General features: G+C 73.4%; 84 protein-coding genes. 34 read left to right on the top strand and 50 right to left on the bottom strand.

Translation table 11 applies throughout. The features are described 5' to 3' along the window. Positions 1-357 precede the first annotated feature (357 nt). From Q8W71_RS20990 to Q8W71_RS20965, 6 genes are all read right to left on the bottom strand, one after another. The gene (locus Q8W71_RS20990) at positions 358-3,942 is read right to left on the bottom strand and encodes a tubulin-like doman-containing protein (RefSeq protein ID WP_305527349.1); all 3,585 of its coding nucleotides are present in this window, start codon (positions 3,940-3,942) and stop codon (positions 358-360) included. Between the two features lie 5 nt (positions 3,943-3,947). After that, positions 3,948-4,451, bottom strand: a complete 504-nt coding sequence (locus Q8W71_RS20985; protein WP_305527348.1) for a hypothetical protein — start codon at positions 4,449-4,451, stop codon at positions 3,948-3,950. After that, complete coding sequence (locus Q8W71_RS20980) at positions 4,448-6,076, bottom strand: hypothetical protein (RefSeq protein WP_305527347.1); 1,629 nt, start codon at positions 6,074-6,076, stop codon at positions 4,448-4,450. Before Q8W71_RS20980 ends, Q8W71_RS20985 begins: the two co-directional genes overlap by 4 nt. Further along, complete coding sequence (locus tag Q8W71_RS20975) at positions 6,073-7,479, bottom strand: hypothetical protein (RefSeq protein ID WP_305527346.1); 1,407 nt, start codon at positions 7,477-7,479, stop codon at positions 6,073-6,075. The genes Q8W71_RS20980 and Q8W71_RS20975 overlap by 4 nt, the downstream gene beginning before the upstream one ends. 112 nt (positions 7,480-7,591) lie before the next feature. Further along, a complete protein-coding gene (gene queE / locus Q8W71_RS20970; protein ID WP_305527345.1) occupies positions 7,592-8,224 on the bottom strand; it encodes a 7-carboxy-7-deazaguanine synthase in 633 nt (210 codons plus the stop codon). A gap of 84 nt (positions 8,225-8,308) precedes the next feature. Beyond that, positions 8,309-8,974, bottom strand: coding sequence for a class I SAM-dependent methyltransferase (locus Q8W71_RS20965; protein WP_305527344.1), 666 nt, complete (start codon positions 8,972-8,974; stop codon positions 8,309-8,311). Between the two features lie 249 nt (positions 8,975-9,223). Here Q8W71_RS20965 and Q8W71_RS20960 point away from each other — a divergent pair, with 249 nt between their 5' ends. The 4 genes from Q8W71_RS20960 (at position 9,224) to Q8W71_RS20945 (ending at position 13,700) form a co-directional block, all read left to right on the top strand. Then, a complete protein-coding gene (locus tag Q8W71_RS20960) occupies positions 9,224-10,780 on the top strand; it encodes a D-alanyl-D-alanine carboxypeptidase family protein (RefSeq protein ID WP_305527343.1) in 1,557 nt (518 codons plus the stop codon). 61 nt (positions 10,781-10,841) lie between these two features. Further along, entirely contained in the window at positions 10,842-11,957 is a 1,116-nt protein-coding gene (locus Q8W71_RS20955) for a CobW family GTP-binding protein (RefSeq protein ID WP_305527342.1), read from the top strand. 104 nt (positions 11,958-12,061) lie between these two features. Next, complete coding sequence (locus tag Q8W71_RS20950; protein ID WP_305527341.1) at positions 12,062-12,886, top strand: hypothetical protein; 825 nt, start codon at positions 12,062-12,064, stop codon at positions 12,884-12,886. Positions 12,887-12,971: 85 nt separating this feature from the next. Next, entirely contained in the window at positions 12,972-13,700 is a 729-nt protein-coding gene (locus Q8W71_RS20945) for an endonuclease III domain-containing protein (RefSeq protein WP_305527340.1), read from the top strand. 256 nt (positions 13,701-13,956) lie between these two features. On the opposite strand, the gene Q8W71_RS20940 is transcribed toward Q8W71_RS20945, so the two are convergent. The 3 genes from Q8W71_RS20940 to Q8W71_RS20930 all read right to left on the bottom strand — a co-directional run bounded on the left by Q8W71_RS20940 (position 13,957) and on the right by Q8W71_RS20930 (position 18,425). Beyond that, positions 13,957-14,775 carry an outer membrane protein gene (locus tag Q8W71_RS20940; protein WP_305527339.1) on the bottom strand — a complete coding sequence of 273 codons (819 nt, stop codon included), beginning with the start codon at positions 14,773-14,775 and terminating at the stop codon, positions 13,957-13,959. A 349-nt stretch (positions 14,776-15,124) separates the two neighbouring features. Beyond that, positions 15,125-17,836: a DNA gyrase subunit A gene (gene gyrA / locus Q8W71_RS20935; RefSeq protein WP_305527338.1), complete on the bottom strand. Its 2,712-nt coding sequence runs from the start codon at positions 17,834-17,836 to the stop codon at positions 15,125-15,127. Between the two features lie 235 nt (positions 17,837-18,071). Further along, positions 18,072-18,425, bottom strand: coding sequence for a hypothetical protein (locus Q8W71_RS20930; protein ID WP_305527337.1), 354 nt, complete (start codon positions 18,423-18,425; stop codon positions 18,072-18,074). A 204-nt stretch (positions 18,426-18,629) separates the two neighbouring features. Here Q8W71_RS20930 and Q8W71_RS20925 point away from each other — a divergent pair, with 204 nt between their 5' ends. Continuing rightward, positions 18,630-19,484, top strand: a complete 855-nt coding sequence (locus Q8W71_RS20925; protein ID WP_305527336.1) for a S49 family peptidase — start codon at positions 18,630-18,632, stop codon at positions 19,482-19,484. Between the two features lie 18 nt (positions 19,485-19,502). On the opposite strand, the gene Q8W71_RS20920 is transcribed toward Q8W71_RS20925, so the two are convergent. Continuing rightward, entirely contained in the window at positions 19,503-20,372 is an 870-nt protein-coding gene (locus tag Q8W71_RS20920; protein ID WP_305527335.1) for an NAD(P)-dependent oxidoreductase, read from the bottom strand. A gap of 121 nt (positions 20,373-20,493) precedes the next feature. Here Q8W71_RS20920 and Q8W71_RS20915 point away from each other — a divergent pair, with 121 nt between their 5' ends. After that, complete coding sequence (locus Q8W71_RS20915) at positions 20,494-21,528, top strand: P1 family peptidase (RefSeq protein WP_305527334.1); 1,035 nt, start codon at positions 20,494-20,496, stop codon at positions 21,526-21,528. A gap of 120 nt (positions 21,529-21,648) precedes the next feature. Then, positions 21,649-21,918, top strand: a complete 270-nt coding sequence (locus Q8W71_RS20910) for a GCG_CRPN prefix-to-repeats domain-containing protein (protein WP_305527333.1) — start codon at positions 21,649-21,651, stop codon at positions 21,916-21,918. Positions 21,919-22,050: 132 nt separating this feature from the next. On the opposite strand, the gene Q8W71_RS20905 is transcribed toward Q8W71_RS20910, so the two are convergent. The 10 genes from Q8W71_RS20905 to metC all read right to left on the bottom strand — a co-directional run bounded on the left by Q8W71_RS20905 (position 22,051) and on the right by metC (position 31,772). Continuing rightward, the gene (locus Q8W71_RS20905; protein ID WP_305527332.1) at positions 22,051-22,344 is read right to left on the bottom strand and encodes a hypothetical protein; all 294 of its coding nucleotides are present in this window, start codon (positions 22,342-22,344) and stop codon (positions 22,051-22,053) included. Then, positions 22,341-24,686: a response regulator gene (locus tag Q8W71_RS20900; RefSeq protein ID WP_305527331.1), complete on the bottom strand. Its 2,346-nt coding sequence runs from the start codon at positions 24,684-24,686 to the stop codon at positions 22,341-22,343. The genes Q8W71_RS20905 and Q8W71_RS20900 overlap by 4 nt, the downstream gene beginning before the upstream one ends. A gap of 48 nt (positions 24,687-24,734) precedes the next feature. Then, the gene (gene rarD / locus Q8W71_RS20895; RefSeq protein WP_305527330.1) at positions 24,735-25,619 is read right to left on the bottom strand and encodes an EamA family transporter RarD; all 885 of its coding nucleotides are present in this window, start codon (positions 25,617-25,619) and stop codon (positions 24,735-24,737) included. 107 nt (positions 25,620-25,726) lie between these two features. After that, the gene (locus Q8W71_RS20890; protein ID WP_305527329.1) at positions 25,727-26,407 is read right to left on the bottom strand and encodes a hypothetical protein; all 681 of its coding nucleotides are present in this window, start codon (positions 26,405-26,407) and stop codon (positions 25,727-25,729) included. A 235-nt stretch (positions 26,408-26,642) separates the two neighbouring features. Then, positions 26,643-26,990 (bottom strand): hypothetical protein, encoded by a 348-nt coding sequence (locus Q8W71_RS20885; protein WP_305527328.1) that lies wholly within the window; start codon positions 26,988-26,990, stop codon positions 26,643-26,645. Positions 26,991-27,070: 80 nt separating this feature from the next. Continuing rightward, positions 27,071-27,664: a pyridoxamine 5'-phosphate oxidase family protein gene (locus Q8W71_RS20880; protein WP_305527353.1), complete on the bottom strand. Its 594-nt coding sequence runs from the start codon at positions 27,662-27,664 to the stop codon at positions 27,071-27,073. 18 nt (positions 27,665-27,682) lie between these two features. Beyond that, positions 27,683-28,018: a lipid-A-disaccharide synthase N-terminal domain-containing protein gene (locus Q8W71_RS20875; RefSeq protein ID WP_305527327.1), complete on the bottom strand. Its 336-nt coding sequence runs from the start codon at positions 28,016-28,018 to the stop codon at positions 27,683-27,685. After that, positions 28,012-28,779, bottom strand: a complete 768-nt coding sequence (locus Q8W71_RS20870) for a glycosyltransferase (protein WP_305527326.1) — start codon at positions 28,777-28,779, stop codon at positions 28,012-28,014. Before Q8W71_RS20870 ends, Q8W71_RS20875 begins: the two co-directional genes overlap by 7 nt. After that, positions 28,776-30,503, bottom strand: coding sequence for an ArnT family glycosyltransferase (locus tag Q8W71_RS20865; RefSeq protein WP_305527325.1), 1,728 nt, complete (start codon positions 30,501-30,503; stop codon positions 28,776-28,778). The genes Q8W71_RS20870 and Q8W71_RS20865 overlap by 4 nt, the downstream gene beginning before the upstream one ends. 78 nt (positions 30,504-30,581) lie before the next feature. Next, positions 30,582-31,772, bottom strand: coding sequence for a cystathionine beta-lyase (gene metC, locus Q8W71_RS20860; RefSeq protein WP_305527324.1), 1,191 nt, complete (start codon positions 31,770-31,772; stop codon positions 30,582-30,584). A gap of 125 nt (positions 31,773-31,897) precedes the next feature. Between metC and Q8W71_RS20855 the strand changes: the two genes are divergently transcribed. Next, positions 31,898-32,233 (top strand): hypothetical protein, encoded by a 336-nt coding sequence (locus Q8W71_RS20855; RefSeq protein WP_305527323.1) that lies wholly within the window; start codon positions 31,898-31,900, stop codon positions 32,231-32,233. After that, complete coding sequence (locus tag Q8W71_RS20850; RefSeq protein WP_305527322.1) at positions 32,208-32,849, top strand: nucleotidyl transferase AbiEii/AbiGii toxin family protein; 642 nt, start codon at positions 32,208-32,210, stop codon at positions 32,847-32,849. The genes Q8W71_RS20855 and Q8W71_RS20850 overlap by 26 nt, the downstream gene beginning before the upstream one ends. A 27-nt stretch (positions 32,850-32,876) precedes the next feature. On the opposite strand, the gene Q8W71_RS20845 is transcribed toward Q8W71_RS20850, so the two are convergent. Further along, positions 32,877-33,053 carry a ribosome modulation factor gene (locus Q8W71_RS20845; RefSeq protein ID WP_305527321.1) on the bottom strand — a complete coding sequence of 59 codons (177 nt, stop codon included), beginning with the start codon at positions 33,051-33,053 and terminating at the stop codon, positions 32,877-32,879. Between the two features lie 99 nt (positions 33,054-33,152). On the opposite strand from Q8W71_RS20845, the gene Q8W71_RS20840 reads away from it, so the two are divergent. Then, on the top strand, positions 33,153-33,425 hold the full coding sequence (locus Q8W71_RS20840) for a hypothetical protein (RefSeq protein WP_305527320.1): 273 nt from the start codon (positions 33,153-33,155) through the stop codon (positions 33,423-33,425). Between the two features lie 58 nt (positions 33,426-33,483). Here Q8W71_RS20840 and ntrC read toward each other — a convergent pair whose 3' ends face one another. From ntrC to dusB, 3 genes are read right to left on the bottom strand one after another with little or no spacing between them, the layout of a single operon-like run. Further along, on the bottom strand, positions 33,484-34,953 hold the full coding sequence (gene ntrC, locus Q8W71_RS20835) for a nitrogen regulation protein NR(I) (RefSeq protein ID WP_305527319.1): 1,470 nt from the start codon (positions 34,951-34,953) through the stop codon (positions 33,484-33,486). Between the two features lie 32 nt (positions 34,954-34,985). Next, complete coding sequence (locus Q8W71_RS20830; protein ID WP_305527318.1) at positions 34,986-36,113, bottom strand: two-component system sensor histidine kinase NtrB; 1,128 nt, start codon at positions 36,111-36,113, stop codon at positions 34,986-34,988. Continuing rightward, the gene (dusB, locus tag Q8W71_RS20825; RefSeq protein WP_305527317.1) at positions 36,110-37,120 is read right to left on the bottom strand and encodes a tRNA dihydrouridine synthase DusB; all 1,011 of its coding nucleotides are present in this window, start codon (positions 37,118-37,120) and stop codon (positions 36,110-36,112) included. Before dusB ends, Q8W71_RS20830 begins: the two co-directional genes overlap by 4 nt. 163 nt (positions 37,121-37,283) lie before the next feature. On the opposite strand from dusB, the gene Q8W71_RS20820 reads away from it, so the two are divergent. Beyond that, entirely contained in the window at positions 37,284-38,588 is a 1,305-nt protein-coding gene (locus Q8W71_RS20820) for a bifunctional 2-C-methyl-D-erythritol 4-phosphate cytidylyltransferase/2-C-methyl-D-erythritol 2,4-cyclodiphosphate synthase (RefSeq protein ID WP_305527316.1), read from the top strand. Positions 38,589-38,679: 91 nt separating this feature from the next. Here the strand turns inward: Q8W71_RS20820 and Q8W71_RS20815 are convergent, their stop codons facing one another. After that, a complete protein-coding gene (locus tag Q8W71_RS20815; RefSeq protein ID WP_305527315.1) occupies positions 38,680-39,078 on the bottom strand; it encodes an MAPEG family protein in 399 nt (132 codons plus the stop codon). Positions 39,079-39,188: 110 nt separating this feature from the next. Here Q8W71_RS20815 and Q8W71_RS20810 point away from each other — a divergent pair, with 110 nt between their 5' ends. The 3 genes from Q8W71_RS20810 (at position 39,189) to Q8W71_RS20800 (ending at position 43,037) form a co-directional block, all read left to right on the top strand. After that, positions 39,189-39,698, top strand: a complete 510-nt coding sequence (locus Q8W71_RS20810; protein WP_305527314.1) for a CinA family protein — start codon at positions 39,189-39,191, stop codon at positions 39,696-39,698. A 48-nt stretch (positions 39,699-39,746) separates the two neighbouring features. Then, positions 39,747-40,958, top strand: a complete 1,212-nt coding sequence (locus Q8W71_RS20805; RefSeq protein ID WP_305527313.1) for an FAD-dependent oxidoreductase — start codon at positions 39,747-39,749, stop codon at positions 40,956-40,958. Positions 40,959-41,249: 291 nt separating this feature from the next. Continuing rightward, the gene (locus tag Q8W71_RS20800; RefSeq protein WP_305527312.1) at positions 41,250-43,037 is read left to right on the top strand and encodes an ABC transporter ATP-binding protein; all 1,788 of its coding nucleotides are present in this window, start codon (positions 41,250-41,252) and stop codon (positions 43,035-43,037) included. 240 nt (positions 43,038-43,277) lie between these two features. Here the strand turns inward: Q8W71_RS20800 and Q8W71_RS20795 are convergent, their stop codons facing one another. From Q8W71_RS20795 to Q8W71_RS20775, 5 genes are all read right to left on the bottom strand, one after another. Next, on the bottom strand, positions 43,278-43,733 hold the full coding sequence (locus tag Q8W71_RS20795) for a type II toxin-antitoxin system RatA family toxin (protein ID WP_305527311.1): 456 nt from the start codon (positions 43,731-43,733) through the stop codon (positions 43,278-43,280). Between the two features lie 15 nt (positions 43,734-43,748). Beyond that, positions 43,749-44,726 (bottom strand): lipoyl synthase, encoded by a 978-nt coding sequence (gene lipA, locus Q8W71_RS20790; RefSeq protein ID WP_305527310.1) that lies wholly within the window; start codon positions 44,724-44,726, stop codon positions 43,749-43,751. A gap of 172 nt (positions 44,727-44,898) precedes the next feature. Continuing rightward, on the bottom strand, positions 44,899-45,630 hold the full coding sequence (locus Q8W71_RS20785; protein WP_305527309.1) for an MIP/aquaporin family protein: 732 nt from the start codon (positions 45,628-45,630) through the stop codon (positions 44,899-44,901). Between the two features lie 113 nt (positions 45,631-45,743). Then, on the bottom strand, positions 45,744-47,249 hold the full coding sequence (gene glpK / locus Q8W71_RS20780) for a glycerol kinase GlpK (RefSeq protein ID WP_305527308.1): 1,506 nt from the start codon (positions 47,247-47,249) through the stop codon (positions 45,744-45,746). Between the two features lie 284 nt (positions 47,250-47,533). After that, a complete protein-coding gene (locus Q8W71_RS20775; RefSeq protein ID WP_305527307.1) occupies positions 47,534-48,355 on the bottom strand; it encodes a DeoR/GlpR family DNA-binding transcription regulator in 822 nt (273 codons plus the stop codon). 214 nt (positions 48,356-48,569) lie between these two features. On the opposite strand from Q8W71_RS20775, the gene Q8W71_RS20770 reads away from it, so the two are divergent. The 4 genes from Q8W71_RS20770 (at position 48,570) to Q8W71_RS20755 (ending at position 51,296) form a co-directional block, all read left to right on the top strand. Beyond that, positions 48,570-48,953: a YciI family protein gene (locus tag Q8W71_RS20770; RefSeq protein WP_305527306.1), complete on the top strand. Its 384-nt coding sequence runs from the start codon at positions 48,570-48,572 to the stop codon at positions 48,951-48,953. Positions 48,954-48,963: 10 nt separating this feature from the next. Continuing rightward, positions 48,964-50,247 carry an RNA polymerase sigma factor gene (locus Q8W71_RS20765; RefSeq protein WP_305527305.1) on the top strand — a complete coding sequence of 428 codons (1,284 nt, stop codon included), beginning with the start codon at positions 48,964-48,966 and terminating at the stop codon, positions 50,245-50,247. 108 nt (positions 50,248-50,355) lie between these two features. Continuing rightward, complete coding sequence (locus Q8W71_RS20760) at positions 50,356-50,799, top strand: VOC family protein (protein WP_305527304.1); 444 nt, start codon at positions 50,356-50,358, stop codon at positions 50,797-50,799. Positions 50,800-50,828: 29 nt separating this feature from the next. Then, complete coding sequence (locus tag Q8W71_RS20755; protein ID WP_305527303.1) at positions 50,829-51,296, top strand: SRPBCC family protein; 468 nt, start codon at positions 50,829-50,831, stop codon at positions 51,294-51,296. Positions 51,297-51,385: 89 nt separating this feature from the next. On the opposite strand, the gene Q8W71_RS20750 is transcribed toward Q8W71_RS20755, so the two are convergent. Further along, on the bottom strand, positions 51,386-51,628 hold the full coding sequence (locus tag Q8W71_RS20750; RefSeq protein ID WP_305527302.1) for a hypothetical protein: 243 nt from the start codon (positions 51,626-51,628) through the stop codon (positions 51,386-51,388). A 194-nt stretch (positions 51,629-51,822) separates the two neighbouring features. On the opposite strand from Q8W71_RS20750, the gene Q8W71_RS20745 reads away from it, so the two are divergent. Genes Q8W71_RS20745 through Q8W71_RS20700 form a run of 10 tightly spaced genes read left to right on the top strand, consistent with a single transcriptional unit; the run spans position 51,823 to position 64,109 of the window. Further along, positions 51,823-52,341, top strand: a complete 519-nt coding sequence (locus tag Q8W71_RS20745) for a chemotaxis protein CheW (protein ID WP_305527301.1) — start codon at positions 51,823-51,825, stop codon at positions 52,339-52,341. 7 nt (positions 52,342-52,348) lie between these two features. Further along, positions 52,349-54,031 carry a CheR family methyltransferase gene (locus Q8W71_RS20740; protein WP_305527300.1) on the top strand — a complete coding sequence of 561 codons (1,683 nt, stop codon included), beginning with the start codon at positions 52,349-52,351 and terminating at the stop codon, positions 54,029-54,031. Positions 54,032-54,086: 55 nt separating this feature from the next. After that, positions 54,087-54,620, top strand: coding sequence for a chemotaxis protein CheW (locus Q8W71_RS20735; RefSeq protein WP_305527299.1), 534 nt, complete (start codon positions 54,087-54,089; stop codon positions 54,618-54,620). A gap of 36 nt (positions 54,621-54,656) precedes the next feature. After that, positions 54,657-56,330, top strand: a complete 1,674-nt coding sequence (locus tag Q8W71_RS20730) for a methyl-accepting chemotaxis protein (protein WP_305527352.1) — start codon at positions 54,657-54,659, stop codon at positions 56,328-56,330. A gap of 1 nt (position 56,331) precedes the next feature. After that, the gene (locus tag Q8W71_RS20725; RefSeq protein WP_305527298.1) at positions 56,332-58,623 is read left to right on the top strand and encodes a hybrid sensor histidine kinase/response regulator; all 2,292 of its coding nucleotides are present in this window, start codon (positions 56,332-56,334) and stop codon (positions 58,621-58,623) included. Positions 58,624-58,637: 14 nt separating this feature from the next. Beyond that, positions 58,638-59,771 carry a chemotaxis-specific protein-glutamate methyltransferase CheB gene (gene cheB / locus Q8W71_RS20720; protein WP_305527351.1) on the top strand — a complete coding sequence of 378 codons (1,134 nt, stop codon included), beginning with the start codon at positions 58,638-58,640 and terminating at the stop codon, positions 59,769-59,771. Next, positions 59,768-61,471: a response regulator gene (locus Q8W71_RS20715; RefSeq protein ID WP_305527297.1), complete on the top strand. Its 1,704-nt coding sequence runs from the start codon at positions 59,768-59,770 to the stop codon at positions 61,469-61,471. The genes cheB and Q8W71_RS20715 overlap by 4 nt, the downstream gene beginning before the upstream one ends. A 26-nt stretch (positions 61,472-61,497) precedes the next feature. After that, positions 61,498-63,369: a response regulator gene (locus Q8W71_RS20710; protein ID WP_305527296.1), complete on the top strand. Its 1,872-nt coding sequence runs from the start codon at positions 61,498-61,500 to the stop codon at positions 63,367-63,369. A 60-nt stretch (positions 63,370-63,429) separates the two neighbouring features. Next, a complete protein-coding gene (locus Q8W71_RS20705) occupies positions 63,430-63,813 on the top strand; it encodes a type II toxin-antitoxin system RelE/ParE family toxin (protein WP_305527295.1) in 384 nt (127 codons plus the stop codon). Continuing rightward, complete coding sequence (locus Q8W71_RS20700) at positions 63,810-64,109, top strand: helix-turn-helix domain-containing protein (RefSeq protein ID WP_305527294.1); 300 nt, start codon at positions 63,810-63,812, stop codon at positions 64,107-64,109. The genes Q8W71_RS20705 and Q8W71_RS20700 overlap by 4 nt, the downstream gene beginning before the upstream one ends. A 386-nt stretch (positions 64,110-64,495) precedes the next feature. On the opposite strand, the gene rplQ is transcribed toward Q8W71_RS20700, so the two are convergent. From rplQ to rpsM, 5 genes are all read right to left on the bottom strand, one after another. Further along, a complete protein-coding gene (gene rplQ, locus Q8W71_RS20695; RefSeq protein ID WP_305527293.1) occupies positions 64,496-64,906 on the bottom strand; it encodes a 50S ribosomal protein L17 in 411 nt (136 codons plus the stop codon). A gap of 164 nt (positions 64,907-65,070) precedes the next feature. Then, positions 65,071-66,105, bottom strand: coding sequence for a DNA-directed RNA polymerase subunit alpha (locus Q8W71_RS20690; protein ID WP_305527350.1), 1,035 nt, complete (start codon positions 66,103-66,105; stop codon positions 65,071-65,073). 86 nt (positions 66,106-66,191) lie between these two features. Next, entirely contained in the window at positions 66,192-67,064 is an 873-nt protein-coding gene (locus tag Q8W71_RS20685) for an MBL fold metallo-hydrolase (RefSeq protein WP_305527292.1), read from the bottom strand. Between the two features lie 31 nt (positions 67,065-67,095). Further along, positions 67,096-67,485: a 30S ribosomal protein S11 gene (gene rpsK, locus Q8W71_RS20680; protein ID WP_010686167.1), complete on the bottom strand. Its 390-nt coding sequence runs from the start codon at positions 67,483-67,485 to the stop codon at positions 67,096-67,098. Positions 67,486-67,658: 173 nt separating this feature from the next. Beyond that, a complete protein-coding gene (rpsM, locus tag Q8W71_RS20675; protein WP_305527291.1) occupies positions 67,659-68,027 on the bottom strand; it encodes a 30S ribosomal protein S13 in 369 nt (122 codons plus the stop codon). A 239-nt stretch (positions 68,028-68,266) separates the two neighbouring features. Between rpsM and Q8W71_RS20670 the strand changes: the two genes are divergently transcribed. Further along, positions 68,267-68,650 carry a hypothetical protein gene (locus Q8W71_RS20670; RefSeq protein ID WP_305527290.1) on the top strand — a complete coding sequence of 128 codons (384 nt, stop codon included), beginning with the start codon at positions 68,267-68,269 and terminating at the stop codon, positions 68,648-68,650. Between the two features lie 14 nt (positions 68,651-68,664). Here Q8W71_RS20670 and Q8W71_RS20665 read toward each other — a convergent pair whose 3' ends face one another. The 13 genes from Q8W71_RS20665 to rplN all read right to left on the bottom strand — a co-directional run bounded on the left by Q8W71_RS20665 (position 68,665) and on the right by rplN (position 75,640). Next, positions 68,665-68,892 carry a hypothetical protein gene (locus tag Q8W71_RS20665; RefSeq protein ID WP_305527289.1) on the bottom strand — a complete coding sequence of 76 codons (228 nt, stop codon included), beginning with the start codon at positions 68,890-68,892 and terminating at the stop codon, positions 68,665-68,667. Between the two features lie 69 nt (positions 68,893-68,961). Then, on the bottom strand, positions 68,962-69,564 hold the full coding sequence (locus Q8W71_RS20660) for an adenylate kinase (RefSeq protein ID WP_305527288.1): 603 nt from the start codon (positions 69,562-69,564) through the stop codon (positions 68,962-68,964). A gap of 194 nt (positions 69,565-69,758) precedes the next feature. Further along, positions 69,759-71,105 carry a preprotein translocase subunit SecY gene (gene secY / locus Q8W71_RS20655; protein WP_305527287.1) on the bottom strand — a complete coding sequence of 449 codons (1,347 nt, stop codon included), beginning with the start codon at positions 71,103-71,105 and terminating at the stop codon, positions 69,759-69,761. Between the two features lie 154 nt (positions 71,106-71,259). After that, positions 71,260-71,766 carry a 50S ribosomal protein L15 gene (rplO, locus tag Q8W71_RS20650; protein WP_305527286.1) on the bottom strand — a complete coding sequence of 169 codons (507 nt, stop codon included), beginning with the start codon at positions 71,764-71,766 and terminating at the stop codon, positions 71,260-71,262. Between the two features lie 10 nt (positions 71,767-71,776). Then, positions 71,777-71,962 (bottom strand): 50S ribosomal protein L30, encoded by a 186-nt coding sequence (rpmD, locus tag Q8W71_RS20645; protein ID WP_305527285.1) that lies wholly within the window; start codon positions 71,960-71,962, stop codon positions 71,777-71,779. A gap of 11 nt (positions 71,963-71,973) precedes the next feature. Continuing rightward, positions 71,974-72,561, bottom strand: a complete 588-nt coding sequence (gene rpsE / locus Q8W71_RS20640) for a 30S ribosomal protein S5 (RefSeq protein ID WP_092039094.1) — start codon at positions 72,559-72,561, stop codon at positions 71,974-71,976. 157 nt (positions 72,562-72,718) lie between these two features. After that, positions 72,719-73,081 (bottom strand): 50S ribosomal protein L18, encoded by a 363-nt coding sequence (rplR, locus tag Q8W71_RS20635; protein WP_305527284.1) that lies wholly within the window; start codon positions 73,079-73,081, stop codon positions 72,719-72,721. Positions 73,082-73,092: 11 nt separating this feature from the next. Next, the gene (gene rplF, locus Q8W71_RS20630; RefSeq protein ID WP_305527283.1) at positions 73,093-73,626 is read right to left on the bottom strand and encodes a 50S ribosomal protein L6; all 534 of its coding nucleotides are present in this window, start codon (positions 73,624-73,626) and stop codon (positions 73,093-73,095) included. 19 nt (positions 73,627-73,645) lie between these two features. Continuing rightward, the gene (gene rpsH, locus Q8W71_RS20625) at positions 73,646-74,041 is read right to left on the bottom strand and encodes a 30S ribosomal protein S8 (RefSeq protein ID WP_305527282.1); all 396 of its coding nucleotides are present in this window, start codon (positions 74,039-74,041) and stop codon (positions 73,646-73,648) included. Positions 74,042-74,051: 10 nt separating this feature from the next. After that, the gene (gene rpsN, locus Q8W71_RS20620) at positions 74,052-74,357 is read right to left on the bottom strand and encodes a 30S ribosomal protein S14 (protein ID WP_305527281.1); all 306 of its coding nucleotides are present in this window, start codon (positions 74,355-74,357) and stop codon (positions 74,052-74,054) included. 41 nt (positions 74,358-74,398) lie between these two features. Further along, positions 74,399-74,965 (bottom strand): 50S ribosomal protein L5, encoded by a 567-nt coding sequence (rplE, locus tag Q8W71_RS20615; RefSeq protein ID WP_305527280.1) that lies wholly within the window; start codon positions 74,963-74,965, stop codon positions 74,399-74,401. After that, positions 74,958-75,272, bottom strand: coding sequence for a 50S ribosomal protein L24 (rplX, locus tag Q8W71_RS20610; RefSeq protein ID WP_305527279.1), 315 nt, complete (start codon positions 75,270-75,272; stop codon positions 74,958-74,960). The genes rplE and rplX overlap by 8 nt, the downstream gene beginning before the upstream one ends. After that, entirely contained in the window at positions 75,272-75,640 is a 369-nt protein-coding gene (gene rplN, locus Q8W71_RS20605) for a 50S ribosomal protein L14 (protein ID WP_305527278.1), read from the bottom strand. Before rplN ends, rplX begins: the two co-directional genes overlap by 1 nt. Before the next feature lie 427 nt (positions 75,641-76,067). On the opposite strand from rplN, the gene Q8W71_RS20600 reads away from it, so the two are divergent. Next, positions 76,068-76,646 carry a cysteine hydrolase family protein gene (locus Q8W71_RS20600; protein ID WP_305527277.1) on the top strand — a complete coding sequence of 193 codons (579 nt, stop codon included), beginning with the start codon at positions 76,068-76,070 and terminating at the stop codon, positions 76,644-76,646. Positions 76,647-76,846: 200 nt separating this feature from the next. On the opposite strand, the gene Q8W71_RS20595 is transcribed toward Q8W71_RS20600, so the two are convergent. Beyond that, entirely contained in the window at positions 76,847-77,224 is a 378-nt protein-coding gene (locus Q8W71_RS20595; protein ID WP_305527276.1) for a hypothetical protein, read from the bottom strand. A gap of 470 nt (positions 77,225-77,694) precedes the next feature. Here Q8W71_RS20595 and rpsL point away from each other — a divergent pair, with 470 nt between their 5' ends. From rpsL to Q8W71_RS20575, 4 genes are all read left to right on the top strand, one after another. Next, positions 77,695-78,066, top strand: coding sequence for a 30S ribosomal protein S12 (rpsL, locus tag Q8W71_RS20590; RefSeq protein WP_007557568.1), 372 nt, complete (start codon positions 77,695-77,697; stop codon positions 78,064-78,066). A gap of 111 nt (positions 78,067-78,177) precedes the next feature. Next, complete coding sequence (gene rpsG, locus Q8W71_RS20585) at positions 78,178-78,648, top strand: 30S ribosomal protein S7 (protein WP_007557567.1); 471 nt, start codon at positions 78,178-78,180, stop codon at positions 78,646-78,648. Positions 78,649-78,679: 31 nt separating this feature from the next. Next, a complete protein-coding gene (fusA, locus tag Q8W71_RS20580) occupies positions 78,680-80,755 on the top strand; it encodes an elongation factor G (protein WP_305527275.1) in 2,076 nt (691 codons plus the stop codon). A gap of 41 nt (positions 80,756-80,796) precedes the next feature. Then, a partial coding sequence (locus Q8W71_RS20575; RefSeq protein ID WP_305527274.1) for a GTP-binding protein occupies positions 80,797-81,143 on the top strand: 347 nt, incomplete at its 3' end.

Here is an 81,143-nt window from a genome sequence, read left to right as displayed (position 1 = left end):
CGACTGTCCGGTCGTGCGTGACGAGGCGGCGTTCGGTCCCAAAGCTCTCCCACGGTTGTGGCCGGAGGGTGGGCGGGCGCCAAACGCCGCGCGCCGGGTGGGGTGGCCACCCCACCCGGCGCAGCCCCAATCTCAGCACATCACAGGGCCGCCTCCTAGATACAAGGGTGGCCCGCGAAGCGGGTCGGGAGAGGGGAGCGACGGTGCAGGATCGAACTGTGGCCTTCACAACGCTCCGGCCTTGTCCGGAAGCCGGGCTCCCCTCACCCGACGCCCTCCGGGCGCCACCCTCTCCCGCAGAGGGGAGAGGGCGTGCGCGGGACTGTGGGTGTGTCGCTCCGGCAGGCCCCGGCCGGTTCAGGGCACGCCCGGCGGTGCGGGCGGTGCCGGCGGCGGGGCGAGCAGCGGCGCCAGCGCCGGGTGGCGCCCGGCGGGCATCCACGTGCCGCCCTGCGGGTGGATCTGGGTGGCGGCGGCGAGCGTCCCGGCGCGGGCCATCGCCGCGAGGTCGGCGAGCGCGAACGGGCCCTCGACCCCGTCCCGGTACAGGTAGAACAGCGCGTCCGGCGGCGGCGATGACGGCGGCGGCGGGACGGCGGCGGGCGGGGCGGGTGCCGCCAGCGCCAGCAGCGCCGCGGTCGTGAACCGCGCCGGGTCGACCGCCCGCTTGTCGAGGGCGCGTAAGGCGGGCGGGTCGGCGGGGTCGCGGTTGGCCTCCTCCGGGCCGACGTCGCCGAGGCTGCCGGGGATCGGCCGGGTCCAGTCCTCGATCCGGGCGAGCAGCGCGTCGTGGAGCGCTTGGCCCTCGCCGGGCAGATCGCCGGCCCGGAGGGCGGCGGCCGTCCAGCTCCGGGCGAGCGCGGTCGCGACCGCGTGGCCGACGCCGCCGACCCGGGTCTCGGCGTCGTAGTTCACGGTCTCGCGCCGCGGGGCGTAGGCGCGCTTGGCCGTCCAGGCGAACAGGGCGGCGAGCGCCAGGACCTGCACCGGGGAGAGGGCCGCCTCGGCCTCCGCCACCTGCGCGGCCAACGCCGCGCCCTGCACCCGGTCGAACAGCTTGCGCCGCAGGGTCCGCTCGGAGCCGACGCTGCGCCAGTCGCCGGGCTCGAAGGCGAACCGCCACAGGCCGGTCCCGGGATCGCGCCGCAGCAGCCCGAGGCAGGCGGCGCGCAGGAACAGCGACAGGGTCTCGCGCAGCGCCGCCGCCTCCGCGGCGGTGGGCGCTACGGGATCGGGGAAGCGCAGATAGTCCTTGTGGTTGTGCAGCGGGATCGCGTCGAGGCGGTCGAGCTCCTGATGGTAGGCGCTCCGCCAGTCGCGCCGCAGCGGCCCGAGCACGTCCAGCGGCACCCCCGACAGCTCGCAGTAGCAGACGATGCGGCCGCGCTGGCTCGATTCGAGGAAGGCGATCCCCCCGGTCCCGAGCACCGGCGGCATCGCCGCCCGCAGGGTCGGCCCGAACTCGGCCTCGAAGGCGCGGGCACCCTCGACCGCGAGGATGGTCTTGAACTGGTCGCCGGTCGGCTGGAAGGCGTCGAACCGGGCCTGGATCCACGGCATCGCCCGGGCGAGCATCAGGCCGAGCGTCTCGCGCTGCTGCGCCGGGGGCAGCTCGCGCAGGGCGTCGAGCGCCGCGGGGATGCGCGCCCGGTGCGGACCGAGCCGCCCGCGGGCCATGGCGCGCACGGCGTTGAGCAGGGCGGCCCGCGTTTCCTCCTCGCGCAGCAGCGCGAAGATGGCCCGCGAGCCGCCGTAGGCCCGGAACGCCTCCCGCGCCCAGGCCAGCGTGTCGGCGGCGGGCACCGCGATCTCGGGCAGGTCGCCGGAGGGCAGGACGAGGAAGGTGCCCCCCGAGGGCCGGTCGATGGCGTCGCGGATCTCGGCGATGTCGGCGCGCAGCTCGCCCATCAGCCGCACCACGTCCTCGTGGCCCTGGTCGAGGGCGCCGAGCAGGCCGTCGTGGCGGGCGCGGCCGGTCTCGTCGTCCCGGCCGATCCGCTCGCCGAGCCGGGCCGAGACCCGCCGCAGCAGCTCGGCCGCCTCGCGGGCGGCGATCGCCCGCACCCGCAGCACGCAGGAGCCGCGCAGGTCGTCGCGGGCCTGTTCCAGGTAGCGCTCGGCGTCGCGGCGGCCGGAGCCGAACAGGCCGGGGCGGACCTGATCGAGGCGGGCGAGCGAGTCGGAGAAGTGCCCCGCCAGCATCTCGTCGGCGAGCCGCGCGTAGGTGTCGGAGGCGGAAGACAGCCGGGCGAGCGCCCCGTCCTCGGCGGTGATCAGGCCCTTCACGCCCTCGATCAGCGCGAGCGCGTAGTCGAGGCCGCCGCGCTCCTGGTCGTCGAGCAGGCGGTAGACCGCCGCCCCCAGACCGCCCTCCCCGTCCGAGAGCCACGCCGCCTCGATCCGGGCGCGCACCTCCCGCACCTCCGCCCCGCGCGGGCCGTAGGTCGCCCCGGAACCGGTGCGGCCGAGGAGGTCGTCGCGCAGGCGCTCGGCCGCCTTGCGCAGGTTCGGCGCCCAGTCGCGGGGACTCGCGATCTCGGCCCGGATCGCGTCGACCGCCTCCTCGACGGCGAGCGCCGCCGATTCCTGGATCGAGGCGCCGTCCTCGCGCTGGAGCAGCAGCCCGACGAGGTCGTATTCCGGGATCCCCGGCGGGGCCGGGCGGATCACCTTCGGGAAGGCCTCGAAGGCGGAGAAGCGTAAGTGGAGCCGCTCGGCGGCGAAGCGGTCGCGCTCCTCGACCGTGGGGATGTGGCGCTCGGCCTGGCCGCGGGCGACGCCGAAGAACGCCTCGACCATGCCGAGCCCGGTCCGGGCCGCCGCCGCGTCGAATTCCAGGCTGCCGCGGGTGGCGAGCGTCGCCTGCCCCAGGGCCGAGTAGTTCAGGGAGAACAGGGCCGGCCGCGCCGCCGCGTCGGGGCTCGGCGGCGCCCACTTGCGCAGCTTGTGCTGGGTCTGGTTGACGCCCGTCGAGCGCTTGCGGCCCGAGAATTCGGAATTGCCGAAATCCTCGAACAGCACGTCGGCCATCATGTCGTAGAGGTCGGCGACCGCGCTGGTGCGCTGGTCGGCGAGGTTGTGGGTGTCGAACAGGTACACGTCGGTGAACGGCCGCTCGACGTGCCGGCCCGGCGCCTCGTGGTCGCCCCAGCGCTCGACGTAAGGCGGCTCGGGGCTGCCGCGCATGGCGTATTCGAGCTCGGAGAGCGTCGCGACGCCGTTGGCGAAGACCCGGTCCTTGTTGGCGCCGACGTAGCCGGAGGGCAGCACGAGGAACAGGTCGACCGCGTCCGGGCGCTTCGGCGTCTCCATCGAGGATATGGCGTAGCCCGCATCGATCACCGCCCCCGAGCCGGTGCCCCCGGCGACCGAGGCGACCACGACGACGCGCAGGTCGGTGGCGGTGTCGAGCCCGAGTGCCCGCAGGGCCGCCTCGTTCGACATGTTGGCGAGCACCGCCTCGCCCTTGGCCGAGAGCCGGCCGGCGAAGGCGCGCTGGCTGTCGAAGAACAGGAGGCGCGCGATGGCGCGGATCTGCCCGGCGCCCTTCGACGCGTCGATCCGCGACAGGTCGCGGGCGGGCAGCCACGCGTCGATGTGGGGGTAGCTCAGGCGCTCGGCCTGGTAGCGGGCGAGGTTGACCGCCTTCTGCAGGGTCTCGCCCTCGCGGAAGGCGACCTTGGCCGAGAGCGGGTCGGCGGCGGCCGCCCGGCCCTGCTCGCGGGCCTCCAGGGTGTCGGTGTCGAAGTACAGGAAGCCGGCGGCGGGGAACCGGTCGATCGCGTCGATCCGCGCCCCGTTCCAGTCCGCCTGGAGGATGCGGCGGCGCAGGCGCAGCAGCACCTCCATGCCGGTGCCGCCGAGCGCCACGAACACGGTCGGGCGGAGCTTGAGGCGGATATCGAGGGATGTCCCGGTCCCGCCGGCGCCCACATCGGCCATCGCGCTCACCGTCTCCGCTCCGGGGCCCGCAGGAACAGCAGCAGCGCCGCGCCGAACAGGACGAGGCACAGGCCGAAGCCCGCCAGCAGCCCGGCCGTGGCCTCCCACAGCCGCCCGACGGTGGCGGTGACGAGGATGGCGGCGGTGAGCATCAGGGCGGAGAACAGCATCCAGCTCGCGCCGTCGGCGGCGTCGATCGCGGCGCGGCGCCCGATGAGGTGGGCGCGCACGCCCCGGCGCACGAACAGGAACAGCGCGGCGAGGACCAGCAGGGCGCCGGCGCCGAGCGCGATCTCCGTGCCGGTGGGCGCCTGCCCGAGGCCGGCGAACGGGTTCGCCCCGGCCTGTGCCGCGGTCTGGGTCCCGGGTGCGGCGGGGACGGGTGCGGCGGGGACGGGCGCGGCCGGCGCCGTGGGGGCGGGCTCCCGCGGCGCCGGCAGGGTGAAGTCGCGGCCGGGCTGCGCCTGGACGGGGGTCGCGGCAGGGCCGGCGCGGACGAGGACGATCATGCGCGGGCTCCGGGCTCGGCGTCGGCCAATCGGGTGGCGCGGGCCGGCCCCCACAGGCCGGCGCGCACCCGCCAGCGGCTGCCGTCGGGGGCGCGCAGGACCAGCGGCCGGAACGGCTTCAGGGTCGCGCGCTTGGGAAACGAGCCGAGCATCACGGTCAGGGTGCGGGCCCGCATCCCGGCCGCCGCGCCGGCCCCGGCGGCGCCCGCGAGGGCCAGCGCCCCGGCGGAGGCGCCGATCAGCGGCCAGGGCGAGAACTCCGCCTCGATCCGCACCGGCAGGGTGACGGCCGTCTCGGAAACGGACTTGAAGTCGAGGAACAGGTCCGGCAGCCGGCCCTCCACCGCGGTATTCCCCGCCGCTTGACCCGCCGCTTGCCCCGTCCCTTGCCCCGCCGCGTCCCCTATCGTGTCCCCCCGCCCGGTCAGCAGGCTGCTCGCGAAGATCGGGCGGACCCGTTCCAGGAAGGCCGGGTCGAGGGCGAGGCGCAGGTCGGCGAGCCGCAGGGACAGGGTGCCGTCGACCGTGCGCCGTCCGGCCAGCAGCCCGGCGAGGCCGGGCGGGCGCGGCACCGGCGGCAGGGTCAGCACCGCCGACAGCGGCCCGCTGTCGGCGCCGGGGGCGATGCCCTCGATCCGCGCCGGTGCGATGGCGGCCTTCGCGAGGGCGGCGTCCTCGGCGAGCCCGGCTTCCTCAGATAGGCCGGCTTGCGCGCCGATCTCGGTCCAGGTCAGCGAGAGTCGGGCGTCGACGACGCGCTGCGGGTAGAGGCCGTTGTGCAGCCGGCCGGTGAGGCGCAGCGCGGCGCCCCGGGCGGCGTCGGCGCCGCGCACCACCAGCACGCCGTTCTCGGTGACCGCCCGCAGCCCGCCGCCGTCGAAGCCCTCGAAGCGCAGCGCGAGGCCGCCCGCCAGCAGCGGCTTGATCCGCACCGGCGGGTGGCTGAACAGCGCCCGCATCGGCGCGCCGGCCAAGGCCGCGTCGAGCGCCTGTCCCCCCGCCGCGCCGTAGCCGATGCCGTAGACGACGAAGCCCCCCTCCGAGAAGGTCCGGCCCTTCAGCGGCATCCGCACCGGGTAGGCGACGATCCGGGTGATCGCGTCGGAGTTGCGCAGGGCGGCGTAGAAGGCGGCGGTGTTGCGCGCCACCGCAGGGTCGTTGCCCGGGGCGTTCTTGTTATTGGTGACCATCCAGATCACCCCGGCCCGGCCGCGCAAGGCCAAGCGGATCGCGCCGACGAGCGCCCCGTCGAGGTCGGCGTCGGCGTAGGCGCCCGACGCCTTGCGCGGCAGGTCGATCCCGGCGACCGCCGCCCGCACCCGGGCGGCGTCGTAGGGGCCCTCGTAGAGGATCCGCGGCGAGGTCCGGCCGGGCACCTGCCCGTCCTGGTCGAAGGCGGCGACCGCGATCGTCCCGCCCGGCGCCCGCGCGGCGGCGGCCAGCGCCTCGACGAGGGGCCGGAACTGCGAGCCGTCGGCGGTCAGGAACGGCTCCATCCAGCCGGAATCCTGGATCAGCACCACCTGCGGCACCGGCTCGGCGGCCTGCGCCGGGACGAGCGCCAGGAGATGAGCCAGCAGAAGAGCCGGGAACGCCAGCAGCCGCGCGGGGAGACCGGCGATCATGCGCGCAGGCCCAGCGCGTGGCAGCGGCGGGCGCTGCGGCTCCACAGGTACAGGGTGCGGTCGTGCAGCAGCGCGCCCGCGTCGCCGAGCCCCTGGACCTCCAGCCCGACCGGGAGCGGGCGCAGGCCCGCGCCGTGGGCGTGGTGCAGCACCCGGCCGGCGACCGGCGCCGGCAGCGGCGCGCCGCGCAGGAACGGCCCGCGGGGGCCGGGGATGTCGAGGGCCAGGAGCACCGTGTCGCGCGCCAGCGCCAGCAGCGGCACCAGCAGGGCGCCCGCGTGGGCGCCGAGGGTCAGCGCCTCGGCCGGCGCCTGCCACGGCACGTCGAACCGCTCGCCCCCCGCGTAGGTGACGCCGTCGGCCGCGAGGTGCGGCCCGTCGAGGCGGTGCAGGGCCGGCGCGGGGGTCAGGGACGCGTAGTGATACAGGCCCCCGGCCATGCCGAGCTGGTGGTGCCCGTCGGCCCGGTCCCGCCACGGCGCCAGCCGGGGCAGCGCGGAGAACCCCTCCGGCCAGGGGACGAAGGCCGTCGCCCCCGCCGCCGGGCAGGCGACGAAGCCCGACGCGCCGGTCCAGACCGCGTCGCCGAGGCGGTTGGTCCAAGGACCGGCGAACGGACCGGCGAACGGGCCGGCGAAGGAATCGGCGAACCGGCCGTCACCGGTCTCCGGACCGAGATCGTCGAGGGCGGGCGGGCCGCCCCCGGGGGCGGCGCGGCAGAGGACGCGGCGGCCGTCCCGGGCGCCGAGCGCCAGCAGCTCCGCCCCGCGCCGGAGCGGCGCCGAGACGAAGCGCAGGCCCGGCAGCGCGACGACCGTGTGGTCGAGGGCGGGGCCGATCTGCGGCAGCGCCACCGCCACGAGCCGGTCCCGCGTCGCGTAGGCGAGGCCGGCCGGGTCCGCCGTCAGGCCGGGCCCATCGCCGGGCGACGGCAGGCGGCCCATCGCGCGGAAGGCCCGCCCGTCCCAGGCCTCCAGCGCGCCGAGGTTCTCCTGGACGAGGTAGAGCGCCGCCGGGCGGCCGGCCCGGACCGGGGCGGGCAGGCCCCCCGGCAGCGGCAGTTCGGCGGCGGAATCCGGGTCGATGTCGAGGATCTCGGGGTCCGGCGCGGGGCCCGGCGGCGGCAGGCGCGCGCCGGTCTCGGGGGCATGGGCGAAGGCGGCGGGCCAGGGGCGGCCCGCGCCGTCGCGGCGCACGCCGAGCCCGGCGATGCGCGCGTCGTCGGCCGCGACGCGGACGCCGCCGACCTCCGCCGCCACCGGCCGGCCGCCGGAGAAGCGCCAGGTCTGGGGCCCGGGGAGATTCGTGACGGCGGGGTCCGGCGCGATCGGCCAGGCGGTCTCGGCCGGCGCTGCGCCGCCTGGGCCCGGCCGATCCCGCGGGGCTGTCTCGTCGCGATTCAACGGCCCTGTTCCGCGGCTGTCACCACGTCCGATCGTTCCCGATTTTTTATAGGAATGGAAGTGCGGGGCTGTTGCGCCGGTCCTTCGTCCCCGCCGGACTGTCCAGGGCGGCTCACGGGATGCCGATGATCTTGTGGGTCTGGAGCGACAGGCGCCAGCGCGCGTCCGCCCGGCAATAGGCGACCGCGGCCTGCGTGCTGGCGATCCGCTCCGGCCCGTCCATCGGCTGGAGGAAGCGGTGGTGGAAGGGCAGGTCGACGAAGGCCTCGGGCGGCGCGTCGGCCTGCGGGTAGACGAGCTTCAGCTCGTGGCCCGAGCGCTGGGCGAGGGGGTTGCCGCCCTTGGGGCTCACGCAGATCCAGTCGATCCCATCGGGGGCCGGCAGGGTCCCGTTGGTCTCGATCGCGATCTCGAACCCCGCCTCGTGCACCGCCGCGATCAGGGGGGCGTCGAGCTGGAGCAGCGGCTCGCCGCCGGTGAACACCACGTAGCGCCGTTCGGGACCGCCCGCCCAGGCCGCGGCCACCGCCGCCGCGAGGCTGCCCGCATCGGGGAAGCGGCCGCCGCCCTCCCCGTCCATCCCCACGAAGTCGGTGTCGCAGAACCGGCAGGCGGCCGCCGCCCGGTCCGCCTCGCGCCCCGACCAGAGGTTGCAGCCCGCGAACCGGCAGAACACCGCCGCGCGCCCCGCCTGCGCCCCCTCCCCTTGCAGGGTGTGGAAGATCTCCTTGACCGCGTATGCCATGGTCCCGCCGCGGCTCCTTCCCCGCCGCCCGCAGATAGGCGCGCGCGCGCCGCCGCACCACCGGCGTGCCGCGCAGGGCGCGTATCAGGCCCGCGCCAGCCAGCCCCGGAAGGTGAAGGCCGCGTAGAACAGCGCGACATCGGAAAAGCCGGCCTCGCGGATCAGCGCCTCGTCCCGCTCCGGGGTGAGGAAGGGCAGGTGCGCGCCGACCCCCTCGCGCATCGCGCGCGCCCGGTCCGGCGCGACGCCGGAGGCGACCGCGAAATCCGCGAAGCGCGCGAGCCACGCCGCCCGCCCCGCCTCCGGGACGCTGTGGTGGGCGACCACGAGTGCCCCGCCGGGCCGGAGCCGGCGACGGATCTCCCGCAGGGTCCGCAACCGCTCGGCCTCGGGCACGAAGTGCAGGGTCAGCAGGCTGATTGCGGTGTCGAACGGCCCGTCCGGCGCCGCATCGACCGTGCCGCGGTGCAGCCGGGCGCGGGGGGCGAGCGGGCCGAGGGTGCGGCGCGCGAGATCCAGCATCGCGGCGGAGGGGTCGACCCCGTCGAACCGCCAGCCCGGCCGGGCCTCGGCGAAGACCTTCAGCTCCAGGCCGCCGCCCGCGCCGACCACCAGCAGCCGTCCGTCCCCGGGCATGCTCTCCGACAGGAGCACCAGGGCCATGCGCTGGAGGTCCCGGAAGCCGGGCACCAGCCGGGGCGGCCCGTCGGCGTAGGCGGCGACCGCCTGCGGATCGGAGAACGGATCCATGGGGGCGGTTAGCACGGGGCGGAGCGCCCGCGCGAGGGGCGAGGGGCTGGGCGCGAGAGGCGGCCCGGTCGCCGGTCGCGCGAAAGATGTCGATGGCGGCCCGGGCCGGAATGCGGCCCCGCGCCATGGTCTTGCCACGGAAGCCGCGTTGATGCCCCCTGAAGCGCGGTGACGGGACGCCGGGGCCGCGCGCATCTTTTCGGCCGGCACCGATCCGATGCCGCCGGACGCCAGCAGAATCGGGCTCGAATGTCCTCTTCCCTCTTCCGGCGCGTGACGGTCGGGCTCGCGGCGCTGACCGGCCTGCTCGGCGCGAGCGTCGCCGGGATCCGGGCGGCCGAGGCCGTCACCGTGCCGATCCTCGTGGTCGACGTCGACTCGGGCAAGGTGATCTACTCCCAGGCGCCGACCGACCCCTGGTATCCGGCCTCGATCACCAAGCTGATGACGACCTACGTCGCCCTCGACCTCGTCCGCCAGGGCCGGGCGTCGATGGACACGATGATCACGGTCTCGGCCGGCGCCGCCGCCGAGCCGCCCTCGAAGATGGGCTTCCGGCCCGGCACGCAGCTCACCCTCGACAACGCCCTGAAGATCATCATGGTGAAGTCGGCCAACGACGTCGCCTACGCGATCGGCGAGAGCCTCGGCGGCTCGGTCGAGGGCTTCTCGGACATGATGAACGAGACCGCCCGGCGGATCGGCATGCAGGACAGCCGCTGGTACAACGCCAACGGCCTGCCCGACCCGCGGCAATGGACCTCGGCCCGCGACATGGCGGTGCTGGCCCGGGCGCTGATCCGCGACTTCCCGGGCAACCACGACCTGTTCTCGATCTCGGCGATCCAGTTCGGCAAGGCGGTGATGGCCAACCACAACGGCCTGCTCGGGCGCTATCCCGGCACCGACGGGATGAAGACCGGCTTCATCTGCTCGGGCGGGTTCAACGTGGTGGCGAGCGCCACCCGCGGCGGCCGGCGGGTCGTCACCGTGATCATGGGTCAGCCGAGCCCGCGCGAGCGCGACGTGAAGGCCGCCGACCTGTTCGACTACGCCTTCGCGCAGGGGGCCGGCTGGACGAGCCCGACGCTCGACGCGCTGCCGGCCTCGGCGGTCGCGGCGCCGCCGGACATGCGCCCCTACGTGTGCGGCGGCAAGAAGCCGCCGGCGATCGACGACGGGGCGGGGGCGCTCACCGCCGCGGGCTCGGCGGCGCAGCTCATCGGCGGCGCGGCCGCGAACTCGCCGGCGCTGGCGCTGGCGGCGTTCTCCAGCCCGGCGCTGCGCGCCCGCTCCCTGCCGCCGCGGGCGCCGCTCCAGCCGGTCGCGGTGTGGATCGGCCGCGACCCGGCCGACGGCCAGCGGCAGCTCGAAGCGCAGGAGAACGCGGCCAAGACCGCCGCCCTGACCGCCCGCGCCGCCAAGCTGGAGGCCGCCAAGGCCAAGCGCGAGGCGCTGCTCGCCCAGCGCGCGGCGGCCAAGGAGGCCGCCAAGGACGCCGCGAAGCAGGCCCAGGCCGCCAAGGTTGCCGAGAAGGCGGCCGCCAAGCCGGCCTCCAAGACCGCGGCGAAGGCCCCCCATGCCGGCCTGCCGCGGACCGCGAGCGCCTACACCGCCGTGGAGACGCCTGGCATGCCCGAGGCCAAGCCCGGCAAGGGGCTGGCGAAGCCTGCCGCCAAGACCGCGCAGGCGGCCGCGCAGAAGGCGGCCCCGAAGGCCGCGGCCAAGCCGGCCGCCAATCCCGCTGCCAAACCCGCCGCCAAGTCCGCCACGCGGAAGGCCCAGCCCGCGGACGCCGACGAGTAGGCGCCCCGGGCATCGCCCGCGCGCGTTGCTTCGCGGCGCGCGCGGCCCCATCTCGGCGCGGATGCCCGAATCCGCCCCGCCCCCGTCCGAAACAGATCCGCGCCGGCCGGAGCCGATCCCGCTCACGGTGCTCACCGGCTTCCTCGGCGCGGGCAAGACCACGCTGCTGAACCGGCTGCTGCGCGATCCGGCGCTCGCCGACACGGTGGTGCTCGTCAACGAGTTCGGCGAGATCGGCCTCGACCACCTGCTGATCGAGGCGGTGGACGAGGACATGGTGCTGCTCGGCGCCGGCTGCCTGTGCTGCACCGTGCGCGGCGACCTGATCGCCACGCTGGAGGACCTGCTGCGCAAGCGCGACAACGGCCGCATCCGGCCGTTCCGGCGCGTGGTGATCGAGACCACCGGGCTCGCCGACCCCGCCCCGATCCTGCACGCGCTGATCTACCACCCCTACCTCGTGCTCCGGTACCGCCTCCAGGCGGTGGTGACGGTGGTCGACGCGGTGAACGGCGCGGCCACCCTCGACGCGCACCCGGAAGCCCTGCGCCAGGCCGCGGTGGCCGACCGGCTCGTCCTCACCAAGACCGATCTCACCCCGGACACCGGCCCCCTGCGCGCGCGGCTTTCCGCCCTCAACCCCGCCGCCGCGCTCCTCGCCCCGGACGCCCCGGCGGAGGACCTGCTCGGCGGGCTGTTCGGGCTCGCGGGCAAGGGCGCCGACGTGCGGGCGTGGCTCGGCGCCGAGGCGGTGTCCGAGGAAGGCGGGCACGCCCACGACTGGCACGCCCACGACGTCAACCGCCACGACGCCGCGATCCGCGCGGTCTGCCTGACGAGCGCGGCGCCGGTGCCGCGCCCGGCCTTCGAGATGTTCCTCGACCTGCTGCGCTCCGGCCACGGGCCGAAGCTCCTGCGGCTCAAGGGGCTGGTGGCGCTCGCCGACGATCCGGAGCGTCCGGTGGTCGTTCACGGCGTTCAGCACGTCGTTCACGCGCCGCTCACCCTGCCCGCATGGCCCGACCCCGACCACACCTCCCGCCTCGTCCTGATCCTGCGCGACCTCGACCCGGCCTTCGTCGAGAAACTCTGGGACGCGTTCCTCGGCCGGCCGCGCCCAGACGCGCCGGACGCGGCGGCGCTGACCGACAACCCGCTGGCGATCCCCGGCTTCTGATCCGACGCCGCGGCACCGTCCTTGAAACCGGACCCTCCGAAGGCGCTCCACGGGCGCCACGGTGTCCCGGACCGGGACGGAACGGCGACAGGGCGGGACAGGCGATGGTGCAGCGCTTCACCGTGATCCAGGGCGGTCTCTCCGGGGCCCCGGCGGCGATCCCGGCGACGATCCCAGGCCCGGCGGCGGACGCCGCGTGGCGGGTCGACCTCCAGGGCCCGGGGGGCGTCGACGACGGCGCGGTGTTGGCGTGGCGGGCGCTGATGACCCGCGAGGGCGTGAGCGATCCCCTGCGCGACCCCGACTACCTGCTGCCGCTGGCCCGGCACCGGGCCGGGGGCCGCCGCGTCGCCCTGGCGCTCGCCTGGAGCCGCGACGCGGACGGCCCCGAGACCCTGCGCGGCGTCGTGCCCCTGGCCCTGCCCCACCCGGTGCTGGGCCGCAGCGCACGGACTTGGCGGCCGGCCGAGGCCGGGGCGACGGCGCTGGTCGACGGCGCCGCCCCCGCTTCCGTGGAGGGCGCCCTGCGCGGCCGCCTGCGGGGCATGCGGCGGCCCCTGCGCCTCGTCGGCGGCCTCGACGGCGTGCCGGCCCGCGGGCCGCGCGGCCCGGTGCCGGCGGCGGCCTTCGTCGGCGTCCGCCCCGAGGGCTGGACGCCCCCCGCGCAGGCCGAGGTCGCGGTCGCCGCCGAGCCGGCGGCCGTGCGCGACGCGGTCGAGACGCTGCTCGCCCTCGACGCCCGGACGGCCAAGGCGCCGATCGTCGCCGACCCGTCCGAGGCCTCGCTGGTGCGGGTGGTCAGCCGCCTGTTCGCCCGCCGCCGCGCCTGCCGGGTCGAGATCTTCCGCCGGGCGGGCGAGGTCGTCGCCGGGGCCCTGCACCTCGGGAGCGGCCCCGCCGCCGTGCTCTGGCGCCGCGCCGGGGCCTGATCTTTTTTGGATTCTCTCGATCGGCCACGGATCGGCTGACGATCGGCCGCGGGGCCCAGCGCCGCGCCCGCCCTAGCTCGCGGGGATGGCGCGCGACACACTCCACGGCCTCCGGCCCGCCCGGCGGTCACCTTCGAAGCCCCGCGGCCCGGCGGCGGGTCGGGTCGCGGCCGACGCCGCGATCGACCCCGGCCGCGTGGTGGCGGTGATGGCCCGCCTCGCCGCGGCCGATCCCGACCCGAAGGCGGGATTTTCGGGCGCCGACCCGTTCCGCCTGCTGGTGACGGTGCTGCTCTCGGCCCAGTCGACCGGCCCCACCGTCGAGAAGGTGGCGGCGGCGCTGTTCGCGCTGGCCGACACGCCGGAGACGATGCTGGCGCTCGGCGAGGCGCGGATCACGGACACCGTCCGCCCGGTCGGGCTCGGGCCGTCGAAGGCGCGCAACATCGTCCGGCTCTGCGCCGCGCTGCTGGCGGAGTTCGGCGGCGCGGTCCCGCGCAGCGCCGCGCAGATGCGGCGCCTGCCGGGCATCGGCCGCAAATCCGCGGAGGTGACGGCGAACTTCGCCTTCGACGAGCCGGTGATCGCGGTGGACACCCACGTGTTCCGGGTCTCGAACCGGATCCCGCTGGCGCCCGGCGCCACGGTCGACGCGGTCGCGGACGGGCTCGCCGCGGCGGTGCCCGACGCCTTCAAGGACGGCGCCCACATCTGGCTGTTCCGGCACGGCCGTGACACCTGCACGGCGCGGGCGCCGGCCTGCGGGCGGTGCGGGGTGGCCGACCTGTGCACCTGGGCGGGGAGGGCGGGCTGAGCCGACGCGCGCCGGAGATCGAACGGGCCGCGGTGCGCGACGGCCTTCGCACATCGTCCTGCGGACGCTATCGGCGGGCCTCTCCTCCCCCTTGTGGGGAGGAGCCGGAGGTGGGGGTGGTGCCGGACGAGGCTCGACGGTCTCTTCTGAACCACCCCCTACCCCTCCCCACAAGGGGGAGGGAAACCGCGCTGCGGTTCGGCGATCCGTACCGGAGGTGCTGGGCGAAGCCCCGTGCGCGGTCCGGCTCCGATCCCTAGAACGTGCCGAACTTGAAGTTGATGCCGCCGCGGGCGAGCGCGCCCTCGGTGTTGAAGCGCGAGACGTAGCCGACGCCCGGACCGCCCACGGAGGGGACGAACAGGTTGTTGCTGCCGAGGTCGTAGCGCAGGTACTCGCCCTTGATCGTCACGGCCGAGGACCGGAAGAAGTTCAGGAACGAGTCGGTGGGCAGGGCGTACTCGATGCCGCCGCCGTAGACGTAGCCGGTCTCGATCCGCGAGCGGCTGCCGAGATAGGTGAGCGGCGCGCCCGTCTGGAAGGCGACCCGCTGGGTCACGTCGCCGTAGGCGAAGCCGCCGGTGCCGTACACGAGCACCCGGTCGAAGGCGTAGCCGATGCGACCGCGCACCGTGCCGAGGAAGCTGAGATCGGTCCGGTAGGTGTTGGTCAGGACGTTCGGGTTGAAGGCCGGGCGGAAGATCGACTGCACGCCGGTGCGGGCGAGGTCGGTGTACTGCGCGTCGGCCTCGACGCCGACCACGATGCCCGCGCCCGGCGTGAACTGGTAGTTGTAGCCGACGCCGCCGCCAGCGGTGAAGCCGTCCTGGGGCAGGCGCACCGCCGGGCTGCGGAGCAGGTTGTTCACGTTGGCCTGGAGGGCGCCGATGCCCACCGTGCGGATCGTGTCCGACTCGGTGTAGGCGTAGCCGGCGTTCACGCCGAAATAGGCGCCGGTCCAGGTGAAGACCGGCACGGGGGTGAAGACCGGCGGCGGGGCGCGGCGGGGCAGGTCGGCGGCGAGCGCCGTTCCGGCCAGGAGCGCCGGAGCGGCGGCGAGGAGCAGGGAGCGCATGGGATCGATCGGGCCTCGAAGGGAGATGGCGGCCCCATCGTTACAGACTGTGTCCGGTCGGCGGATATGCTTTTTCAGTCACAGATGGCAGACAACCGTATGATCAACTTGCGTTTGTCTATCACGAAGACGGGTAGGGCCTAATCCGCCACGCCCCCCGCATTTTTCGAACCGGTCATACGGCTTCCGGCTGAATGGTTCGGGATCGACGCTCTCCGTCTTTGCGAGCGGAGCGAAGCAATCCAGGGGCGCCACCGTCTCAAACCGCGCGCTGCCCTGGGTCGCTTCGCCTACGGCTCGCGATGACGGCGCGGGCCCAGGTTACCGAGCGGTTCACCCGGAAGCGGTATCAGACCCCCTCCTCCGTCTCCTCCTCGCCCTCGATATGCTCCACCGAGACGACCTTCTCGGTCTTGTCGGTGTTGAACACCGTCACGCCCTGCGAGGCCCGTCCGACGATGCGGATGTCGTCCACCGGCACGCGGATGAGCTGGCCGCCGTTCGTCACCAGCATGATCTGGTCGGTGGCCTCGACGGGGAAGGAGGCGACGAGGTCGCCGTTGCGGGGGTTGACCCGCATGGCGGTGATGCCCTTCCCCCCGCGGCCCGAGGTCCGGTACTCGTAGGAGGACGAGCGTTTGCCGAAGCCGCGCTCGGAGATCGTGAGCACGTACTGCTCGTGGGCTCCCATCTCCGAGTAGCGCTCGGGCGAGATCGCCGCGGCCTCGGCGCCCTCCTCCGCCTCGGCCTCGGCGCCGTCCTCGGTCTCGCCGGTGACCGCGCGGCGCATCTTGAGATAGCCGGCGCGCTCCTCGGCGGTGGCGTCGAAGGCGTTGAGGATGGTCATCGAGATCACCCGGTCGCCCGCGGCGAGGTTGATGCCGCGCACGCCCGTGGAATCGCGGCCCTTGAACACGCGCACGTCCTCGACGGGGAAGCGGATGCACTGGCCCCGGGCGGTGGTGAGCAGCACGTTCTGGTCCGGCCGGCAGATCTCGACGTGGACGATGTGGTCGCCCGCGTCGAGCTTCATCGCGATCTTGCCGTTGCGGTTCACCGTGGTGAAGTCGGACAGCTTGTTGCGCCGGACGTTGCCGCTGCGCGTGGCGAACATCACGTCGAGCGTCTCCCAGGAGGCCTCGTCCTCGGGCAGCGGCATGATCGTGGTGATGCGCTCGGAGGTGTCCTGCAATTGCAGGATGTTGACCAGCGCCTTGCCGCGGGCGTTCGGGGCGGCCACCGGCAGGCGCCAGACCTTCTCCTTGTAGGCCTGGCCCTGGCTGGAGAAGAACAGCACCGGCGTGTGGGTGTTGGCCACGAACAGCCGGGTGACGAAGTCCTCGTCCCGGGTCGCCATGCCGGAGCGGCCCTTGCCGCCGCGGCGCTGCGACCGGTAGGTCGAGAGCGGCACGCGCTTGACGTAGCCGGCGTGGGACACGGTCACCACCATGTCCTCGCGGGCGATCAGGTCCTCGTCCTCCACCGTCGAGTCGAAGTCGACGATCTCGGTCTTGCGCGGGGTGGCGAACTGCGCGCGCACCTCGGCGAGCTCGTCCTTGACGATGCCCTGGATGCGGGCGCGCGAGCGCAGGATGTCGAGGTAGTCGGCGATCTCGTCGGCGAGCGTCTTCAACTCGTCGCCGACCTCGTCGCGGCCGAGCGCCGTGAGGCGCTGGAGGCGCAGGTCGAGGATGGCGCGGGCCTGGGTCTCGGACAGGCGGTAGGTGCCGTCCTCGGCGACCCGGTGGCGGGGATCGTCGACCAGGGCGATCAGGGGGGCGATGTCGTGGGCCGGCCAGTCGCGGGCCATCAGCGCCTCGCGGGCGGCGTTCGGGTCCGGCGCGGTGCGGATGAGGCGGATCACCTCGTCGATGTTGGCGACCGCGATGGCCAGCCCGCACAACACGTGGGCGCGCTCGCGCGCCTTGCCGAGCAGGAACTTGGTGCGCCGGGAGACGACCTCCTCGCGGAAGTCGACGAAGGCCTGGAGCAGGTCCTTCAGGTTCATCAGCTCCGGCCGGCCGCCGTTGAGGGCGACCATGTTGCAGCCGAAGCTCGTCTGGAGCGGGGTGAAGCGGTAGAGCTGGTTCAGCACCACCTCGGCCATCGCGTCGCGCTTGATCTCGACCACGATGCGCATGCCGGTGCGGTCGGACTCGTCGCGCAGGTCGGAGATGCCCTCGACGCGCTTCTCCTTGACCAGCTCGGCGATCTTCTCGACCAGCGTCGCCTTGTTCACCTGATAGGGGATCTCGGTGAAGATCAGCGCCTCGCGCTCCTTGCGCAGCTCCTCGACATGCGACTTCGCGCGCATGATTACCGAGCCGCGCCCCGTCGCGTAGGCCTGCCGCGTGCCGCCGCGGCCGAGGATCAGGCCGCCGGTGGGGAAGTCCGGGCCGGGGACGATCTCGTTGAGCTGCTCGATCGTCAGCCCCGGATCGTCGAGCAGCGCCACGCAGGCGTCGATCAGCTCGCCGAGGTTGTGCGGCGGGATGTTGGTGGCCATGCCGACCGCGATGCCGCCGGCGCCGTTGACGAGGAGGTTGGGGAACCGCGCCGGCAGGACGCTCGGCTCCTCCCGGGACTCGTCGTAGTTCGGCCCGAAATCGACGGTGTTCTTGTCGATGTCGGTGAGCAGCGCGGTGGCGGGCTTGGCCAGCCGCGACTCGGTGTAGCGCATGGCCGCCGGCGGGTCGCCGTCGACCGAGCCGAAATTGCCCTGCCCATCGATGAGCATCAGGCGCATGGAGAAGTCCTGCGCCATCCGCACCAGGGCGTCGTAGATCGATTGGTCGCCGTGCGGGTGGTAGAGGCCGATCACGTCGCCGACGATGCGCGCCGACTTGACGTACTTGCGCTCCGGCAGGTGGCCGGACTCGAAGGCCGAGTAGAGGATGCGCCGGTGCACCGGCTTGAGGCCGTCGCGCGCGTCGGGCAGCGCCCGGCTCACGATCACGCTCATCGCGTAATCGAGGTAGGAGCGGCGCATCTCGTCGGTGATGGAGACGGGGCGGATGTCGCTGGCGGGCGGGGGCGCGCCCGTCGGGTCGGTCTCGGCCAAGTGTCTGTTCCGTCTGTTTCCGGGCCCCGGCGGGGCCGTGCCCGCGGCCGCGGGAGGCGCATCGGATGCGCGCGGCGGCACCGCGGAAAATCTGTGATATCAGACGGTTAAGTAAGGGTTTCCGCGCGCGCGCGCAAGGCGGCGGGCGCACGTCGCGGGGGGCCTTTGCGCCCCCGCGACGGCCCCGGCCCCGGGGGCGGTCCCGATCCCTGGAGTCCCGATCTCTACGGGCCGCTCAGTAGAAGCGGACGGGCGCGCGCCAAGCGTGCGGGCGGCCGTAATGCACCCGGTGCCAGCCGTGGCGGCGGTGCCAGTGGTGCCGCCGCCAGTGGTGATGGCGGTGCCAGTGGCGGCGGTGGTGCCAGTGCCGACGGTGCCAGTGGTGCCGCCGCCAGTGATGGTGCCGGTGCCAGTGGCGGCGATGGTGCCAGCGGGCCACCTGCACGGCGGAATCCGGGGCCGTCGCGGCGGCGGGCACCGGCATCGGGGCCGCGCGGGCCCCGGTCGAGAGCGGGCCGGACAGGGAGCCGGCGACGAGCGCGGCGAGCAGGGCCAGGATCGGCCAGCGTGGGAGCCTGAAGGGTCGCATCGTGTCGGTGTCCTCCGTCGGTACGGGCCGGCACCCTCGCCGGGCCGGGGCAGGAACGGCCGAGGTCGGGAAAGGGTTCACGCGCCGCGGATCGCTGCGGAGCCGCGCCGGTTCCCCGGGGGCCTGCACGCTTGTGCTCCCTTGCGACCGGCCCGGTCCGGCTTACGTCCCCGGCACGTCCCGCCCGATCCGAGCCGTCCGACCATGCCGTTCGCCCTCCCCGCCCCCCTCCGGGCGCTCCTGCCGCGCCGCTTCCGCGAGCGGCGCCCGCGCGTGGCGGTGGTGCGGCTGTCGGGGACGATCGGCGCGGTCTCGCCGCTGCGGCCGGGCCTGTCGATCGGCGCGGTGGCGGGCAGCCTGGAGCGGGCCTTCGCGATGCCCGGCCTCAAGGCGGTGGCGCTGGTGATCAATTCCCCGGGGGGCTCGCCGGCGCAGTCGCACCTGATCCACCGGCGCATCCGCGCGCTCGCCGCGGAGAAGGGTCTGCCGGTGCTGGCCTTCGTCGAGGACGTGGCCGCCTCGGGGGGCTACATGATCGCCTGCGCCGCCGACGAGATCGTCGCCGACCCGACCTCGATCGTCGGCTCGATCGGCGTGGTCTCGGCGGGCTTCGGCTTCCAGGGGCTTCTGGAGAAGGTCGGGGTCGAGCGGCGGGTGCACACGATCGGCGAGGCGAAGGCGATGCTCGATCCCTTCCGCCCCGAGGATCCGGCCGACATCGAGCGCCTGAAGCGCATCCAGGCCGACGTGCAGGCGGTGTTCACCGACCTCGTCACCGCGCGCCGGCCGAAGCTGCCGCCGGGCGAGAACCTGTTCACCGGCGCGGTCTGGACCGGGCGGCAGGCGCTGCCGCTCGGCCTCGTCGACGGGCTGGGCGACCTGCGGGGCACGCTGCGCGCCCGGTTCGGCGAGACGGTCGACCTGCGGCTCGTCGCCGAGGCGCGGGGCGGCCTGCTGTCGCGGCTGCTGCGCCGGGGGGCGCCGGGGCATATCGGCCTCGCCGACGAGGCGCTGGCCGCCCTGGAGGAGCGGGCGGCCTTCGCGCGCTACGGGCTGTAGGGCGTCGCGCGGCGCGCCTCACCCGCGCCCGCTGCGCCGGGCCGAGACCCGGGACAGCGCCGCGAGATCCTTCTCGCCGTCGCCGTGCGCGATCGCCTCGATCAGCCCGTCGCGCAGCACGCTCGCCGCCGGCATCGGCACGCCGGCCGCCTCGGCCGCCTGGAGCACCAGCCGCACGTCCTTGGCGCCGAGCCTGAGGCCGAAGCCCGGCGGCTCGAAGCGGGACGCGGCGATGGCGCCGCCGTAGTTCTTGTAGACCGGCGCGGCGAAGATCGTGCTCGTCATCAGGTCGAGGAAGTCGGCCGCCGCCACCCCGTGCCCCTCGACGAGCGCGCTGCCCTCGCCCATCGCCTCGACCGCGGCGACGATCATGAAGTTGCCGGCGAGCTTGACCGCGTTGGCCCGCTCCGGCGCCTCCCCGAACCGCCACGTCCGCGCGCCCATCGCGTCGAACAGCGGCGCGGCGGCCTCCACGGCCGCGTCGGGGCCCGCGGCGACGATGTGGAGGGCGCCCGCCGCGGCCGCGTCCGGCCGGCCGAAGACCGGGGCGGAGACGTAACGAACACCCGCCCGCTCGTGCACCGCGGCGAGCTGCCGGGCGAGCGCCACCGAGACGGTGCTCATGCCGAGATGCAGACGCGGCCGCCCGGGGGCGTCGAGCAGCCCGCCCGCGACCAGGGTCGCCTCCAGCGCGGCGTCGTCGGCGAGCATGGTGATCGCCGCGTCGCCGGAGAACGCCTCCGCCGCGGAGGCCACGGGCGTCACGCCGGGGATGCCGTGGGCTGCCTCCGGCGAGCGGTTCCAGGCCCGGACCCGGTGCCCCGCCCCCGCCAGCCGGGCGGCCATGCCCCGGCCCATCCGCCCCATCCCGATGAATCCGACGTCCATGCCGTCCTCCGGATCTCTTGCCTCGACGCACCGTATAGCGCGCGTCGCAAGGGTGGGGTTTCGAGAGCGCGTGGCCTTCGGGATCCGGGACACGGCCGCGCCGGCGTGGCAAGCTGAGGCCATGGCACGCACGCGCATCACCGACATCCCCGGGATCCGGGTCGGCCACGCCGCCGACCTGCGGGTCCGCAGCGGGGTCACCGCGATCCTGTTCGACCATCCGGTCACGGCGTCCGTCGACGTGCGCGGCGGCGGGCCCGGCACCCGCGAGACCGACCTGCTCGATCCCGAGCGCACGGTGGAGGGGATCGACGCCCTGGTCCTGTCCGGCGGCTCGGCCTTCGGGCTCGACGCGGCGGCGGGCGTGGTCGCGCAACTCGCCGAGACGGGGCGCGGCTTCGCCATCGGCGCCATGCGGGTGCCGATCGTGCCGGGGGCGATCCTGTTCGATCTCCTCAACGGCGGCGACAAGGATTGGGGCCGCTACCCGCCCTACCGGGAGCTGGGCTACGCGGCCGCCGCGGCGGCGGAACGGGACTTCGCCCTCGGCTCGGTCGGGGCGGGGACCGGCGCGCGCGCCGGCAACCTCAAGGGCGGGGTCGGCTCGGCCTCGGCGGCGGTGGCGATGGCGGGCGCCGCCGCCCGGGTCGGGGCGCTCGTCGCCGTCAACGCCTTCGGCCGCGCGACGGTCGGCGACGGCCCGCATTTCTGGGCGGCGCCGTTCGAGAGGGGCGACGAGTTCGGCGGCCTCGGCCTCCCCACCCCGGTGCCGGAGGCGGCCCACGCCTTCCCCGCCCGCGCCCTGCCCGGGGCCGCGACGACGCTCGCGGTGGTCGCCACCGACGCGGCGCTGACCAAGGCGCAGTGCCGCCGCCTCGCAGTGGCGGCGCAGGACGGGCTCGCGCGCGCCCTCGTGCCCGCGCACACGCCGCTCGACGGCGACCTCGTCTTCGCGGTCGCCACCGGCGCGGTGCCGCTGGCCGATCCGGTGGCCGACCTCGCCCGCCTCGGCGACGCCGCGGCGCGGACGCTCGCCCGGGCGGTCGCCCTCGGCGTGTTCTGCGCGGCGGGCCTGCCCGGGGTCGAGCCCGTCCCGCCCGACGCCGCCTCCGGCCTGCCCGCGGCGTGGCGGGATCGCTTCGGCGGCCGGGCCTGAGCCGCGGGCGCGGAACGGAACGCGCCCGCCGGCGGTTGCAGGCAACTGCCGAGTTTGATCGGCAGGGATGCCGGGGCCCGGTCTCCCGCGGGAGCCGCCCGGGCGACAAGGGAGAGACCTATGCGATTCAAAGCGATGATGCTCGCCGCCGCCGTGACCCTGGGCGCCGGCGGGGCCGCCCAGGCGCTGCCCGTCGCGCCGCTCTCCGGCGGCGACGCGTCGATCGTGCTGGCCCGCGGCGGCTGCGGCTTCGGCGCCCATCGCGGCCCCTTCGGCGGCTGCCGCCTCAACCGCGGCCCCCGCGGCGCCATGCGGCGGGCGATCACCGGTGCCCCCCGCGGCTGCCCGCCCGGCCTGTATCGCGGCCCGCGAGGCTTCTGCCACCGCTGAGAGGGCGCAGTTCCCCTCCCCCTTGTGGGGAGGGGCAAGGGGTGGGGGTGGTACCGGACGAAGTTCGGCGGTGCCTTCTGAACCACCCCCACCTCCGGCTCCTCCTCACAAGGGGGAGGAGAGGCAGAGTGCTCACACCGCGTCGCGCGCGTCCTCCAGGAGCTGGGCCAGCCCGGCATCGACCTCGGCCGCGAGCATCCCCCGCTCGGCCTCGGTGAGGTCGGCGGCCCAGCCGCGCCCGCCGAACCCCTCGGCGCAGCGCGCCCGCTCGGAGGCGATGTAGGCTTCCGTCTCCGCGGGCCGGGTCCGCATCGCGTGGACGAGGCCGAACCACGCCGCCCGCTCCACCACCGCCAGCCGCGCCCGCAGGCGGATCGCCACCGCCCTGTCGGGATCGACCGTCCCGGACCCGTCCGTCCCGCTCATCTGTCCGTCTCCGCCAGCCGGTCGATCAGTCCCTGGAGCCGCCCCGGCACCGGCTCGGCGGGGGTGCGGGCGTAGAGCGCGCGCAACTGCCGGCCGATCTCGGCGAGGCTCATCGAGCCCTTGGCGATCACCCGGTCGGCCTGCGCGCCGAGGCTCGCCTTCTCGGCGGCGGTGATCTCCTTGGCGGTCAGCACCACCACCGGCACGTCGCCGTCCGGCCGGCCGCGCAGCGCCCGCAGGAAGCCGAATCCGTCCATCTCCGGCATCATCAGGTCGAGGAGGATCAGGTTCGGCCGCGCCTGGGAGAACCGGTCGAGGGCGACGCGGCCGTTCTCGGCCTCGTCGACGGTCCAGCCCTCGCGGCCGAGCGAGCGGCGCAGTCGCTCGCGGGCGTCGGCGTCGTCGTCGATCACGAGCACCCGGGCCTCGTCCGGCGCCTCCGGCCGGTAGCGCTCCATCAGGCCCTTGAGGCGCTCCCAGTCGATCGGCTTGACGAAGTAGTCGGTGGCGCCGAGCGCCTGACCCAGCCCCTGCTCGGCCACCACCGAGGTCATGATCACCGGCGTGCCGGCGAGATCCGGGTCGTTGCGCACCGCGTGGAGCACCGCCCAGCCGTCCATGCGCGGCATCTCGACGTCGAGCAGGATCGCCCTCGGCTTGAGCGCCCGCGCCAGCGTCAGCCCGGCCCGGCCGTCGGCGGCCGAGCGCACGTGAAAACCCTCGCGTTCGAGGAAGCGCTGGAGCAGCTCGCGCGCCGCCGGGTCGTCGTCGACGAGGAGCACCGTCTCGTGCCGCTCGTGCGCCTCGACCGGCACGGGCTGGGCGTCGGGGGCGCCGTCCTCGGCGCTGAGGGTGGCGGGCAGGCGGATGGTGAAGGTCGCCCCGCGGCCCGGCTCGCTTTCCACACCGATGTCGCCGCCCATCGCCTGGCAGAAGGCGCGGGTGATGGCGAGCCCGAGCCCGGTGCCGCCGAACTGGCGGGTGGTGGATTCGTCGGCCTGCACGAAGCGCTCGAACAGGCGGCCGATCTGCTCCCGGCTCAACCCGATGCCGGTATCGGCGACCGCGAGGGACACCCAGTCCGCCTCCGCCTCCCGGTGGCGGCGCACCGTCAGCGTGATCGTGCCGCCCTCCGTGAACTTCGCGGCGTTGCCGATCAGGTTCACGAGGCACTGGCGGATCTTGGTCTGGTCCTGGTGCATCGCCCCGAGGTCGTCGGCCGCGTCGAGGACGAAGCGGTTGCCCTTCTTGGCGACCAGCGCGCCGGTGGCGTCGCACACGTCCCGGATCAGGTCGGAGACGGGAAACGTCTCGCCCGCGGCGGTGACGCGCCCCGCCTCGATCTTCGAGATGTCGAGCACGTCGTTGATGAGCGACAGCAGGTGGCGGGCCGCCGCCTCGATCTTGCGCAGGTCCGGCAGCAGGGCGGCCTGGCCGATATCCTCCAGCTCCTCGCCGAGCATCTCCGAGTAGCCGATCACCGCCGAGAGCGGGGTGCGCAGCTCGTGGCTCATGTTGGCGATGAACTGGCTCTTCGCGCGGTTGGCCGCCTCCGCCGCCTCGCGGGCGCGCTCGACCGCGGCCTCGGCCTCGCGCCGGTCGGTGATGTCGACGCAGGTGCCGACCCACTCGCGCAGGGTGCCATCCTCGGCGAGCACGGGCACGCCGCGGGTCTCCATCGCCCGCCACGCCCCGTCGCGGCGGCGCAGCCGGTACTCCACCTGATAGGGCGCGCGCGCCTCGACGCTGGCGGCCCAGGCGTCGGCCGCCGCCGCCCGGTCGTCGGGGTGGACGGCATCGACCCAGCCCCAGCCCTGGTAGGCCTCCTCGGTCTGGCCGGTATAGGCGCTCCAGCGCGGCTGCGGCGGGATCAGCGCCCCTTCGGCGTCGGTGTTCCAGATCACCGCGGCGGAGGCGTCGACCAGCGCCCGGAAGCGCTCCTCGGAATGGCGCAGGCGCTCCTCGGTGGCCCGGCGGCGGGAGATGTCGGTGTTGGTGCCGTACCAGCGCACGATCCGCCCGTCGGCGTCGCGGAACGGCATCGCCTTCGACAGGAACCAGCGGTAGGCGCCGTCCGCCCCGCGCAGGGGGAAGGTGTCCTCCCACGGCTTGCCGGCCTCGATCGCCGCCCGGAACCGCGCGGTGACGCGCTCGACGTGGTCGGGGTGGTGGACCGCCCGCCAGCCGGAGCCGCGCATCTGGTCGAGGGTGGTGCCGGTGTAGTCGTACCAGCGGGCATTGTACCAGATCAGGGCGCCGTCGGCGTTCCCGATCCAGGCGAGCTGCGGCAGCGTGTCGGCGAGGTTCCTGTAGTCGTCGTCGGTGACGCGCTCGGTGTCCATCGGCCCTGAGGATCTCCCTAACGCCCGCGGCGGCGCGTCCGGGCCGCCTTATACACGCATCGGGCCCGGTGCGGATCGCGGCGCACCCTCCGCCCGGCGCCCGCGCAGGGCATCGACGGTGTAGAGGGCGAGCGCCGCCCAGATCAGCCCGAACATCGCCGCACGGTGGGGCTCCAGCCGCTCGCCGTAGACCAGCACGCTGAGGACCAGCAGGCCGGTGGGCGCGATGTACTGCATCAGGCCGAGCGTCGTCAGCCGCAGGCGCACGGCGGCGGCCGCGAACCAGATCAGCGGCAGCGCGGTGGTGATGCCGGTGAGCATCAGCAGCGCCAGCACCCGCGGCTCGGCCGGGAGGACCGGCTCCGTCGTCGTCGCGAGCCACGCCAGCGCCGCGGGCATCAGGATCAGCGTCTCGGCCAGGAAGCCGACCAGGGGATCGACGGCGACCACCTTCCGCACGAGCCCGTAGAGGGCGAAGGTGACGGCGAGCGCGAGCGACAGCGCCGGCAGGTCCCCGGCCCAGGCGACCGCGACGACGACGCCGAGCGCCGCGATGCCCACCGCCACGGCCTGCACCGGCCGCAGCCGCTCGCCCAGCACCACCCGGCCGAGCGCCACGCTGACCAGCGGGTTGATGTAGTAGCCGAGGCTCGCGTCGAGCAGGTGGCCGCGGTCGACGGCGTAGAGGTAGAGCACCCAGTTCACGCCGATCAGGACGGCCGAGAGCAGCAGCAGGGCGTGGCGCCGGGCGAACGGCAGCGGCAGCCGCAGGCGGTGCCGCCACGCCAGCGCCAGCAGGCCCGCGAACAGGCTGGACCACAGGATGCGCTCGGCCAGGATGTGCCACGGGCTGAACGCCCCGAGCAGCCGGAAATGCACCGGGACCAGCAGGCCCCAGGTGAGATAGGCACCGAGCGCGTAGACGAGGCCCACGGCGTTTCCCTTGGATCCACCCGGATGGGCGGCCGGGCGGCGTTTCCTTAGCGTGGCGCGCCCGGGGGCGTCAGGGGGCGCGGCGCAGGGCTGGTATCCGCCCCGGCTCAATCGCCCGTAAAGACGACTCGTGGGTCCGGCTGGTAGTCAGAAAAGGTCCAACCGCACATCGCCACCGATTTCGTCAGGCGGTCCTTGGGTTTTCGAGCCAAGCGCGTTCGCAACCGGAGTTCGAGTTCCTCTGCACGCGCTCCGGCCCCTATCGGCTCGGCCCATTCAAGATGATCATAAGTTGCTGCCTTGACAGGTAACTCGGTTCCTGTGGGGCCGCCATAGCCGTAAAGGACAAATGCACGATAACGCAGGGCATGGAGAGCGTGTTCGGCTGGCAAAGACGCAGCTTGGCTATCCGTCAGTCTCGATATGAAGCTCGGAGCAAAGAACAAGTTGCGTAGATCCGTGTAGGCGGTCGCATCCCGGGACGCGGCGTAGAGATGACAGCAAGTCAGGTCCGCTGCAGCCTTCCGCTTGAAGCCTGTGGCCCACTCGAAAGCCATTGCAGGGCTGTAATTGTCATCGGCCATTGCGCCGTCAAAAATCTTTCCTCGGTCCGCCATGCGCCGAAACGTGCGAAAAATCGCACGCCGGCCGCTCGCCGCGACGACATCCGGATGCGCGAAGACTGCGAGTGACGCGATCGCTTGATCGGCACTGCCCCAAGGCGAAGCGTCGATGAGAAAGTCGAGAACGGCCCGGCCATCATACGCGAAATCGGACAGCGTTCTCATCTCATCCGTCTGCCTGGAAAAGGTGACATGGCATCCGGCTGAAGACTTGGCGATCGTCGGCGTCCGTCTTTGCGAGCGCTAGCGAAGCAATCCAGGGGCGCCACGTTCTCAAACCGCGCGCTGCCCTGGGTCGCTTCGCCTACGGCTCGCGATGACGGCGTCGCGCAAGCAACCGAACAACTCTGCGGAAAATTTTATAGGATCGGAAACCGCACGATAGTGGACCTCTTTCCGTTCAAATCCTGCACATCCGGATCGCCTCCGCCTCGATCGCGTCCTCGGTGGCCAGCGCCGCATTCGCGCGGGTTCCCGGCCCGGTCCCCGTCCGGCGGGCGTCGAGGATACCCTCGTAGGCCTTGAGGATGGACCGGCCGATCAGCTTGGCGGCGAAGGCGCGCTCCGCGGCGTCGGCGGTGGCGTCGATGGCGAGGAGCGCGCGGCGCGCACCGGGCGACTGATCGAGCACCGCGCGCAACGCCGCGTCGCGCACCTGCGCGGGCGGGCGCTGCTCGGCCGCAGCCGTCGCGCGCAGGCGTTCCAGGATGGCCGGGTCGAGATCGGTCGCGACGGTGTCGGTCGTCATCGCCTCCTCCTGCGGCCAGGATACACGCCGGGCCGCCCGCGTTCCAGGCGCCGGCAAGCCCTCACGGCGCCGGCAAGCCCTCACGGCGCCAGCCAGCCGCCGCTCCAGCCCGCCTCCGCGCGCCGCCAGCCGGCGCGGCGGTGGCCGCGGCGGTCGAGGTAGAGGAAGTCGAGCGCCTCCGCCCGCACGATCACCGCGGCGAAGTGCGGGCGGCCGAGCGCGGCATCCTCCGGATCCGGCAGCGCGTAGGCCCCGCCGGCGGGCAGCGCCGTGCCGGGGCCGGGCTCGGCGCCGTAGCAGACCCGGCTCATCGCCCGCGAGCCGGCCCAGGCGGCGTCGGCCGCGGCGTCGCCGGTGTGGAGGCTCGCCCGGCCCTCGATCCGGATCTGCACATTGGCCTCGCCGTCGTAGGCGCTCAGCGCGCAGGCGGGATTGGCCAGCACTTCGGCGGCCTTGTCCGAGCGGCGGTCGCAGTGGAGGCGCAGCGTCCCGGTTGCCCGGTCGGCCGCGCGCAGCACCACCGTGCGCAGGCGCGGGCGGCCGTCCGCCCCGAGGGTCGCCAGCGCCGGCAGGTGGAAGCCGCTGCGGCCGTGCGCGGCGCCCTCCGCCAGCAGGCGCCACAAAGCGGCGAGCGTCGCGTCGAGGTCGTCGTAGAAGGGCGGCAGCGGGCTCATCATGGGCTCATCCTGCGCTCACGCGCCCTCCCCCCTCCGGCGGCGGCGCTCGCGGAAGATCAGGGCGAGGTTGCGCAGGTAGATGCCGGTGGAGAGGCCCTGGCCGATGATGATCACCGGCTCGCGGCGCACGAAGCCGTAGACCAGGGTCATCAGCCCGCCGGCGATCGACAGGAACCAGAACGACAGCGGCATCACGCTGCGGCCGGCCCGCTCGCTGGCGATCCATTGCAGGATGAAGCGCGAGCCGAACACCACCTGCGCGAGGATGCCGAACACCAGCCAGAAGTCGAACCGCGTGACGAACACGTCGTAGAAATAGTCCGGCAGGTCGTGGGCGAGCTGGATCAGCATCCGACGTCCCGCTCCGTCTCCGCGTCCGCCGGGGCGGCGGCGACCTCGACAGCCCGCGGCGCGGCGCGCTTGCGCCGGATCAGCCACCACACGCCCGCCAGATCGAGCAGCCCGACCCACAGCCGGTCGAACAGCCCGTAGTTCGAGCGGCCGGTGAGGCGGGGCCGGTCGACCACGTCGCGGTGGACCACGCAGAAGCCCTCGCGGGCGACGAGCGCCGGCATGAAGCGGTGCAGGGCGTCGAAATACGGCAGGCGCAGGTACACCGCCCGGCGGAACACCTTGAGGCCGCAGCCGGTGTCGCGGGTGGCGTCCCGCAGGATCTTCCCGCGCACGCCGTTGGCGATCCGGGACTGGAGGGTCTTGAAGCGCCCGTCCTTGCGCCCGCGCCGCTGCCCTTGCGCGAGGCCCGCGCCCGCACCCGCCGCCTCCAGCGCTTCGAGGAGCACCGGGATGAAGGCCGGGTCGTTCTGGCCGTCGCCGTCGAGGGTGGCGATCACCGCGCCGCGGGCGGCGAGCACGCCGCTGCGCACGGCGGCCGACTGCCCGGCGCCGCTCGCGTGGCGCAGCACCCGCAGCCACGGCCGGCCCGCCTGCGCGGCGGCGAGCGCGGCGGGCGTGCCGTCGGTCGAGCCGTCGTCCACGTAGATCAGCTCGAAGGGCAGGTCCGCGCAGGCCCGCTCGATCTCGGCGACGAGGGGGGCGATGTTGCCGGCCTCGTTGCGCACCGGCACGACGACGCTGAGGCGGGGGGCGCTCACGGCGCCACCGCGTAGGCGGTGACGAACACCCGCCGGCCGGTGTTGAGGTTGAAGCCCTCGATGTCCGCCAGCGGCGCCGGGGCGGCGCGGCTCACGGGCCAGGCCGCGTTGAAGTCCTCGCGCTGGCGCGCCTCGATGAACAGCAGCCGGCAGCCGCCGGCGTCGAGGAACGCCTTGGCGGCGGCCCCGTCCGGCAGCAGCGCGAGGTCGGTGCCGATCAGGAAGACGAGGCTCGGCTCGCGGTAGCCGAGGCTCGCGACCTGCGGGTTCGGGCAGGGAAGCCGGTCGCGCAGAGCGGCCAGCCTCGGGGAGACCTTCAGCCCCGGCAACTGGCGCTGCGCCACGCCCAGCACCCCGGGGCCGAGCAGGCAGGAGGCGAGGATGCCGAGCACCAGCGCCCGCTCCGGCATCCCGCGGGCGAAGGCGCGCCAGCCGAGGGCGGCGAGGATGCAGGCGCCGCCGAGCAGGGGCAGCGCGGCGAACGGGATCCGGTGGCCGTCGATCCGCCAGCCGAAGGCGCACAGGCCGAGGGTGAGGGCCAGCGGGATCGCCGGGAGCAGCAGCGCCGCCGCCCGCGCCCCGCGGCGGCGCGGATCGAGGGCGCCGGCGTTGAGCGCCAGCACCGTCAGGACCGCGAGCCACGGCAGCAGCGGCAGCACGTAGTGCGGCAGCTTGGTCGGCACCGCCTCGAAGATCAGCCACGCCGGCAGCACCGCGGCGATCACGAACGCGACCGCGTCCCCCCGGCGCTCGCGCCACGCGAAGGGCAGGCTCATCGCGGCGAAGACGGCGCCCGGCCAGAAGGTCGCGAAGACGGCGAGCGCGTAGGCGCCGGGCGGGGCCCCGTGCCGCTCGGCGGCGCCGCCGATCTTGCCCAGCATGTCGTGCCCCACCGCCTCCGCGTAGAAGGCGCCGCCGCTCTTCCAGGCGATCGCCGCGAACCAGGGCGCGACGATCAGGAGGACCAGCGCCAGCCCCGGCAGCGGCCGCAGGGCGCCGAGCCAGCGCGCCGAGCCGGCCTTCCACGACAGGAACGCCGCCGGCAGGGCGACGAACAGCGGCACCATCGGCCCCTTCACGAGGATCCCCAGCGCGAGCCCGAGCCAGAACGCGGCGAGGACGGGCAGGCCGAGGCGCTGCCCCCGCCCCAGCCACGCCCGGGCCAGCGCCCCGAGGCTCGCGGTGGCGCAGGCGGCGAGCAGGGCGTCGGTCTTGGCGAGGTGCGCCTCCGCCGAGAGCATCAGGCAGGCGCCGTAGAGGGCGGCGGCGAGCAGCGCGCCGCGGCGCGGCAGGAAGGCGAGCCCCGCCCAGTAGGCGAGCAGCACCGAGGCGGCGGCGCCGATCAGCGAGGGCAGGCGGTAGAGGGCGATCTGCGTCCGCGCCTCGGGCACGCCGAGCGCCTCCCCGGCGGCGACCGCGGCGGCCTGGGCCCAGTAGATCCCGACCGGCTTCTTGTGGCGCGCCTCCCCCTGGAAGCGGATGTCGACGAGGTCGCCGCTCTCCAGCATCTGCTTGGAAGCCTGGGCGAAGCGCGGCTCGTCCCGGTCCATCGGCTGGAGGGAGATCTGCCCCGGCAGGAATAGCAGCAGGCACAGGGCGAGCAGCGCCGCGGCGGCCCGGGCGTGGCTCGCGGCGAGACCGTCGAGCCCGCGCCCGATCCGGTCGGCGCGACGGGCGGGCTGGCCGGTGCGGGCGGGCGCGCCGGCGGAGAGGCTCGTGGTCATGGCGCGCCGGTCAATCAGGATCGGGCGGGAACGTCAAATGGCCGGCCCCGCCGGGCGCGGGGCCGACGGATCCCGATGCTACGAGGCCGCCCGCAGGCGCGCGAAGCCGGCGTCGAGGTCGGCCTTCAGGTCACCGAGATCCTCCAGGCCGATGTGGAACCGCAGGCCCGGCCCCCCCGGCGCCCAGCGCGTGGCGGTGCGGTAGCCGACGCAGTCGAACGGGATCACGAGGCTCTCGAAACCGCCCCAGGAGAAGCCCATCCCGAACAGCTCCAGCCCGTCGAGCATCGCGGCGACCGCCGCCTCCGGCACCGGCTTGAGCACCACCGCGAACAGCCCGGAGGCGCCGGAGAAGTCGCGCGTCCAGATCGCGTGGCCCGGATCCTCGGGCAGGCCGGGATGCAGCACCCGCAGCACCTCGGGCCGCCCTTGCAGCCAGCGCGCCATCTCCAGCCCCTGCCGGCCGTGCTCGCTCAGCCGCAGGGCCATGGTGCGCAGGCCGCGCAGGGCCAGGAACATGTCCTCGGGGCCGGCGCAGGGGGCGAAGTGGTCGAAGGTCCGCCGCACCGCCGGCCAATATTTTTGGTTGGCGGAGGTCAGGCCGAGCAGCAGGTCCGAGCCGCCGCTGAGATACTTGGTGCCGGCCTCCACCGCGATGTCGACGCCGCGCGCGTGCGGCGGGAACAGCAGCGGCGTCGCCCAGGTGTTGTCCATGATCACGCAGGCGCCCCGCGCGTGGGCCGCCTCGGCGATCGCCGGCACGTCCTGCATCTCGAAGCTCTGCGAGCCCGGCGCCTCGACCAGCACGGCCTTCGTGTTGTCGCGCATCAGCGCCGCGATGCCGGCGCCGACGAGCGGGTCGTAGTAGGTCGTCTCGACCCCGTAGCGCGCGAGCACCCCGTCGCAGAAGATCCGGGTCGGGCGGTAGGCGGAATCGGTCACGAGCAGGTGGTCGCCCGCCGAGACCGCGGCCATCAGGGCGATGGTCAGCGCCGACAGGCCGGACGGCGTGGCGACGGTGCCGGCCGCCCCCGCCACCTCGGTCCAGGCGTCGGTCAGCGCGTCCGAGGTCGGGGTGCCCTTGGTGCCGTAATTGTAGCGCCCGCGCCGATTCTGGATGGCGTCGTAGGTCGGGTAGAGCACGGTCGAGCCGCGGTAGATTGGCGTGTTGACGAAGCCGTGCTGCTCGCCCGGATCGCGGCCGGCATGGACGAGGCGCGTGGCCGGCGCGAATTTCTTCCTGGATTCAGGGTCGGGCGTCAGGGACATCGGGGTTCCGGCTCGCGTCGCGGGTGCGGTGCACGAAGCCCCCGGCGCCCGGCGAGGTCAAGCCGGCTTGGTCCAGCGCCGCCGGCCCTCGACGCGGGCGCCGGCCTCGCCTACCCTCCCGCATCATGCCCGACGTGCGCGCAGCAGGCCCGGATACGGCGGCGCTCGAACGCGCATCGCGGTTCGATGCGCTCGTGCTCGCGACGGTCAACGCGCCGTTCAAGCGGGCCATCACGCCGGAGGCCCTCGTCACGAGCCTGCGCGACCGCCGGGGGACATGGCGCGTGCACGTGAACGCCTTCTTCAACGATGTCCGGCCCGAACTGGTCCTGGATTTCGCGGAGGCGCACGGGGTCAGCCGCGCCTCGTTGAAGACGGCCTACCAAGCCAACGCGGCGTTCTCCGGGGCGCGAAATCCCATGCTGGAGGCTGCGCTTGCCGCCGTGGACGCGTCTTCTTGAACGCGCCGTTGCGGGTCTCGCCGCGATGGACGCGGCGGGCCAGCCTGTGCCGGACTGGGTGCTCGGCGGCGGCACGGCGCTGATGCTCCACGCAGATCATCGGCTCAGCCGGGATATCGACGCCTTCATCACGGATCCGCAGTATCTCGCGTACCTGTCGCCCGACGGCGGCGGCGAGGACATTTGGGGGGCTCACACGTTCGACCGAACGGCGCACTATCTTAAGCTGGTCTATCCGGAAGGCGAGATCGACTTCATCGTCGCTCCGGCTCTGACTGCCTTGCCGGTTATCGATCGGGACGTGGCCGGCATCGGCATACGCCTGGAGCACCCGGTCGAGATCGCGATCAAGAAGATGCATTTTCGAGGGGCGCAGCTCAAAGTGCGCGACGTCTTCGACATCGCCGTCGTGGACGCGGTGCACTCGGACCTGCTCGAAGCGCATCTACCGGTCGTGACGGACAGGAAGGCGGCGATCCTGTCGCGATTGTCGAGCATCCCGTCCGCCTACGCGGCGGCGGAACTGGCCGAGCTCGACATCCGGCCGCACTGGGAGGACGTCGCGCTGCGCTGCATGGACCTGATGGGCGCGGTCGCGCGACGCATCCCGGATTGATGCCGGAGGCGGCGCTTCAGGCGCCCCTCACGACTCCTCCCGCGGCGGGTTGGTCAGCGCCGCCTCCTCGTAGGCCTCCATCCAGGCCGCACGGTCCTGGGAGCCCTCGGGGTAGGGGCAGTCGCTCTGGGGCTTGCCGTAGAGGCGGGCGTTGCGGCCCTGGATGAACGGGCTGTCGCTGGCGGTGGCCTGGACGTTCTCCATGGGGTCTCGATCTCCGGAAGATGCGGACGGGTTGGGCTTCGTTAACGGCCGCGGCCCTAATCTGTTGCCGCCTCCAGTTGCGTACCGGGTCCTCGCGGCGTGCGTATCCTGCGTCCCCTCCTCGGCGGTCTCGCCGTCCTGCTCTCGACCACGGTCGTCGTCCTGGTGAGCGCCGACCGCCTCGCCCTGACGCCCCCGCCCGTGGCGGTCGCCCGCGCGGCCGTGCCCGAGCCCTCGGCCACCGGCTCGATCCCCGCCCCCGTCAAGGCCGCGCCCGCGCCGAAGCCGGCAGCCCCGAGCATCCCGAGCGGCTTCGACACCGAGCGCCTGCACGCGCTGATGCGCGGCGACCCGATCCTCCCGGGCCGCTGATTGTTTCCGATCGTCCCGGCGGCTCTCCCCGGCCGCGGTGACGGCCGGGGAGCCTCCTTCAGCGGGCGGTGCGAAACACCTGGAGGTCGAGGTCGCGGACCTTCTTGCGCAGGGTGTTGCGGTTGACGCCCAGGAGTTCCGCCGCGCGGATCTGGTTGCCGCGGGTGGCGGCGAGCGCCGCGCCGATCAGCGGGCCTTCGATCTCGCGCAGGATCCGGTGGTAGAGGCCGGGGGGCGGCAGCGTGTCCCGGTAGCCCGAGAAGTAGTCGGACAGGTGGCGCTCCACCGCGCTCGACAGGCTCTCGGATTCGCCCCCGGCCTTGCGGCCGGCGCCGTTGGTCCCCCCCGCCGCCGGGGCCTGGGTCAGCGGCAGGGTGTCGAGTTCGGCCTCGATGACCGGGCCGGTGATCGTCTCCTGCGGGTAGAGGGCGGCGAGCCGCCGGACGAGGTTCTCCAGCTCGCGGACGTTGCCCGGCCAGCGGTAGCGCTTTAGCCGCTCCATCGCGTCGCCGTCGAGCGACTTGCGGGTCAGGCCCTCGCGCTCGACCAGCACGAAGAAGTGGCGGACGAGGTCCGGCACGTCCTCGGAGCGTTCCCTGAGCGCCGGGAGACGCAAGGGCACCACGTTCAGTCTGAAGAAAAGATCCTCGCGGAAGATGCCCTGCTGGATCGAGACGCGCAGGTCCTTGTTGGTGGCGGCGATGATCCGGACGTTGGTGCGGATGGGCACGCGCCCGCCGACCGTGGTGTACTCGCCCTGCTGGAGCACGCGCAGCAGCCGGGTCTGGGCCTCCATCGGCATGTCGCCGATCTCGTCGAGGAACAGGGTGCCCCCCTCCGCCTGCTCGAAACGGCCGGCCGAGCGCTGGAGCGCGCCGGTGAAGGCGCCCTTCTCGTGGCCGAACAGCTCGGACTCGATCAGGTCGCGGGGGATCGCGGCCATGTTGACCGGCACGAACGGCCCGGTGCGGCGGCGGCCGTAATCGTGGAGCGCCCGGGCCACCAGCTCCTTGCCGGTGCCGGACTCGCCGGTGATCATCACGGTCAGGTCGGTGGGCATCAGCCGGGCGAGCGCCCGGTATATCTCCTGCATGGCCGGCGAGCGGCCGACCAGCGGGATGTCCTCGTTCTCCGGGGCCGCGCCGGCCGCGGGCGCCCCGCGCGGGCGCGACAGGGCGCGGCCGACGATGGCGATCAGCTCCTTCAGGTCGAAGGGCTTGGGCAGGTACTCGTAGGCGCCGCGCTCGGAGGCGCGGATCGCGGTCATGAAGGTGTTCTGCGCGCTCATCACGATGATCGGCAGCTCCGGCCGCACCCGCTTGATGCGCGGCAGCAGCTCGAACACGTTCTCGTCGGGCATCACCACGTCGGTGATCACGAGGTCGCCGTCGCCCTCGGCGACCCAGCGCCACAGGGTGGCGCAGTTGCCCGTGGAGCGGACCTCGTAGCCCGCCCGCGACAGCGCTTGGTTGAGCACCGTGCGGATGGCGGCGTCGTCGTCGGCGACGATGATATGGCCGTTCGGCATGATGGTTTACTCAAGACCTCCGGCGGACCGGTTCAGGGGTCGACCGTCGACTCGCGCCCGTCGCGCGCGCTCGACATTGGCAGCAGGATGCGGAACGTCGTGCGGCGGGGGGCGGGATCGCACTCGACGATGCCGCCGTGGTCGCCGACGATCTTGGCCACCAATGCAAGTCCGAGGCCGGACCCCTGTGCCTTGGTGGTCACGAACGGGTCGAACATGTCGCCGAGCATCTCCGGCGAGATGCCCGGGCCGTTGTCGCGGATCGCCACCTCGATCGGCAGGCTGACCCGCTCGCGCGAGCCCGGCACCTGGAGGCGCAGGCCGGTGCGGAAGGCGGTCGACAGGGTGATCTCGCCCTCGACCGCGTCGGGGCCGATCGCCTCGGCCGCGTTCTTCACGAGGTTGAGGATCACCTGGACGAGCTGGTCGCGGCTGCCGAGCACCGGCGGCAGCGACGGGTCGTAGGTCTCGACGAAGCGGATGTGGCGGCCGAACCCGCTCTGGGCCGAGCGCTTCACCTGATCGAGCACGCCGTGGACGTTGACCGGGCCGCGCTCGGACGGGCGCTCGTCGCCGAACAGCTCCATGCGCTCGACGATCCGCACGATCCGGTCGGACTCGTCGCAGATCAACTGCGTGAGCACCCGGTCCTCCTCGATGCCGGTGCTCTCCAGGAGCTGGGCGGCGCCGCGGATGCCGGCGAGCGGGTTCTTGATCTCGTGGGCGAGCATGGCGCCGAGCGCCACCATCGAGCGGGCGGCGCCGCGGTGGGTGAGCTGGCGGTTCATCTTGTCGGCGATGGTGCGCTCCTGAAGCATCATCACCACCGCGTCCGAGTCGTCGAGCGGGGTCGCGAACACGTCGACGCTGCGCTCGACCCCGAGCCTCGGCTGGGTCAGCTCGACCCGGTACTCGCTGACGCTCGCCCGGCGGCGGCGCACCTCGGCGACGAGGGCGATGATCGGCGAGCCGAACGGGATGATGTCGCGCAGGCGCCGCCGCTGCATCAGCCGGGCGGAGTAGTCGAAGAACGCCTCGGCGGCGTGGTTGCACTGGAGGATGCGCTCGTCGCCGCCGATGGTCAGCACCGGCAGCGGCAGGGCGTTGAGCACCGCCTCGCCGCCGACCGGCCGGCCGTCGGGGGAGGGCCCGTCGCTCATGCGGCCTCCGGCATCGCCCGGCCCGGGGCGAAGGCGCGGGCGAGGAGTGCGAGCGCCGCGTCGGGATCGAGCGTCGTCAGGAGCATCGCGCGCTCGGGCGCGGTGAGGCCGCCGCCGGCCTCGGCGTAGGCGGCGAGGTGCTTGCGGGCGTGGCGCACGCCCATGGCGCGGCCGTAGAGCGCGATCAGCCCGGCATAGTGCTCGGCCGCCGCCGCGGCCTGCACCGCGCGCGAGGGCGCTGCCGCGGGCCGGCCGGCGAGCGCCGCCGCGACCTGCCCGACGAGCCAGGGGCGCCCGACCGCGGCGCGGCCGATCATCACCCCCGCCGCGCCGGAGGCCGCGAGGCAGGCGCGGGCGGTCGCGAGGTCGGTCACGTCGCCGTTGGCGATCACCGGGATCGACACCGCCTCGACCACCGCGCGGATCGCCGCCCAGTCGGCGCTGCCCTTGTAGAATTGCTGCCGGGTGCGGCCGTGGACCGTCACCGCCGCGAGGCCCAGGCGCTCGGCGCGGGCGGCGAGGTCGGGTGCGTTGCGGGCGGCGTCGTCCCAGCCGAGCCGCATCTTGACCGTGACCGGCACCGCCACCGCCCCGCGCACCGCGGCGAGCAGGCGCTCGGCGTGGTCGAGGTCGCGCATCAGCGCCGAGCCGGAAGCGCCCCCGGTCACGACCTTGGCCGGGCAGCCCATGTTGACGTCGACGACCTGGGCGCCGCCGGCCTCGGCGATCCGGGCGGCCTCGGCCATCGGCGCGGCCTCGCAGCCCGCGAGCTGGACCACGTGCCCCGCGACGCCCGAGCCCGCGGCGCGGGTGGCGGCCTCCGCGTCGCCCCGGGCGAGTTCGCGGGCGGCGACCATCTCGGACACCACCGCGTCGGCCCCGAACCGGCGGCTGATCCGGCGCATGTGCAGGTCGGTGACGCCCGAGAGCGGGGCGAGCAGGCAGAGCGGCGGGGTTCCCGCTTCCCGTCCGCGGCGCAGGACGCCCAAATAATGGTCAGTCGTCATTTTGCACAACAATGAGGCAAGCGGCGCCGGGACGCAAGCGGGACCGCGCGTTGATTTCGCCCCCTCCCCCGCTTAAACGACGCGCAGTCGTTCCGGGGATGCGGCGGCCCGTCAGGCGCGTGCGCCCGGCGCCGCGCTCGCCCGGGCGGAGCCCACGAGACCGATGTCCACTGAGCTACCACACGTTGAAACGAGCGTCGCCGCGGTGGTGGTGGCGGCCGGGCGCGGCATCCGCATCGGCGGCGGCGTGCCCAAGCAGTACCGCCGGGTCGGCGGCCGCGCGGTTCTGACGCGGACGCTCGCGGCGCTCGCGGCCCATCCCGGCATCGGCAGGATCCAACCGGTCATCGCCACGGATGCCGCGGACTTCTTCCGCGAATGCCTCGAAGACCTCGACGCCGAGATCCGGACGAGAATCGCGGCGCCCGTGCCGGGCGGGGCCACGCGCCAGATCTCGGTCCGGGCCGGGCTGGAGGCGCTGGCCGCCGCCGCGCCGGGGGTCGTGCTGGTCCACGACGCGGCGCGGCCCTTCGTCGACGCGGCGCTGATCGACCGGGCGATCGCCGCCGGGCGCGACCACGGCGCCGGCGTGCCGGGGGTGCCCGTCACCGACACGGTGAAGCGGGTCGATCCGATCGCGCCCGGCATCGGCCGCGTGCGCGAGACCCCGGCGCGCGAGACCCTGCGGGCGGTGCAGACCCCGCAGGCCTTCGCCTTCGCCCCCCTGCTCGCCGCCCACCGCCGGGCGGCCGAGAGCGGCCTCGACGCCTTCACCGACGACGGCGCGCTCGCCGAGTGGGCGGGGCTGCCGGTCGTCGTGTTCGCGGGCGACCCGGTCAACCGCAAGATCACGCAGGCCGCCGACCTGATCGAGGCCGACCGCGCCTTCGCGCCCGCCGATTCCCCCCCGCCCGGAGCCCGCTCCATGACCGCCTACGTCACGCGCCTCGGCACCGGCTTCGACGTGCACGCCTTCACCGAGGGCGACCACGTCTGGCTCGGCGGGGTGAAGATCCCCGCCGACCGCGGCGTACTCGCCCATTCCGACGGCGACGTGGCGCTCCACGCGCTCACCGACGCGCTGCTCGGCGCCATCGCCGACGGCGACATCGGCACGCATTTCCCGCCCTCCGACGAGCGCTGGCGCGGGGCGTCGTCCGACCAGTTCCTGGCCCATGCCTGCGGGCTGGTCCGGGCCCGCGGCGGCCGGATCGACCACCTCGACATCACCGTGCTCGCCGAGGCGCCGCGGATCGGGGGGCACCGGGAGGCGATCCGCGCCCGCATCGCCGAGATCGCCGGGGTGCCGCTCACGGCCGTGTCGATCAAGGCGACGACGACGGAGAAGCTCGGCTTCGTCGGCCGGGCCGAGGGGCTCGCCGCCCAGGCCGCCGCGACGGTGCGCCTGCCGGAGGAGGAGGGCCCCGTCCTCGACGCGCAGGCCGAGACCCGGATGCGGCAGGGCTGACGTCAGAGCCGTTCCCGATCGCGTTGCGATCGTGCGCGGCTCCAAGCCTTCGTTTCGACGCGCTCTCTCGCGCCGGGCCGTCGTCCCCCTCTCAGCCCGCCCGGAACAGCAGCGCCACCGCCGCCACGGCCAGGGCCGCCAGGGTGAGCAGGATGCCGCCGCCCCGGCAGGCGAACTGGCGGGGGGAGTTCGGGGCTGCGAACATGCCGATCGGGTGCAGGATCCGCCCGACGAGCAGCGCGACGAGCAGCCCCCGCACCAGCCCGGGCCCGCCGCCGCCGGCCTCCAAGAGCCCGATCAGGATCAGGGCGAGCGGCACGTACTCCGAGAAATTGGCGTGCGCGCGGATCCGCTTCTGGAGCCCCGGGTCGCCGCCGTCCCCGTGCAGGACTTCCCCCGACAGGCGGCCGGCCACCACCCAGCCAGCGAGGCCGAGATAGAACAGGGCGAGGAGCGCGGCGAAGAAGGCCGTGGTCGCGGGAAAGGCCATCGGGCGGCGAGACTTTCGTTGAGCCCGGACCGGGCGTGCGGCACAAGGGCGGCGATGAGGACGGCGCCGCGCCGGAGATAGGGCGCGAACGGCCGCCGGGAGCCCGCGCGATGATCGACGATCCGGACCTTCTCGCCCGCGCCGAGGCGCTGGTCGCCGCCTACGCGGCGGCGGGCCTGACGGTCGTCACGGCCGAATCCTGCACCGGCGGGCTGGTCGCCGGGCTGCTGACCGCGGTGCCGGGCTCGTCCGCGGTGGTCGAGCGCGGCTTCGTCACCTACTCGAACGCCGCCAAGGCCGAGGCGATCGGCGTCGATCCGGCCCTCATCGCCGCCCACGGCGCGGTGAGCGAGCCGGTGGCGCGGGCGATGGCCTCCGGAGCGCTCGCCGCCTCCCGGGCGGACGTCGCGGTGGCGATCACCGGCGTCGCCGGACCCGGCGGCGGCAGCGCCGACAAACCGGTCGGGCTGGTGCATTTTGGGCTGGCCCGGCGCGGGGGTGGCCCGCATGCCGACACGCGCCATCTGGAGCGGCGCTACGGCGATCTCGGCCGGGGCGCGATCCGCCGCGCCGCCGTCGCCGACGCGCTCGGACTGCTGGAGGACGCGCGCACCGGTTGATGGCAGTGCGGCGGGATGTCACCCTGCGGCGATTCGGGGGGACGGGCCGTGCAAGCACTGGACACGAAGGTCTGCGTCGTCGGCGGCGGGCCGGCGGGGATGATGGCCGGGCTGCTGTTCGCCCGGGCCGGGCTCGGCGTCACCGTGCTGGAGAAGCACGCCGACTTCCTGCGCGACTTCCGCGGCGACACGATCCACCCCTCGACCCTCGACCTGATGGACGAGCTGGGCCTCGGGGAGAAGTTCCGCGCCCTGCCCCAGCGGCGGGTCGAGGCGTTCTCCGGCGTGGTCGCGGGCCGCGCCTACCGGGTGGCGGACTTCTCCCGCCTGCGGACCCGCAACCGCTGCCTCGCCTTCATGCCCCAGTGGGATTTCCTGGATTTCCTGGCGGACGAGGCCCAGCAGTATCCGGGCTTCCGGCTGCTGCGGCGCACGGAGGCGCAGGATCTCGTCGAGGCCGACGATCGCGTCGCGGGCGTGCGCGCCGAGGGGCCGGACGGGCCGGTGGAGGTGCGGGCCGACCTCGTGCTCTGCGCGGACGGGCGCCGCTCGCGCATGCGCGAGCGCGCCGGCTTCGCCCCCCGCGCCTTCGGGGCGCCGATCGACGTGCTGTGGTTCCGGTTGCCGCGCCGGCCCGACGACCCCGAGGCGGCCGCCGGGCGGTTCGGCCCGGGGCGGATCCTCATCACCCTCGACCGCGGCGACGCGTGGCAATGCGCCTACGTGGTGCCGAAGGGCGGCGACGCGGCCCTGCGCGCGCAGGGCCTGCCCGCCTTCCGCGCCCGGGTCGCCGAGATCGCCCCGTTCCTCGCCGACCGGGTGGACGGGATCCCCGACTGGGACGCGGTGAAGCTCCTGACCGTCACCGTCGACCGGCTGGAGCGCTGGCACCGGCCCGGGCTGCTGTGCATCGGCGATTCCGCCCACGCCATGTCGCCGGTGGGCGGGGTCGGCATCAACCTCGCGGTCCAGGACGCGGTGGCCTCGGCCAACCTCCTGACCGGGCCGCTGCGCGCCGGCCGCCCGGCGGAGGCCGACCTCGCCCGGGTCCAGGCCCGGCGGATGTGGCCGGTGCGGGTGACGCAGGGGCTCCAGCGGGTGATCCAGTCGGGCGTGATCGCCCGGACCCTCGACACGGACAAGCCGTTCCGGGCGCCCCTGGCGCTGCGCCTCCTCGACGCGGTGCCCGCCCTCCAGGCGCTGCCCGCCCGGCTGATCGGCGTCGGCGTGCGGCCGGAGCACGTCGCCAAGACCGCGTGATCGCCAGGACCGCGTAATCGCCAAGACCGCGTGCTCGCCGGGATCCGCGCGATTGCCAAGCGTGCGGGGGCCTGATATGCGCCCCGTCCTCGTCGTTCGAGCAGGGAGGCCCGCATGGATTCTGTGTTTCGCGCCTCCCCGGCCGGCCTGCGCTAGGTCGCACGCCCGCCCCGCCGCCCCGTCCCGAGGGACGCCGCGGCCCCACCCCTGATGTCCATCCGGCGCGACCGCCCCCACGGGGCGTCCCGCGCCCCTTCGTCGGAGCCGGCGCGTCGCGCCGGGACTGCCGCCATGGCCACCCTCACGCCCCGGCGCGCGGACGCGATCCGCCGCGTCCTCGCCTTCGTCCTGCGCGGCTGGCGCGCCCGCAGCGGCCTCGCGTCCGGGATCGTCGCCGCGATCACCGCCGCGACGCTCGCCGACGTGTTCCTGCCCTACTACGCCGGGCGCCTCGTCGACGCGCTCGCGGGCGGCGACCGCGCCGCCGCCCTGGAGGCGGCGCTGCCGGCCTTCGCCGCGATGACCGCGCTCAGCCTCGCCACCCTGGTGCTGCGGCACGTGGCGTGGAGCCTCGTCGTGCCGCTGACGCTCGCCACCATGGCCGACATCGCCCGCGGCGGCTTCGCCCGGGTCCAGCGGCTCTCGACCGAGTGGCACGCCAACACCTTCTCGGGCTCGACCGTGCGCAAGATCTCGCGCGGGATGTGGGCGCTCGACGGCCTCAACGACACGCTGCTGCTGGCGCTCTGGCCCTCGCTCGTCGTGCTCGTCGGCACCATGGGCGTGCTCGGCGCGCGCTGGCCGGCGATGGGCGCGGTGATCGGCGTCGGCACGCTGGCCTACGTCGGGGCCGCGGTGTTCCTCGCGACCCGGGTCATCGCCCCGGCGGCGCAACTCTCCAACGCCCTCGACACGCGGCTCGGCGGGGCGCTGAGCGACGCGATCGGCAACAACGCCGTGGTCAAGGCGTTCGGCGCCGAGGCGCGGGAGGACGCGCGGCTCGACCGGGTGCTGGCCAAGTGGGGGCGCCGCACCCGGCGCACCTGGATGCGGGTGACGTGGAGCGGCACCGGCCAGCTCGCGATCCTGCTCGCCTTCCGCACGGCGATCGTCGGCGCCGCCCTGTGGCTGTGGTGGGAGGGCCGGGCGAGCCCCGGCGAGGTCGCCTACGTGCTCACCACCTACTTCGTGGTGCACGGCTACCTGCGCGACATCGGCCAGCACATCAACCACTTGCAGCGGGCGGTGAACGAGATGGAGGAACTCGTCGCGCTGGAGGCCGAGCCCTGCGGCGTCGCCGACCGGCCGGAGGCCCGCGCCCTGGCGGTGACCGGGGGCGCGCTGCGCTTCGAGGACGTGACCTTCCACTACGCCGGCCACGGCACGCCGCTCTACCGGGACTTCTCCGTGGCGATCCCGGCGGGGCAGCGGGTCGGCCTCGTCGGGCGCTCGGGCTCGGGCAAGACGACCTTCGTCAAGCTGGTGCAGCGGCTCTACGACGTGACCGGCGGGCGGGTGCTGATCGACGGCCAGGACGTGGCCGGCGCCACCCAGGCCTCGCTGCGCGCGCAGGTCGCGATCGTGCCCCAGGAGCCGGTGCTGTTCCACCGCTCGCTCGCCGAGAACATCGCCTACGGCCGGCCGGGCGCGAGCCCCGCCGAGATCGAGCGGGCGGCGCGGCTCGCCAACGCGCACGACTTCATCGGCCGGCTGCCGAAGGGCTACGCGACCCTCGTCGGCGAGCGCGGGGTCAAGCTCTCCGGCGGCGAGCGCCAGCGGGTGGCGCTGGCCCGCGCCTTCCTGGCGGACGCGCCCGTGCTGATCCTCGACGAGGCGACATCGAGCCTCGACTCGGAATCGGAGGGGCTCGTCCAGGAGGCGATGGAACGGCTGATGCGCGGGCGCACGGCGATCGTCGTCGCCCACCGGCTCTCGACGGTGCAGAGCCTCGACCGGATCCTGGTGTTCGACCGGGGCCGGGTCGTCGAGGACGGCCCGCACGCGGCGCTGATCCGGCGCCCGAGCGGGGCCTACCGGGCCCTGTTCGAGCGGCAATCGGCCCTGGCCGAGAGCGCGTGAGGGGAGGCCGGCGTCGCAACACTGACGCGCCTCTCCTCCCCCTTGTGGGGAGGAGCCGGAGGTGGGGGTGGTTCAGGAGGCACCGCCGCGCCTCGTCCGGCACCACCCCTACCCCTCCCCACAGGGGAGAGAGGAACCGCGTCGCGGTTCGATCACCTGTCCCGGAGATGCACCTGTCCCGGAGACGATGGGACATGCATCGAGCGGGGCGGCGCCCGGGGAGGTGGCGACGGCCTCGGCTCAGGCCGCCCCGTAGATCCGCGCCGCCCGGCCCTCGAAGGCGTCGGTGAACTTGCGGAACGCGCGGTCGAACATCGTGCCCATCAGCAGGCCGAGCGTCCGGCTCTTGAACTCGTAGGTGATGAAGAAGTCGACGTCGCAGGCCCCGCCCGGACCCTCCTTGAACGACCAGCGGTTCTCGAGGTGCCGGAACGGCCCGTCGATGTACTCGGCCACGATCCGGTGCGCCTCGGGATCGAGGGTGACCCGGGTGGTGAAGCGCTCGCGGATCGCCTTGTAGCCCACCCCCATCTCGGCGATCAGCACCTCGCCCCCGTTCGCGCCGGGCTGGCGGCGGATCACCCGCAGGGATTCGCACAGCGGCAGGAACTCGGGGTAGCGCTCCACGTCGGCGACGAGGTCGTACATCTGCTGGGCTGAGTGCCGCACGGTGCGCGTGACCCGGAAGGAGGGCATGGCGTTCGAGGTCCCTCAGGCCGAGAGCGCGGGCGGCAGCTTGGCGAGGCGGGCCGCCTGGAGCCGGGCGAAGTCCTCGCCCGCATGGTGCGAGGAGCGGGTGAGCGGTGTCGCCGAGACCAGCAGGAAGCCCTTGGCGTAGCCGGTCGTCTCGTAGGTCTTGAACTCGTCCGGCGGCACGAAGCGCATCACCGCGTGGTGCTTCTTCGACGGTTGCAGGTACTGGCCGATGGTCAGGAAGTCGACATCCGCCGAGCGCAGGTCGTCCATGAGCTGGACGACCTCGTTCCGCTCCTCGCCGAGGCCGACCATGATGCCGGACTTGGTGAAGATCGTCGGGTCGAGCTCCTTCACCCGCTGGAGCAGGCGCACCGAGTGGAAGTAGCGGGCGCCCGGGCGGACGGTGAGGTAGCGGCCGGGCACCGTCTCCAAGTTGTGGTTGAACACGTCGGGCTTGGCCGCGACCACGACTTCGAGGGCGCCGTCCTTGCGCAGGAAGTCGGGGGTCAGGATCTCGATCGTGGTGCCGGGGCTCGCCCGCCGGATCGCGCGGATGGTGCGCGCGAAGTGCTCGGCGCCGCCGTCCCTCAGGTCGTCGCGATCCACCGAGGTGATCACCACGTGGTGCAGGCCGAGCTTGGCCACCGAGTCGGCGATCTTCTCGGGCTCGCCCGCGTCGAGGGCGTCGGGCAGGCCGGTGCGGACGTTGCAGAAGGCGCAGGCCCGCGTGCAGGTGTCGCCCATGATCATGAAGGTGGCGTGGCGCTTCTCCCAGCACTCGCCGATATTGGGGCAGCCCGCCTCCTCGCAGACCGTGTGAAGCCCGTGCTCGCGCACGATCTTCTGGGTCTCGGTCCAGGCCCGGGAGCCCGGCGCCTTCACGCGGATCCAGTCGGGCTTCTTCAACTGCACCGCCTGGTCGGGGCGATGCGCCTTCTCCGGGTGGCGGGGGCCACGCGGGTCGTTCTTCAGGATGTCGAGGACGACGGCCATGGGTCGGGCGCTGCCACACCGGGGCGCGCCGGAGCGCGCGTTCGCAGGATCAGCGCTGACTTAGGGCCTCCGCCCCGCCGTCGCAAACGGGCGCGACGCCACGGCGCGACGGGAGCGGTGCCCTGTCATAGCCACCGGCTCCTGCGGCTCTGCCGCATGAGCCGGCCCCCTGTCAGATCCCCAGCCAGCGCACGAACAGCCCGGCGAGCACGGCGCCCACCACCGGGCCGCCGACCGGGATGACGGCGTAGCCCCAGTCGGACGTCCCCTTGCCGGCGATCGGCAGCACGGCGTGGGCGATGCGCGGCCCGAGGTCGCGGGCCGGGTTGATGGCGTAGCCGGTGGTGCCGCCGAGCGACAGGCCGATGCCCCAGACCAGCATGCCCACGAGGTAGGGCGCCAGGCCCCGCGGGAAGCTGCCCGCCGCGTCCGCCGTGTGGGTCACGAGGGCGGCGATGGTCAGGATCAGCACGAAGGTCGCGATGATCTCCGAGGTCCAGTTGGCCGGGGCGTTGCGGATCGCCGGGCCCGTGCAGAAGCAGGCGAGCTTGAGGCCCGCGTCGGGCGTCTGCGCCCAGTGCGGCCGGTAATGCAGCCAGACGATGCAGGCTCCGAGGAAGGCGCCGAGCATCTGCGCCGGCACGTAGACCGGCAGCTTCGCGAAGTTCCCGGTGCTCACCGCGGCCGCCAGCGTCACCGCCGGGTTGATGTGCGCGTCCGGGCTGCCCGCGGCGGTCGCCACGAAGACGCCGGCGACGACGGCGAAGGCCCAGCCCGCGGTGATCGCGATCCAGCCCATCCCCTCGCCCTTCGAGCGCGCGAGTAGCGCCCCGGCCACCACCCCGTCGCCGAGCACGATGAGCGTCATCGTGCCCAGCAACTCGCCCAGGAACGGCGATGCCATGAGAATCCTCCCGTCGTTTCTTGGATGTGTCGTCGAGCCTGCCGAGCCGGGCGGGGCCCGGATCGGCTCACGCCGGCGGTCGGCTCGGGGTGAGGCGTGGCGGGGGCGCCGCCTCAGTCGGCGTCGGTCTTCCAGTCGAGCGCGCGCTGCACCGCCCGCGACCAGCAGGCGGCGATCCGGTCGCGGTCGGCCGCCTCCATCGCCGGCTCCCAGCGCCGGTCCACGCCCCAGTTGCCCTTGAGGTCGTCGAGCCCCTTCCAGTAGCCGACCGCGAGGCCGGCGGCGTAGGCGGCGCCGAGCGCGGTCGTCTCGGAGACGGTGGGGCGCACCACCGGCACGTCGAGGATGTCGGCCTGGAACTGCATCAGCGTGCCGTTGGCGACCATGCCGCCGTCGGCGCGCAGCTCCTTCACGGGTATGCCCGAATCCGCCTCCATCGCCGCTAGCACCTCGCGGGTCTGGAACGCGGTCGCCTCCAGCACCGAGCGGGCGATGTGGCCGCGGTCGGCGTAGCGGGTCAGCCCGATAATCAGGCCGCGGGCGCCCTCGTTCCAGTGCGGCGCGTAGAGCCCCGAGAAGGCCGGCACGAAGTAGACGCCGCCGTTGTCCTCCACGGTGGTGGCCAGGGTCTCGACCTCGGCGGAATCCTTGATCATGTGCAGGTTGTCGCGCAGCCACTGCACCAGCGCGCCGGTGATCGCGATCGAGCCCTCCAGCGCGTAGACCGGCGGCTGACCGTCGAGCCGGTAGCCGACGGTGGTGACGAGGCCGGCCTTGGACGGCACCGCCTCCGTGCCGGTGTTCATCAGCGCGAAGCAGCCGGTGCCGTAGGTGTTCTTGGCCTCGCCGGGCGCGAAGCAGGTCTGGCCGAACAGGGCCGCCTGCTGGTCGCCGAGGATGCCGGCGATCGGCACGCCGGTGAACGGCGCCCGGATCTCGCCGTAGACCGCGCTCGACGAGACGATCTCCGGCAGCATCGCCCGCGGGATGCCGAAGGTGGCGAGCATCCCCTCGTCCCAGTCGAGCGCCTTCAGCGACATCAGTTGGGTGCGGCTGGCGTTGGTCACGTCGGTGACGTGCAGGCCGCCGTCAGGGCCGCCGGTGAGGTTCCAGACGAGCCACGTGTCGATGTTGCCGAACAGCACGTCGCCGGCCTCGGCCCGCTCCCGCGCGCCGGGCACGGCGTCGAGGAGCCAGCGCAGCTTCAGCCCGGAGAAGTAGCTCGCCAGCGGCAGCCCGGTGAGGTCGCGGAACCGGTCGCGGCCGCCGTCGCGGGCGAACTCGGCCACCAGCCGGTCGTTGCGGGTGTCCTGCCAGACGAGGGCGTTGTGCAGGGGCTCGCCGGTCGCCTTGTCCCAGATCAGCGTCGTCTCGCGCTGGTTGGTGATGCCGATCGCGGCGAGGTCGCCGGGTTGCAGCCCGCCGCGCTCCAGGGCGGCGCGCATCACCCCTTGCGTCTTCGTCCAGATCTCGGTGGCGTCGTGCTCGACGTGGCCGGGCGCCGGGTAGATCTGCCGGTGCTCCTCCTGGGCCTGGGCGATCACCCGGCCCTCGCGGTCGAACACCATGAAGCGCGTGCTGGTGGTGCCCTGGTCGATGGCTCCGACGTATCGGGTCATGGCGTGTCTCCCATTCTCGTCCCCGTCCGGTCTGGCGCCGGATCGGGTCTCTGGCTTCGTTCAGGCCGCGGCGGCCTCCCGCTCGCGGGGCGGGCCACGGCGCGGCGCGTTCGGCCGCCCCGGCGCGGGGGCGGATGCGGGCGCGGCCCCGGACCGGCCGGCGAGGACCGATCGCCGGGCGGTCCGCGCCGTCCTGGTCAACCCTGCGAATCGCTGATCCCGCGCGGGATCGATGCGATCATACGCCGCGACATGATGTTCGCAAGCGAAAAAATTCACTTTCGTTAGGACGCCGCGTCCGCCTCCGCGACCGCCAGGGCCACGCCGTCCCGCTCCAGCAGCGCGACGATGCCCGGCGGGGGCGCGCGGTCGGTGAACAGGGTGTCGATCTGGCCGAGATGGCCGGCCTGCACCATCGGGCGGCGGGCGAACTTGGTGTGGTCGGCCACGAGGAAGGTCTTGCGCGCGTGGGCGAGGATGGTCTGCGTCGCCCGCACCTCCTCGTAATCGTAGTCGAGCAGGGCCCCGTCGCCGTCGATGCCGCTGATGCCGATCACCGCCACGTCGACCCGGAACTGGCTGAGCGTGTCGCAGGTGAGCTGCCCGAGCACCGCCCCGTCGCGGTTGCGCACCGTGCCCCCGGCCACGACGATCCGGAATGCGGTCGCCTCGCCGAGCGAGAGGGCGACGTTGAGGTTGTTGGTGACGATGCTGAGGTCGTCGTGCCGGGTCAGCTCCCGGGCGACCGCCTCCGGCGTGGTGCCGATGTTGATGAACACCGAGCAGTGCGAGGGGATGCGGCTCGCCGCGAGCCGCCCGATCCGGGTCTTCTCGGCGAGCAGCGTCACGCGGCGGTCGGCGTAGTCGATGTTCTCGACGCTGGAGGGCAGGCCGCCGCCGCCGCGGTAGCGCTCCAGGCGTCCCCCGGCGCTCAACTCGTTCAGGTCGCGGCGGATGGTCTGCACGGTGACGCCGAACTGGCCGGCCAGCGCCTCGATGGTGACGAAGCCGCGCAGGCGCACGGCGGCCACGATCGCCTCCCGCCGCGCCTCGACGCCGCTGGCCTCGCCCCTCTCCTCGGTTCTCCGCTCGCCCGGGCGCGGCATCCGTCTCTCCCGCACGTTGTTTTCGATTTCGAACACAATCCGGCGTGGAAGCCCCTGCGGGCGCGGATGCGAACGGCGCGCCGGAGCTTGGCCCGCCCCGCGCCCGTCCGCAACCGCCGGTCGCGGGCTCGGGGCCGCCGTCCGCCGACGTTTTTTCGCCGTCCGTGTCGGGGAGCGTGGCCCGCCCGCGTCCTCGCGGGCGGGAGGGACGCCGATGCTCTACGCCATCCTCTGCTACAAGGACGAGGAGGTGGTCGCCGCCTGGAGCGAGGCGCAGGACGCCGCCGTCATGGCCCGGCTCGCCCCCGTGCACGAGCGGCTGGCGCGCGCCGGCACGCTGGGGCCCTCGCTGCGCCTCCTGCCGACCACGACCGCCACCACCCTGCGCAAGGACGAGGCGCCGCTGGTGCTCGACGGCCCCTTCGCCGAGACCAAGGAGCAGCTCCTCGGCTTCTACGTGGTGGACGTGGCCGATCTCGATGCGGCGCTCGCGGTCGCCCGCGACCTCGCCGAGGCCAATCCCGGCGGCGCCTACGAGCTGCGCCCGGTGCGGCTCTACAACCCGGATCCGCGGGCGCCGGCCCCGGGGGCGGCGTGAGGACGGTCCGGTGAGCGAGGCGACCCCCGAGGCCGCCTGGATCGGCGCCGCGCTCGCCGCCGCCCGGCCGAAGGCGGTCGCCGCCCTGCTGCGCTACTTCCGCGACCTCGACGCCGCGGAGGAGGCGTTCCAGGACGCGTCCCTGCGCGCCCTGCGGGCGTGGCCGCGCAACGGCCCGCCCCGGGACCCCGCCGCGTGGCTGATCCTGGTCGGGCGCAACAGCGGCCTCGACCGCGTCCGCCGCGCCGCCCGCGAGGCGCCGCTGCCGGACGAGGCCGCCCTGTCCGACCTCGGCGACGCCGAGGCGGATCTGGCCGAGCGCCTCGACGGCGCCGATTACCGCGACGACATCCTGCGCCTGCTGTTCGTCTGCTGTCACCCGGACCTGCCCGCCACCCAGCAGATCGCCCTGGCCCTGCGGGTCGTCTCGGGGCTGCCGCTGCCGCGCATCGCCCGGGCCTTTCTCGTCTCCGAGGCGGCGATGGAGCAGCGGATCACCCGGGCCAAGGCGCGGATCGCCCGGGCGCAGGCGGAGCCGGGGGCGGTGCCCTTCGCCGCCCCGGGCGCGGCCGAGCGGGCCGGCCGGCTCTTCGCGGTCTCGGCGATGCTCTACCTCTTGTTCAACGCCGGCTACTCCGCGGGCGCCGATCCGGAGCGGGCGGGCCTGTGCGGCGAGGCGATCCGGCTCGGGCGCCTGCTGCTGCGCCTGTTTCCGGGCGAGCCCGAGGTGATGGGCCTCACCGCCCTGATGCTGCTCCAGCACGCCCGCGCCCCGGCCCGCACCGACGCGGCCGGCGAGATCGTGCTGCTGGAGGACCAGGACCGCGGGCTGTGGGATGCCGGCGCCATCGCCGAGGGTCTGGCGCTGATCGACAAGGCGACCCGCCACGGCCAGCCCGGCCCCTACCAGATCCAGGCGGGGATCGCCGCCCTGCACGCCCGCGCCGCCGAGCCCGAGGACACCGACTGGGCCGGGATCGACCGGCTCTACGCGGCGCTGGAGCGGATGCAGCCCTCCCCCGTGGTCAGCCTCAACCGGGCGGTGGCTCTGGCCAAGCTCGCGGGACCCGCCGCCGGCCTCGCCCGGGTCGAGCCGCTGGCCGAGCGCCTCGACGGCTACTTCCACTTCCACGGCCTGCGCGGCGCTTTCCTGATGCAGCTCGGCCGCGGGGCCGAGGCGCGCGCGGCGATGGACCGGGCGATCGCGCTCGCCGGCAGCCCCGCCGAGGCGATCCACATCCGGCGGCAGCTCGACCGGCTGGCCCGGGAGGCGGGCGCGGGCCCGGGGGGTTGAGGGCAGAGTAAATTTTTTGTCGAGGCTCTGTCGGCATGCTGGGGCGCCGGCCGTCCTCGGGGCGCCGAACCCGTCCGAGACCGGCGCCACGACCCGCGAGGAAAGCCCATGAGCCAAGCTGCCCCGAGCCAAGCTGCCCCGAACCCGGCCACCCCGTCCTCCGCCCCGGCCGTCAGGGGCGGCCTCGTCGCCTACCTCTGCCTCGACGGCGCCCTGAAGGCCGCCGACTTCTACGGCCGTGCCTTCGGCGCCGAGACGGCGGCGAGCCACGCGCCCGACGCGCAGGGCCGGACGACGCACGTCCATCTCCACGTCAACGGCTCGTCGCTGATGCTCTCCGACCCCTTCCCGGAGCACGGCTGCCCCCACCAGCCCGCGCAGGGCTTCAACCTGACGCTGATGGTCGACGACATCGGCGCGTGGTGGGAGCGGGCGATCGCGGCGGGCGCGACCCCGCTGATGCCCCCGGCCGAGATGTTCTGGGGCGACACCTACGCCCAGCTCAGGGACCCGTTCGGCGTCACCTGGGCCATGAACCAGGCGCGCCGCTGATTCCGTCGAGTTTCAAGGGAGAGTCGGCCGTGACCGATGCAGACGACAAGCGCGACCTGGTGATCGCGCGGCTCATCCCCGCCCCGCCGCGGGCCGTGTACCGGGCCTACACGGAGCCGGCGCTGCTGAAGCGCTGGTTCGCCCCGAAACCCTACACGGTCTCGGAGGCCGAGCTCGACGTGCGGCCCGGGGGCAGCCAGCGGATCGTGATGGTCGGTCCGGACGGCACCGCGATGCCGCTCCACGGCGTCTACCTGGAGGTGGTCCAGGGCGCGCGCCTCGTCGTCACCGACGCCTACCTGCGCGCCTGGGAGCCCGCGCCGAAGCCGTTCATGACCGTGGTGATCACCTTCGAGGCGGAGGGAGAGGGCACGCGCTACACCGCGCGGGCGCGGCACTGGAGCGAGGCCGACCGGGCCGCGCACGAGGCGATGGGCTTCCACCAGGGCTGGGGGCTCTGCGCCGACCAGCTCGCCGAGGTCGCCGCCGCGCTCTGACCGGCACCGGGCCGCGCGCAAAAAGAAACGGCCTGCCGCGGGCGCGGCAGGCCGTCTCCGCCGCACCGCCCGGAGGGCGGCGCCGGCACTCACATGTTGCTGCGGCGCTTCTTCATCATCCGCTTCTTCTTCATCGTCCGCTGCTTCATCATCGGCCGCGGCGCGGGCGCCATCGCGCCCCGCTCCATCGCGGCGCCCTCGGCCGCGCGCGCCTGCCCGCCGAGCGGGCCGCCGGCCTGCGAGCCCGAGCTATTGTAGGGCGAGCCGCCCTGCGCGTAGGCCGAGCCCGCGATCAGCGCCATCGAGGCGGCGGCCAACAGAAGTTTCCGCATGACTGCTCCTTGCCGTTGAGAATTCCACCGGGGTGCAAGCGAACGCAGGGGAATTTGTTCCCGCGCAGCCCGCATCCGGGCCCCTGCGGGCGATTGCGCAGCCGGAACCGGCGACCTATCTCGGCCGGGCGCTCGGGCGGGCTACCTCGGGCGGGCAAGAAGAGGCGATCTGGGGGGCGGCCTTGGGGGCGGCGTTGAGCGGGACGGCCTATCTCCTCCTCGACGTGGCGGGCACGCCCTGCGCCCTGCCCCGCGCCGCCGCGGCCGAGGTGCTGCCCCTGCCGGACCTGCACCGGCCGCCGGCCGCGGGCGGCTGGCTCGCGGGCTTCCTGAACCTCGGCGGCGCGCCCGTGCCGGTGATCGACCTCGCCGGCCTGCTGGGCCTGCGGGCGGCCCCGGCCGAGCCCGGCCTCTACGCCCACCTCGTCCTCGCTGAGGACCGGTCGCGCGCCTACCTCGTCGACCGCGTCGCCGACCTCGTGAGCGTGCCCGACGACGCCCGGCAACCGGTGGCCGAGGCCGAGAGCCTGAACGGCTGCGTGGCCGCGGAGATCGCGCTGGGCGGCGGCCTCGTCCACGCCCTCGATCCCGAGCGCCTGCTCACCGCCCGGGAACGGGCGCGGGTCGAGGCGCTGGCGCGGGCGGAGGCGGACCGCCTCGCCGCCCTCCCCGACCCGCTCCCCGCCCCCCTCCCCGCCACCGAGCCGGCCTGAGCCCCGCATGGCCCGGCCGGGCAGATCCCGCCCCGACCCCGGGGCCGACCCGGCCTATGCCGGGCTGAAGGCGCGGATCGTCGCGCGCACCGGCCACCACTACTACATCGACAAGGACGACCTGCTCCTCGACCGCCTGCACCGGCGCATGCGCGCGGTCGGGGTGCCCGACTGCGCCGCCTACGCCGCCCGGCTCGCCGACCCCGCCGCGGGGGCCGCGGAGTGGGAGCGGCTGGAGGCCGAGATCACCATCGGCGAGACGTTCTTCTTCCGCTACGCCGAGCAGTTCCAGGCGCTGCGCGCGACGATCCTGCCCGGGCTGATCGCCGCCCGCGCGGACGAGCGCGCCCTGCGGGTCTGGAGCGCCGGCTGCTCGACCGGGGCCGAGCCGTACTCCCTGGCGATCCTCGCGCACGAGGCGCTGGGCGCGGCCCTGCCCGACTGGCGGGTGGCGATCCTCGGCACCGACATCAGCGCCGAGGCGCTGGCGGTGGCGCGCGCGGCCGAGTACGGCCGCTGGGCCCTGCGCACGATGCCGCCGGAGGAGCGGCTGCGCTACTTCACGCGCCTGCCCCCGCGGCCCGGCGCGCTGCGGGAGGGCGGCTACGCCCTGCGGCCCGAGTACCGCGGCCTCGTGCGCTTCGAGCGGGGCAACCTGCTGACGCTGGCCGAGCCGGCCGCGGAGCCCGCGCTGCACGACCTGATCCTGTGCCGCAACGTGCTGATCTACTTCGACGCCGAGACGGTGGCGGCGGTGGTGCGGGGCCTCGCCCGGCGCCTGCGGCCGGGGGGCTGGCTGCTCCTCGGCCACGCCGAGCCCAACCCGGCCTTCTCGGCCTTCCTCGACCCCGTGAGCCTGCCGGGCACCGTGGCCTACCGCCGCCGGGGGGAGGGTTTTTTGGAGGTGTCGCGGTCGGCTCACGCCGCCGTGCCGTTGGATCCGTCGATCGTGGCCGGCGTCGGGGCCGCGCAGCGCGACATCCTCCCTCCCCCCTCTGCGGGGGAGGGTGGGCCGGCCGTCAGGCCGGGTCGGGAGAGGGGAGCGACGGTTCAGGATCAGGCTGCGGCCCTCACCGCGGCTCTATCCCATTTTGAAACCGGGCTCCCCTCACCCGACCCGCTCCGAGGGCCACCCTCCCCCGCAGAGGGGGGAGGGACAGCGCGCGAGTCCGGATCGACGGACCCGCGAGCCGCCGCGAGAGACAGCAAGGAAGCACCCGCTCTCCGCCCGCCGCCCGAAGCCCCCTCCCCCCAGGATCCTGCACACGACCCCCAAGACCTCACGGAAGCCCGCGCGCGGGTGCGCGCCCTGGCCGATGCCGGCGAGACCGGCGCGGCGTGGCGGGCGGTGCGCGCCGCCCTCGACCGCGACCCCACCGACCCGCGCCTGCGCTTCTACGAGGGCCTGCTCGCCCGGGGGCTGGGCCGCGAGGCGGAGGCCGAGCGGGCGTTCCGCGCGGCGCTCTACCTCGACCGCGGCTTCGTGATGGCCCACTACCATCTCGGCCTGCTGCTGCTGGCGCTCGACCGGCCGGCGGATGCGGCCCGCGCCCTCGACAACGTCGTCGCCTTGGGCCAAGCCCTGCCGCCGGACGCGGTCCTGCCCGAGGGCGACGGCGCCTCGGCCGGCGAGGTCGCCGCCGGGGCGGCCGCGGCCAGGGCGGGGATCGGTCCGGTGGCGAGGGCGTGATGCGGCATCGCGAGATCCGGTCCCCGAAGACCCGTCCCCGGCGGGGGGAAGCGGCGTGAACGCGCGCGACGCCGCGCGCCGCGCCGTCGCGCTGCGGGCGGAGCGCGCCGCCGCCCTGGCGGGGCGGGGGACGGTCCGGGCCGGGGCCGCCGAGAGCGCCCCCTTCCTCGTCTGCGCCTGCGGGAGCGACCGCTACGGGCTGCCGCTCGCCGCCGTGGCCCAGGTGCTGCCCGCGCGCGCCTGCACGCCGGTGCCCGGCGCGGCGCCGGCGCTCGTCGGCCTGATCGCCCTGTCCGGCCGGGTCGTCGGCGTGGTCGACCTCGCCCGGGCGCTCGGCCGGCCGGGGGCTGCCCCCGCCGACGGCGAGCCCGGCCACCTCGTGGTGATGCGGGGCGCGCCCCCGCTGGCGCTGGCCGTCGACCGCGTGCTTGGCATCGCCCGGGCCGCCGAGGCGGAGCGCTCCGCGGACGGCGCGGAGACGGGCGCGCTGGGAAACCCGGCCGCGCCGCGCTATGCCCCCGCGTCCGACGGCAGCCCGGATTTCGTCGCGATCGACCTGCCGCGCCTGCTGCGGCGGGTGAACCCCTGACCCGCCCGCCAGCACCCCCTACCTCGGAGCCCGGCCCTGACCCTCTCGATCGGACGACGCATCCTCCTCGGCTTCTTCGCCGTGACCGCGGTGATCGTGGCGCTGGGCCTCTACGCCATCGAGCAGATCGGGGCGGTGCGCGACACCACCGACGCGATCGTCCGGCGCGACATGCTGATCCTGCGCCAGCTCGACGACCTCGGGAACGACGCCCGCGACCTCGGCCTCCAGCGCCGCAACGCGGTCATCGCCATGCTGAGCCAGGCGCCCGAAGGCCCCGGCAAGATCGAGGAGTCCCGGGCCGCGTGGCGGCGGACCGCGGACAGGATCGACGCCGCGCTGGCGGCGGTCGGCCAGGAGGCCAGCACGTACCGGGGCGAGGCGGCCTCGCCGGAGCGGGCCGCCGCCTGGGACCGGCTCGCGGGCACGATCGCCGACGTCCAGCGCGGCTTCCGCGAGGTCCGCGGCCTCAGCGAGGCGCAGTTCGGGGCGATCGCGGCGCGGGACACCGCCGCCGTCGAGGCCCGCAACGCCGACCTCTCCCGCTACCAGACCACGTTCCTCGGCGGCATCACCGGCGCCCGCACCGTGCTCGACGGGGCGATGGCCCTGGGGCAGCGCACGGCGCAGGCGGTCTACGAGCGCGCCCGCCTGTCGATCTACCTGACGCTGGCGGCGTCCGTGCTGCTCGCGATCCTGGTCACGGTCCTGATCAGCCGCGCGGTGGTGCGCCCGCTGGAGACGGTGATGGGCTTCGTGGAGCGGGTCGGCGAGGGCGACCTCACGAGCCGGCTCGACGCGCGGGGCCGCGACGAGATCGGCCGTCTCGGGCGCACCCTCAACGCCATGGTCGAGGGACTGGCCGACCTCGCCCGCACCAACCGCTCGGCCACCGCCGACCTCAACGCCGCTGCCGCCGAGATCCGCGCCTCCGCCCAGGAGCAGGCGGCCTCGGTGGAGGAGCAGTTCGCCGCCGTGCAGGAGACCGCGGCGACGGTCGATCAGATCACCCATTCGGGCGCGCAGATCACCAAGCGGGCGAGCGAGGTGATCGCCACCGCCCAGGCCACCGCCAAGACCTCGCGCCAGGGCCTGCGCGCGGTGGCCGACACCGCCCAGGCGATGGACGCGATCCGCGAGCAGGCGGAGGCGGTGGCCGGCAACATCGTCAGCCTGTCGGAGAAGACCCAGACGATCGGCGACATCATCGAGACGGTCAACGACATCTCGGAGCGCACGCACCTGCTGGCGCTCAACGCCGCCATCGAGGCCGCCGCCGCCGGCGAGAGCGGGCGCAGCTTCGCCGTCGTCGCCTCGGAGATGAAGCTGCTCGCCGATCAGGCCAAGGTGGCCACGGGGCAGGTGCGCGGCCTGCTCGGCGAGATCCAGCGAGGCATCAACACCTCGGTGATGCTGACCGAGGAGGCGGTGAAGCGCGCCGCCACCGGCAAGACGCGCTCCGACACGACCCAGCGCACGATCGAGGAGATCACCGGCCGGGTCGAGGAGAACGTCCAGACCTTCCAGCAGATCGTCGCCTCGACCAACCAGCAGCAGCTCGGCATCGAGCAGGTGATGGGCGCCCTCCAGAACATCCGGCAGGCGAGCCAGCAGACCGCGGCGGGCACCCGCGAGGTCGAGGCGGCCTCGGCCAACCTCACCGAGCTGGCGCAGGCGCTGATGGCGCTCGCCGAGCGCTACCGGCACTGAGGTGGCCGCCGACATCCGCCAGTTGCTGCTCGCGGCCTTCGATGTCGAGCACCGCGAGCACGTCGCGGCGATCCGGGCCGCGCTCGGCGCCGAGGCCCCGGACTGGAACGACGTCTTCCGCCGCGCCCACAGCCTGAAGGGCGCGGCCCGGGCGGTCGACCTGCCGGCGATCGAGGCGGTGGCCCACCGCCTGGAGACCCTGTTCGAGCGCGTCCGCACCGGCGCGACCGCCCTCGACCGCGAGGCGGCCAACGCTGTGAACCTCGCCCTCGACCGGATCGAGGCGCACGCGGCCGGCCTCACGGACGGGGCCGCCCCGGACATGCCCGGCGACGCGCTGGCCGCGCTCGGCCGCCGCCTTGGCCTGCCGGGGGAGCCGGCGGAAGAAGTTACCGTGTCCGCGCCCGTGTCCGCGCCCGGACCGACGCCCGAGCCGCCCCCTGAGCCGGCCGCCGAGACGCCGCCCACCCCCCCGCCCACCCCCCTGCCCACGCCGCCGTCCGTCCCGTCCGGGCAGAACGCGGCGGAGGCTCAGCCGGACGGCGGCGGCGCGATCCTGCGGGTGCCGGCCGAGGCGGTGGAGGCGCTGGCCCGGGCGAGCGCCGACCTCGCGAGCGCCCTCGGGACCCGGATCCCCGCCGCGGAGGGCTTCGGCCGCCTCGCGCGCCTCGCCCGCGACCTGCGCGGCCGCGCCGAGGCGCTCGCCGCCTCCGGGGCGGCGCCCGGCCTGCGCGACCTCGCGCTGGGCCTCGGCGGGCTCGCGCGGGAGGCCGCCGACCTCACCCGCCGCCACGCGGCCGGCGGCCTCGCCCTGGAGGGGGCCGCCGCCCGGGTGCAGGCGGAGGCCGAGCGCCTCGCCCTGGTGCCCGCCGAGACCGTGCTCGGGCCGCTCGCCCGGTCCCTGCGCGAGACCGCCCGCGAGGGCGGCCGTGACGTCGACGTGCGCGTCTCCGGCCTCGACCTGCCGGTGGAGCGCGGCACCCTCCAGGCGCTGAAGGACCCGCTGCTCCACGCCCTGCGCAACGCCCTGAGCCACGCGTGGCAGCCGCCGGAGGTCCGCCGCGCCGCCGGCAAGCCGGAGACCCTGGCGGTGGAGCTGGAGGTGGCGGTGCGCGGCTCGCGGCTGCGGGTCGCGGTCCACGACGACGGGCCGGGCCCGGACCTCGCCCGGATCGCGGCGGCGGCGCGGGCCGCGGGTCTCCTTGCCCCCGACGCACCGGCCGACCCGGAGAGCCTGCTGCGGCTCGTGTTCGAGCCCGGCTTCTCCACGGCGGGCGCCGTCGACACCCTCGCCGGCCGCGGCTACGGCCTCGCGGTGGCGGCCGAGGCCGCGGCGCGGCTCCAGGGCGGCGTCCGCCTGGAGCGGCGCGAACCCGCCGGCACGTCGCTGGTCTTCAGCCTGCCGCTGGCAGCGTCGCGGCGCAGCCTGCTCCTCGTCGAGGCCGGCGGGCAGACCTACGCCCTGCCCAGCGACGCGGTGGAGCGCCTGCTGCGCCTGCCCCGGGCGGACCTGCCCCGGGCGATGGGCCGGCCGATCCTGCGGCTCGGGGCCGCGGGGTCGGAGGAGACGCTGCCGGTCGCCGACCTCGCGGCGCTGCTCGGCGGCACGCCCGACCCGGATCCGGCGACGGTGACCGCCCTGGTGCTGCGCGGGCGCGCGCGGGCGGCGCTGGCCGTCGACCGCCTGCGCGAGGTGCGCGCCCTCCTCGTCCTGCCGGCCCCGGGCTTCGGCGCCGATCCCGAGCTGATCGCCGGCACGGCGGTGCTGCCGGGCGACGCGGCGGTGCTCGTCCTCGACCCCGACGGGCTCGCCGTCCGGGCCGGGCGCGCGGCCCCAGCGGCCGGAACGATCGCCGAGGCGCCACGTTCCGCCTCTCGCGCGGCCGGGGGTGCCTCACCGGGTGCCTCGTCCGGCGCGTCCCCCCGCGCGACGATCCTCGTGGTCGACGATTCCATCACCACCCGCACCCTGGAGAAGGGCATCTTGGAAGCCGCCGGCTACCGCGTCGTCGTCTGCGTCGACGGGCAGGACGCCCTCGACCGGCTGCGCGCCGAGGTCGAGCCGGTGGACCTCGTGCTCGCCGACGTGGAGATGCCCCGCCTCGACGGCTTCGGCCTCGTGGGGGCGCTGCGCGCCGATCCCCGCTTCGCCCGGCTGCCGACGGTGCTGATGACCTCCCGGGGCGATGCCGAGGACGTCGCCCGGGGCCTCGACCTCGGCGCCGACGCCTACCTGACCAAGCAGACCTTCGACCAGCGCCAGCTCCTCGACACGATCGGGCAGCTCCTGTGACCGCCGTCCGGGTGATGATCGTCGAGGACAGCCTCGTGGTGCGGGAGCTCCTGCGCCACATCGTCTCGCGCGATGCCCGGCTGGAGCTGGTGGCCGCGGTGGGCTCCGGGGAGGAGGCGCTGGAGGGCCTCGCGGCGGCGCGGCCCGACGTGATCTCGATGGACATCCGCCTGCCCGGCATCGACGGGCTGGAGACCACCCGCCGGATCATGGCCGAGCACCCGACCCCGATCGTGGTGATCGCCGACGCGGTGGAGGACGCCTCGCTGCGCATCTCCATGAATGCCCTGCGCGCCGGCGCCCTCTCGGTGGTCGAGAAGCCGGTGGCGACGACGCATGCGGGCTACGACGCCGTGTCCGGCGAGATCTGCACGCAGTTGCGGATCATGGCCCAGGTCCCGGTCATCCGCCGCCGGCCGATCGGCACGGAATGGGCGGGGCGCGGCTCGACCTCGCCCCTCTCCGCTCCGACTCTCTCGGCCCCGGCCCCCGCGACCACTTCCTTCTCGGCCACTTCCCTCTCGGCCCCCGCGGCCGCGCCGAGCCGGGCGCCGGGCCCCGCCCCGGACCACGCGCCGAGCGTGCTCGGCCTCGCCGCCTCGACCGGCGGTCCCCCCGCCCTCGCCCGGGTGATCGGCGCCCTGCCGGCCGACTTCCCCCTGCCGATCCTGGTGGTGCAGCACATGGGCGCCGCCTTCATGGAAGGGTTCGCCGGCTGGCTCGACAGCGTGGTGGCGCTGCCCGTGGCGCTGGCCCGCGACGGCGAGCGGGCGGAGGCCGGCCGCGTCTACGTCGCCCCGGGGGACCGCCACCTGGAACTCGGCTCCGCCCGCGTGCTGCGGGTCGTCGACACCCCCCCGGTCTCCGGCCAGCGCCCGGCCGCCACGATCCTGTTCCGGTCGCTGGCCCGCCAGTGCGGCGCCGCCGGGATCGGCGTGCTGCTCACCGGCATGGGCGAGGACGGCGCCGCGGGGCTCGCCGAGATGCGCCAGGCCGGCGCGCAGACCGTGGCCGAGCACGAGAGCACCGCGGTGGTCTACGGCATGCCGGCCGCCGCCGTGCGCCTCGGGGCGGCCCGGGCCGTGCTGCCGCTGGACCGGGTGGCCGGCCACCTCCTGCGGCTCGCCGAACCCGGAGCGCGCCCGTGACCGGCGAGGGCCCCGCCCGGATCCTGCTCGTCGAGGATTCGGAGACGCAGGCGCTGGAGCTGCGGCTGTTCCTCGAAGCCAACGGCTTCTCCGTCGAGCGCTGCCCGAGCGCCGAGACCGCCCTCGACCACCTCAACACATCCCAGCCCGACCTCGTGGTCGCCGACTACCACCTGCCCGGCATGAACGGCGACGAGCTGATCCGGCAGATGCGCCTGTCGCTGCGCACCCGGGCGCTGCCGGTGCTGATGCTCACCGGCGGCAGCGGCGGCGAGCGCCAGGGGCTGGAGAGCGGCGCCGACGCCTACCTGCCGAAATCGGCCGACCGCGACCTGATGGTCCTGCGCATCCGCGCGCTGCTGCGCGAGCGCCGCGGCGGGGCGGGGGACGAGAGCCCGGCCGCCGCCGCCTTCCGGCGCGGGCGCGTGCTCGTGATCGACGGCAGCGCCACCTACCGGACCTTCCTCGCCGGGCTGCTCGGCCAGGACGGCCACCACGTCGCCGTCGCCGACGGGCCCGGGGCGGCGCTCGCCGCCCTCGACGCCGGGGCCGGGGAGACCGCCTTCGACTGCGTCACCGTCGACCTCCTCGGCCACGCCTACGACGGGCTCGCCCTGTGCCGCGACATCGCCCGCCGCCGCGAGGGCGCGGCCGGCGCGGGCTTCCACCTCGTCGGCATCGGCGGCAGCGATCCGTCGAAGGACTTTCTGGTGGAGGCCTTCGCGGCGGGGGCCGACGACGTCGTGCCGAAGGCGGACGCGGAGGTGCTGGCGCTGCGCGTGCGCGGCTTCGTGCGCCGCCGCCTGCTGGAGGAGGACGACCGCCGCATCGCCGGGCAGTTCGGCGAGCGCGAGCGGGCGGTGGAGCGCGCCCGCGCCGAGGCCGAGGCGGCGGAAGCCCGCGCCCGCCTCGCCGACGCCCTGGAGCGGGCCAACCGCGACCTCGCCGACGCCAACCGGCAGCTCACCGAGGCGCAGGCCAAGCTCGTCCAGGCCGCCAAGATGGCCTCGCTCGGCGAGCTGGTCGCTGGCATCGCCCACGAGATCAACAACCCGCTGGCGTTCATCCTCGCCCACCAGAGCACGGTGGAGCGCCTGCTCGGCGAGATGCCGCCCCCGGATTCCGACCCCGCCGCCCGCGCCCTCGACAAGGCCCGCGCCCGGATCGGCTCGATGCGGATGGGCCTGACCCGGATCCAGGACCTCGTCCTGAACCTGCGCAAGTTCTCGCGCCTCGACGAGGGCGAGCGCGCCCTCGTCAACGTGCCCGAGGCGATCGAGACGGTGCTGGCGCTGATCCAGCACAAGCTCGGCGAGCGCATCGGCGTCCGGCGGATCTTCTCCGGCCGGGCCGAGATCCAGTGCACCCCGGCCCTGCTGAACCAGGTGGTGATGAACATCCTCGGCAACGCCGCCGACGCGATGCCCGACGGCGGCACCATCACCGTGGAGACGCGCGCGAGCCCGGATCTCGACGAGATCCGCATCAGCGATACCGGCCCCGGCATCCCGGACGCCCTGCGCGAGAAGGTGTTCGAGCCGTTCTTCACCACCAAGCCCGTGGGGTCCGGGACCGGCCTCGGCCTGGCGATTGCCTACAGCGTCGTTCAGGCGCATAGCGGCTCGCTCACCGTGGAGACGGCCCCGGGTGGAGGTGCCTGCTTCGTGATCGGGATCCCGCGGCAGGCGGCGCGTTCATGACCCACGCTCAGTCAGGCAGGGAGACCATGCTGGGCACGATCCTGGCCGTCGACGACGAGCCGGACATCCTGATCGCGCTGGAGGACCTGTTCGAGGACAGCTACCGCGTCCTCACCGCCAGCAAGCCGGCCGAGGCGCTGTCGATCCTGCGGGCCGAGCCCGACATCGCCGTCGTGCTGTCCGACCAGCGCATGCCGGGGATGACCGGCGACGCGCTGCTCGCCGAGGCCCGGGCCTTCCACGACGCGCAGGCGATCCTGCTCACCGGTTACGCCGACATCACCGCGGTGATCGCCGCGCTCAACCGCGGCGGCATCGTCGGCTACGTCACCAAGCCCTGGGACGCGGGCCTGCTGCGCGGCACCGTCGCCCAGGCCTTCGAGCGCCACCGGCTCGGGCGGGACCTCGCCACCGAGCGGGCGCTGTTGCGCGGCCTGCTCGACCACGCGGGCGACGCGATCAGCTTCAAGGACGCGCAGGGTCGGTTCGTGCGCCTCAACGCCCGCAAGGCGGCGCTGCTCGGGCAGGACCTGCCGGTCTGCCTCGGCCGCCGCGAGGCCGATCTGGCGGGGCCGAAGGCCGGGCAGAACACGGAGGCCGACGCCGCCGCGCTCGCCTCCGGTGCGGTGTCGGAGACCCTGACCAGCGACGGGCCGACGGGGGCCGAGCGCTGGAGCCACGTCACCCGCGTGCCGATCCGCGATCCGGGCGGCGCCGTCACGCACCTCGCGGTGATCGAGCGCGACGTGACCGAGCAGCGCAGCCTGGAGGCGCGGCTGCGCCAGTCCGACAAGATGCAGGCGCTCGGCACGCTGGCCGGCGGCATCGCCCACGACTTCAACAACCTGCTCACGGCGATCCTCGGCAGCCTCGAACTCGCCGGCCCGAAGGTCGCCGAGCTGCCGCGGGTCCAGCGCCTGATCGAGAACGCCCGCGGCGCGGCCGAGCGCGGCGCCTCGCTGACCAAGCGGCTCCTGAGCTTCAGCCGCACCCACGACCTCCAGGCGCGGGCGGTGGACGTGAACGCCTTGATCGCCGGCATGAGCGACCTGTTCGGCCGCAGCCTCGGCGGGCTCGTCAGCGTTCGAACGGAGCTCGTGGAGGGGCTCGCGGCGGCGCAGGTCGACCCGGACCAGCTCGAACTCGCGGTGCTCAACCTCTGCATCAACGCCCGCGACGCGATGCCCGAGGGCGGCACGATCACGGTGACGACCCGCCGCCTGAGCATCGTCGCCGACCCCGAGATCGCCGACGGCGACTATCTCGGGGTCGGCGTCGCCGACGAGGGCACCGGTATCCCGGACGAGATCCTGCGGCGGGTCTGCGAGCCGTTCTTCACCACCAAGGCGGTGGGCCAGGGCACCGGGCTCGGCCTCGCGATGGTGTTCGGCCTCGCGCAGCAATCCAAGGGCCGCCTCAGCATCGAGAGCGAGGTCGGCCGGGGCACGCGGGTCGAGCTGGCCCTGCCCTTCGCCGTCGCCGCCCCGGAAGAGGCGGCGGCCGCCGAGGACGCCGCCCCGGCGGCCCCGCGCCCGGCCCGGATCCTCGTCGTCGACGACGACCAGGAGGTCCGCCACGTCACCGCCTCGTTCCTGGCCGGCTTCGGCTACCGCGAGACCGAGGCTGCGGACGGGGCCGCCGCCCTCGCCCTGCTGGAGCGCGAGCGCTTCGACCTCGCCGTGGTGGACCTCGCGATGCCGGGCATGAGCGGCGTCGAGCTCGCCGCCGAGATCCGGGGACGCAAGCTCGGCCTGCCGATCCTGATCCTCACCGGCCACGCCGACGCTGTCCAGATCCCCGACGACCTGCCGGTGCTGACCAAGCCGTTCCGCTCGGGCGATCTGGCGAGCCGGGTTTCGGGGCTGCTGGAGGATGGAGTGGCAGCCGACAGCCGCTGATCGCCGAAGCGGACCGAGCGCTCCCTTGCCGAAAGTACGGGTAGCCCGTACAATGCGGCCGTGCAGACCGTCGTCGAAACGCCGACCTTCCTCGTCGATGCCAAGGCAGCCGGCCTGACGGAGGATGAGCGGGCTGCCATCGTGGCGAACATCGCCGCAGATCCCGAAGCTGGAGACCTGATCGTGGGCACCGGCGGAGCCCGCAAGATCCGGTTCGGTGGAAAAGGCAGGGGCAAGTCGGGCGGCTACCGGGTCGTCACCTATTTCGCGGCGCGGGACATACCCGTGTTCCTGCTCGCCCTCGTCTCGAAGGGACAGAGGGCCGACCTCAGTCAAGCCGAGCGCAACGTCCTGCGGACGATCCTCGGCAGCCTCGCCGACGCCTATCGCGCCGGGGCGACCGCCAGGACCCCTTCGCCGGGCGGAGGACAGGAGCGATCATGACGACGTTTGGCGCACGCCTCATCCAATCCGCGCAGGAAGCCGCCGCCATCGCGCGCGGCGAGGCCGATCCGGCGAGCTACCGCGTACACGTCCCGACCGACCTCGACGTGGCCGCGATCCGCAAGAGTCTCGGGCTGACGCAGGCGGCGTTCGCGGCACGCTACGGCTTTCCGATCGGTACGCTGCGGGACCTCGAACAGGGCCGAGCCAAGCCGGACGGCTCGACCCGCGCCTATCTCACGGTGATCAGCCGCGAGCCGGAGATGGTCCGGCGCGCCCTGGAAACCGCAGCCTGACGTCCGGGGGACGCGAGGGGAACCGCCCGCCGCCCCCGTCATTGAACCGTCACGGGGAAACAGAAAACCCCGTCCAGAGAGAGGAGACCGGCCATGAGCGATCACGGCATGCGCCCTCGCACCGAGCGGGCCACCGGCACGGATCAGGATGATCCACCGAACAGGACGCGGCAGGGATAGAGGTTTCCGGAACTGCGGCGCGGTCGAGGTCCCGGTCCGTCCGACACGGACCGTCCCGGAGGACTCCCGCGACCTTCGCAAACGTGGACCCTGCATCGAACCCGCCGACGCCCCGTCGGCGGGTTCTTTTCTGGCGCGCGCCCATGAAAAAAGCCGCCCCGGCGATCCGGGGCGGCTTCTGATCATCGGGTGGAGGCTGGCCCGCCTCAGGCGGCCTCGGCGGCCTGGCTCGGACCGGAATCCTTGCCGCGGGCCTCGACGTCGCGGTCGACGAACTCGATCACCGCCATCGGGGCGTTGTCGCCCTGGCGGAAGCCCGCCTTCATGATCCGGCAGTAGCCGCCCGGGCGGCCCTTGTAGCGCGGGCCGAGCACCGAAAAGAGCTTCTTGACCATGTCCGCGTCGCGGATCTGCGCCATCGCGAGGCGGCGGGCGTGGACGCTGTCGGTGCGCCCGAGCGTCACCAGCTTCTCGACCACCGGCCGCAGGTCCTTGGCCTTGGGCAGGGTGGTGATGATCTGCTCGTGCTTGATCAGCGCGGCGGACATGTTGGCGAACATCGCCTTGCGATGCTCGGCGGTGCGGTTGAAGCGGCGACCGCGGTAGGCGTGACGCATGGTTTGGCTCTCCTGATTATAGCGGCCGCCGTGCCACGGGTCGGCCGTCGTTAGAGCGAATAGGGAGTCGCGCGTAGCGAGGAGGGATGGAAACCACCCGCCTCACATGCCCTGCCCTGCTCGCTATTCGCTATTCCCTGCTCGCTCCTGAGCGCCGAAGGCGCTCAGTAGTGCTCCTCGAAGCGCTTGGCGAGGTCCTCGATGTTCTCCGGCGGCCAGCCGGGGATGTCCATGCCGAGGTGCAGGCCCATGCCGGCCAGCACTTCCTTGATCTCGTTGAGCGACTTGCGGCCGAAGTTCGGGGTGCGCAGCATCTCGCCCTCCGACTTCTGAATGAGGTCGCCGATGTAGACGATGTTGTCGTTCTTCAGGCAGTTGGCCGAGCGGACCGACAGCTCCAGCTCGTCGACCTTCTTGAGCAGCGCCGGGTTGAAGGGGAGCTGCGGCGCGAGCGGGGCGGCCTCCTCCTTGCGCGGATCCTCGAAGTTCACGAACACCTGGAGCTGGTCCTGGATGATGCGCGCGGCGTAGGCCAGCGCGTCCTCCGGGCCCACCGCGCCGTTGGTCTCGACCGTCATGGTCAGCTTGTCCTTGTCGAGATCCTGGCCCTCGCGGGTGGTCTCGACGCGGTAGCTGACCTTGGTGACCGGCGAGAACAGCGAGTCGACCGGGATCAGGCCGATCGGCGCGTCCTCGGGGCGGTTGCGCTCGGCCGGGACGTAGCCCTTGCCGGTGGCGACCGTGAACTCCATGCGGATCTCGGCACCGTCGTCGAGCGTGCAGATCACGAGGTCGGGGTTCAGGATCTGGATGTCGCCGACCGTGCCGATGTCGCCCGCCGTGACCGTGCCGGGGCCGGTCTTGCGCAGGGTCATGCGCTTCGGGGTGTCGGTCTGCGAGCGGATGGCGATGGTCTTGATGTTGAGGACGATGTCGGTCACGTCCTCGCGCACGCCGGGGATCGACGAGAACTCGTGCAGCACGCCGTCGATCTGGACCGAGGTCACCGCCGCACCCTGCAGCGAGGACAGGAGCACCCGGCGCAGGGCGTTGCCGAGCGTGGTGCCGAAGCCGCGCTCCAGCGGCTCGGCCACGACGGTGGCGACCCGCTTCGGATCGTCGCCGGTCGAGACCTGCAGCTTGTTCGGCTTGATCAGTTCCTGCCAGTTCTTCTGAATGACCACGGTCCTACCTCTCAGCCTACCGGGACCGCGCCGACCGATCCCGCATCGGACCGCGCAGGCCCGCCCCCCGGCGCGCCGCCCGGCCCTCGAATCTCGAAACTCTACTCGCCGCCGACCCAGAGGGCCGGCACGAAGCTGTAGCCGGCCCCGTCCCGCGCCACGTATCCGAAGGTCGGGAACTCCAGGTGCGAGCCGGCGATGAAGGTCTTCTCCGTCGCCACCTCGTCCAGGATCCGCTTGCGGGTCGCGCGCGCCTGATCGCCGTCCACGTCGAAGGCGACGCCGGCCTCCGGGTTCTTGAACTGGATCGCGGGCATGTGCACCACGTCCGTCCAGATCAGCAGGGCCTTATCCCCCGAGACGATGCGGAAGCCGCAATGGCCGGGGGTGTGGCCGGGCAGGTGCACGGCGGTGATGCCGGGCAGAACCTCGCCGCCGCTCTGCTCGCGCACCCGGCCCTTGTAGGGCGCCAGCGCGTTGCGGGCCCCCTCGAAATAGGGCTTGGCCTCGTCGGGCGCCCGCGCCAGCGCCGCGTCGGGCAGCCAGTGCGCCGCCTCGGCGGCGTGCACCACCACCTCGGCGTTCGGGTAGACGGCGGCCCCGTCCCGCGCGAGCCCGCCGACATGGTCCGGGTGCAGGTGGGTGACGAGCACCGTCTCCACGTCCTCGGGCCTCACGCCGGTGGTCGCGAGCGCCGCGCCCGCCCGGCCGAGGGTCTCGGCGGGGGCGAGGGCGCCGTAGCCGGTATCGACCAGCACCGGCTTGCGGCCGGGCCCGGTGATCAGGAACGCGTTGAGGGTGATCTTCGGCTGCTCGGTGCGGAAGCCCGCCACCTGCAACCGGCCGGCCTCGGCCGTGTCGACGCCCGTGACGAGATCGAGGCTCGCCTGGAACCAGCCGTCGTTGAGCGCGGTGACCGTGAGGTCGCCGAGGTTCCAACGCAGCACACCCGGCAGCGGCTTCGATCCCGTCATGGGCTTCTCCGTCTGTCCCGTCCGAAACCGCTCAGACGCGGCGGCGCTTGCGCGGCCGGCAGCCGTTGTGCGGGATCGAGGTCACGTCGCGGATCGAGGTGACGGTGAAGCCCGCGGCCTGGAGGGCGCGCAGGGCCGACTCGCGGCCCGAACCGGGGCCCGAGACCTCGACCTCGAGGGTGCGCATGCCGTGCTCGGCGGCCTTGCGGCCCGCGTCCTCGGCGGCGACCTGGGCGGCGTAGGGCGTCGACTTGCGCGAGCCCTTGAAGCCCATCGCGCCGGCCGAAGACCACGAGATCGTGTTGCCCTGCGCGTCGGTGATGGTGATCATCGTGTTGTTGAACGAGGCGTTCACGTGCGCGACGCCCGAGACGATGTTCTTGCGCTCGCGGCGACGGACGCGTTGCGGTTCCTTGGCCATCTCTTCTCGACTCTCTTCCTTCAGGCACGCCCGTACTTCCAGGCGCTCGGGATTCTTCTTGGGACTTGGGTGCGGCGCCTGTGGAGGGCCGCTCCGTCATGCTCAGGCCCGGCAGCGGGCCACCCGGCACGACGGGAAGAAGGCCGAGCGAAGCACGGCCTTCCAGTCACAAATCACTTCTTCTTGCCGGCGATCGGCTTGGCCTTGCCCTTGCGGGTGCGGGCGTTGGTGTGGGTGCGCTGGCCGCGGACCGGGAGCTGCTTGCGGTGGCGCAGGCCGCGATAGGCGCCGAGATCCATCAGGCGCTTGATGTTCATCGAGACTTCGCGGCGCAGGTCGCCCTCGACCACGTAGTCGCGGTCGATCGTCTCGCGGATCTGGAGCACCTCGGCGTCGGTGAGCTGGTTCACGCGCCGCTCGGCCGGGATGCCGACCTTCTCGGTGATCTCCTCGGCCTTCTTGGAGCCGATGCCGTGGATGTACTGGAGCGCGATGACGACGCGCTTGTTGGTCGGGATGTTGACGCCTGCGATACGGGCCACAGTCTCACTCCATATGGGCTCGGGGAACCGAGCGACCTCGCGCGCGTCCGGTGGAGGCCGGCCCCTGCGCGCAACGACGACGCGGCCCGCGGGCCGCCCTGGACAGGGCACCTCGGACCATCGTTCGGCTGGACGAAGGACGGCCTGCTAGCGCGCGCCGGCCTCCGTGTCAACGGCGCGGGGAGCGCCGCGTGCGCGGCGTGGAGCGGCAGAGGGCGGGGGAGCAGGGAGGGGATGGGATGCCGGTGGTGACGAGCGACGGCGCCACGCTGCGGGCCTTCGCCGAGGCGGTGATGCGGGCGGCCGAGCACAATGTCGAGGAGGTCGTGCCGGTGGTGCTGGCCGTGGTCGGCGGCATCCTCAGCGAGGCCGATCCGGGATCGGTCGCCCTGCGGGACGGGGACGATGCCGGGGACGCGCCGGTGGTGTGGGCCGCGTTCGCCGGGCGGCGCACCGCCTTCCGCTTCAACCCGATGATCGCGATGATCGAGCTCCGGGCGGACACCCTCGACGGGCACCCGCTCCGGCTGTTCGGCCGGCGGTCGCTGCACAGCGACATCGTCAACTTCTTCGGCACCGGCCGCAGCGCCCGGCTCGCCCGGGAGGGGCCGCCGGAGGATTGAGGTCCCCCGGGGCGTCAGAACCGCTGGTTGAGCAGCCGGCAGTAGCCCCCGGTGTTGCGGTAGCCGGCCGGGCAGCGGCGGACGCAGGCGCCCGCCGCGAACTTCAGGGGCGGCCGGCAGGCGTTGCGGAACTGCTTCTCACCGTAGACATACGACTGCGCGGGACTCTGCGCCGCGGCGGGGAGCGCCGGCAGCGCGACGGCGAGCGCGAACAGCGCCGCGCCGAGATGACGAGTGGCCATGGGAAACTCCGACGGGGGACGTGCTGGCATGAACGCCGTCCGCCGCCGCAGGATCCCTGACGCGGCGGTTCAAGAGGCGGCGCGCTCCTCGTGCGGCTCCAGCACCGCCATCAGGTCGGCCGTCACCGCGTCGATCGGCTTCATGCCGTCCACGGTCCGGAGCATGCCGAGCTTGTCGTAGTAGGCCGAGAGCGGCGCGGTCTGGGCGCGGTAGGCTTCCAGGCGCTGCTTGAACACCTCCGGCGTGTCGTCCTTGCGGACGGTCTCGCCGCGGGCCTGGGCATCGGCCGCGCGCTTGGCGATGCGCCCCAGCAGCGCGTCCTCGTCGACCTTCAGCTCGACCACGGTGGAGAGGTCGAGGCCCTTGCCGGCCAGCATCTCGCCCAGCGCCTCCGCCTGGGCGACCGTGCGCGGGAAGCCGTCGAGGATGAAGCCGCGCTTGGCGTCCGGCTCGTCGATCCTGTCGGCGACGATGCCCACCACGATCGCGTCGGGGACGAGGCCGCCCGACTCCATCACGGCCTTGGCCTGGAGCCCGACCGGCGTGCCGGCCTTCACCGCCGCGCGGAGCATGTCGCCGGTGGAGAGCTGCGGGATGCCGAAGCGCTGCACGATCCGCTCGGACTGCGTCCCCTTCCCCGCGCCGGGCGGTCCGAGCAGAATGATGCGCATGGCGTTGTCCTCGTCCGGCCCGGCTTCGCGGGCTCCTGGATGGGCGGGGTCGTCCCGGCCGCGCCCGTTCGGAGGGTTCTAGCGGCTCTCGGGCGGGGGGGCACCTGCACCTTTCGGGCAGGCATGGCGTTGTCCCGCATCTGTAGCCCGCGCGGCACGCGGCGCGCGGACCCAGATGCCCGGCTGCGGCGCCTCTAGCGGCGGCGCTGGCTCGTCGAGGCGCCGCGCAGCTTCGCCTTCTTGACGAGGCCCTCGTACTGGTGGGCCATCAGGTGGCCGTGGATCTGCGCCACCGTGTCCATCGTCACCGAGACGACGATCAGCAGCGAGGTGCCGCCGAAGCCGAGGCTCGCCGAGGCGTAGGACGACAGGATCTCCGGGCACAGGCAGACGAAGGTGAGGTACAGCGCGCCGATCACCGTGATGCGGGTCAGCACCTTGTCGATGAACGCCGCGGTCCGCTCGCCCGGGCGGATGCCGGGGATGAAGCCGCCATGCTTCTTCAGGTTGTCGGCCGTCTCCTGCGGGTTGAAGACCACCGCCGTGTAGAAGAACGTGAAGAAGATGATCAGCGCCGCGTAGAGCGCCATGAACAGCGGCGTGCCGTGGCCGAGATAGGCGGTGAGCGTGCCGAGCCAGCCGGTGGTGCCCTGGTTGGCCGAGAAGCTCGCGGCGGTGGCCGGCAGGAGCAGCAGCGACGAGGCGAAGATCGGCGGGATCACGCCCGAGGTGTTGAGCTTGAGCGGCAGGAACGAGGTCTGGCCCTCGTACATGCGGTTGCCGACCTGGCGCTTGGGGTAGTTGATCAGCAGCCGGCGCTGGGCGCGCTCCATGAACACGATGAAGTAGACCAGCGCCACCGCGGCCACGCCGACGCCGAGGATCACCACCGGCGACAGGGCACCGGTGCGCCCGAGCTCCAGCGCGCCCGCGATCGCCACCGGCAGGTGGGCGACGATGCCCGCGAAGATGATCAGCGACGAGCCGTTGCCGATGCCGCGCGAGGTGATCTGCTCGCCGATCCACATCAGGAACAGGGTGCCGCCGGTGAGCGTGATCACCGTCGAGGCCAGGAAGAACGGCCCGGGATCGATCGCGGCGGACGAGCCCTGGAGGCCGATGGCGATGCCCCAGGATTGCACCAGCGCCAGCACCACGGTCAGGTAGCGGGTGTACTGGTTGATGACCTTGCGGCCCGACTCGCCCTCCTTCTTCAGCGCCTCCAGGCTCGGGATCACCGAGGTGAGGAGCTGCACGATGATCGAGGCCGAGATGTAGGGCATGATGTTGAGCGCGAAGATCGCCATGCGCTCCACCGCCCCGCCGGAGAACATGTTGAACAGGCCGAGCACGCCGCCCGCCTGCTGCTGGAAGTTCCGCGCGAACTGCTCCGGGTCGATGCCGGGGATCGGGATGTAGGTGCCCAGCCGGAACACCACCAGGGCGCCCAGCGTGAACCAGATGCGCTTCTTCAGCTCATCGGCCTTGGCGATCGCACCGAAGTTCAGGTTGGCGGCAAGCTGCTCGGCGGCTGAAGCCATAGCGTCCCGTCCCGGAGATGGCGCCGGGCGTCCGCGCCCGGGGAGAATCAAAAAAAGCGGCGGCCCACGCGAGGTCGCGAGGGGCCGCCGCCGGATGCGCTGGACTTAGAGGTTGGGACGATCCCGCGCAATGCGCCGGAGGGTCCCGCCCCCGTTACTGCGCCGCGGCCTCGGCACCGCCGCCGCGGGTCGACACGCCGGAGGCGTAGACCACGCTGACGGACCCGCCGGCCTTCTCGACCGCCTCGACCGCCGACTTCGACGCGCGGGTGACCTCGAAGCTGAGCTTCGCGGTCAGCTCGCCGACGCCGAGCAGCTTCACGCCGTCGCGGGGACGGCTGAGGATGCCGGCGGCGACGAGCGCGTCGACCGTCACGGGGGCGGCGGCGTCGAGCTTGCCCGCATCCACCGCCTCCTGCACCCGGCCGAGGTTCACCTCGTTCAGGTCGGCGGCGTGGATGTTGTTGAAGCCGCGCTTCGGCAGGCGCCGGTGGAGCGGCATCTGGCCGCCCTCGAAGCCCTTGATGGACACGCCGGTCCGGGCCTTCTGGCCCTTCACGCCGCGGCCCGCGGTCTTGCCCTTGCCGGAGCCGATGCCCCGGCCGACGCGCATCCGGTCCTTGGTGGCGCCGGGATTGTCGCTGATTTGGTTGAGCTTCATGCCGGCCTCCTCAAGCCTCGAGGACGCGCACGAGGTGGTGCACCTTGCGGATCATGCCGCGCACGGCCGGCGTGTCCTCAAGCTCGGCGACCCGGTGCAGCTTGTTCAGCTTGAGGCCGATCAGCGTCGCGCGCTGGCTGGCCTCGCGGCGGATGGGCGAGCCGATCTGTTCGACCCGGAGAGTCTTGTCTGCCATCGGACCCTCCCTCACGCGACCGCGGCTTCGGACTGGTCGGCCGGATCGGCGTCGCGGCGGCGGGCCTGAAGGCTCGACACCTTGATGCCGCGGCGGGCCGCCACGGAGCGCGGGCTGTCCTCGTTCTTGAGCGCCTCGAAGGTGGCGCGCACGAGGTTGTAGGGGTTCGACGAGCCGAGCGACTTCGCCACCACGTCCTGCATGCCGAGCGTCTCGAACACGGCGCGCATCGGGCCGCCCGCGATGATGCCGGTGCCCTGGGGCGCGGCGCGCAGGATGACCTTGCCGGCGCCGTGGCGCCCGTTGACGTCGTGGTGGAGGGTGCGGCCCTCGCGCAAGGAGACGCGGATGAGCCCGCGCTTGGCGGCCTCGGTCGCCTTGCGGATCGCCTCCGGCACCTCGCGGGCCTTGCCGTGGCCGAAGCCGACGCGGCCCTTCTGGTCGCCGACGACGACGAGGGCGGCGAAGCCGAAGCGCCGGCCGCCCTTCACCACCTTGGCGACGCGGTTGATGTGGACGAGCTTGTCCACGAATTCGCTGTCGCGCTCCTCGCGATCGTCGCGGCGGCCGCGGCCCCCGCCTTCCCGTTCACGTGCCATGTTTCTCGACCTGTCTATCTCACTGACGCGGGCGGCGGGCCCGCTCGCTCGATTCGTTTGGATTTGCCGGGCGTGCTTCGCTCGCCCGGTCCGCCGTGGTCATCGGAGCTTGATCGGAGGCCCTGTCGTTGCATCATCCGCAACGCCCAGTCCCAAATTAGAACTCCAGGCCGACCTCGCGGGCGGCCTCGGCCACGGCCTTGACGCGGCCGTGGTAGATGTAGCCGGAGCGGTCGAAGATCACCTTGGTGACCCCGGCCGCCTTGGCGCGCTCGGCCAGCAGCTTGCCGACCGCGGTCGCGGCGGCGACGTCGGCGCCGGTCTTCAGGTCCGCCTTCAGGCCCTTGTCGAGCGACGAGGCGGCGGCCAGGGTGTGGCCGTTCTCGTCGTCGATGACCTGCGCGTAGATCTGCTTCGACGAGCGGAACACCGAGAGCCGCGGGCGGCCGTTGGCGGCGGCCTTGAGCGCCCGCCGGACCCGCGCCTTGCGCCGGTCAAGGGCTTCGAGCTTACGAGACATCTTCGCCCTCCTTACTTCTTCTTGCCTTCCTTGCGGAAGATGAACTCACCCGCGTACTTCACGCCCTTGCCCTTGTAGGGCTCGGGGCCGCGGTAGTCGCGGATCTCGGCGGCGACCTGCCCGACGCGCTGCCGGTCGATCCCCGAGACCGTGATCTCGGTGGGCTTCGGCGTGGCGATCGTGATGCCGGCCGGCACCTCGTACTCGATGTCGTGGCTGTAGCCGAGCGACAGCTTGAGCGCCTTGCCGGCCATCGCGGCGCGGTAGCCCACGCCGGTGATCTCCAGCTTCTTCTCGAAGCCCTTCGAGACGCCTTCCACGAGGTTGGCGATCTGGGCCCGCGAGGTGCCCCAGAGGGACCGGGCGGGCTTCGACTGGTTGATCGGCTGGACCTCGATCGCGCCGTCCTTCAGGGCGACGTTCACGAGGGCCGGGACGACGAACTGCAGCTCGCCCTTCGAGCCCTTCATCTTCACGGTCTGGCCGGTGACGGTGGCGGTGACGCCCGCCGGCACGGGGACCGGCTTCTTGCCTACGCGAGACATTGGATTCCTCCCGTCCCGATCAGAACACGGTGCAGAGCACTTCACCGCCGACGTTGCGCTCGCGCGCCTCGTGGTCGGCCATGACGCCCTGCGGGGTGGAGACGATGGTGACGCCGAGGCCGTCGGCCACGCGCGGCAGCTCGCCGACCGACGAGTAGACCCGGCGGCCCGGCTTCGACACCCGCTTGATCTCGCGGATGACCGGCTTGCCGTCGTAGTACTTCAGCTCGATCGCGAACTCGCTGCGGCCGTTGCCGAGGTCGGTGGCCGCGTAGTCGCGGATGTAGCCCTCGGACCGCAGCACGTTGAGCACGCTGGCGCGGAGCTTCGAGCCGGGCGTCTGGACGACGTTGCGGCGGCGGAGCTGACCGTTGCGGATGCGGGTGAGCATATCGCCCACGGGATCGTTGACCATGCTCGCCTCCTTACCAGCTCGACTTGACCAGGCCGGGGATCAGGCCCCGGTTGCCGAGCTCCCGCAGCGCCACGCGGGAGATGCCCATCTTGCGGTAGTAGGCGCGCGGCCGGCCGGTCATCCCGCAGCGGTTGCGGATGCGGGTGGCGGACGAGTTGCGCGGCAGCTCCGCGAGCTTGAGGCGCGCCTCGAAGCGCTCCTCCATCTCCAGGGCGTCGTTGTTGGCGATCTCGAGGAGCGCCTTGCGCTTGGCCGCGAAACGCTTGACCAGCGCCTTGCGGTGTTCGTTCTTCTCGACTGAACTCTTCTTCGACATGCTGTCTATCTCCAGTGTCCGCGTCTGATGCCCTCAGGACATCACTGCCGGAACGGGAACTTGAAGGCGGCGAGCAGGGCCTTGGCCTCGGCATCGGTCTTGGCGGAGGTCGCCACGACGATGTCCATGCCCCACATCTGCTCGGCCTTGTCGTAGGAGATCTCCGGGAACACGAGGTGCTCCTTGAGACCGAGGGCGTAGTTGCCGCGCCCGTCGAACGAGCGCGGGTTCAGGCCGCGGAAATCGCGCACGCGCGGCAGCGCGATGGTGATCAGGCGGTCCATGAACTCGTACATGCGCTGCTTGCGCAGGGTCACCTTGCAGCCGATCGGCATGCCCTCGCGCACCTTGAAGGTGGCGATGGCCTTGCGCGCCCGGGTGATGACCGGCTTCTGGCCGGCGATCAGCGCGAGGTCGCCCGCGGCGACCGACGCCTTCTTGGAGTCGGCGGTCGACTCGCCCACGCCCATGTTGATGACGATCTTCTCGATCTGCGGCACCTGCATGGGGTTCGCGTAGCCGAACTCCTCGATCAGCTTCTGGCGAACCACCTCGTCGTAGTGCTTGCGCAGGCGCGGCACGTACGCGTTCTTGTCGGCCTCAGCCATCGATCTGGTCCCCCGTGGTCTTGGCGAAGCGCACCTTGCGGCCGTCGTCGAGGACGCGGAATCCCACCCGGGTCGGCTTACCGTTGGCGTCGGCGATCGCGACGTTCGACAGATGGATGGCGGCCTCCTTGGAGATGATCCCGCCTTCCTGGTTCTGGGTCTGCTTCTGGTGCTTCTTGACGAGGTTGACCCCGCGCACCAGCGCCCGGTTCTCCTTCGGGCGGATCTCGATGACCTCGCCCGAGCGGCCGGCGTCGCGGCCGGTCAGCACGACGACGGTGTCGCCCTTCTTGATCTTGGCGGCCATCACAGCACCTCCGGCGCGAGCGAGATGATCTTCATGTGGTTGCGCGCGCGCAGCTCGCGCGGCACCGGTCCGAAGATGCGGGTCCCGATCGGCTCCTTCTGGTTGTTGATGAGCACCGCCGCGTTCTTGTCGAAGCGGATCACCGAGCCGTCCGGGCGCTTCACGTCCTTGGCGGTGCGCACGACCACCGCCTTCATCACGTCGCCCTTCTTGACGCGACCGCGCGGGATCGCCTCCTTCACCGAGACGACGATCACGTCGCCGACGCCGGCATACTTGCGCTTCGACCCGCCGAGAACCTTGATGCACATCACGCGGCGTGCACCCGAGTTGTCGGCGACGTCCAGATTGGTCTGCATCTGGATCACGGGAGTGACTCCTTGTTTCAGGCGGGTTTCCGCACGCGGGCGGTATTGCCCGGCGGACGACGCCTGATGGGGATCTTTCGTCCCCGGCTCATGTGATCGACCGCGCGATCGGCGTCGCGGACGCCGGCGCGGTCACCGCGTTCGACTAGGTGCGAGCACCCGTCTGGAATGTCGCGAAGGCCGGGCGCATACACCGGCCCCGGCCGAAAGGCAAGGCTGGGGGCAGCGCATCGCGCCCCGGATTCGATGCCGAACGGGCGCCGCCCGCCCCGACCGCTGCCGGACCGTCGGCGGGCGAGGATTGAAGGCGGCTGGAGCCGTTCCCGATCGCGTTGCCAACGTGCACGACTCCAGGCTTTTAATCTGGATGCGCTCTCTCGCGCCGAGCCGGTGCCCCCCTCGGCGCAGAGCGCTCCCGGAGGCCCGCATGCCCGACCTCACGTCTCGCGTCGCCCTGATCGTGATCGATGTCCAGCGCGCCTTCGACGCGTGGGAGGCCGCCGGCCGCCGCCGCAACAACCCCGACGCCGTGGCGCGCATCGCCGATCTGCTCAGGGGCTTCCGCGGGCGCGGCCTGCCCGTCTTCCACGTGCGCCACGAGAGCACCGATCCGCAATCGACCTTCTTTCCGACCAAGCCCGGTCACCGCGTGATGGAGGCGGCACGGGAGCTGGAGGGCGAGCCGGTCGTGGTCAAACGGGTCAACAGCGCGTTCATCGGCACGCCGCTCGAGGTTCTGCTCCGATCCTCGAACGTCGAGCGCCTCGTCATCTGCGGCGCGACGACCAATCACTGTGTCGAGACGACGACCCGCATGGCGGGCAACCTCGGCTTCGACGCCCATCTGGTGCGCGATGCGGCCTGGACCTTCGACAGGATCGGTCCGGACGAGGACCTGCACCGGGCGGAGGACATCCACGCGATGACCCTCGCGAACCTGCACGGCGAGTTCGCGACCGTCGTGTCGACCGACGACGTCCTGAGGTCGATCGCGCGGGTGACCTGATCGGCAGACCACCCGTCATCGCGCCGGACGATCCCGCCGCCGACGTTCCGGAGATGGCCGCGGTGAGAGATGGCCGCGGTGGAAGATGGACGTGGTGGGAGATGGGCGCGGTGATCGTCGCACCGCGCGCCCTCATGCGACGCGGCCGGCCCGGGTGGCGCCGAGCCGGCCTCGCGGAACGGTCGATCCCCGGCGCCGCCTCAGCCCGGCTGGCCGAGCGCGTCGAACAGGAACCCGTCGAGGCTCGGGATGGTCACCGCGGTGGTCATCGCCGGCTTCGACAGGCGCCAGGGGCGCTCCGCCCGGGCGCGGATCGCCTCGGAGGGGCGCAGGCGCCGGGCGGTGCCGTCCTCGCTAAGCTCCTCGATCGCCAGGAAGCCGTAGACCTGGAGCCGCGAGGCGGTGAGCTTGGTGTCGCGGTCGCCGGCCGCGACCACGAGGCTGCCGCTGGCGTAGACCGCGTCCATCAGCGAGCGCTGCTCGCCGCGGCGGCGGTTGCGCGCCTCGCGCTCGCCGGCCGGGGGCGCGGCGGGCGGCCTGCGGAAGGGGACGATGTTGCTGACCGCGACGCAACCCATACGCAACGCACCCTGGAACACGAGGTGAGGCCGAGCGGCCCGCGATCCGGACAATTCGACGAATCGCTTTAACCAACGGTGTGGCGCGCCCGGCCTCCCCTGCCCCGATCCGGTACGCCCGGCCCGCGCCGGCCGGGCGTTCACCGCACCTTAACGCCTCGCCGGGCGCGAATTTTCTCCGGAGCGCGCATTGACCTCGCCGGACGACGCGGATAGAAGCGCGCCACTTCGGTCGGCCCCCGGCTGCCGACGGCCCCGCGGAGATCTCCGTACCGCCGTCCGCGCCCCGATGCGATCCGAAGGCTCAAATCGCCTGACGCCTTAAGTCAGATCCGTAGGTACGAGCGCGCTCTCTCAGGGCGTGCTCCTCTGCCCACACCGCGCCGAGGGACCGTGACAGGCCCTCCGGCGCATATTCGTTTTGCGGACTGCCCGTCAGTCCGACAGGTGACCGAGGAAGAGGGCACAGGATGCCGACGATCAACCAACTGATCGCCCAGCCGCGGAAGATCCAGCGGAGCCGCAACAAGGTCCCGGCGCTCGACGCCTGCCCGCAGAAGCGCGGCGTCTGCACCCGCGTCTACACGACGACGCCGAAGAAGCCGAACTCGGCGCTCCGCAAGGTCGCCAAGGTCCGCCTGACCAACGGCTTCGAGGTGATCGGCTACATCCCGGGCGAGGGCCACAATCTCCAGGAGCACTCGGTCGTCATGATCCGCGGCGGCCGCGTCAAGGATCTGCCGGGCGTGCGCTACCACATCCTGCGCGGCGTGCTCGACACCCAGGGCGTCAAGAACCGCAAGCAGCGCCGCTCCAAGTACGGCGCCAAGCGTCCCAAGTAATTTTTTAGGTCTTCAGGTCGCGTTTCCACTGCCCAGCAAGGATGTCGCCAGCGAAAGCTCAAGGCGGCCTGCGCTGGGTGCTCTAAAGAATTTCGCCGAAAGTCCCAAAAAATGTCGCGTCGTCACTCTGCTGAGAAGCGTGAGATCATCCCGGATCCCAAGTACGGGGACGTGGTGCTGACGAAGTTCATGAACTCGATCATGTACGAGGGCAAGAAGTCGACCGCCGAGCGGATCGTCTATGGCGCCTTCGACATCGTCGAGAACCGCGCCCGCGCCAACCCGATCGAGGTGTTCCGGGCCGCGCTCGACAACGTCGCCCCGATGATCGAGGTCCGCTCCCGCCGCGTCGGCGGCGCGACCTACCAGGTCCCGGTCGAGGTCCGCACCGAGCGCCGGCAGGCGCTGGCGATCCGCTGGCTGATCCAGGCCGCCCGGTCGCGCAACGACCGCACGATGATCGAGCGCCTCTCGGCCGAGCTGCTCGACGCCGCCAACAACCGCGGCAACGCCGTCAAGAAGCGGGAGGACACGCACCGGATGGCCGAGGCCAACCGCGCCTTCTCGCACTACCGCTGGTAAGCGGTCCCACCCGTCTCTCAGGAGCAGTCCGATGCCCCGCACGCACGCGATCGAGGACTACCGCAACTTCGGCATCATGGCCCACATCGATGCCGGGAAGACCACGACCACGGAGCGGATCCTCTACTACACCGGAAAGTCCCACAAGATCGGCGAGGTCCATGAGGGCGCCGCCACGATGGACTGGATGGAGCAGGAGCAGGAGCGCGGCATCACGATCACGTCCGCCGCGACGACGTGCTTCTGGCGCGAGAAGCGCCTGAACATCATCGACACCCCTGGCCACGTCGACTTCACCATCGAGGTCGAGCGCTCCCTGCGCGTGCTCGACGGCGCGGTGTGCGTGCTCGACGGCAACCAGGGCGTCGAGCCGCAGACCGAGACCGTGTGGCGGCAGGCCGACAAGTACGACGTGCCGCGCGTCGTGTTCGTCAACAAGATGGACAAGATCGGCGCCGACTTCTTCAAGTGCGTGGCCGACATCATCGACCGCGTCGCCGGGAAGCCCGTCTGCCTCCAGCTCCCGATCGGCTCGGAGTCGAACTTCAAGGGCGTGATCGACCTCATCAAGATGAAGGCGATCGTCTGGTCCGGCGAGGCGCTCGGCGCGAACTTCTCCGAGGAGGAGATCCCGGCCGACCTCGTCGATCAGGCCAAGGAGTACCGGGGCAAGCTGGTCGAGGCCTGCGTCGAGCTCGACGACGAGGCGATGATGGCCTACCTCGACGGCCAGGAGCCGGACGAGGAGGGCCTGCGCCGGCTGGTGCGCAAGGCCGTGCAACTGCGCGCCTTCCATCCCGTGCTGTGCGGCTCGGCGTTCAAGAACAAGGGCGTGCAGCCGCTCCTCGACGCCGTCGTCGACTACCTCCCCTCCCCCGCCGACCGCGGCGACGTCGACGGGCTGGACTTCAAGACCGAGGAGCCGGTCGTCCGCCACCCGACCGACACCGATCCCTTCTCCATGCTCGCCTTCAAGATCATGGACGATCCCCACGTCGGCACGATCACCTTCTGCCGCGTGTACTCGGGCAAGATCGACTCGGGCGCCAACGTCATCAACTCGACGCGCGACAAGAAGGAGCGCGTCGGCCGCATGCTCCTGATGCACGCCAACAACCGCGAGGACATCAAGGAGGCCTATGCCGGCGACATCGTCGCCCTGGCCGGCCTCAAGGATACCCGCACCGGCGACACCCTCTGCGACCCGCAGAAGGCGGTCATCCTGGAGAAGATGGAGTTCCCCGATCCGGTGATCGAGATCGCCGTCGAGCCGAAGTCGAAGGCCGACCAGGAGAAGCTCGGCATCGCGCTCTCGAAGCTCGCCGCCGAGGATCCGTCCTTCCGCGTCTCGACCGATCAGGAGTCCGGCCAGACCATCCTCAAGGGGATGGGCGAGCTGCACCTCGACATCAAGGTCGACATCCTGCGCCGCACCTACAAGGTCGACGCCAACATCGGCCAGCCGCAGGTGGCCTACCGCGAGAAGCTGACCCGCCGGACCGAGATCGACTACACCCACAAGAAGCAGACCGGCGGCACCGGTCAGTTCGCCCGGGTGAAGTTCGTGGTCGAGCCGAACGAGCCCGGCGCCGGCTTCCAGTTCGAGTCGAAGATCGTCGGCGGCTCGGTGCCGAAGGAGTACATCCCCGGCGTCGAGAAGGGCCTGAACTCGGTCCTGACCGCGGGCATCCTCGCGGGCTTCCCGGTGGTCGACATCAAGGTGGAGCTGATCGACGGCGCCTACCACGACGTCGACTCCTCGGCGCTCGCCTTCGAGATCGCCTCCCGCGCCGCTCTGCGCGAGGCGCTCCAGAAGGGCGGCTCGGTGCTGCTCGAGCCGGTGATGAAGGTCGAGGTCGTGAGCCCGGAAGAGTACACCGGCTCGGTCATCGGCGACCTGAACTCGCGCCGCGGCCAGATCCAGGGCCAGGACATGCGCGGCAACGCCAACGTCATCAACGCGATGGTGCCGCTGGCCAACATGTTCGGCTACGTGAACAACCTGCGCTCCATGTCGCAGGGCCGGGCGAACTTCACGATGCAGTTCGACCATTACGAGGAAGTCCCGCGCGGCGAGGCCGACAAGGTCATCGCCAAGTACGCCTAGGACGGTCTCGTCACATCGCTATCGAAGGTTAGGAGGCTCTGATGGGCAAGGAAAAGTTTTCGCGCACGAAGCCGCACTGCAACATCGGCACGATCGGCCACGTTGACCACGGCAAGACGTCGTTGACGGCGGCGATCACGAAGGTCCTGGCGGAGTCGGGCGGGGCGACGTTCACGGCCTACGACCAGATCGACAAGGCGCCGGAGGAGAAGGCGCGCGGGATCACGATCTCGACGGCGCACGTGGAGTACGAGACCACGAACCGGCACTACGCGCACGTCGACTGCCCCGGGCACGCCGACTACGTGAAGAACATGATCACCGGCGCCGCGCAGATGGACGGGGCGATCCTGGTGGTGTCGGCGGCCGACGGCCCGATGCCGCAGAC

It is taken from the genome of Methylobacterium amylolyticum (assembly GCF_030700245.1).
In the GTDB taxonomy this organism is placed as follows: Bacteria; Pseudomonadota; Alphaproteobacteria; order Rhizobiales; family Beijerinckiaceae; genus Methylobacterium.
Note: the sequence above shows the minus strand (reverse complement) of the source record. Positions and strands in the feature narration are given on the sequence as shown.

Bases quoted from the DNA above. Each gene is read 5' to 3' on its own strand.
- Q8W71_RS20740 (WP_305527300.1), top strand. From the start codon at position 52,349: ATGGCCCGGCCGGGCAGATCCCGCCCCGACCCCGGGGCCGACCCGGCC.
- Q8W71_RS20960 (WP_305527343.1), top strand. From the start codon at position 9,224: ATGTCCTCTTCCCTCTTCCGGCGCGTGACGGTCGGGCTCGCGGCGCTG.
- Q8W71_RS20900 (WP_305527331.1), bottom strand. From the start codon at position 24,686: ATGGACACCGAGCGCGTCACCGACGACGACTACAGGAACCTCGCCGAC.
- metC (WP_305527324.1), bottom strand. From the start codon at position 31,772: ATGTCCCTGACGCCCGACCCTGAATCCAGGAAGAAATTCGCGCCGGCC.
- Q8W71_RS20945 (WP_305527340.1), top strand. From the start codon at position 12,972: ATGGCGCGCGACACACTCCACGGCCTCCGGCCCGCCCGGCGGTCACCT.
- rpsN (WP_305527281.1), bottom strand. From the start codon at position 74,357: ATGTCGAAGAAGAGTTCAGTCGAGAAGAACGAACACCGCAAGGCGCTG.
- Q8W71_RS20920 (WP_305527335.1), bottom strand. From the start codon at position 20,372: ATGGACGTCGGATTCATCGGGATGGGGCGGATGGGCCGGGGCATGGCC.
- Q8W71_RS20865 (WP_305527325.1), bottom strand. From the start codon at position 30,503: ATGACCACGAGCCTCTCCGCCGGCGCGCCCGCCCGCACCGGCCAGCCC.
- ntrC (WP_305527319.1), bottom strand. From the start codon at position 34,953: ATGCCGAACGGCCATATCATCGTCGCCGACGACGACGCCGCCATCCGC.
- Q8W71_RS20980 (WP_305527347.1), bottom strand. From the start codon at position 6,076: ATGATCGCCGGTCTCCCCGCGCGGCTGCTGGCGTTCCCGGCTCTTCTG.
- Q8W71_RS20785 (WP_305527309.1), bottom strand. From the start codon at position 45,630: ATGGCATCGCCGTTCCTGGGCGAGTTGCTGGGCACGATGACGCTCATC.
- secY (WP_305527287.1), bottom strand. From the start codon at position 71,105: ATGGCTTCAGCCGCCGAGCAGCTTGCCGCCAACCTGAACTTCGGTGCG.
- rplX (WP_305527279.1), bottom strand. From the start codon at position 75,272: ATGGCCGCCAAGATCAAGAAGGGCGACACCGTCGTCGTGCTGACCGGC.
- rpsE (WP_092039094.1), bottom strand. From the start codon at position 72,561: ATGGCACGTGAACGGGAAGGCGGGGGCCGCGGCCGCCGCGACGATCGC.
- Q8W71_RS20800 (WP_305527312.1), top strand. From the start codon at position 41,250: ATGGCCACCCTCACGCCCCGGCGCGCGGACGCGATCCGCCGCGTCCTC.
- Q8W71_RS20670 (WP_305527290.1), top strand. From the start codon at position 68,267: ATGCCGGTGGTGACGAGCGACGGCGCCACGCTGCGGGCCTTCGCCGAG.
- rplQ (WP_305527293.1), bottom strand. From the start codon at position 64,906: ATGCGTCACGCCTACCGCGGTCGCCGCTTCAACCGCACCGCCGAGCAT.
- Q8W71_RS20845 (WP_305527321.1), bottom strand. From the start codon at position 33,053: ATGGAGAACGTCCAGGCCACCGCCAGCGACAGCCCGTTCATCCAGGGC.
- Q8W71_RS20930 (WP_305527337.1), bottom strand. From the start codon at position 18,425: ATGCGACCCTTCAGGCTCCCACGCTGGCCGATCCTGGCCCTGCTCGCC.
- Q8W71_RS20905 (WP_305527332.1), bottom strand. From the start codon at position 22,344: ATGAGCGGGACGGACGGGTCCGGGACGGTCGATCCCGACAGGGCGGTG.
- rpsH (WP_305527282.1), bottom strand. From the start codon at position 74,041: ATGGTCAACGATCCCGTGGGCGATATGCTCACCCGCATCCGCAACGGT.
- dusB (WP_305527317.1), bottom strand. From the start codon at position 37,120: ATGACGACTGACCATTATTTGGGCGTCCTGCGCCGCGGACGGGAAGCG.
- lipA (WP_305527310.1), bottom strand. From the start codon at position 44,726: ATGGCCGTCGTCCTCGACATCCTGAAGAACGACCCGCGTGGCCCCCGC.
- Q8W71_RS20910 (WP_305527333.1), top strand. From the start codon at position 21,649: ATGCGATTCAAAGCGATGATGCTCGCCGCCGCCGTGACCCTGGGCGCC.
- Q8W71_RS20950 (WP_305527341.1), top strand. From the start codon at position 12,062: ATGGTGCAGCGCTTCACCGTGATCCAGGGCGGTCTCTCCGGGGCCCCG.
- Q8W71_RS20810 (WP_305527314.1), top strand. From the start codon at position 39,189: ATGATCGACGATCCGGACCTTCTCGCCCGCGCCGAGGCGCTGGTCGCC.
- glpK (WP_305527308.1), bottom strand. From the start codon at position 47,249: ATGACCCGATACGTCGGAGCCATCGACCAGGGCACCACCAGCACGCGC.
- Q8W71_RS20770 (WP_305527306.1), top strand. From the start codon at position 48,570: ATGCTCTACGCCATCCTCTGCTACAAGGACGAGGAGGTGGTCGCCGCC.
- Q8W71_RS20820 (WP_305527316.1), top strand. From the start codon at position 37,284: ATGTCCACTGAGCTACCACACGTTGAAACGAGCGTCGCCGCGGTGGTG.
- Q8W71_RS20955 (WP_305527342.1), top strand. From the start codon at position 10,842: ATGCCCGAATCCGCCCCGCCCCCGTCCGAAACAGATCCGCGCCGGCCG.
- Q8W71_RS20710 (WP_305527296.1), top strand. From the start codon at position 61,498: ATGCTGGGCACGATCCTGGCCGTCGACGACGAGCCGGACATCCTGATC.
- cheB (WP_305527351.1), top strand. From the start codon at position 58,638: ATGATCGTCGAGGACAGCCTCGTGGTGCGGGAGCTCCTGCGCCACATC.
- Q8W71_RS20940 (WP_305527339.1), bottom strand. From the start codon at position 14,775: ATGCGCTCCCTGCTCCTCGCCGCCGCTCCGGCGCTCCTGGCCGGAACG.
- Q8W71_RS20660 (WP_305527288.1), bottom strand. From the start codon at position 69,564: ATGCGCATCATTCTGCTCGGACCGCCCGGCGCGGGGAAGGGGACGCAG.
- Q8W71_RS20855 (WP_305527323.1), top strand. From the start codon at position 31,898: ATGCCCGACGTGCGCGCAGCAGGCCCGGATACGGCGGCGCTCGAACGC.
- rplO (WP_305527286.1), bottom strand. From the start codon at position 71,766: ATGAAGCTCAACCAAATCAGCGACAATCCCGGCGCCACCAAGGACCGG.
- Q8W71_RS20890 (WP_305527329.1), bottom strand. From the start codon at position 26,407: ATGAGAACGCTGTCCGATTTCGCGTATGATGGCCGGGCCGTTCTCGAC.
- Q8W71_RS20775 (WP_305527307.1), bottom strand. From the start codon at position 48,355: ATGCCGCGCCCGGGCGAGCGGAGAACCGAGGAGAGGGGCGAGGCCAGC.
- Q8W71_RS20665 (WP_305527289.1), bottom strand. From the start codon at position 68,892: ATGGCCACTCGTCATCTCGGCGCGGCGCTGTTCGCGCTCGCCGTCGCG.
- rplR (WP_305527284.1), bottom strand. From the start codon at position 73,081: ATGTCTCGTAAGCTCGAAGCCCTTGACCGGCGCAAGGCGCGGGTCCGG.
- Q8W71_RS20885 (WP_305527328.1), bottom strand. From the start codon at position 26,990: ATGACGACCGACACCGTCGCGACCGATCTCGACCCGGCCATCCTGGAA.
- Q8W71_RS20985 (WP_305527348.1), bottom strand. From the start codon at position 4,451: ATGATCGTCCTCGTCCGCGCCGGCCCTGCCGCGACCCCCGTCCAGGCG.
- Q8W71_RS20700 (WP_305527294.1), top strand. From the start codon at position 63,810: ATGACGACGTTTGGCGCACGCCTCATCCAATCCGCGCAGGAAGCCGCC.
- Q8W71_RS20880 (WP_305527353.1), bottom strand. From the start codon at position 27,664: ATGAGCCCGCTGCCGCCCTTCTACGACGACCTCGACGCGACGCTCGCC.
- Q8W71_RS20760 (WP_305527304.1), top strand. From the start codon at position 50,356: ATGAGCCAAGCTGCCCCGAGCCAAGCTGCCCCGAACCCGGCCACCCCG.
- Q8W71_RS20965 (WP_305527344.1), bottom strand. From the start codon at position 8,974: ATGGATCCGTTCTCCGATCCGCAGGCGGTCGCCGCCTACGCCGACGGG.
- Q8W71_RS20750 (WP_305527302.1), bottom strand. From the start codon at position 51,628: ATGCGGAAACTTCTGTTGGCCGCCGCCTCGATGGCGCTGATCGCGGGC.
- rpsG (WP_007557567.1), top strand. From the start codon at position 78,178: ATGTCGCGTCGTCACTCTGCTGAGAAGCGTGAGATCATCCCGGATCCC.
- fusA (WP_305527275.1), top strand. From the start codon at position 78,680: ATGCCCCGCACGCACGCGATCGAGGACTACCGCAACTTCGGCATCATG.
- rpmD (WP_305527285.1), bottom strand. From the start codon at position 71,962: ATGGCAGACAAGACTCTCCGGGTCGAACAGATCGGCTCGCCCATCCGC.
- Q8W71_RS20915 (WP_305527334.1), top strand. From the start codon at position 20,494: ATGGCACGCACGCGCATCACCGACATCCCCGGGATCCGGGTCGGCCAC.
- Q8W71_RS20830 (WP_305527318.1), bottom strand. From the start codon at position 36,113: ATGAGCGACGGGCCCTCCCCCGACGGCCGGCCGGTCGGCGGCGAGGCG.
- Q8W71_RS20815 (WP_305527315.1), bottom strand. From the start codon at position 39,078: ATGGCCTTTCCCGCGACCACGGCCTTCTTCGCCGCGCTCCTCGCCCTG.
- Q8W71_RS20795 (WP_305527311.1), bottom strand. From the start codon at position 43,733: ATGCCCTCCTTCCGGGTCACGCGCACCGTGCGGCACTCAGCCCAGCAG.
- rplF (WP_305527283.1), bottom strand. From the start codon at position 73,626: ATGTCTCGCGTAGGCAAGAAGCCGGTCCCCGTGCCGGCGGGCGTCACC.
- Q8W71_RS20875 (WP_305527327.1), bottom strand. From the start codon at position 28,018: ATGCTGATCCAGCTCGCCCACGACCTGCCGGACTATTTCTACGACGTG.
- Q8W71_RS20990 (WP_305527349.1), bottom strand. From the start codon at position 3,942: ATGGCCGATGTGGGCGCCGGCGGGACCGGGACATCCCTCGATATCCGC.
- Q8W71_RS20595 (WP_305527276.1), bottom strand. From the start codon at position 77,224: ATGGGTTGCGTCGCGGTCAGCAACATCGTCCCCTTCCGCAGGCCGCCC.
- rpsL (WP_007557568.1), top strand. From the start codon at position 77,695: ATGCCGACGATCAACCAACTGATCGCCCAGCCGCGGAAGATCCAGCGG.
- Q8W71_RS20925 (WP_305527336.1), top strand. From the start codon at position 18,630: ATGCCGTTCGCCCTCCCCGCCCCCCTCCGGGCGCTCCTGCCGCGCCGC.
- Q8W71_RS20685 (WP_305527292.1), bottom strand. From the start codon at position 67,064: ATGACGGGATCGAAGCCGCTGCCGGGTGTGCTGCGTTGGAACCTCGGC.
- rplE (WP_305527280.1), bottom strand. From the start codon at position 74,965: ATGGCTGAGGCCGACAAGAACGCGTACGTGCCGCGCCTGCGCAAGCAC.
- Q8W71_RS20600 (WP_305527277.1), top strand. From the start codon at position 76,068: ATGCCCGACCTCACGTCTCGCGTCGCCCTGATCGTGATCGATGTCCAG.
- rpsK (WP_010686167.1), bottom strand. From the start codon at position 67,485: ATGGCCAAGGAACCGCAACGCGTCCGTCGCCGCGAGCGCAAGAACATC.
- queE (WP_305527345.1), bottom strand. From the start codon at position 8,224: ATGGCATACGCGGTCAAGGAGATCTTCCACACCCTGCAAGGGGAGGGG.